This window comes from Anaerobacillus alkalidiazotrophicus (assembly GCF_001866055.1).
Genome location: NZ_MLQS01000001.1, coordinates 173,014 through 288,356 on the forward strand (window position 1 = coordinate 173,014; position 115,343 = coordinate 288,356).

The following is a 115,343-nucleotide window of genomic DNA, read 5'->3' on the forward strand; positions in this document are numbered from 1 at the left end:
GTGTAACTTTTTTATAGTATGTGCCGCACTTTGAAATGAAACTATACATTTTTAAAGCATTAGATAATACAATTGATAAACTAGATATTGCATATTAGTAGCATAAAATTTTGTTTTATGATATTCATAAACATAGTTTAATTTTATCACACTTCCAAAATTTATTGACAATATATTAACCAAGTAAGTTGATTAAACATTTCTATCTATTTAGAATTTTTAAGTATTCGTGTAACATTAAGGGATGAAGAAAATTTAGGAATTGAGGTTTACTATATGAACAAAATCTTAAAACAATCTCCCATTTTACTACTTATACTAGCTACAATGATATGGGGTGGAAATTTTGTAATTGGTCGGGCAATTGTTGATGAGCTGCCACCTTTCACACTAGCTTTTTGGCGTTGGGTTGTTGCTGCGTTTGTATTCATTCCCTTCGTTTGGAAAGAAATAGTCGATAAAAAAGAAATTTTGCTAGCAAATGTAAAGTTTTTATTTTTAATGGCTTTAACAGGAGTAGCTGGGTTCAATACCTTATTATATGTAGGACTTCATTATACGACATCCATAAATGCATCACTAGTTAATACGACAGCCCCTTTGATGATTGCTACATTTTCCTATTTTTTATTAAAAGAAAAGCTCAAGAGAAATCAACTACTTGGAATCATTCTTTCTTTCTCTGGAGTCATGGTTATTTTTTCGCAAGGATCATTAGAAGTTCTACTAACTTTATCCTTTAATATAGGGGATGTTATCGTCATTATCGCAGTCATTCTATGGGCACTCTATTCGGTTACGATAAAGTATCATTCTAACAGGCTACCTCCACTTAGTTCTTTCGCTGCTTCTTTAGTCATCGGTACATTTATTTTATTCCCTTTTTTCTTATGGGAAAACGTAATTGTTACTAAGGAAACTGTCTGGAGCATTAAATCCTTTGGGACAATCAGTTATGTAGGTATCCTTGCTTCCATCGTAGCTTTCCTTGCTTGGAATAGTGCAGTTAGTCAAATTGGCCCTGGAAAAGCCGGCATCTTCCTTCCACTCATTCCTGTTTTCACCACCGTTTTTGCAATAATTTTTCTAGGTGAAAGATTAGTTTGGTTTCAAGTTTTCGGCGGTCTTATGGCTGTTTTAGGTATTTATCTTGCAACTCGAACGAGAGAAGGCAGCAAAAAAAGAGAGTATATCTCAAAAGCGGAACAACAAATTAGTTAATCTTCTTACTATAATAAAAAGACGGGAGGTTTATGTAGAATAGTAGGAAGTTAGTATTTTCTAAATTAACAGAATATAGGAGTGTAAACATTGAAAATAATATCAATTTGTCCAAGTAACACCGAATTATTACTATACTTAGGTCTAACTTCTTCAATAGTAGGAGTCGATGACTTTTCAGATTTACCAGAAGAAATGACCGAGTTACCAAGGTTAGGGCCCGATTTAAAAATAGACATGGAAAAAGTAGAAGCTCTGCAACCAGATTTAGTTATAGCGTCTCTCTCTGTACCAGGGATGGAACGAAATATCGAAGAGTTAGAGGAACGGAAACTCCCTTATATTATTGTCCCTAATCCCAAAACGTTATCCCAGGTTGGCGAAAGTTTATTATTTGTTGGAAAAGCAACAAATACATACGAAAGGGCACAAGAACTATTCAAAAAATATAACTCTATAATTGAACAATATCGCTCTTTAAGAAAACAAGTGACTGTGCCTAAATCCCTGTATTGGGAGTGGTGGGCCAAACCGATTTTCACCCCTGGTGCTAACAATTGGTTAACCGAAATAAGCGAACTAGCCGGTGGTAAAAATGTGTTTGATGAATACAATCAAGAGAGTGTAAAAACAGACTGGGAAGATGTAAGAAAAAGAAATCCTGATGTCATTTGTGTTGCCTGGGTAGGCGTACAAAAGGGAAAAGTTAATCCGAAGGTTATTCTAAAACGTCCTGAGTGGGAACAAATGGATGCGATTAAAAACCAACAATTATATATATTAGAAGAGCATTTGTTTTGTCGACCATCACCGCGTTTATTAGTTGGATTGAATAAGATCGCCAATATTCTCCATCCCCATATATATCCTGATTATAACGACCATATCGACCCATTGTTAGGAGAATAAACCCCAAAAAATCCCACCTATAACGGGTTTAGGTGGGATTTTTACACATGAATAGATCGCGACTCAATTATTCACTTTGCTACGGATTATTTTATTTTTTTAGCTAACCCATGCCATACATATTGTACATCATTTGCATGATTAGCTACGTCCTGTAAAAGCCAGCCTAATAAATCCCTTACTCTTCTTTCTTCCTTATTAATAGGGACAATTCCTCTGCCTACTTCTAGCATAATGATGACAATGGTATCATTCCTTTTTTGCTCCTTTACCTTTAAATCATTTATTAGGGATTGAAACCTTTTCCTTATCTCTACATCATCGTCCATTTTTTTTAGCTCATTAGCTATCCAAATTTCCCACCCTTCCAAAATTAACGTTGAATTTTCAGCCCAGCTAGTTTTCCAATCGCACAATAAATCTCCTTCATAAGCTGTAAGCCAACTATGTTTTCTATATTGCGCTTTCACTAGTTTTCGCTTTCCTGAGTAGGCACCACCGACAACGAGTTGCATATCCATTCTCCTCTCTGCCAAATTAATGACAATTTTAACGCTTTTCCATGTTCAACAGGGAAATCCCAAAGAGTACGAGATGCATAAAATTTTAATAATAAATAACGAATAACACCACCGTGAGTCACCATTACAATTGGAAACTTATTTTTCTGTTCTTTTTGAACTCGTTTTATTAATTCATCTAAAAACAAGTCTATTCTTGAAGTAAACTCAGACCACGCTTCACCATTTGGTGGAGAGGATTGTTCCCAATCATTTAACCACTCTTGATAATTAGCGTCACACTTTAGCTCATCATATGTTTTTCCTTCCCAATCCCCAAAGTTAATTTCTCGCAATCTCTCATCTACTATTACTGACATCTTTACATTTAAATAATCAAGCGTTTCCTGACAACGTCGTAAATCACTAGAAAATACGTAGCTAAATGGTTGACCATATATTTGCTTTTTCAAACCATCTAGCGTTTCCAATTCACTTTGCAATAGACCAATATCTGTATGTCCTAAATAACGTTTTTGTTTGTTCCAATCAGTCACACCATGACGAATGAGAAGTAAATCCAAGCGATCGCAAGTCCCCATAGTTCTCCTCCTTCGATAGCCGTTCCTAATAAATCACCATTAATTCCTTTAAACACTTGTCTTACCCATACTCCGTAAAGCGCAATAAATAAAACGTAGGCTGGTAAAACAAAAAAATAACTTGGAAAGAAAACAAAAGCTGCACACATCGGTAATACTGCTATGAAAATGTCTAAACCACTTAAGTTACTTTTCCATTCCCAAGCTAAACCTTCTTTTTTGGCAGTAGGGAGAAAAAACAATAAGGACACTGCAGAAAATCGCGAAAAGGCGATAATGATCATACAGACGTAAATGAACTGATAGGAAATGTCTAACAGAAAGTATAAAAGGGTAGCCTTCCATGCGAGTAAAAATACGAGTGCCAAGATACCAAAGCTCCCAACATGAGGATCTTTCATAATGATCCACTTTTTTTCTAATGGAGCATTTGATCCAATTGCATCGGCCACATCCATCCAACCGTCAAGATGTAATCCACCAGTAAGCCAAACCCATAACGTAAGCACGAGTAACACTAGTATGGCTAAAGGTAAGTAGCTTTGGAGAAAAATAGTCACAAGACTAATTATTGTCCCTATTAATAACCCTACAACAGGATAATTTCTAAGTGCCCATTTACTCGTTTCTTTGTTCCATGGACAAGCGACCGGAATTGGTAACCGAGATAAAAATTGAACGGCTAATAAAAATCCGTAGATAAATTGTTTCATTTCACTTCCCCCTTCCAATAAACTGGGATGCCCGCAATCAATTGAATCGCCTGATCTACATTATTAATGATAAATTGGTGCAAACTTTCTAAATAATATATATAATTATGAACACTTTTATATGGTAGAGGGTAGCCCTCATTTACATCATTAGAAACGATAAAGAAAACTATCTGTTTTTGCTTAACGATTTCTACCCAATTTCCAACTGTTTTCGTTAATTTTTCTATGTCATAATTCAAATCGAACATCATGTTACTTAACCATATCGTTAAACAATCAAGCAAAATAACATCACCCTCTCTAGCATTTAATAGAATGGAGAAAATGTCATATGGTTCCTCTAAGGTGTGCCAACAATTCGCTCTACTTTGCTGGTGAATTTGAATTCGTCGTTTCATTTCAATGTCCACTTTTTTAGCAGTTGCAATGTAGGTTAACTTTGATTTTGGATCAATATCTTTCGAATTATTGTATGAAGAAAGTGCTTGTGTCTCCGCAAAACTACTTTTACCTGATCTTGCTCCTCCCGAGATAAATACAATCATTGCTCATTTCTCCATTTCTGAAGATAAAATAGTAACTGTTTATTCTCCTCTTCTGAACGAATAGCAATACGTAAATACTCCCCTTCAAGTCGCTTAAAGTTATGTGTATGTCTCGTTAAAATTCCATGTAGAAATAGATAGTGAAACAGTTCATCAGTTCTATTTGGATTAAGGTTATCCCTAAGGAGATAAAAATTAACTTTTGAAGTTGAACAATAAAAATCTAAATCAGTTAACTTTTCGAAAAGATAAGTAGATTGCAACTTAAGCCAGTGGTGTGTTTTTTCTATAAAAGTACGATCCTCTAGTAACCTAGGAACAACAGCATCTGCAAAAGCATTTATGCTCCACGGCATTTGTGCCTCTCGCATTTTTTCAATAACTTCTTTATTAGCTAAGACATAGCCGAGTCTAAGTCCAGGAATCGTATACATTTTCGTTAAAGACCGAAGTAAAATCAAATTTGAATAAGAGGCTAACCATCGTGTTAAAGAAGGGATCGAAAAAGGGAGGAAATCTACGAACGCTTCATCGACAACTATATATGTTCCTGTGTTTCGACCTTCGTTTAATAACTGTTTCAAACTTTCTTCATCGACGACTGTTCCAGTTGGGTTATTAGGGCGACAAAGAAAGATAACATCCACTTCCTTCATTTTTTCAAAAATCTGCTGTAAAGGAAGTTGGAAATCACTTTTTTCATCTAAAAACACATCTTCTGTTACAATTTGATAATGAATACATGCTCGTTCATACTCTATAAAGGTAGGTTGAACAATAATAGCTTTTCTGCCTTCAAATAATTTTGCTGCTAAAAAGATAGCCTCTGCCCCACCATTCGTGAGCAAAATTTGACCATTAGAAGCTCCTTCATATTCAGCGATACAACTACTACTACGAGAGTATGATGGATCGGGGTAACAAGTAAGACTATCTAGATTTTGTATGATCTCTTCCTTTAACCAGGTGGGTGGCCCTAAAGGATTTAAATTTGCGCTAAAATCAAGGATTTCTTTATCATTTTCTATATTACATAATTTTTTCATTGCTTGGGGCTGTCCACCATGACTTGGCCACTTCATTTCTTTCACCTCAACTCATTTTTTCAATTACAAGAACGATCATTATTAACATGACGATAAAACCGAACCATCCTGCGTGCATGTAAAGAATTGCATCCTTAATATGGTTACTCCTCAACCTCATTAAAGGATCTCCCATTGTTGCACGTACAGACTTTTGACCATGATAGTAATTTACTCCACCTAGTTGAACACCAATTAAACCCGCAACCATTGCTTCTGGCCAACCGCTATTTGGACTTGGATGCTTTCTTGCGTCTCTTAAGGTAATCTTTAACGCATGCTTTATTTTTGAACCTTTAATAAAAAAAGAAGCGGTGATCATCGAGAAAGCAGTAAGACGTGCTGGTAACCAATTTGCAATATCATCTGTCTTTGCTGATGCCCATCCAAATTCTTTATAACGTTCATTTTTATATCCCACCATTGAATCCAATGTGTTAATCGCTCGGTAAACCATTGCTAACGGGGCGCCGCCAATCATTGCCCAAAAAAGCGGAGCCGTAATTCCATCTACTGTATTTTCAGCAATAGTTTCTACCGTCCCTCTTACGACTTCACTTTCCGATAAGTCTTTCGTGTCTCGCCCTACAATCATACTCAATTTCGTTCTCGCCTCTTTCAAGTTTCCTTGACTTAACGGTATATAAACTTCCAAACCAGCTGTACGAAGCCCCTTAATAGCAATAGTAGTTGAAATGAAATAGACTTCTACCAGTACCCCTACAAAAAAATGAAGTTGGTAGGCGAAACGAACAACCAAAAACGTAACGACAAAAACAATTGTAATTACTACCGCTGTAAGCATTACACCCTTTAATCTACGTTTTCCCCCTTGATTACATCTCTTTTCTAGAGCTGAAATAAGTTTTCCGATCTGAATAACAGGATGCGGTAGCCATCTCGGGTCACCTATTACTAAATCTACGATAACTCCAGCAACAACAATTAATAGTACGAAACCTAGAAGACTAGTTTCTTGAAACATGGATAGAGCATTAATCATCATTCTTTTTTACCCTTTCAAGATAGTTACATGTTGCTTCCTTCGTAGCTTGATAAACAACTTCTCCAATCGCCTTGCCCACTACTGTCCCTGAACCAGCATACGGTGTTCTTTCTCCATTTTGCGTAACAGCAATAAGCAAACTGTCAGTGGAAGTACCTGTAGCAAGTGTATTTGTATAGGGATCTTTGATTTGAAGGTCCAAAAGAGCTCTCACTTTCGCTTCCGTTGCCGACATACACGCATTCACGAGAGCACCATCAGTAAAATGATCATCAATAAAAACCATTATATTTATCGTTCCTATACTACTAGTGATTTTCTTTTCTTGTTTTGCAGTAATATCGATAGCATTTCCGACACCAGATGTTACGGCCGCCATGATGTGAATATCACCTAATTGTTTCGTAGTTATAACCATATCCTCTAAGGTTACCGCCGTCATCATTCCAACCGTTTGCTCGTAAGGAATATGATAGTCTGCTAGCCACATCTGAATATCTTTTTTCGGATCAGGGGAATCATAATTTTTTTCAACATGGAAATTACAAAAATGTGTTTTCCACTGAATCCCATCCCCGATCACTCCATTGGAAATGGTTCGTAGTGGTTGATTAAATTCAATATGGATCAATGTTTCGGTTTGTTTGATCATAAACGATTGACTAAAGTCACTTAACTCATGTGTTGCTACATAAGTCGGGGTCATCAGAAGCTGAGGTTTGGGAACCGTTGGATGCGACTGTGTTTTTACTTGGACATCATAAACCTTTTGCAGCTGCTCTTCTTTTCGTAACGTATTAATATCACCAACTTCAAGTAATTGTCCATGATGAAGTAAACCAATTCGATCTGAATAAAGTGAAGCTACATTTAAATCATGCAAAATAGCAAAAACCGTTAGTTGCTTTTTTTTCTGCCACTTTTTTAATAGATCTAGCATTTCAAATGTATGTTTTATATCCAAATGGTTTGTAGGTTCGTCTAAAAGTAAAATTTCAGGCTCTTGAGCGAGTGCCTTCGCTAATAAAACTCGTTGCTTTTCCCCGCCACTAATCAGTCGAAATTGAGACTTTTGAAGTTGCTTCGTTTTTGTTATCTCCATGACATCTTCAATAACTTGCCAATCTAGAGGTGAAAGTTTTTTTAAGAAGCCTTTTTGATGAGGATAACGACCAAGGCTAATGATTTCTTCAACTGTATAATCAAAAGATACTTGCGCTTCTTGAGAAAGAACAGCCATATGCTTAGCTTTATCAATGGATGAAAGGGAAGAGAGCTCTTTTCCTGCAATTAAGATATCTCCTTTTTGTAGAGGAAGCTGGCCAGTGACCAACTTAAAAAGAGTCGTTTTCCCACTCCCATTTGGACCGAGTAACGTGAAGAATTCTCCTTTTTCGATACAAAGATTAATTTCTCTAATAATAGGCGTATTAGAATATCCACCTGCAATATTTTTTATCGAAATCATGATAACCTACCTACCTTTTCCGATTCGTTCTCTTATTAACAGAAAAGCAAAAACTGGTGCGCCTATTAACGCGGTAATGACACCAATTGGTAATTCCTTCGGTGCAATGATGGTTCTAGCAACCAAATCAGCGAGAATAAGGAATGCCCCTCCGGTAAATAGGGATAAGGGGAGTACGTGTCGGTGATTAGGACCAGTTACAAGTCTAACAAGGTGCGGAATAACGAGACCAACAAAGCCAATCGATCCCGAAACTGCAACCGCTGATCCAGTTAATAAGGATGCACCTATCAGTATCATTGTTTTACCTCTATTTACATTCACACCTATATGCTCTGCAGCTGCCTCACCTAAAGCCAGGGCATTTAATTCACGGTAATGCATAAGTAAAATAAGTGTTCCAAAAATGAGAAAGGGTATAATTAATTGAACATGACTCCAGCCCCTCATACTCACGCTACCATATAACCAATAAATAATTTGTGTCATAGAATCCCGATCACCTAGTGAAATAATTAAGGAAATAACAGAACCAATAAATGCACTGACAATAATCCCAGCTAAAATAATTGTCTCAATTGCAAGACTTCTACTACTTAATCTAACTAAACCAAATACAATAAATAAAGCAATAAACCCGCCAAAAATTGCAACTACCGGAAGTGTAAAGGTTCCCAATCCAACAATCGTCACTTGAAAAAACAATACAAGTACAGCCCCTAAAGCAGCTCCAGATGAAACCCCAATCGTATAAGGGTCTGCCAACGGATTACGTAACAACCCTTGAAAAGCTGCCCCTGCTAGCGATAAGGAAGCTCCCACCAAAAAAGCTAGTAGCACTCTTGGTAAACGAATATTCCAAATGATCATCTCTACATTCGTTGGAAGCTCCTCACCAAAGTTTAGGTTAAATACATTTTTTGTAATAATCGTTAAAATGGTAGAAGGAGAAATACTAACACTACTTACTAATAAACCAAGGAGGGCTGTACAAAGTACAAACCCTCCGGTTACTATATAAAGCCAAATAACGTTACTACTCAAAAATTTCTGGATAAATTTGCTTCGCAAGTGTTTCCACTCCTTCAATTAAACGAGGACCTGGTCTGATGACCGTATCACTTTCGACATCAAAGATTTGTCCATTTTTCACAGCAGATACGTCTGCCCACCCTTGACGCGATGTAATTTCTCCTTGAAGATTTTCAAGATGATAAGTTGTAATAATCACGTCTGGATTTAATTGAACAATCTCTTCTTCGGTTAGCATAACCCAGCCTTCTTGATCACCCGCAGCATTAATCGCTTCAATAGATTCAAGCATCTCATGCATAAATGTTCCTTTTCCAGTCGTAAAAATATCTGGAGCAGGAGAAACTTCTACCCATACTTTCTTTTGATCTGTAACAGCTTTTGCTTTCTCTTTCAGTTCTTTATGACGTTGTTTCATATCAGTAATAATTTCTTCTGCGTTTTTTGATGTACCAGTAGATTTACCGATTAATTCAATTGAATCATAAACTTCATCAAAGTTTGACTTACTACCAATGACAATCACGTTCATCCCAACTTCTTCAAATTGGTTTAAGATTCCCTCATGATTTCGATGATGATAATCGGTTACTAGAACGATATCTGGTAATAATGTTAAGATCAATTCAGCATTCATATCTTGTCCACCAACTTTGTCAACAGACAGTGCTTCTTCAGGATAATTACACCAATCAGATACACCGACCATTTTATCGCCCAAGCCAAGGGCATAAGAAATTTCTGTTATACTTGCTTGTATAGAAACAATCGACTTTGGTTCTTCCTCGATCGTTACTTCTCTTCCTGCATCATCAATGATCGTCACAGGAAATTCAGCTACACTATCATTTTGAGTTTCAGTAGTAGCTGCATTATCTTGTTGATTACCGCTATCTGTTGTACCACACCCTACTAAGATTGCAGCCATTAAAAATAATATAAAACATAGAAATCCAAAGCTTTTTAACATTTGTTTCGTCATTTTATCAATCGCCTCCTGCTTTTTCTTATACTTATTAACCCTTTTAAAAATTAAACTTTCTTAAAGTACAACAAAAAAACGCATTCCCAAAAAAGAAAAGCGTTCGTGTAAAAGCACAATATGTAGGCTATATCTAAATTAAAGATAGCACGACAGAGTAGTAATCTAGATTTATAGATTACTATTATGTACTTTAAACATCCTTTTCCTCGAAGGAGCTTAAAAAACAGACTAGGCAGGTCTCCTGACTTACGCTTCAACAGTTAGCTACTCCTTCCCATGAATAAACACAGTGGAGATATGTTAGCTTCCCTCAACGATTACAGTGGCGGGACCGTGTTGGACTTTCACCAACTTCCCTTTTCATCTTACATTTTAAAAATGTAAGAAACCTAATTGTTTCATATTCGTTTTTTTGTTCTGAGAGTTATTATAAAGTAGTTATTAGTAGTTGTAAAGAATGCAGCTTCAATCTTTGCTAGATATTACCCGAACTACCTTAACAACCTTTTCTGGAAGGCCAATCCAAAAACAACATATCATTTAATGAATATGTCAATAAAGCTGAACTTCAATCCGTGGAGGTCTTATTGCCCCTTAAGAGTGGGATTTTCTTTGATCAAACCTTCTAAAGACACTATTCTATAATTAAATGATCAATTTCAACAACACCCTTACTATCACGAAACGTCCCAGCTGACACTCCAACTGCTTTCCGAAAAACTTTATTAAAATAATTAGCATTTGCAAAACCTACTTGAGTAGCAACCTCTGTAACAGGTGAATTTGTTACACGAAGTAATTCTGCTGCTTTTTGAATACGAATTTTTGTAAGATATTGCATTGGCGTTAAATTAAGTTGATGTTGAAATTGTTTAATAAAATAATACCTTGAGAAACCTGATACAGTTGCTATGTCATCTAGCGCAATTGGTTCGTGATAATGCGTTTGAATAAAGGATATAGCTTTTGTAATCTCCTGTGAGAAACCTTTCGTTACTTTTTCTATATTTTTTATAAAGCGATAACACTCCATAATAAACTCATAGGCTTTTGAAGATGCGCAATATGCGTCTGTAATCTTCTGGTCCATCGTATCTTGATAAATTTTCAATAAAAGTTGAATTAACTTAGAATCCGGTGGTACTTTCAGTATAGGTCCACTCTGTTCCATCATATACCGCCAGCAAGCGGCTACTTCTTTTCCCACTAACGTAATAAATATAAATTCCCAACCTTTACTATCACTAGGAAAGTAATAACGGTGGTCACTCGGAATTTCAACAATAAACGCTTCCCCTGCCTCTAATGAATAGCTTTCCCCATTAATGTCTAGTCTCCCTGATCCTGCCAAAGTATATTGAAAAACATATGTACCAACATCTTTCCGCTGTAAACCATGCCAATCATAACATTCATCTGGCTTTTTCACATCTCTACCAATCACCCATATATTCGCCACACTGTTTAGAAGTACGTCCTGAAATCGAAAACCATATGTTCCGTAATGCCCATCTTCCCACTCACAAATAAAAGACAATATTTTACCCTCCAATCACACTAACTTACCGTTGAAGTAAAATTATATGCGTTTTATGATTATTATAACAACAAGTAACAAGAAATTAAACTTGAGAGAACCAACCGCATATTAAAGCAATTTTTTAACTTGTTTACTATTTATAATTCAGGAGGTACACTATGTCAAAAATTACGTTTATCGGAGCAGGAAGTACAGTTTTCGCAAAAAATGTTCTTGGTGATTGCATGTTTGTTCCAGCTTTAGCTGGATTTGAGTTCGCACTTTTCGATATTGATGAGCAACGACTAAAAGAGTCTGAAAGTATGTTAAAAAATTTAAAAGAAAGTTTAAAAGCAAATGTAGTAGTGAAAGCCTATACTGATCGAAAAGAAGCTTTAAGAGGAGCAAAATACATTATTAACGCTATTCAAGTTGGCGGCTATGAACCGAGTACAGTCATAGATTTTGACATCCCTAAAAAATACGGTCTTCGCCAAACCATTGCCGATACAATCGGGATTGGTGGCATTTTCCGATCACTTCGCACAATTCCAGTTATGTGGGATTTCGCGAAAGATATCGAAGAAGTTTGTCCAGATGCTCTGTTTTTAAACTATACAAATCCAATGGCCACATTAACAGGAGCAATGTTACGTTACACAAATGTTAATACAGTCGGATTATGTCACAGCGTGCAAGTTTGTACGGAGCACTTATTCGAATCTTTAGGTATGGATCATGACGGAATTGAAGAAAAAATTGCTGGTATTAACCATATGGCTTGGCTTCTTGAAGTCAAACGTAACGGTAAAGATTTATATCCAGAAATTAAACGCCGTGCAAGAGAAAAACAACAAACAAAACACGATGACATGGTTCGCTTCGAGTTAATGGATAAATTCGACTATTATGTAACAGAGTCCTCTGAGCATAATGCTGAGTATCATCCATATTTCATTAAGAAAAATTATCCAGAACTAATCGGAAAATTTAATATCCCTCTTGATGAATACCCACGTCGTTGTGTAGAACAAATTGAACATTGGGAAAAAATGCGCGATGATATCGTCAACAATTCACAACTCACGCATACTCGTTCTCATGAATATGGTTCTCGTATTATTGAAGCAATCGAGACAAATGTTCCATTTAAATTTGGAGGGAATGTTTTAAATACAGGACGATTAATTAGTAATCTTCCACAAAAAGCAGTTGTTGAAGTACCATGCGTGGCTGATCGAAGCGGCATTACCCCATGTTACGTGGGAGATCTTCCAGAGCAGTTAGCAGCACTAAATCGAACAAATATTAATACACAACTATTAACGATCGAAGCAGCCGTTACGAAAAATAGAGAGCATCTCTACCAAGCAGCAATGCTAGATCCTCACACTGCAGCTGAATTATCGATGGACGACATCATCGCGATGTGTGATGACTTAATTGAAGCTCACGGTGACTGGATCCCTAAATTCGAGTCTAGCAAAATAGTTTCTCTAACAAAAGAAAAGCGCAAGCGCCTTGGTCACGAGCGATAGGCACTGGAAGGCCTTTGACAGAAGCCGCTCTTTGGCTTCCGAAAAGGACTGAAGTGACCGAGCTCGTAGGCGCTGAAGCTAGACAGTTTCTAAGTTAGAAATTTTATACTTTCTTACCTTGTAAGAAAAACGCAAGGCGCCCGCCTATCGGCGACAAACACTGGAAGGTCGGTAAGTAGCGGTCTGCTCTTTGACCGCAATCTATGTGCTTCTGCGTCTGACAGCTTTGCTTCGAAGTAGGCTTCCTCGAAGCAAAGCTGCATGAAGCTATTCAGAGACGTTATTCAAGTAGTTATTGAAGTCCGTTGCTTGACTGAAGTGATCGAGCCGATGGCGCCTGGAGCTAGACAGTTTTCAAGTTAGAAATTTATAAATTCTGATTATAAAATAAAAATACAAAGAGCTAAAACACATTTTAAAATGGACCCTGTAAAATAGACAGTTTAAAAAAAGAGGCTTGTCCTTGAATTTTTTTACTGACTCTGTTTTGCAGGGTCTTTTTTTTGTTATAGTTTAATTATTCAAACAGGTGAGGTTGTAAAATGGGGAAAAACAAATTTTCAGAAGAACAACAAAATCAACTACGGTCCAATCCTTTGATCGAGAAAGTAAGTGAAACAAATATTTCTTACACAAAAGAATTTAAAGAACGTTTTTATCAGGAGNAAGAACAACAAAATCAACTACGGTCCAATCCTTTGATCGAGAAAGTAAGTGAAACAAATATTTCTTACACAAAAGAATTTAAAGAACGTTTTTATCAGGAGTACCAATCTGGAAAAGGACCATCTGCTATTCTGCGTGATATGGGAATTGATCCGACTCTTTTAGGTAAAAGGAGAAAGGACAGTCTGGTTCAAAGAGTTAAGGATTATGCAGCACGAATAGATGGCTATCAAGACCTGAGAGGTAAAAATTCTGGTCGTCCTTCCACTAAGGAATTATCAGATGCCGACCAAATAAAACGGTTGGAGCATCAAATAAGGTATCTAAAACAAGAGAATGAATTTCTAAAAAAAACAGAGTTTCTAGACAGACAGGCAGAGTGGAAGGAAAACCAGAAGCAACGCCAGAAGAAAAATTCAGACACATCGAAGAAATGACATTGCGAGATAACAATGAGCTTAATATCAATTGGCTTTGTGAAACGGCAGGTGTTTCTAGAAGTGGCTATTACAACTGGCTGAACTCAGCAGAGAAACGCAGAAATAAAGATGAGCAGGATAAAAAGAATTTTGAATTGATATTGGAAGCATATCGTTTTCGAGGATATGACAAAGGCAGACGCGGCATATATATGCGCCTTCTGCATATGGGTATAAGGATGAACCAAAAGAAAATCAGTCGCCTAATGAAAAAGTTCAATTTGTTTTGTCCAATCAGAAAGGCAAACCCATACAGAAGAATGGCTAAAGCATTGAAGACAGATGCCGTATCAGAAAATATAGTAAATCGTGAATTTGATAAACATGGTGCCGGGAAAATACTCCTTACAGATATAACATATCTTTATTACAATAATGGCTGTAAGGCTTATCTCTCTGTCATAAAGGATGGCTACACGAAACAGGTGCTGGCATACGTTCCAAGTGAATCACTTGAAGTCGATTTTGTATTAGAAACAATCAAAATCCTACTAGAAACGCATGGTAATAGCTTAGAGACTGATGCCATCATCCATTCTGATCAAGGATGTCACTATACAAGCATCTCTTTCCGGCAACTGTTAAAAGATAAGGAACTTAGGCAATCCATGTCCCGACGTGGTAACTGCTGGGACAACGCACCGCAGGAATCATTTTTCGGGCATATGAAGGATGAAATCAATTTGAAAAACTGCCGTTGTTTTGCGGAGCTTTGCCAGGTAGTTGATAACTACATGGATTATTATAATAATGACCGGTATCAATGGAAACTAGCAAAGCTCTCTCCTAATCAATATGCAGAGTTTTTGAAAACAGGCGAATACCCACTTAAAATATAGCAGCGTCATCACCAATGACGTCAGTGACCGATTCATCATTCAAGCTACAACGGATTCCGAATAATTCTTTCTTCAAACGCTGCCCGTAGCGATTCCACAGTACCGGCAACCACTCATCTTTGATTAGTGACTGCGGATTACATTCGGGATCCATAATATCTTGAAAATACACAGCATAGGATAAATCGTCAAAATCATACTTTAAAATCCATTTTAGTACATAGAAAAGGTAAGCGGTGTCCGTGACAAAGGTAACAGGTTCCAACATCTGTTCATAAAACCACTGCCATTGTGAAGCATCCAATTGTTTACAATACCTCTGAACGTAACACGGAACACCTTCCCCCAACATAAATACTTGAAAGCTATCAATAGACTTTATAAAACTTCTATTCATAAATACATCTAAGACACGGATAAAATTTAAGAACCAGTAACTTTCTGAGGCAGAAGAGTTACTGGTTCTTTTGTCGTATCTCCTCCTTAACGGAAGAATACGATATTAATTATCAAAATTTAAGGCCTTTTTTTCAAAGTGTCCTTGACATAGNTACCTCTGAACGTAACACGGAACACCTTCCCCCAACATAAATACTTGAAAGCTATCAATAGACTTTATAAAACTTCTATTCATAAATACATCTAAGACACGGATAAAATTTAAGAACCAGTAACTTTCTGAGGCAGAAGAGTTACTGGTTCTTTTGTCGTATCTCCTCCTTAACGGAAGAATACGATATTAATTATCAAAATTTAAGGCCTTTTTTTCAAAGTGTCCTTGACATAGGGACCACTTTAAGGAACGTTACCTTAGCTAGCTCTTTTTTAGTTACTTTGTTTATGACTTTAATAATCTCATCCGATAACTATTCTTAGCTGTTTCCCCTAAGACTTCGAGAAAATGATAGTTTGCAATAGCACCTACAATCGCACCAAATCCTGGTATTAGTTGTAATAGCTTTATCAAGTCGATATGATCTCGATATTCAAGCTGGAAAGATTTCCAGTTTATCTCCTCTAAGTATATTTCTTTATCGGGTAAATCATCTTTTATTTGTTCCCATCTCTTAATTTTTTCAAAGACATCTCTTTTTTTATTGTCACTTGAATATGCAAGCTGGAAAAGATAAAGAATAAATAATCTTTCTCGATAATCTTTTACATCAAAACCATAAATACTTGCAGCTTCAAATAAAAATCTCATTTTTATCGATAAAAGTAAAGGAAAATCGACCATTCCTAGAATTATGCCGCCCGCACCTGTTCCAGCACCTTCGAATGCCGCTGTCTTCTTATATACTTTCACTTTCTCTTCTAACTTCAACTCTCGTTCTTGTAAAGGAACACCTTCTAATGGAATAGTTGTCGTAGTGTACTCAGAACCTACTAAAGTCGCTTGCACCATATTTTTTACACTTATTGTAAAGATCGAATGAATCTTTTCAGGTATTTTGTTATTTATTTTTGTTTGTAACTTTCTAGTATAAATGCTAGCTAGGGAGCTTTTTTTCTCCATTTTCCTTTTCCAACGCTTCAGCTCTATTCGTGCTCTTTCCTCATATAACTCTTCCAACTCCCCACTCACCTCCAACAATAAAGCTTATACTAACTTTGACTTGTCTTACTCATGTAAAAGTACGAATATAGATAACTAAATACAAACCCTAATACCAAAACAAAAAGGGCCTCTGTTAAATTCGTTGCTAAAAATGTAAACAAAGTAAAAATACTAACTTTAATTAAAAGCAAAGAAAAGACGACTGAAGAAAAAGCTTTCTTCCTTACTTCTACATCTATCGGATATAAATCAATCCACAAAGTAAGATTATGATGTTTCATAAGTGTTGATAACTGTAATGCTGACATATAAAGAAAAAGCAGAGCTACAAATATTCGTCCGTAATCAAACTGAACATAAAATATAAAAACGATTGCAACGATAGTTAGTCGAATATAAATACCAAAATAATCATTAGCCCTAATAAAAGATTTTAAAAATAAATATGGAAAGGTTGATGTTTGATTAAACGTTAAAAAATTTGGAATAGAGCTCCAAAATTTCCTTTGCTTTACTTTTGTACTCAACTTAGGTACATCGGTAAACATATTGGCGATACGATAAAAAAACATAACCATTCTCTCTTCTACTTCTATTAAAAACTCCCATTTCAAACTATGCCGCTGCTTTATATGTTGATAATAAAGTAATAGTAATAATCCTTTCATAATAACTAAAGCAACGATAAAATATATTGATGCTCCTGAAAAAAGAAAATATGTTAATGTTAAATTAACAATAAAACGCATAAGTGTATGCGCCTGCCGTATACCTAAAAATAATAATCTAGCTTCCTCCCATTGAACAATAAGATTCCACCCTTTGCTAATAAGCAATACTACAATGATAAATATCAGTGAGCTTGCATCATCTACAATAAAATGACGGTACATCGGCGTTAATAACACTATTACGAAAATAATAACAAAGCTTTGTACAATAAATGAATAAAATAAAGAAAAACGAAAATATGCTTGTAATTTGCCTTCTATTGGTGATAGAAAAACAACATCAGCTGATTTTAGAAATGTTCGTAGCGGACTTTTGGTTACAAATACCGCAGTTAAAGTAGCTAAAAATAGAGCAGCGGGAAACCACTCAGGAAGCCACTTTAACAATTCACTATAATAATAACTCCCAACGATGATTGATAAATATATTGTAAACAAAAATCCACTGTTACCAATTAAGCGTAAATATCTTATTGCCCTACTCCAATAATCTTTTGCACGCTGACTCCATAATTCTTCAGTAGTATTCATATTAGCCTTCCTTTGTTATTTCAATGTAAATATCGTCTAACGCTGCACCTGGCATACTTGTTTTCTCCCTTAATTGCTCTAATGTTCCCTCAACTATAATTTTCCCGTGATGTAACATAATAAAGCGATCACAATACCTTTCAGCAGTTGAAAGAATATGAGTAGACATTAAAATTCCAGCACCTTGCTCCTTCATTAGAACAAGATGATTTAATAAAGATTTTATAGCAATAGGATCTAAGCCTATAAAAGGTTCATCTATAATATAAAGTGGTGGGTATAATAAAAAAGCGCACATAATCATTACTTTTTGACGCATTCCTTTTGAAAAGTGGCCCGGAAACCAATTTAACATTTTTTCCATACGGAACTCTTTTAAAAGATGACTACTTCTTTCTTTTAACTCTTCCTGTGATAATCCATAAGCCATAGCTGTAACATGTAAATGCTCTTGTAATGTTAAATCGTCATATAAAATAGGTGTTTCAGGTATATAAGAATAAGAAAGACGATACTCATTTGGAGAATTTAGAAAGCTTCTTCCATTTATTTTTATTTCACCACTGTGAAGTTCCATTAATCCTAAGACATGCTTTATCGTTGTACTTTTACCTGCACCATTCAACCCAATTAATCCTACTATTTCACCTTTATTAACAGAAAAAGAGAGGTCGTGCAAAACTGATTTGCCCTTATGATAGCCACCACATACATGATTTAGTTCCAACAATGTACTCATCTCATTCTCCTTATATTAGAAAAATTCACTATAAATATAGTAACAAATTATCTTATAAAAGGAAACTTTTCACAGTGGTCGCATTTCATTCATTTTTATGATAAAATTTGTTAAAATTTTCATCAAAATAAAAAGATTTGAAAGGATGGACCAAATGTCTATGCATGAGAATTGTATTTTTTGCAAAATTGTAAATGGAGACATTCCAGCAGCAAAAGTGTTTGAAAATGAGCACGTTCTGGCATTTTTAGATATTAGTCAAGTATCAAAAGGACATACACTCGTAATTCCAAAGCTACATCAGGAAAATATTTTTGAATTAAAGCCAGAAACAGCTAAGGAATTATTCAGTGTTGTACCTAAGATCTCAAATGCTATTAAAGAAGCTTATCAACCACTTGGTTTGAACATATTAAATAATAATGGTGAAATTGCTGGTCAAACAGTATTTCATTATCACTTACATTTAATACCTAGATATGGAAAAGGTGATGGTTTTGGTGCTGTATGGCATGATCATAGCTCCCAATATAAAAAAGAAGACTTACAAGAAATTGCTTCTGAAATTTCCTCTTCAATTAAATGACTGTCATAATTACCATAACCGAGCACATAAATCTATAATCTAGTTACCACTAGATATAGATTTATGTGCTGATGAAATACATTAAATTAAATAATTAATCTTTATAAAAACGCAGAGAATCAAAAGTTTTTTACTACCCATTAACATGTGGTAAAAATTCCCTCTATTGTCCCTTGAAAATATTTTGTGAATTTTTAAAAAAATAATAGCAAATTCTACAGTTAACATGGTAGGATAAAAATATTATTTTAATCATTTAACGTATAAATGTATGAAAGAAGTTAGGAGTGGAAAACAGTGAAAAGAGCATACAATTTTAATGCTGGACCATCTGCATTACCATTAGAGGTTTTATTAAAAGCCCAAGAAGAATTAGTAAACTTCCAAGATACAGGAATGTCTGTAATGGAACTAAGTCATCGAAGTAAAGATTATGAGGCTGTTCATAATGAAGCTCAATCTTTATTGAAACAGCTTTTACAAATACCTGATAACTACGAAGTCCTTTTTATACAAGGCGGTGCTAGTTTACAATTTTCGATGATCCCAATGAACTTTTTAGCTGAGGGGCAAATTGGAAACTATGTCTTAACTGGGGCGTGGTCAGAAAAAGCAATCAAGGAAGCAAAAATACTTGGACGAGCTACTTCTATTGCAGCTAGTGCTAAAGAAACCAATTATGACCGTATCCCTAAATTATCTGAACTTAACGTTGCACCAGAGGATGGATACTTACACATCACTTCAAATAATACGATCTTTGGAACGCAATGGAAGGAATTCCCAACCGTTAAAGACAATATGTTAATTGCCGATATGTCAAGTGATATTTTAAGTAAACCATTACCTATTAATAATTTTGCTATGATTTATGCTGGTGCTCAAAAAAATCTAGGTCCATCTGGTATAACTGTTGTTATTATCCGTAAAGACTTACTTGAAAGAAGTCATGATCAAGTTCCATCAGTATTACGATATGATACGTTTTCTAAAAATAACTCTTTATATAACACACCACCAACTTTCGCAATTTATATGTTAAGAAATGTTCTACAATGGGTTACTGATCAAGGTGGGGTAGAAGCCATTGCAAAATTAAACGAAGATAAAGCAGCTCTTATTTATAATGCCATCGATGAAAGTAATGGATTTTATAAAGGGCATGCCCAAAATGACAGTCGTTCACTAATGAACATTACATTTAATTTATCTTCTGATGAATTAAGCAAGAAATTTTTACAAGAGGCTAAAGATGCTGGATTTGTCGGATTAAATGGGCATCGTTCAGTAGGCGGTTGCAGAGCATCTACTTATAATGCCGTTCCATTTGAGGCATGTGAAGCATTACGTAACTTTATGATTAAATTTCAAAAAGCAAACGCATAACAAAGATAAAGCGGAGTTGGATTATCCAACTCCGTAAAAGTATAGAATAATGCCTAAACATAAGCTTACACATCCGAAAATACCAAGAATACTTCCATATCGCAAATATTTTCTTTTATCTTCCAACTCTTGTCTCATCTTATTGACGAATAAGAACGTGTGAAGCATTCCGTATAATAAAACCATAGCTAAAGAGATTAAGGCAAACACAAAACTATACATGTAACCCCCTCCTCTTTTTTGTGGAATTTGTTTATTTATAGATAATATTACAAATTTTAAAGGAATATTATTGGAATATTATAGAAATATTATAGAAATATCATTATTTTATTCAAACATTTTCTAAAATGTGGTAATCTATAAAAAAACGGACACCTCTAATTATGGTGAAAGGAATGGTGCTAATGAGTGGAAAATCACTTTTTTATGGTTTCGTAACTGGAAGTATTATTGCTGGTGCAGTTACATTATTGGCTACACCAAAATCAGGTACAGAAGTACAAAAATTAGTTGTTACTAATGCAAATGAGCTTATTAACTCACTCTCTTGTGTCAAAGAAAAAACGTTAAAACTTAAATCTCAAGTTGAAACAGTTGCAAAGGAAGGCTCAACAACAATAAAAAGTGTTTCAAATGAAGTCCAAAACTCAATTAAAGAATGGAAAAAAGATGTTGAGCCAACTATGACAGATATCCAAAAAAGTATTCAGGAACTTCACGAGACTATAGATCAACTTGAAAGAGAGATTAAAAAACCTCTTATATGAATTGAATAACTTATCTACATTAAACTATCTGGTATATTACAGAGTAACTAATAAACCAGAGGTAGTCCTAAGTGGAGTTTAAGGTGGGTTTTTATAACGATAATGGCTTCCTGTCATAAAGTAAACTACATGACGGAAGCCTTAGTTCTATTTTGAAATTGTTACACTTTAAAGTCTTAATGCGCTAAATATTATCAGAAAATAAAATAAATTTAAATTTTTTGTTGTTTTCAAATTCTACTATGTGATATTATGTATATATCATTTTACTAAAAAAGTAATGAATATTCTAAATCCTATAATACAACGGAGGTTTTATATGGATAAGAATTCGCCATACTCCATCAAACAATCAATTATATTTACCCATAAGGTCGCTCAATTAAGTAAAGCATTGTGGAAATCTATAGAGAAGGATTGGCAAAATTGGATCAAACCATTTGATTTGAATATTAATGAACATCATATCCTATTAATTGCCTATCACCTTGAAGGAGCTTCTATTTCTGATGTCGCTAAATTTGGGGTCATGCACGTCTCAACTGCATTTAATTTCTCAAAAAAACTTGAGGAAAGAGGACTTTTAACTTTTTCGAAGAAACAAAATGATAAGCGTAATACTTATATATGCTTAACTGACGAAGGTGAAAAGTTATTACTAGATACTTTAGAAGTATTCGATCCTAGAGAATATGGGATTTATGAAGGTGCCTTACCAATTAAAGAACTTTACGGAAAATTCCCTGAGTTCTCTGAGGTCATGACAATAGTAAGACATATTTACGGCCCCGACTTTATGGTTATATTTGAAAAAACATTAGAGAAAATGGAGCAAGACTTTAGTGAAGAAAACGGATGTTTAATTAGCACATCTAACGTGAAAGCTGAAACAAGTTAAGTTTGTTTACTAGCCTTTATTAATTCATTTGTTAAATCACGATAAATACCTTGATCATGTAAAGCCCCTAACGTCTGAAAGGGGTCTAGTTTATAATTAAGCATACCAACAAAATGTGTAAGAAGAGGGAAGAACGTAACAAACCCCTCTTCTTTTTGTTTTTCATACTCATTATTCAAATGTTTACAAAGATAGAATATTTCTTCTACTTCTTTTTTTGATAACTTATTATTTATTATCAAAGAATAAAAAGGGTAAGCAGTATTTGTTACGGAAAGAAGTAGCTCTTGATAGAATTCCAATTTTAGAATTTTTTCTTCATTCGTTTCCATTAACTGACTTCCCCCTTTTCTTCAGTTTATTTATCGAGTTGTCCAAATTTATCTTACTAAGAAACGGTTAATTCTTGCTTTTAGCTCTATTAAGGAAAATGGCTTTGTAATATAATCATCTGCCCCTGCATCTAACGCTTTAGCAATATTTTCCTCAGATTGGTTTGCTGTTAACATGATAATAGCTGTTTGTTTAAACCTAATATTCTGCCTAATTTCAACCAAAACATCGTAACCATTCATTTCGGGCATCAAGCCATCAAGTAATATTAATTTTGGATGCTCACGCTTAGCAATTTCAAGCGCTTCCCTACCGTTTGTGGCTTCTAATAAGGACCACTCTTCCTCATTTAGCCCGTCCAACAATATTTGCCGTGTAAACCTATCGTCATCAACAATTAAAATTTTCGATTGTTGTTTCTTCAGCTTCATTTTTGGCTCATATATGAACACTCGATTACGCCCATTATTCTTAGCAACGTATAGTGCTATATCAGCTAAATTTAATATTTCAACAGGATTATTTATATTAGCCTGGGCGGATGCAATTCCACCACTAAATGTCTGTTGAATAACTTTATCACCGACTTTAATATGCAAATTTGAAAACTCTTTTCGTAATGAATTCAGTTTTTTCCAAGCGTTTTTCTCCTCAGTTCTTGGCATTAATAAAATAAATTCTTCACCGCCATAACGAGCAAAGATATCGGTATTCCTTATTTTCCCTCTAATAAACTTTGTAAATTCTACTAATACTTTATCGCCAACCGAATGCCCATACTTGTCATTCACATGTTTAAAGTAATCTAAGTCAAATATAGCTACAGAATGAACAAATTGCTTTTCATTATGATTGCTTAAGTAATATTCGAGTCGCTCCATCATAAATTTTCTTGAATAAATTCCTGTCAACTCATCTATGTTCACTTGATTTTTCATACGTAAAGCTTTATCAGTTAATCTCATTACTTTTAAGAATAAATCATCCATGATAAAAGGTTTTAAGAGTGAGTCGTCGGTCTCAAATTTAATTTTTTCGATCAATTTAGTTTGATTTTTATCACCAATCGCAATGATCGGCACAAAGAAATCACTGACTTTTCGCTTTAATTTTTCAATTAACTCTTCTATTGTAATATCGACTAAATCTACTCCAAAGAGAATGCAATCTGGTAATGTTTCATCAATAATTTGAAGTCCTAGATTACCTCTATGTGATTTTAAAACATTAAATCCAGCTTCTGATAATAGGCGAGCAATTTTGTTTAAAAAAAGCAAATCATCTTCAATAATTAATAAAGTTTTTGGATGGTCTTTATGATTATACTCTTTTACTAATTGTAAGACTTGTTCATCTTTTATTTTAGGCAAACGATATTGAATTTGCGTAGGAGTTTGTAAAATAAGTAATATTTCATCTAATAAATGCAAAAATGCACGTTCCATATAAAGTGGCAAGTATCCACTTTTAACCATAGTTAATAACGTCTGAGCAATGTGGGTGACATCGTTCATATTGAATTTTTTTGATGAAGCTTCTAAATCTTGAAGTTGTTCCAACATCTCACAGGAAAGTTCTCTATCAGCATTTCTTCTGTTAATAACCTCATTCATTAATACTTCTATTTTTTTCGGGGTTTGTATCAAGTATAATTCTTTACTACCGTTTGGCTTATTCGGATCCATCTAATCCCCCTTTCTTATACAATGAAAAACTGTAATTGAGTGAATTTTATAATCCCATTTATTGAGCCGCATCAATCTATACTTAAATGGGACCTACAATATAGTATCTTAAGTTGCATGAAATTCAATAAATTCCAAATGAATACAACATTCTCATAATAAAAAGATCCATCCTTATTATACATTGAATATAATAAGGATTGGAAAGAAATAATCCTAAAAAATTACTTGTATTTTTTTCAATAAAGTATTGAAATCCTAATAAAAAAAGCGTAAATTAATCAAGTATGTCTAAAATGTTAGGAGTTTTTTTTACTATGTTTTGTTATAAATCCGTGAACGTTATTGAACAATATGGCAAAAGTAAAATTGTTTTCTTTTCTTCAAGTGCATTTCTTTCATTTTTTATTTTGTACTACTTAATTTTTAGAACCTTTGTTTCTAATACAGCTTTACATGATCTTGGTTTTATATTTTTTATTGTATCGATATATATTATTATTCCAATTCATTCCTTATTTCATTATATACCATTATTTATAGCAAATAAAAAAATAAAATTAATATTAAAAGTTATAAAAGGTGTACCAATAGTTACTGGAAAAGTTCCTAATCCTGTACCAAAGTACCTAGCTATAATTGTTCTACTATTTCCTACTATAATGATTACTACTTTGGCAATAACCAGCTCTTTACTAGCACCACAATTATTGCATTATATCTCCTTAATTGCAGCTGTAAATATAGGGCTATGTATTTATGACATCATTCCATTAATTCAAATTGTCAAAGCCCCTAAAGATTCATATATTCAAATCTATAAAAATGGATACCGTATATTAAGAACTAGCAGAACTTAAAGAGAAATTCTAACATATCACTCGGATATATTGATTATTTAGTATTAGTATTATTTCCAACTAAAAAACTATCTTTTTTTCTAATTAAATGATAAAGTAATAGTTGGAATCCTACGGACATGGAGGTAACTATGCTAATATTTTATTTTCCCTTTGCTTTATTTATCTTATTCATGATTAATTCTATGACAAATTCATTATGCCTTCAGAAGGAAATCCCTGAAGAAAAGCAACCTAAAGTTTTCCGTACTATAAATGTTCTAATTACTATACTATTAACTTCATCTTATATTAAAATCCTCTTCACTTAAATTGAAGAGGATTTTTTATTACAATGTTTTGTCAAACTCATATTAAATAAAATTTTTTAGTTACTTTTTTCTTTTATTGTTTTTTTATGCTATAGTAATCATTGTGTAAACTAGAAGAATATGATAGAGGAGTTGTAGAACGTGAAAAAGTTAATAACAGCATTCGCTTTAACTGGATTACTCGCACTTTCTGCTTGTAACGGCGCTAATACTACTGAAGATCGTGTTATTGCAGAAGTTGAAGGTATTACGATTACAGAGGCTGAATTTATTACCCAATTAAAAGAGGCTAATGGTGATCAGGTTCTTACCATGTTAGTACAAGAGAAGGTATTTGAAGCTGAAGCAGAAAAATTAAACATTACTGAAGAAGATGTTAACAATGAACTTGATAAGGTTAGAGAAACATATGACCTTACTGACGATGATGATTTCACTAATTTTCTGCTAGTTCAAGGCTTCAATGATGAAAGCGAGTTCATTACTTTAGTTAAACAACATTTAGTGATTCAAAAAATTGCAGGTCAAAATGTAGAAATCACAGAAGAAGAAGTTCTTAAAGAGTATGAGGCAGGGAAAGAAGTAGAAGCTAGTCACATCTTAGTTTCTGACCTGGAGACTGCTGAAGAAATTCTAGACAAGCTTAACGATGGTGAAGACTTTAGCGAACTTGCCCAAGAACACTCCATTGATCCAGGAAGTGGAGCTGAAGGAGGTCAATTAGGCTCATTTGAACGTGGTAGAATGGTTCCGGAATTTGAAGAAGCTGCATTCTCACTTGAAGTTGGTGAAATTAGCGATCCTATTCAATCCGACTTTGGCTATCACATTATTAAAGTAACTGACCGTACACCATTTGAAGAAAGCTTTGAGGATGTAAAAGAAGAATTAGAAGAACTTTTATCACGAAGACAAGCTAGACCAATTGATGAAGTTCAAAGAGAATTAATGGAAAATGCAAGAATTAATATTAAGGATAAGCAATTTAAGCATCTCTTTACCAACTAAAACTTTTGAAAAACACAAAGGATTACCGTTCTTTGTGTTTTTTATGTTTTCTGCTACAGTAGAACAACCTTACAATTTATCCATTAATAAAGTTGTTTATATCGTCGGACCTACAACTTAATAAAAAATTTCCATAATAGCCCAGTACGAAAATTATATCTCCTACATAGAGTGATTAAGAGAGGAATTTCCTCATCAAAAAAAAGCTGAAGGGATGATTTAACATGACAGGATGTTTACCTCCAACACCACCAGCACCAGGTCCAGGGGTAGGTTTTGCGTTAATCTTAGTATTATTTATTCTATTAGTAATTATTGGTGCAGTTTATGTAGCTTACTAATACGATCACGAAAAAAGAGCTGACGATAATGTCAACTCTTTTTTTCGTTAATCATTAATAATTTGTTTGTTTTTTCGCCTCTCACGAATAGGTTCCATAAAGATTTCACCTTCTTGTTCAATCCAGAGCTGCTCCATTTCTTTATCTTCCTTGGAGTATTTATACGATAAATAACCACTTACGATAATACCAGCCAACAATAGATAAACCCACCACGGACTCGTTTCGACTAAGACTGCTATAGGAGTTACTAAAAATAAAGTTTTTACTAAAAATAAAAGTATCAATACACCTATAATAACTCGAATAAATTTTACCGGGGTCATATCTTCACCTCTATTAATAGTTTTGTAATAGTAATAGTCTATTCTAGTCTATTAATAGATATACCAATTTATTAGAGAATACTATCATAGGCAAAACTAACTCCTACGTTGTAGCCTCAAAGCAATATCATTCAATTAGAAAAGGTAGGTTTATAGAAACTTCTGTTATCCATAGCATATAATTTTTCGCTAAATTCTCCAGGCTTTACTCTTTCCATCGCACGATCTAACATATTCATTTTTGCGTCAATATTATCGACCATATGCAAAATTTCAGCCTCTCGGATCAATGGAGGTTTTGGACTTCCCCATTCCCCCTTTGAATGATGGCTCAACACTAAATGTTGTAAAACCATGACTTCTTCTCCCTCAATAGCTAACTCGTTTGCAACTTGCCCAATTTCGTTTACCATAATTGAAATATGACCAATAAGCTTCCCTTCCACTGTATAAGTAGTACCAACAGGTCCTGATAACTCGATAACTTTTCCTAAGTCATGTAAAATTATCCCTGAATAAAGTAAATCAGTATCAAGAGAAGGATAAAGATTTGCTAGTGCTTTTGCTAAATCTAACATGGAAACAACATGATAAGCTAGACCAGAAACAAACTCATGATGATTTTTCGTTGCTGCTGGAATTTCAAGAAAAGCCTCTCGATGTTTTTTTAGTAGATGACGAGTGATACGTTGAAGATTTGCATTTTTCATTTCGAAAATATATTGAGTAATTTTTGCAAACATTTCTTCTGGGTCAATTGGAGCACATTGTAAGAAATCAGCTAATTTTACGTGATCCATTGCAGTTGTTGGCCGAATACCTTTAATTTTAAGTTGTAGCTTGCCGCGGTATTCTTGGATGTCCCCTGTTACATGAATGATCGTACTACTAACAAACGTCGTTTCATCATCTGGATTACAATCCCATAATTTTGCTTCCATTTCTCCTGTATGATCACCTAATTGTAGTGTTAAAAAAGGTTTTCCATTACTAGCTACACCCTTTGCAACTGATTTTATTAATAAATATCCGTCTATTTTCTCTCCCACTTGAAAATGGGCTATCCCTTTATGCAATCTAGACACCACCAATTCTTCATTTTGATCTACTGTTAAGGAATATGTACCCTCTACCTAAAGGCGAGAAGCTCCATATAGAACAACTGCTCCTTAACGTTCAATATAAAACAACTTTTATCTAGCTGTTATTTTCTTTTTCTTTTACATTACAATAATCGGATTAGAAAAAACACTGATGAAAAAAACTTTACAATGGCAAATATATTTTAAAGCTTACTCCATTTTCCTCATTTATGACCGTTGGATAGCCACCGTGTAATTCAGCAATTCTTTTTACAATAGCTAAACCTAAGCCAAACTGTCCTTTATTTCCTTTTCTAAATGGTGTAAAGATGTGCCTAAGCTCTTTGCTAGGAATATGTTCTCCATCATTGGAAACCGTAATCTCAATCGTATCATTAACAATTAATGCTTTCATAGTAATCGTCGCCTGAGCATAACGTAAGGCATTTTCTACTAGGTTTTCTAACAATATTTGAACTTGCTCTTTATCCCCATAGAAAGTCACTTCGGCTCCTTCAATAATAAAAGATAAATCATTTCTCTGCACTCGGTAACGTTCTTGTAATTGATAAGCAATTGATCCAAAGATAATTTCTTCTCTATGAATGATTTCTTCCTTAATAGAATCAAGTTTTGTATAGTACAACATATCCTTTACTCTTTTTTCCATTCGGTTTGATTCTTCAATAATTACATCCATAGCTTGTTCAATGTTATCTTGTGGAAAAATGCCATCCTTAACCGATTTAGCATAGCTTTTCACAACCATTATCGGTGTTTTAAGTTCATGCGATGCATGTTGAATAAACGTTTTTTGAGCCTTATCATAATTTATCAAATTTTGCCGCATTTGCTCAAATTGAAAAGAGAGTTTCTGAAAATCTTGATCTCCTCTCCATTCAAAAGGTTCTTGCCAATTACGATTAGCAATTTGCTCAAAGTGATTTCCTAATATAGTGAGTGGTTGACGCAAATAATTTTTCAACCAAAATGCAGGTATTAAACTTAGTAAACTCGCAAGAATTAATATATAAAGTAGTCTCTCCCATAATTGATTTACCATTTGATCACGATATGAATCCCACATATAAGAAATATGATAAACTTCGCCCATATACGTATCTATTTTTTTCACAACATAAAATAATGTTGAATTATCATAGGTTAACTCGTAGCTACCATAGTCTGTCATTTGTTTATATGCTCGGTCTTTCATTTCAATAAACACTTCAAACGGAACAGGTTCTCCTTGAAGTCGCCCATACTCCTTTGCGAGAAATAAATGCATAACTAAACGTTCAGCATCTCGCCTTTCATTAAAATCAGCTTCTGGTTGATATTCAGAAGGAGCTGTATATCGTTCCTGTTCCTTTTCAATAATACGGTACATTTCTGCTGTTAAAGTGCTTTTTACAGAAATTGGATAAACAACAACTAACAATAATCCAACTAAAAGTATTAATGAAATAAACGATAGCCAAATTCTTTGTGTTAAATTCACTTTTTTCATGAAGATAAAACCCGATATCCAAACCCATAAAGTGTTTCTACATGTAGACGAGGTAATTTTTTACGAAGTCTTCGAACAACATCATCAACTGCGCGTTCAGAACCGTAATAGTCGGAGCCCCATACGTAATCGATAATTTCTTCGCGAGAAAATGCTTTACCAACCTTTGAAGTTAGCAGGATAATCAAATCTAATTCTTTGGTTGTCATTTCTACTAAGTGATTGCCATCATAAATGTTTCTAGTAGTTGGGTCGATAAAGTAACCATTAACTTCAATACGTTTTTGTTCTGTCTTTTGAGAAGTGTACGTTCTTGATAGAATTCTTTTCACCCGGATAATTAATTCCTCTGGTAAAAATGGCTTTGCTAAATAATCATCACTTCCTAATTCAAGACCCAGAACCCTATCAAGATCTTTATCCCTTGCAGAAATGAAAATAACTGGAGTATCATGTTTTGTTTTGATTGCTTTTAATAATTGATATCCATCCATATTAGGTAACATAATATCCAAAATCCATATATGAGGTGTTGCATGGTTAATGGCTTCATATGCATCTTGTCCATCTGCAAAATGATGAACTTCCCAACCTTCCCGAGTCAAATATGCCTTCAATATTTCAGCTAAGTTTTTTTCATCTTCTACTAAATAAACAATATATTTATTATCCACTTTCATCTCACCCTTTAATTTATATCTTTGCATATCTCAATTATTAACAATTTTATAAGATTTAACGATAGAATAAATAAAGCACGCGCCTAAGTTGTTTGTTTTATAGCTTCTGCGTAGTATTTATATGCCACCTTGTTTCTGACCCTTTAATCCTATAATAAATTCAAGCTTATTTAAAGTAAAAGAAAAAATCCTACCATTTATGATAGTAGGATTTATGATTTCGTTTTTGGAACAAGTTCAAATATTTTCCCATTTTCAACAACCTGGACAAAACGTAAAAGCCATTCATAATATCCTCGCGCGTATTCTAGTCGAAGAAGATCTTCAGTAATACTTTCTTTTAATTCCTCATCCTCGGTCTGCTCATGTAATTTTAATAGCTCTTCCTTAGCCTCGATCATTTCTTCTATATTAGTTTCAGTAGCCTTTTTCCAAGTTCTAGAGAATAAAGCAGCAAAGGATTTATACCAATCTGCTTCCGTTCGATATAAATCCTTTCGTACACCACGCTTGAAAACAGGTTCAACCATTTTCATATCTTGCAAAGTTCTAACACCTGTACTCATACTTGTCTTACTCATCCCTAGAGCTTCCCTCATATCATCTAGCGTCATAGGTTCATCCGAGAAATAAAGCGCTCCATATAGACGGCCAATTGATGGAGTAATACCATACAAATTCATATTATTAGCAATGCTTTGTATAAACTGCTCTTTTGTTTCTTCATATCTTATCCATTCTTTATCATCATGTCTTGAGACTTCATGATCATTATTTACCAACAAAATAACCTCCAGTAGTAACACATTGTTGTTTGAAGCATTCAATAAATACTGTATAAACTGATTTTATCAGTTTATACGCCTGTCGAAAAGACACTTTATTAAATGATTTTTTCTTTTTAATAAAAAAGTCAATTTCATTATCACAAATAACAATTTACATAAAGTCATACTAGTTACAAACGGTTCGAGGTAGCTAGGAATAATATCTTAGTAGCGAGAATAATGAATGTTGAAATTCATAAATGAATATTGCTTTTATCGTTCTTGTTTTTATCCCACTCTTAAGGGGCAAGTAAGACCCCCACCTCAAAACTTAAGAAAATCGAGAAGTTTAGGTGGGGGATAAACTGCCCCTAAAGGTCCGATAAGTTGAACTAACAATCAGTGGGGGATGAAGGAAANCCCCCACTGATTGAAGTTCAGCTTTATAAATAACCGCCACGAAGAAAAGAATAATTTCCCAAGAATAATAGGACTTTATTTCAACTTTAAAGTGACTCATCTAAACTTTAATAATTCCCTAATTATTTCATAATCATTTGACGTGAGGCTCTTTATTTATAAGTGGGACATAGAATAATAATTGGTTGATAATTCAGATGTCATAAATGGATGACAAGTAAAAAATATAATTTGATGTTTTTTTGACATTTCTTTTATTAATGATATGGATTGTAACCGTCTTTTTGAATCAAAATTAACAAATATATCATCAATAAAAATTGGATAAGAATCTTCCTTAGAATGAACAGTAGCCAGTGCTAACCTTACTGATAAATAGAGCTGTTCTTTCGTACCTTGACTTAATTCATTTGGTTCAAATCTCAGCCCATCTATCCGTTCAACAATAAATTTTTGTTCTCCAATGGGAGCATAAAGTTTCTTATATTCGCCATTAGTCATAAATGAAAAGAATTTATTTGCTTCCTTTAAGACAAGTGGCTGTCTTTCCTTCTCATAAATAGCTTTTGCTTCGCCAATTACTAATTGGACTGTACGATAAAAAGCCCACTTTTTAGTTTCTTCTTTTAGAATACCCTTTTCGTTTTCAAAATTATGTAAACTATTTGAATAGCTACTCCCATCTTCCAATTCCTTTAGTTCTATATCAATTTGAGCACTACGTTCATGAATTTTTTTTTCTTTTTCCCAACATGTTTTTATTTGTCCTTCTAACATGTGAATTTCTTCTTCTAGTATATTGCGATACTGAATGACATCGCCTTCTAATTGTTCTAATTTTTCATCTGTATCAACAATAGGAATTAATTGGCTTTTTAAGACACGAAGTTGAATTAATAGTTCGCGACCCTCATTCCAAGCATTTCCTTTTCGCAAAAACTCTTCTTCAGTGTTAATAGTAGCTGCATCAAACAATTTCTGAATTTCCTGTTTATAATGTTCAGCTCTTAAGTTTAGCGTTTTATATTTTTCAATTAATTCATCTTTTTGATCTTTATAGCGAAGGTAACGCTTTTCTCTCTCTTTATCTTGTTTGAGCAATATAGATAACCTTTCAATAATTTGATGGTGTTGATCCTTATTATAGGGGATTTTAAAGTTGTGACAAAGTTCTTTCGCTTTACATAACATTGCTTCAATATCTTTATTAATAATTACTAACTTATCATTTAATTGAGTTATTTCGCGACATTTCTTTTTCATCTGTTCGAGCAATTTAAGTAACTTTAAATAATTACTTGCAGCTAACCCATTTGGATAATGATAATTAGTTACCCAACTCTGAAGTTCATCTTGAAAGTTTCCATAGGCTTGCTCCCACTTATCAAATTCTTTACACACTTTTTCATAACCTTCATTTGCTTCCTTTAATTGTAACTCTTTTAAAAAAAGCTGTTCTCGAATTCGGTCATCCTTTTTAAGGATATCATTTACTGGACTTTCTTTTTCTCTACTAATCGCTTCAAGTTCAACTTCTAGCTTTTGTCTACGTTTAGATAGTTGCTCTCTTTGATTGTGCATATTCTCTACGACTTTTGCATAGATATTCTTAGGATTACGTTTTAAAGCAACTAAGATACCAATTGCTAAACTAATTAAAGATATACTTACATACCAATTATGTGAAATAACAAAATAGATTGCAGCTAGAAAAACTATAAATGCACCAATGAAAAAGTATAATTTGTATGAATTTTTAGGTTGTGAAAATAAGTGTAATTGGCTTGTAATTTGTTGCATTGAATCGTCAACATAATGTATCTCTTGTTGAAGTTCAAGCTCTGATCGTTGTTCAGATCTCTTTTTTTCTAATTCTTTTCTTTCACCTTCATCTAGTAACTGAACAGTTAATTTATCTACTTGTATTTCCTTTTCTTCAAGGATGTCCTGAGATTGTTTTAGTTGAGTTTGGAGAAGTTTTTCCTGTTGTTTGAGTGTAACTTCTTCATCCATTAACTTTTCTAATTTTTGTTCAGCTAAAAAACTAGTATCAAAACTAAACACATCAACACTTTCGATACCTAGTTTTTCCTTCATCACTTCATATTCTTTTTGTTCGAAGCGAAGCTGTTGTATAAGTAATCCTTTTTCTTCATGCTTACTCTCATATATTTTCCCTATTTCCCTTACATTTACAATTGCTTCTTCAAGTTCTGGTAGATCTTCACGTATGTGAAGCTTGGCTAATTCTTCATTTATTTGTTCAAGCCTCTCCTTTACCTCTGAGACTTCAGCTTCAACTAACAAACAATGATCTTTTAATTTTTCAAAACGTTGCATTCCATTTTCAGGAAAAGGCTCAAAATCCGGTAATTGTTGCAATCTATTTTCATACATTTTTATATCTAAAACGATTGGAGTGATTGATTGAAGTTTTTCTAAATAACGTAATTTTTTGTTTAAATCCATCTTTTTATCGGTTAACGTTTGTAAATTCTCAGTTAAACATACTTTCTCATTTACTAGTATCTCGTGCTTAGAAAGTTTATTTTTCCATGCATTTACTTTATCTTCTATGTTAGAAACTTTTTTTAAATGTTGATTAATCACAGGTTTTCTTCCAGTAGGTTTATATAATTCTTGTAATGCTTTATCTGTTTTTTTCTCAATTTCTAAAAGGCTGTGCATTCCCGATATTCCTACACCATACAAAAAACGATTAAACTCTTCTGAATCAAGTTGCTCGATATTTTGTAAATCTGTAAGTCCAAATGAATAAATACCTAAGAAATGGTTTCGATCCAATCCTCCTAAGACGTGTTTCAACGTCTCTTCTCTTCCGATGTTTCCATTACTAAAATAAACTTTTACATCTCCAACCGCTTTTCCACGCACACGCTCAACAGTTACCTTACCGTATCTTTGAGTATCGATTTCAATACTTCCTCCATAACGTCCACCTAATCGTGGTTCATAGCGAATTTCACTTTGCAACTTAGTAGGAAACCCAAATAAAATACAGCGAATGAATGCCATAATCGTTGACTTACCTGCCTCATTATCTCCTAAAAAACTGTGAATAGGCCCTTTTGAAAACTCAATTTGACAATCTTGAAAGCGACCAAAACCGTATATATGTAACTTTACTAGTTTCATTCGTCCTTCTCCTTTAATAGTATTGCTAAAAGATAATTTTCTGCTTCTTGTAGCAATTGTTTTTGTTCTTCAACCGTTAACGTCTCAACATAACGCTTTACCTTCGGATTACTGTACAGTTCATCTAATATTTCTCTCATGGGCTCTTCACGATCAAACAATCGGTCGACAACAGTAACGATATCTTTTACTAAATGTTGCTCCCTTTTTAATTGCTCTCTATCCCATTGGCCAATGGTTTCTACTTTCTTATCGATAACATATGTAAATGAACTCTTTTCTTCTTGGCCGATATTTAAAATTTCAATTAAATCATCGACTTCTTCAATTAAATAATCATGTAATGGACCTACACCAGTAAAACGTAATATAGCAAATAGACCCTTTTGAAATCTATTAGCTTCTTCTAAAATAACTTCACAACGATTTTTTAGTATATCAACTTCTTCAATTCCGTCTATTGATACAACGAACTCTTCCCAATAAATTTGTGATGTGGGTAAAAAAGTTAGTGTTGTTGTATTTGTATCTGATAACTCTACTAAATACACCCCTTTTTCACCTAACTCTTTTTTATGTCTTCCTTGAGTGTTACCTGAATAAACGATATATGGCTTCTGATGTAAAATTTGCTTTTTGTGAATATGTCCTAATGCCCAGTAGTCAAAGTTCTTTTCTAATAGTTGTTTTACAGAGAAAGGTGCATATGAATCATGTCCCTCTTGACCTTCTGCTGTTCCATGTAAAATACCAATATGAAAGTTAGCATTCCCAACCTTTTGATAATAGCTTGTCATATTCTCAGTTACACTTTTTTCTGGATAACTAAATCCGTAGATATGTACAGTAATTTCTTCTTTTTTATAATCAAAACACTCTACTTGACCCTTGAAAAAAAAGACATTTTTAGGCCAAGTAAGCGATATCCAATTTCCTTTTAAATGATCGTGGTTACCATGAATAATATAGCATGCGATCCCATAGTAATCTAATTCTTCAAAAGCTTTTTTTAATCTAGATTGAGCTTTATAACTACGATTTTCACCGTCAAAAAGGTCCCCGGCAAATATAACGAAATCTACTTGATATTCAATTGCATGTAACACAATCCTTTGTAATGCTTCAAAGGTGCTTTCTTTCACTCGATCTACTAATACTTCGGGCAAATTTTTCAACCCTTGAAAAGGACTATCCAAATGTAAATCTGCTGCATGGATAAAACGAATGTTTTTCATTCTTCTCCCCTTACTAAAAAATTCTTTCTTTAATCTATTATAACATTATAGACAAAACATTTGTTCTTATAAGCTGTTTTTATACGATTCTTTTCTAACGGTGGATACAACTCTTACATAAAGCTGAACTAACATTCAGTGAGAGTTTTCCTTTCCCCCCACTGAATGTTAGTTCAACATATACCACGGGCATAAGAATAACTAATCATCAGCTTTCGCCGATGAAAGTTATTCTATATCGGACCTTTAGGGGCAGTTAATCCCCCACCTAAACCTCTCGATTTTCTTACGTTTTGAGGTGGGGGTCTTACTTGCCCCTTAAAAGTGGGATAAATCATGGATTTGTTTATGATACATGCCTACCTCCTACTTCCTAGATAGGATATTCAGAAGCTGGGCTCTAGGCTACATATGTTTTTCCATTTTGGGAGGGTGATTCTAACTTAAAGATTTTATCATTTATAACAAAAAAAAAGAAAGGAAAAGACTAATGTTTAGTCCTCCCTCTTTTTATTTGTGCTTAAAATTGCATATTTAACTGTTTACGGAATACTTCTCTTACCATGTAAGCAACTCCATGCTGATCGTTTGAACGCGTTACCCAATCAGCCTGATCACGAATGATCTTTGGTGCATTTCCCATCGCGACACCTAAACCGACTTGAGTTATCATCTCAATATCATTTTCTGAAGAGCCAATAGCGACCATTTCATTTAGACTAATCCCTAATTTTTGTCCTAATATTTGTAATCCCCTAGCTTTAGAAATACCTTGCGACAAGATTTCTAAAGCACCTTCGGACGATGCCGTTAATTGGATACCTGGTATTTCCTTTATTAGTTGTTCCTTAGCCTTTATTCGGTCTCTCTCATTAAAGAAATACGCATGAATTTTTGGTGGCATTACAGGCTCATTTAATAAATAATTGCTTACCGAGTCAACAAAAGTAACTGGATAAAATAAAGGATCACCGATGCCAATCGTCATCTTTGCAATTAAATAGTTTTTTTGACGAACTTTATTACCAATTGCATACTTTTCATGCATGACACGAATGTGACAGCGATATTTTTCCAATAATTCAACTATGTGATAGGCTTTTTCATTATTCAATCTTCTCTCAAATGTCGGGGTTTCAAACGATGAAGAAATAAATGCCCCATCATGGGTAATTAAGTCAGTATCAAGTTTTAATGCATTTGCTACTTTTTGTGCTGACGGAAAAGCTCGCCCTGTTGCCAAAGTTACATATACACCTTTCTTTTTAACAAATTCAATTGCATCTTTTGTTTGTTTTGCTAGCCTGTGATTCGAACGCAACAGAGTACCATCTACATCTAATGCTAATAAACGATAAGCCACTTTAATCCCCCTTTTCATAACATTTACTGTTTGGTAAAAGCCTATGATAGATTTTGGGATTATAGAACATTGAAAGCCATGTTGATATTATCATTAGCAAACTTAATTTCTTTAGATATAATTCCTTACTCACTAAGAAAAATCAGTACTAGTCAAATTTCCAAGTTAGAAATTATCTTTCTTACCTTTTAAAAAAAGATGACTCCCTACTTTATAAGTAGAGTGTCATCTTTTTTATTATTCGCCTTCTCCGTATAGCTTTTCAAGTGGTTCTGCGATAATTCTGTTTAAATCTCCAATTAATTGGCTCATACGTTGTTCTGCTTGCATAAGCTGTGAGATTAACTCTTGCTGTTGAACAAGTTCAAAAACACTTTGTGCTTTTTGAATTTCTTCGTCAGTTAATTCCATACCTTGCATTTGCTTTTGTTGAAGCTCGATTTGAATAGCACGAAAATTATCAAGCATTTGTTTTGCTTGTGAATCTGCCTTTACCTTCGCGTGAAGTTCTTCTAGTAGTTTAAACTCACTACTCTCTTTTAGTACACTACTAAGCTCATGAGCCTTTTCATAAGGGTTAGACATTGAACAAAACCTCCTAAATTTTAGCTTACTACTTTATTCTATGTATGAAGTAATACGCTTTTTATTAATGCTCCCACACGACTATAACATTTTTCTTCATTTAATTCATCCTTTAAAGGAAATTTATTGTAAGAAAACAAGGAAAATCCCTTGTAATAAACCAATAAAACCACCTAATAAAGCCCCTAAATAAGTAATTAGCTTAAATTCTCTCTTCGATATTGAGAGAATCATTTCTTCAAGTCGCATAACTGGAAATTGCTCAACCTCATTTTTTACTACATCTTCCAATTTCAGTTTCGTTAAAAAGGTAGCAAGTTCCCTCGAAATAGCAGTTTGTCCATTTTGAACTAAATAAGGAATGATTTGATAAATTACAATATCGTATTTGTTCATCCATTTATATAATGGCATTTCTAAAAAATAGGTAGGTATATTTTCTTTTATTTTCTCTTTAGTCCAAACTACTAACCCGGTTAAATTAATGTGTTTTTCTATTTCTTCTATTTTAAATTCCTTAAGGGTTGTCCATTCTTTTCTTATAAAATCTTCAATCATTTCATGTGTCCCTTTATCAGTTAACATTTTCACCATTTCCGGTTGAAGCTTTAATACTAATTGATCACGACTAATAAACATCGATAACATGCTTCCAAGTGTACCCTTTCCGATTAAAAATCGATCAACCATATGACTTAATCTTTCAACACCTTCGTCACTGTTAAAATAATCTTTTCCTTTTTCTACAAAAATCGTTGTTAGTTTAGGAATATACAGCTCAATTTTTTCATCCAATGCTTCCGGTATAATGTCCTTTATATACTGCGGTCTTAGTTCTTCTAAAAGTTCGTCACTCCTTGAAGTAAGCCAGTTTTCTAACTGAAGCTCAATGATTTGCTTTCCACCCGAAACCCCAAACCATTTTTCCAATATGGATGAAATATTTTCTTCACTTCTTAAAAGGCCCTTTATTTCCCTATTGAGCCAATCGGTCATTTCAGAAATAAATATAGAACTTTCTAATTTCTTTTTTAACCCTTCAACTGTAAGTAGATGGTTGACAACAAGTTTCCCAAGCTGCTTTGCTAGCTCCTCGCGCCGTTTAGGAATTAATCCAGGTGTAAATGGCAATCGAATTCTTCCAACATATATCGCTCGATAAGGTCGAAACAACATTTTAATTGCTATCGAATTGGTAATTCCACCTATTAAAGCTCCGACTGCAACCATGATGAATAAAACGTACATATATATCTTCAACTCCTCAATAAATTATTAACTTTCTTCACACTTACCCATAACCTAACATAGAATACGGTATCAACAAATGCCTATCTCCTCTTATGTAGAATGAGAAATGCTTTTTGAAAAATCCAGATAAACAGTCCATTCTACGTAATATAACTTTTTATAAATGAGTGGTCAAATATGTTCAATAGAAAAATAATTGTTCAAGCTACAGAAAATGGTTCACTACAAAAGAGTGATCAAATAAAAATTTCCCAATCTCTTTGTAAAAAGTGGGCTATACGCGATGGAGAGCAAGTCTCTATTAAGTTTGGAAATCACCTCGAGAAAGTTTATGTTAATGAAACTCCGTCACTTAAAACACCAACAATAGTAATCACTTTTGCCCTAAAGGAAAAATTATCGATACCCTTTGAAATATTACCAATACATTGTCTATATAATTCCAACGAGAATACACTTAAATTAGGACCAATTCTTACTTGTATTACTAATCAGATGTATCATGAACAAACCCAATTTGGCACTATAACAACATTTTTTGAGGAAATGGCTCGTTTTGCAAAGAACCATCATATATTTTTTTATATTAAACCTTTGATCAATTGGGATGGAAGTTTTTTTGGTTATACATTTGAACAAGACAAATGGCAAGAGTATTTATTACCTTATCCCGATGCTGTCTATAACCGGATCGGATCACGTGGTTTCGAGGCATCTAAAGTATATCAAGAATTTTCATCACACTTACGAGAAAATGGAATTAATTATTTCAATCATAGTTTTTTAAATAAATGGGAAATAAATCAAGCCTTATCTAGTTTCCCTGAAGTGCAACCATATTTACCTGATACAACTTTATTTGGAGATTACGATACATTTGCAGAAAAACTCACCATTTACAATTGTATTTTCGTTAAACCTGTAAACGGTAGTCAAGGAAGACAAATCTTAAAGATTGAGAATAATGATCATGAATATAGCGTTTACTACTCGTCGTTCACACAGGAAATTTCAACTAAATTTCAATCTAGCTACATTCTTTATCAGCGATTAAAAGAACGTCTAAAAAAGAAAACTTTTATCGTGCAACAAGGTATTGATCTTATTCATATTCAAGGCCGTCCACTTGATTTTCGCGTCTTATGTGTAAAAGGAGGCGAAAACGAATGGAAAGTCATATCTTCCGTTGCAAGGATTTCCCCGAAAGAAAAAATGGTTTCAAACCTTGCACAAGGCGGTGAACAGAAACGTCCACTCGATGTATTAACAGATTTATTTGATGAAAAGCTAGCACAACAATATGTAAAACTAATGAGCGAACTTGCTATTGAAGTAGCATATTTAATTAGTGAAAGTTATGAAGGACTCTTTGGCGAGCTTGGAATTGACATTGCATTAGATACTGAAGGAAAGCTTTGGATAATCGAGGTGAATTCAAAGCCATCTAAATCAGAAATAGAAATTGGAACTGAGCGGATTCGACCTTCAACTAGAGCAATCATAAATTATCTAGCCTTTTTATCAGGTTTTCCCATTCAAAACAACAGAAGGGGAAAAAAGGAGCGATAATTTCATGGACAGTCTTGGAATTTTAGTAACGAAACATAATCAGGAGCAATCTTATTTTACTGATATAGCAATCGAAGGGAAAAAAGATAATATAACTATTTATTTATTTTTACCGAATGATGTCGACCTGCTAACTAAAACAACTAAAGGAAGAAAATTTTGTCATATATCGAACAGCTGGATAGAAGACACCTTCCCAATTCCACCTTATATTTATGATCGGTGTTTTTATGAAAATAAAGTCGCTTATCTGAAGTACTTCCCTTATGTCTCCTGGCTTAAATCACAGTCCGATATCCACTTTCTTGGACACGGGCTCCCAAACAAATGGATTATATATAATGCACTATTAGACGATGAAATTATCAAGGCTCATTTACCTAAAACTGCGGTGTTAGAAAGTTCAAATCAAATATTAACTTTTCTAGCTAATCAAACTTCGATTTTACTAAAACCCTCAAGTGGTTCTCAAGGAAAAGGCATTTTTATTTTATCAAATAATCAAGATGGTTTTACCTTACTCGCCAAAAGAGAAGGTAAGCCATTTTACAAACCTTTAACCAAAAAGCAACTTCAACATTTAGTTTTTAAAATAAGATCATATCAATATTTAATACAACCATTATTAACTTTAACTGATCACGAACAACGCCCATTTGATTTACGTGTTTTTTTACAAAAAGATGAGAATGGAGATTGGAAAGAGGTTGGTAGAGGAATTCGTAAAGGAAAATTAGGTGATTATACATCAAATCTAGGAAGCGGTGGGCAAGTAGCTACGTTTGAATCCTGGTACAATTCCTTGACTAATGAATATCAACATGCATTCCAACTCTCATTGCACAAATTATTACTACGAATACCTAGAATACTAGAAAGAAAAGGATACCAACTATTTGAGTTAGGCTTAGATTTTGGTATTGACAAGAATGGGAGACTTTGGCTCCTAGAAGCAAATTCAAAACCCGGTAGAAAAGTGGTTATGAGTCTATATCCACATAAAAAAGCCTTTCTAGCAAAAGCTCCGATAAAATATAGTTTACTGCAAGAAAAGCGCAAGCGCCTTGGTCACGAGCGATAGGCACTGGAAGGCCTTTGACAGAAGCTGATTTTTACCTTTCAAAGAGGCGTGATGTACCTGGGCTCGTAGGATTGGAGCTAGACTGTTTTCTTACTTCAGAATTTAATACCTTTTTTCCTTGGTAGTTCGTGCTAAAAGTAACAGTAAATTTGCTGTTTTTAAATAATAGGCTCAATTTATTTACTAATGCAATAGAAAGGGAGTTGGAATAATGAAGCCAATTACTTTACCATTAAAGAAAGCCAAAAATATTTCAAAAACATTTTTTGTACCATTAGAATTATTTAAAGAGTATGTAGAACGTGTTCAATTTCCTAAAGCTATTTCCTTTGGGACAAAAACTGTTCAATGTGAAGTTGCCCCTCATCCAGATAAAAAAAATGAATATTTACTTTCAAGTGATTTATGGGATGAACTTATGATTCCACAAGAAAGCATGATACATTTATTTCAAAAAGATGAAACTATTTATATCGGTCCTCTTGTTGGGATATTTACTGCTGGTTTTACTCAGTTCCACTTACGTCCAATTGGAGAACGTTCATTATTTTTTGCCAAACTCCTATCTGCTGAAAGAAAAGTAGGAGCCTTTTATTTCGTATTCGGTGCCCACCAAATTGACTGGGAAAGTGGAACAGTAAAAGGGTATTTCTATACAAAAGATGGTTGGAAGCAAATAAGAGTTCCACTTCCTAGCGTAGTTTATGATAGACTTCCTAATCGAAAGGTTGAAAGCTTAGAAATATCAAAACAAGTAAAAGATCGATTACAAAAAGAATACGACATTCCATGGTTTAACCCTGGTTTTTTTAACAAGTGGGATATTCATCAATTACTTATTGATGATGAGACCGCAAGCAAACATTTACCCGAGACCTATTTCCAACCTACGAGCTCAGATGTCCAAAAGCTGCTAGAAAAGTACAAACAAGTGTATATAAAGCCCGCAAATGGAAGTCTCGGACTTGGGATTCAACAATTAATTCAAAAAAAAGATGAACCACTCGTTTATTGTCGTTTTCGAAGTAATGAAGAAAATCGCTTAAGGAGATATTCTTCGTTAAAAAGATTAATTCGTCAACAGTTTCCTTATGGACTTAATGAGATGATTGCCCAACAAGGGATTAACTTATTAAAATGGAACAATAATCCGATCGATTTTCGTATTCACACAAATAAAAATGGGTATGGTGAATGGTGTGTTAGTGCCGTCGCAGCAAAAATTGCCGGATCAGGTAGTGTAACTACCCACGTAAAAAGCGGCGGTGAAATAAAGACAGTAAATGAAATTCTTCATGATATAGGGATTAACTCTGCCCTTAATAAAAAATTACATGCCACAGCGCTTTTACTCAGTGAAAAAATTGATAAAAAAATGTCGGGATTTATAGGAGAGATCGGTTTTGATATTGGTGTTGACCAAAATGAACACGTTTGGATGTTTGAGGCAAACTCTAAGCCTGGAAGAACTATTTTTTCCCACCCTAAATTAAAAAGTGACGATTTGTATTCAAGAAAACTACCTTTGCATTATGCTGTTTACTTATTTAAAAAGTCGATAGAAAAACAGCCTGAGCTTGTGAATGCCAATGAACATTTTTTACGATAATAAAAAACAGGAATGGCAAAGTCTAGTTAAAAAGCCTTTAAATTTCGGAAAAAATCTCCTTCCATTAAACTATGAAAATAAACCTAGTGGTAGTTGTTTTCATGTAAAAACAATTAACAACAAGGTTGGCCCTCTTATCGGTATATTAGCGAGTAGAGCGAATGGGAAGGAGTTCTATGGTAATCGTTCTACCTTCATAAAAATTCAAGATCAGCTACAAAAACATGGAGGTATTTCCTTTGTAATGACACCTGAGCGAATAGATGAAGTATCAGTTGAAGGTTATTTTGTTCATGAAGGGAAGTGGCAAAAAGGGCTCTTCCCTCTCCCTGATATTTTCTATAACCGAATTGCAACTTACCATGAAGAAAAAAGTAGTGAGATGCGAAAAGTTCAAGAAATTGCTAACAAAAATAGGATACCAATTTATAATCCGCACTTTTTTGAAAAATGGGAAACATACAAACACCTAATCGAAAATAATGTAATTAAATATCATTTACCTGAAACAGACATTTTTACCGATAGGAAGCAACTTAAATCTTGGCTAGAAGACCATCAATCCTTGTTTATCAAACCCGTCCTTAGCAATCAAGGAAATGGTATTTCCGTTATTTCTAAAATTGAAGATAAATATATAATAAAGACAAATAAATGGTGTAAATCCTTTAAAAACTTTGATGATGCATTTGCAAAAGTAAGTGAGAATTTACGAAAACGAAAAGCAATCATACAAAGAAAAGTTCACTTGAAAGAATACGAAGGTAACCCATACGATTTTCGTATTCTCGTTCAAAGAGTAAAGGACAAATGGTTTATGAGTGGTATTGGAGTCCGTTGCGCGAAAAAGGGTGGAGTCACTACTCATGTTCCCCAAGGCGGAAGAATCATTCCTTTAGTAGAGGTAAATCAAGAAATAAATACTGACCTAATTAGCAAAATTGCCATTGCAACTGCACATCAACTTGAACGCTCATACGGCTACTTATGTGAATTTTCCATTGACTTAGGAATAGACACTAATAATCAACATTGGATTTTTGAGGTAAATGCAAAGCCAATGAAATTTGATGAGCCAGACATTGAAATGAAAGCATTAAATACGTTAATCAAATGTTTCTATAATGACTCTGGATTTGAGCTGTGAATGGTTATACAAAAACCATTTACAGCTCTTCTTGCATATGCCCTTATCATAATTCATTAAAGTTTTACACACAATAAAGCTGAACTTCAATCAGTGGGGATTTTCTTTCATCCCAACTAAACTTCTCGATTTTCTTAAGTTTTGAGGTTGGGGTCTTACTGCACCTTCAGAGTGGGATAAAACTTAACTGATCAAACCTTAAAAGGATGCTCCCCTCTTTTTATCAACTAACTAATTTCTTGAGTTTCAAGAGGTGTTGCTAAGTACCCCAAAGGTGAGATATATGTATATTCGTATAAAGGAGGGTAAATAAAATGAAAAAGAAAGATTCAAATTACGAAGGTAGAGAAAACGTATTTTTAGATGTCGATAGAATGACAAATGAAGGTTTGGCTGGTGGAACTGTAACAGGCAAATACGATCATCCACAAATAGAGGAAGCTCAAGACTTCAAAGAAGAAGAAGAAGAACCAAAGGAAGTATAAAGCTGAACTTCAATCATTAGGGGGCCATACTGCCCCTTAAGAGTGGGAAAAAGTAGTTATTTTAGAAACATGAATTTCCACAAAAATATTGTCTTACTATTACGAGTTTGATACCCTTTCAATAAGTTTAACTTTCAATTAATTGGGGGAAGTTGTATCTCCCACTGATTGAAGGTTTTGCTATCCGAACTTTTTGGACAACATTTTCACCTAATTTTTTTGATTTTTCATAGTTTTAAGCATGATTTAGCAGTTCATTAAAAGTTGGATATTACTTTCGATTTGAAGGGATTAAGTTATGATAGAACATTTAAAATTAATTTTAAAAGACGCGATTTTAGAAGAAAAAGAAGCACTACTAAACGATAATCTCAAGATCCTACAATATGAATTTCCTAACAAAGAAATATTAACATTAAATGCAAATTTACTAACAAAAGAACAAGTTCAATTACTAAACGTATTCTTGAAATCTGTAAAGCACTTAAACAACACCGATCAGCGATTCTGGAAAACTCTAGTAGAAGAAAACCAAGTAATTGGTAAACTACCTGTACAATCAGATGAATTTCGCTTTATACATTTTCACATTAATGGGACACTCCAAGATGAACTAGAGTTTGAGGATGCTCTAAAAAATTACTTCCCAGAAAATGTTACACTTGTTTGGAATAACAATAGTAAAGGTTTTATCGTCGAATATATAACAGACAAAAAAACGGAAGATTATTGTGATAGTAGTATAGCTGAAGCAATCATGTCAGACTTTTATGTTAAACTGTCAATATTTCAAGGCACTAGATTTTGTGAGTTAAAAGAAGCTAAAGAAATATATACATGGGAAATAAGCACGTTCTCTCTTGCAAGGCGTATTTTACCAAATCTTAATGTTATTCAAAAAGAACAGCTCATTCCCTTTATTTTAACGAATGAAATTAGTGGTATGACAAGGAAAGTGCTGTTACAAACAATTCACTCTTTTCAAGAAGATAAAGAATTGCTAAGAACAATAAAAATATTTTTTGAATGTAATTTAAATACGACTTTAGCTGCCAAAAAATTATATATGCATCGAAATAGTCTCCAATATAGAATTGATAAATTTATTGAAAAAACCGGGATAGATATTAGGCAATTTCAACAAGCTGCCGCAATGTATATGCTATTAACATTAGAAGAAACAAATAGGAAGCTTTAATTTAGCAAAGAATTGGCCAAGCTTTCTTGCATTGTGCACAAACGAAACAATCTATCTTTGTGCACGCTTACAATTTACTAAAACGCTTTCAAAGGCTACAATTAGGACATAAATTAATCACAATATTGGAGGCGTTATAAATGGCAGATATTTCGTTAAAACATATTTATAAAATTTATGAAGGTGACGTAACAGCAGTTACTGATTTTAACTTAGAAATTAAAGATAAAGAGTTTATCGTTTTCGTTGGTCCATCTGGTTGTGGTAAATCTACTACTCTACGTATGATCGCTGGTCTTGAAGATATTTCTAAAGGAGAACTTTACATTGGAGATCGTCTTGTAAACGATGTTGCGCCTAAAGATCGCGATATCGCAATGGTATTCCAAAACTATGCACTTTACCCACACATGAATGTATATGATAACATGGCGTTTGGTCTTAAACTACGCAAATTTAAAAAGGAAGAAATTGACCGTCGTGTTAAAGAAGCTGCAAAAATTCTTGGTTTAACAGAAATGTTAGATCGTAAACCTAAAGCTATGTCTGGTGGTCAGCGTCAGCGTGTTGCTTTAGGACGTGCAATCGTACGTGATCCTCAAGTGTTCTTAATGGATGAGCCGTTATCAAACCTTGATGCAAAATTACGTGTACAAATGCGTGCTGAAATTACAAAACTTCACCAACGCTTACAATCAACAACAATCTATGTAACGCATGACCAAACAGAAGCAATGACAATGGCAAGCCGTATTGTTATCATGAAAGATGGAGTTATTCAACAAGTAGGGGCTCCAAAAGAAGTTTATGACTTACCAGAAAACGTATTCGTAGGTGGATTTATCGGATCACCAGCTATGAACTTCATAAATGGTAAACTTGAAGATGGGTACTTCCACATTGGTAGCTTAAAAGTAAAAGTACCTGAAGGAAAATTAAAAATGTTAGAGTCATATAAAGGCCAAGAAATTCTATTAGGTATTCGTCCTGAAGATATTCATGATGAGCCAGTATTTATTGAATCTTCACCTGAAACAAAAATTTCTGCAAAAATTGAAGTTGCTGAGTTAATGGGTGCTGAAACTTTCTTATATTCAAAAGTTAGTGAACAAGACTTCATCGCTCGTGTAGACTCTCGTACTGATATTAAGAATGGTCAAAGTATTGATCTTGCATTTGATATGAATAAAGTTCATTTCTTTGATCCAAAAACTGAATTACGTATTCGTTAATAAGAAAAGCGCAAGGCGCCCACCTATCGGCGACAAACACTGGAAGGCCTACTCTAGCGGTCGGTTTTTGACCGAAAGAGTAGGGCTGAAGTGGTCGAGCCGATGGCGCCTGGAGCTAGACAGTTTCTAAGTTAGAAATTTTATACTTTCTTACCTTGGAATAAAGAAGCTGGCCTTGGTCAGCTTCTTTATATTTCATCAATTAAAATCGTATTTTCCATATGACATTGATAACAATAAAAAACATGAGGACACTGATTATTTTTTTGATCATCGGTAATTCCATCAAATAACTTCATTCCATCAATATCTAAGTATGCACTATAGTCGTCAAAATAATCTAACAGTCTCCCTTTATCGCTCATCTCACTATGACATTGTTCACATTGTATTTCGACCGAGGTTAATCCATTACATATAGGACACATAGCCATCGAATATTACTTCCTTTTAGGTATAATTATTACAAGAGGGGATGGAATATTCCACCCCCTAAAAGCCATGATATTTACTTTTTGTTAACGTGATCCACCAAGCTGTTGCTCAGCCATTTGAACAAGACGCTTTGTGATTTCTCCACCAACTGAACCATTTGCACGAGCAGTAGCATCTGGACCTAATTGTACTCCAAATTCAGAAGCAATTTCATACTTCATTTGATCTAAAGCTTGTTGTACGCCAGGCACTAATAATTGATTTGAACTATTGTTGTTTGCCAAGATAATCACCTCCTCTTGTACTACTATTTTGTTTCATTTCGTCTAATCTATGCACCTAATAATTTAGTAATATTTGACAACAATCAGTTGTCAGTTGCCCCTAAAGAATGGGATAAATCTATATCTAATTACGAACGGTTCAACTTAGCTAGAAATAATATTTTAGTGGCAATAATGATGAATCATGAGATTTATTATTATACATTTTTTGCTGTTTCATTCAGGTTTTCTGCCGATTCAGCAACAGAAGATGTCGCTTTTCCTATCTCTTCAATAACAAGAACTAAGTCTTTAAAGCCACCTTCCACTTTTTTTACTTCCTCCATACTTACCTCTAATGAGGATACAATTTCATTAAAGTTTTGTTTTGTATTTATTGTTTCTTTCTCACCTTCCCCAATAAAACCTTCAACTTCATTTAAGGACTTAAAAACATCGTTCATAAATTGAGAAGATTCTTTAATTAACGTTTTAATATTTTGCACCGAATTTTTTGTCTGCTCTGATAGCTTACGAACCTCATTTGCAACAACCGCAAATCCCTTGCCATGTTCTCCTGCTCTCGCAGCTTCAATAGCTGAATTTATAGCAAGTAAGTTTGTTTGTTCAGCGATATTTTGGACAATATTCACTACCTGTTGAATTTGCTCAGAAGAATGCATCAATTGCTCGACAACATTACTCATTTGAAGTGCACTCTCTTTAATAGTTGCCATTTTGATCTCTAAATCAATAATGCTTTTATTTCCTTTCATTGCAGCTTCTTTTGTTTCTTGGGAAGTATTGGAACTCTTAACCACTCGCTTACTTAAATCCATCGTACTTGAAATTAATTGCTCAACTGAGGCACTTGTTTCCTCAGATAAAGCAGCTAGTTCTTCACTTATATCAGTTATGCTATATTTTAGTTCATTTTTGACTTTTTCATATTCGACTTCTCTTTGAAGCAGATTTTCCTTCTCATATGCTTCAAGTACTAATTGCTGTTCAAAATTTAATAATTTACTGATTACATTAACACTGTCAGCTTGAGTAGACGGATCTGTAATATTTTTTTGGATGACTTGTTGTATTGAACTAAAAAGATTTTGAAAAGCACCCATATACCATTTTGGTTCTAAACCAATATGAATATGCATTTTTGCAACTTTAATTCTTTTTTCAATATAATGGTAATCAATCACACCATTAAACATCTCAAAAATATGTGTTTCAAGTGTTTGGCGAAGACGATTTACGGAACTATGTTTTTCAATTATTTCCTTTAGGTTTTCCGCTTTTAATATTGTTTCATAGAATGTATCTACTAACGCTCCTTTATTTTCATTTAAAAGTGGCTGAAGTCCTTTAATTAATTTTAAATCTTCTAATGTTAAATCAATAATTTTCAACTGTTTAATAATATCATCATTGTCTGTCATTATTATGCTCTTAAAATTTTGATCTACATTTATATGGTAGCCAGCATCCTCTGGTTTTTGTTTTAATGCATTAAAAAAATTCATTTAGTTGCCTCCTAATTTGTCTTGCATTCATTATAAAGTCATTAAACAACATATGTATAGTTTTAAATATCAAAACACTATTTATTTAGTGTTTAAAAAATCAAGGAATTTACATAATGTGGACCGACTAAAATACATTTGGATAATTAAAGTATGTTTGCATACTTTAATTTTGAAATAATTATTTTGTAAGGAGGGTTTTTATGGAAATTCAATTACCCACAGCTTTTCCACCCCAACATCAAACGAAACAACCAGGAATAGAAACAGAAATGAAGCCTCGCCCAATATTTGATGATCCATCCTATAAAGGCAGCGGAAAGCTAACTGGAAAGGTTGCATTAATCACTGGAGGGGATAGTGGAATTGGACGGGCTGTTGCTATCGCATTTGCTAAAGAGGGGGCTAATGTTGCTATTGCCTATTTGGATGAAACTGTCGATGCAGAGGAAACAAAAGAGTTAGTAGAAGCAAAAGGTGTACAATGCTTACTCCTTCCAGGGAATATTGAAGAAGAAGCAGTATGCAAAAAGATAGTCGCTGATACAGTTTCTCATTTTGGTAAGCTTGACATACTTATTAATAATGCCGCTTGGCAGATAGTTCAAAATAATATAAAAAACATAACTACCGAACAACTAGAGAAAACTTTTCGGGTTAATATTTTTTCTGTTTTTCACTTTGTTAAAGCTGCCTTGTCTCACTTAAAACAAGGAAGTTCCATTATTAATACTACTTCAGTAACGGCTTATCACGGTCATGAACAATTAATTGATTATTCTTCAACAAAAGGTGCAATGGTCACTTTTACAAGATCATTGTCCATGCAACTAGCTACTCTTGGAATACGGGTAAACGGTGTTGCACCTGGACCGATATGGACTCCATTAATTCCCTCTTCCTTCCTTGCTAGCCAAGTTGCAAATTTCGGTAGTAACACGCCAATGAAACGTGCAGGACAACCTTTTGAACTTGCTCCAACCTATGTATACTTAGCTTCTAATGATTCTTCTTATGTATCTGGACAAATTATTCATGTAAATGGAGGAGAAATTGTAAACGGATAAAAGGAAATGAAAATAGATACGCATCTAAAGACAGCTAATTGCGTCCATTACATGAAGTACTTTCTTTAGCTTCTTGTAATGGGCCAAATTGACCAGATTATGTATATTCAACCTAGGCAGCTTTCCATTTATAAAAATTTAATATTTTCCTAACTAAAAACTGGTACCCCATTGAGGAGTACCAGTTAATTTTTATCCTAAATAAGCTTTAAGCATCCAAACATGTTGCTCTAAAGAAGTCTTAATACCGATGAACATATCAGCAGTTGATTCATCACCAGCAGCTTCAGCAAGTTCAATAGTTTCATTTGATTCTGCAATTACTTTTTCAAAATCAGCAGCTAAAACTGAAACCATTTCTTTTGCCCCTTCATTACTAGAAGCTTCTTCAATAGATGATGCTTCTAAGTATTCTTTTAGAGTCGCAAGTGGTTTACCTTCAATTGTTAAAATACGCTCTGCAATTGAATCAATATAAGTAGCAGCTTCAGTATAGTATTCTTCAAATTTTGCATGTAGTGTAAAGAATTCTGGTCCAGTTACATACCAATGATAATTGTGAAGCTTTGTAAATAATACATTCCAGTTTGCTAATTGAGAATTAAGTGAATTAACTAGTTTTTCATTTGCCATTTTTCGAAAAACACTCCTTATTTTTTAATGATATATGTTATCTTAACGCAGATTATAATTAATATCAAATGATATAGATTATAATTAGCGTCAATTTACTCATACCTTCTAATATTTTTAGTATAATATATTTTTCTATAATATGGGTTAATTTCCACAAAAAAAATGAAAATAAAACAAATTAGACACAAAATGTCACTTTGAAGATTCCCTTACAAATATATTCAATATTAAACGTAAAAAAAACGCTCCTTGAGTCAGTTACGACTAGAAGCGTTTTTTCTACTAATGTGGGTAATAAAATTATAACTTACGGTATTGAATTTCCTTTACATTTAATCCATTTCCTAAAGTACTATAAACTTTTTTATCATGTGGGTCCAAGAGTTCATTCTTCTCATGATAAACTCTTGGCGTTTTATATAGGGTCAATAAAGCTCTTGCAAACGGCATCTGATGATAGCGCTCAGGCCACTTTTGTAAAATAAGATCTTTTACTAAAGGATAATATTTAGGATTCATTGCTGGAAAGAGATGATGTTCAGTGTGGTAAGAGAAATTAAAGTGCAACACATCTACCCACTTAGGAACAGTCACTGTTAGACAATTAGCCAATGGATCGTTAACATCTACTAAGGGGTTTAAGCGATGATTAGTTGAGATATACCCCATTACAATAGAATTAGCAATGAATAACGGTAATAAATAAGCAAAAAACCAAGCTACAGGTCCAATTATAAAAAGTAACCCTATCCAAAACATCCATGGTAACACAAGTTGGATGAAAACGGCTGAACGATTTTTCATATTGAACTCTTTAAAATATAGAAAGAACATATTTATTGAGTGTATCGAAAACGATATCGCTAAATATAAAAAGCCAAATATAGAACGAACTTGTAAAGGTAATTTATAAACTAACCGGACAATCCAATTTTTTGAAAATTTATTTGCACTTGGCCAAGCGTCTGGGTCCTTAGTTTCATCTTGAGTGTGAACATGGTGCTCCATGTTATGCCATTTTCTCCATAAACGTGGACCAGTACATAGTGGCCAGAAAAAAATTGCACCTAACAAATTTCTAATTCTCGGATTTCTAATTACTGTACCATGAAGAATTTCATGTCCTAAAAAACCCATTGCCGAAAAACTAAACCCAATGATTATTGAAATAAATAAATTGACAATTATCGGTAATTGAATTTGACTAATCAATAACATTCCAGTAATGACAGTGATTAAATATGCTATTCCTCCAAATAACCTTGTTGGAACTGGCTTAAATGCCTCCTTTGGTAATTCTGGAGAAATTCTTGCTGCGTACCATCCAAACGTCTTAAGATCGTTCATAATATCGTCTCCCTCTTAACTTCCTATCTTTAGCACTATGTTAATAGTACAAATTAATAATACCAAGACAACATAAGAGTTTCAATGTTTTTTTTATTACCAGGTAATAATAATTGGTTTTAATATTGTTGTAATTGTTTTACCGACTGAATAAATAATTCAGGGCTTGAGTGAACCTGAAATGGAAAAACTCCTTCATTGGTATGTAAGTAAAGGGTTCCATATTTATTACTAGACGTCTTCCTATACGAGACATCAAACACATCTTTTAGTTTATAAGTTTTGTATGGAGAAACAATTTTTGTTTCGTATAAATACAAATAATACACATTTTCAATATACTTTTGTTCTATACCATTAATTTCTCTAAATACTTTTACATACGGCTGTTTTAAAATTAGTGACAAGTTAAGGCTCCTTCTTATAATTATTATTAGTAATCTTACCACTCATCGTTGTTCAATAAAACTCCTGGATAGAAACGAGTAAGTACTTTGTTCTTCTACGGATCGTTTTATAATCTTTTAAAATTAACTATAAAGCCTAATATAAAATACCTACCAAATAGGAAAAATAAATGGTACACTCAACAATAGAAAATTACAATTCATTAAAGGAGAAATATATGTCTACAAACGATCAAGATCAACCAAACAAGAAAAAAATCTCTTTACAAGAAGCCATTCAACAACAGTTAGCTAATAAAAAAGCAAAACAAACACAAAACAAAGAAAATAACAAATGGAGTAATACAAATCAAACAATGAAAAGCCAACAAACAAAAAAAATAAATAATCAGCGAAAGAGACAGGGAGTTTAACAAACACTTCGCACAAGCAAAAACAATACTTTATAGTAGTATTGTTTTTTTTATTTAAAGGAAATACTATATAAAAAAATAATATTTAGGGGGAAAGTAATGAGTTACGTTCAGAACATAAATGAAAAATCTTACTGTGTCAATGAATACGGTGTGCTCAGAAAAGTTATTTTATGTGAACCTAAACATATGACTATTCGTGATGTTATTAATGATACTCAAAAACATTTTAAAGATGTAGGAATCCACATAGAAAAAGCTATGGAGCAACATAAGCATTTCGCTCAAGTATTAAGGGATAACAATATCGATGTTATTTTACTACCACCTGCAAAGAAATTCCCAGAACAAGTATTTACTCGCGACATTGGGTTTACTCTCGGTCATACAATCTTTGTAGCTGATATGGCAAACAACATTCGTCGTGGTGAAGAACAAATATTAAAGGATTGGCTAAAAGGCGAAGAAGTTTCTTATTATAATATTATCGGTGACCAAATTGAAGGTGGAGACGTCATAATAGACGGTGGTATGATCTATGTAGGTATTAGTGACCGTACAAATGAAGCAGCAATTGCTCACCTGACAAGGCTACTACCTTCCTTTACTATTATTACAGTTCCTTTTCAAAATAAATATTTACATTTAGACTGTATATTTAACATTCTTTCTCCTTCAGAAGCACTCATTTATCCGGGAGTTATTGATAAAAAGAAAGAGGAATTAATAGCTTCTCGTTACGAACTAATTGAAGTAACAAAAGAAGAACAATTTACGCTTGGAACAAATGTACTTTCTATCGGTAACAAAAAAGTAATTAGCCTACCAGTTAATAAAAACGTTAATAACGAACTACGCAAAAGAGGTTACGAGGTCATTGAGGTTGATATTACAGAAATAATTAAAAGTGGTGGATCATTTCGTTGCTGTTCGATGCCACTTGTGAGGGAAAAGTAAAATAGAGAAAATTTTTTGAACATACAAAAAGGTATCCCCAAAAGGATACCTTTATTCATTAGTTTGGTTAATTAAGCTTTAGTAACGTTAGCAGCTTGTGGTCCACGGTTACCTTCAACGATTTCGAAGTTAACTTTTTGACCTTCTTCTAAAGACTTGAATCCATCAGATTGAATAGCTGAGAAGTGTACGAATACATCGTCTCCGTCTTCGCGCTCGATAAATCCGAATCCTTTTTCTGCATTAAACCATTTAACTGTACCTTGTAACATGTGTTTTCCTCCTGATTTGTGTGCATTTCCACACGGTTTTATTCACTATCCTTGTTCATTCATAACATTTAAGAGGAAAACTTTTTAAAGCCATCCATCCAATAACATTAAAACGATCAAAAATAATTACTCTTAGTATAACACTAATAAATGAAAAAATAAACCTTTTCATTATTTTTATAATAAGAAGATTATCCTTCTATATGTTAAGCGAACGTAAATCAAAAAGCCGCTTCTCCACACCTTACATAGATAAACTTTCAGATACTAATATGATACGTAGATATTACCAAAGAGAACTCGTTCTAGCTTCGCTAGAACATCGGAAATTCAGATGGAGTCTCAACTTCACCTGAATGGAAGTTCCCACCTACGCTACGCTTAGAGGTGGGGTCTATGACCCTTAAGTTCAAATCAGTTTGATCAACTGAATGAGGAGATGGTTTTATGTATATAGGAAGCAAAGGATGGTATGTTCATTAGTTAAAAAAATTAGGGATTTATGTTTTAATAGGCATTTTTATCTTTTATTGTTTAGGTTTGTACTTTAATGCAAAAAATTAAATTGTAGTATGAAAAGGAGCGATCAAAAGTGAACACAAACATTTTCCATTTAAGTATTGAATTATTCGTAGGTTTCCTGGCTTTATTAATTATTACGAAGGTTTTAGGTAAAACACAAATTACTCAAATTACTCCTTTCGATTTCATTTCAGCACTAGTGTTAGGTGAGCTTGTTGGGAATGCAATTTATGACAAAGATATTAGCGTTTGGTATGTACTTTATGCAATAACCTTGTGGGGTATGCTCATTTATGCAGTGGAATTACTTACACAAAAATTTAAAGGGACAAGAAAGATTTTAGAAGGAAAGCCGGCCATCGTTATACGAAATGGAAAACTCGATCGTGATGAATTAAAGAAAAATAAATTGGATATTAACCAACTACAGCACCTTCTGCGGGACAAGGATGTATTTTCAATTCGTGAAGTTGAATTTGCAATTTTAGAAGCAAACGGCTCTGTGAATGTGCTAAAAAAATCTAATTATGTAACCCCGACAAGAAAAGACCTTAACATCACACCACAACAAGTAAACTTACCAATATCTATTATTTTGGATGGTGAGGTACTTTGGGATAATTTATCTGAAGCGGGCTTTAATGAAATATGGCTTAATCGTCAATTAAGTTACCATGGCATTACCAACCCAGAGCAAGTGCTTTTTGCTGAATGGCTCGAGGGAGAACCCCTATTTGTTACTTCCTATCATTTATAAATCAAAATAATAAAACTAATTGTTTTTATATTTATAGTATTTATTGTGCTGGATTATTGTTAAAACTAATAAAAGAATTATTTAATAAAATCAAACTAAAGGTTCGTAATTGTATAGAATATTATTACACAGGACTTTCTTTTTGAACCATGACTTTCTTGAATTTATTAGTTCACTGAGTTATCTTAAAAGAATAAATGATTATTAGAGGTGTGTTTCATAGTGCGGATTAATAAATATTTAAGTGAATCAGGGATAACGTCAAGACGGGAAGCTGATAAATGGATTGCAGATAAAAGAGTAACAATCAACGATACAATTGCCGAATTAGGAAGTAAAGTTGAAGAAGGAGACGAAGTCAGAGTAGACGGAAAACCAATTACGTTAGAACAACAACACGTCTATATTGCACTTAATAAACCTGTAGGAATAACGAGTACAACGGAAAAACATATTAAAGGGAATATTGTTGATTTCGTTAATCACCCCCTTCGAATTTTTCATATTGGAAGACTGGATAAAGAATCAGAAGGATTAATATTATTAACTAACGACGGGGATATCGTAAATGAAATATTGCGTGCAGAAAATAAACATGAAAAAGAATATATTGTAACTGTAGACAAGCCTATCAATTCTGTATTTTTAAGAAAGATGTCTGATGGTGTAGAAATCTTAGATACAAAAACATTGCCCTGCAAAATTACAAAAATATCTTCACATGTCTTCCGAATTATCCTAACTCAAGGATTAAATCGCCAAATTCGCCGTATGTGTTCAGCTTTGGGATATCAAGTGCGTAGGTTACAACGAATTAGAATTATGAACATTCAATTAGACGGACTTGCTAGTGGCCAATGGCGAGATTTAACAAACAAAGAACTTAAGTGTTTATTTAAAGAGTTAAATTATAATCCTAAAAAACGATCATAAAAGTACGATTACTTACCTTACTCCCACCCTAAAGGTAAATGACTTAACTCTTGTAGGTAAATTTAAATATTCTTAGGAATGTAATGAAACGTCAGACAGGGACTTACTTAATAGTAGTCCCTGTTTAATCATATTGTATAAAGCTCCTTCCAATTCAATAAGAAAGGGGCTGCCTCTACGTTCGGTTCATTAACAACCTCTTTTGTCATTCCATTTTGAATAACTTTCCCATCAATAACAACAGCTAAACTATTCGTTATATGGTTTATTTCAATGAGGTCATGACTCATAAAAAATGTTGTAGTACTAGTTTCATATAATATTTCCTTTAATTCTTTTAGCAACTGTACCTTAGTCGGGAAATCTAAAACAGAAAATGGTTCATCAAGAAATAATACTTCCGGTTCTAAAATTTACTTTTTCTTTCAATGATGATTATTATAAAATTTGTAAATACTAAACCTACTCTACGAGAAACAAGAACAAAATACATTAAGGTAGGAATTAAAGTATGGTGATTGAAACTTTAAAATTGTCTTGTTTATTTATTTTAGTATTTATTGTTATGAGGCTTCTAGGAAAAACGCTCTTATCACAATGGACAGCCTATGATTTAGTAACAATTATTTTTTTATCCTACGCTGCCCTAGGTGCAGTAAAAGTAAAAAGCTTCTACCATGCGATTATATGCATTCTATCAATTGGTATATTATATATGATTTTATCTAGATTAAGCCTTTGCGGAAGATTAACTTCCATTATTATTGGAGAGCCTACTATTTTAATTAAGCACGGCAAGATTATTGAAAAAAACTTAAAGAAACTTCGGTACTCATTAACAGAATTACTTTCGACAGTTCGCGCATTTGGGTTTCCGGATATACAAGATATCGAATACGCTATTTTAGAGCCAAACGGAAAAATTAGCGTAATACCCAAAAATAATTTACGTCCTTTAACACCAAAAGATTTAAATATTGATTGTCAGTATATAGGTTTACCTATTACTTTAATAGCAGAAGGGAAAATTGAAAAAGATAACTTAGCTCTTATAGATAAGTCAGAAGAATGGTTAATAAACGAGTTAAACCTTAATGGTTATCATGACTTACAAAACATTTTTTATGCCTATATAAAAGATGACATAAATTCCTTAACTGTTTTTCCTTATCAATAATTTACATTCTTTTGTACTAATTATTTCACCTTTAATAATCTTTTACTACACTAAAAAGTCCGGTACAACCGGACTTTTTAGTGGTTCGAGTTAAATTAACAGAATAAGTTTATTGACTCTAGGGATAATATTACCAACTCATCTTATCACGCTAAACTTTTTAATAACCATATGACACGTTAACAAGGTGAAAGACGATGAATAAAATCAAAAAGAAAAAGCCAAAATCATTAGCTTCCTTATTAAACAAAAAAAAAGTTGAAACGATCGAATTTATTGAAGACGATTACGGCTTGGAAACTAATATTGTTACAGAAAATTTAATAAATAACATAAACTATTTAAAAGAGACTATGGGTTTCAGTAACGATTTAGTCACTCGAGAATTGATCATTAATCATCACCCATTCGTAAAGGGTTTTGCCTGTTATATTGCTGGACTCGTTGATGAAAAATTAGTAAGTGAATTTATTATTAAATCTTTAATTGAAGAGCCAATGGAAATACATTCAAATTTTAAAGATGAACTTTTGATGGCCATTCAAAAAAATACGCTTACTGTTGCTAATGTTAGCGAAGCAAATGAGTGGAATGAAATTATCCATGGTTTACTTTCAGGAAAAACAATTTTGTTTATTGAAGGAATCAATCAAGCGATCTTAGGAGGAACTCAAGGTGGTGAATGGCGTTCTATCGAGGAGCCAACTAGTGAAATTACTATTCGTGGTCCGAAAGACGGGTTTAATGAATCATTAAAAACGAATATTTCTTTAATAAGGAGACGAATAAAAAGTCCCCACTTACGACCAGAAATTCTTCAATTAGGTACCGTAACTCAAACAGATGTAGCTATTGTCTATATTGAAGGAATCGCCAATCCAAAGCTCGTACAGGAAGTGAAAGATAGAATTAACAGAATTGAAATTGATGAAGTATTAGCTTCGTTGACTATAGAGGAACTGATTCAAGATCATTCTTTTACACCATTTCCTACTATCTTTAATACAGAAAGACCTGATATTGTCGCAAATACACTAGTGGATGGAAGGGTGGTAATCATCGTCGATGGAACACCATTTGTCCTTATCGCTCCTACTAGTTTTGCGCAATTCTTTAAAGCAGCAGAAGATTATTATCAGCGCTATGATTTATCAACACTAATACGTATTTTAAGATACCTTGCCTTTTCTGCCGCCTTATTAGGACCATCTATTTATATTGCACTCATTACGTTTCATCAAGATCTAATTCCAACAACATTAGTCATTTCTTTAGCCGCACAAAGGGAAGGAATTCCATTTCCTGCTTTTATTGAAGCTTTGATTATGGAAGTTATGTTTGAGGTGTTACGTGAAGCAGGGGTACGAATGCCCCGAGCCATAGGGCAAGCAGTTTCAATTGTAGGTGCATTAGTAATCGGTCAGGCTGCAGTTCAAGCAGGTATTGTTTCAGCCGCAATGGTAATTGTGGTTGCAGGAACTGCGATTTGTAGCTTTACCACTCCAGCCTACAGTTTAGCAATAGCCGCTCGTATTTTAAGGTTTGCAATGATGATATTAGCGGCAACCATGGGATTATACGGGATCATCCTTGGTCTTATCATTTTTGTGGCACATTTATGTAGTTTAAGATCGTTTGGATACCCTTACTTAGCTCCTTTTGCACCGTTTATCTTAGAGGATCAGAAGGATGGTTTGTTTCGTTTTCCATTGTGGGCTAGAAGAAAACGTCCACGGTTAGTCAGTCAAATAAGATCGACAAGAATGAAACAAGGTTTAAAGCCTACCCTCCAAAACAAAAAAAGTGAGGCAAATGATAATGTTTAAATGGGCATTAATCGTAATGATTATATTTCAATTTTCGGTTTTATCAGGCTGTTGGAACGCTAAAGAAATAACGGAACTTTCAATTATCTCTGCAGTTGGAGTTGATAAAACTGATAAAGGTGAATTTTTAGTATCGTTTCAACTCATTAACGCTAGTGAAGTTGCCACTGGACAAGAAGGCGGATCAAGAAACGCTAGCACAACCGTTGTAGTTTCTTCTACAGGAGATACACTATTTGAAGCTATTAGAAAAGCTACCCAAAGTGTACCGAGAAAACTGTATTTCCCCCATACGAATTTAATTGTCATTAGTGAAGAAATTGCTCAAAAAGTAGGTATAGAGAAAATCATAGATTGGTTTGAGAGAGACCACGAAATTCGAACAAATATTCAAGTAGTGATAGCTAGAGGAACAAGAGCTGAAGATGTCTTAATGGTGCAATCAGCTGTAGAGAGAATCTCTGCAAAGAAAATTACAAATGAGCTTGAAACCTCAGAAAAAGCCTGGGGGGAAAATTTGGTAACTGAAGTTGACGATATTATCCAAGCACTCGTCAGTAACGGAAAAGAAATCACAATTACCGGAATAAAATTAGCGGGTAATAAAATAGAAGCCAGAAAGGTTGAAAATCTACAGCAATCTAAACCACCTACAATTCTTGAAGTTAGTGGAATTGGAATGTTTAGAGAAGGAAAATTAGTACAATGGATTGATAATGAAGCAGCAAGAGGACTATTGTGGATACTTAATCGCATAAAAAGTACCATTGTCAACCTTGACTATCAAGATCAAAGAAATTGTATTTCTATTGAAGTCCTTCGCTCACAAACAAAGGTATCTTCTGTTATTAAAAATGGGAAACCTACCTTTTACGTTTCTATTAATACGGAAGGAAATATTGCTGAAGTCGATTGTCCAGTAGAACTTGAAAAACACGAAACAATTAAGGAGCTAGAAATAGCACTAGAAGAGATTATTGAAAATGAAGCTATGAAGGTAGTCACTATCTCCCAGAATGAAAAAAGTGATATTTTCGGCTTTGGAAACGTCTTACAAAGACAGTATCCTCGTTATTGGAAAAAAAATGAGGAAAATTGGCCTAATTTATTTTCGACTAGTGATGTAAATATTGTTGTCAATGCATTTATTCGAAGAACAGGAATGCGCACAAATCCTTTCAACGTTGAATAGTAATGTTGATTGCAAGAGAGGAGGATAAATGTGGAACAGGGCAAGATAAATCCTTTCCAGTTATTCGTATTAATGGTACTTTTCGAATTAGGAAGTGCCATCGTGATTTCTATTGGAGCTGGCGCCGAGCAAGGTGCTTGGATAGCTATCTTACTAGCGTTAGGTGGGGGACTCATTATGTATTCAATCTATTACTATTTGTATAAACAATACCCTCACCTCCCATTAACAGGGTACCTCCCAATGATTTTAGGGAAATACTTAGGCAAGACGATTGGAGTTTTATACATCCTTTATTTTTTCTATATTTGTGCAAGAGTACTTAGAGATTTTGGCGATCTTCTTTTAACATCAACATTACCAGAAACACCTATATTTGTAATCAATTTACTAATGGTTTGTACGATTAGCTATGTCTTATACCTAGGTATTGAAGTCCTATCTAGAACAGGTGAATTTTTCTTTTTTATTATCTTGTTATTTGGTGTTGCCGCATTTATATTGATAGTTGCATCTGGAATTATTGATCTACAGAATCTACTCCCTATTTTAGGTAATGGGTGGATGCCAATTATCACCACGGCCTTTCCATCGGTGCTTACTTTTCCATTTGGCGAAGTCATTGTTTTTACAATGCTATTCCCCTATTTTAATAATCAAACTTCTGCTCTTAAAGTTGGTTTCTTTGCATTAATATTTAGTGGATTTTTAATTTCTATTACAACAATTGTGAACATTTCCGTACTTGGAGTAGATATTGCTAATCGTGCCATCTTTCCCTTACTTACAACTGTCGGAAAAATACGAGTTCTTGATTTTTTAGAAAGACTAGATGCTTTAGTAGTCGTAACCTTAGTTGTCTGTATGTTTTTCAAAATAGCGATTTTTTTTTATGTAGGATTAATTGGGATCACTGAAATGTTTCAGATTGAGAGACACCAAAAATTAATACTTCCAATAGGACTCATCATTTTATTTTGCTCACTATCTATCGCTAACAACTTTTCTGAGCATATAGAAGAAGGAATAGTGATTGTCCCTTATTACATACACTTACCATTCCAAGTCTATATACCAATATTCTTATTCATTATTGTACTAATCCGTAAAAGACTTAAACAAAAAAACTAACCTTTCTTTTTTTTATAGAGCTTGTAACAGTAAAATAATGGGATAACCAAGGAGATGACAATTAATAAAAGTAAAATAATAAATTCTGCATCCTCTATTACACTAAAAGGGTTCAGTACATTTTTAACAGTCACATGTAGCGGAATGCCCAATAGTAAATCCATTGTTATTAGAAAAGTTTGTAAAAGAAGGAAAAACAAAATAAATATTAATAAGATTTTGCTCATTTTAAATCACCTCTATTTATTGTTCTTAAATTACGAAAATTATATGTAAGTATAAGCAGCTAACATAGAATAGCCCTTCAGATTAGGAAAAGCTTGTGTCACTCTATGATGCTTGATAAAAAAAATAAAAAAAAATTTATTGAAATCCTCTTGACTCAACTTGTATATACAAGTTATAATTTATTCACAACCGACTTGTATATACAAGTTTATAAAAAGCGGTCCTATGTAACCGCTATCAGGAGGGGATAAAATGGCAAATTTTACAAAAGAAACAATTGAACAAATCGTTCAAGCCATTGGTGGAAAAGACAATATTTCATCTGCTACTCATTGTGTAACGAGACTTCGCTTTGTCCTACATGATGAGTCAAACGTTAACAAAGAACAATTAGAGAATCTTGATATTGTAAAAGGTACGTTTAGTTCGAACGGACAGTTTCAAGTAGTCATCGGTCAAGGGTTAGTCGATAAGGTTTATAAAGAAATGGTCAATGTTACAGGAATTGGTGAAGCATCAAAAGAAGAAACAAAAGCTGCTGCTGAACAAAAATTAAACCCTATACAACGTGCTATTAAAACGTTAGCTGATATATTTATTCCGATTTTACCCGCTATCGTAACTGCTGGTTTATTAATGGGGATTAATAACATTCTAACAGGACCTGGGATTTTTTATGATGAACAATCCATTATTGACGTTCATCAGCAGTGGGCTGATTTTGCTAGTATTATTCATTTAATCGCAAATACAGCATTCGTCTTTTTACCTGGTTTGATCGGTTGGTCAGCTGTCAAAAAGTTTGGCGGTAACCCTTTACTAGGGATCGTACTAGGATTAATGCTCGTACACCCTGACTTATTAAATGCTTGGGCATATGGGGCTGCCAAAGAGGCTGGTGAAATTCCTTATTGGAACTTATTTGGTCTAGATATTGCCAAAGTGGGATATCAAGGTCAAGTTCTACCAATTTTATTTGCATCTTATATCTTAGCAAAAATGGAAATTGTTTTACGCAAACGAATACCAGATGCTTTCCAATTGCTACTAGTAGCACCTATCGCACTTCTTGTTACCGGTTTCTTAGCTTTTATACTCATCGGACCTTTTACATTTGCAATTGGTAATGGAATTACGTCATTATTTGTAAATATCTTTGAAAACTATGCAGCATTAGGTGGTTTATTGTACGGGGCTATTTATGCACCGTTAGTGATCACAGGAATGCACCATACGTTCCTTGCTGTTGACATCCAGTTAATCGGTACATTAGGAGCTACTTTCTTATGGCCAATATTAGCTTTATCAAATATTGCTCAAGGTTCTGCCGCATTAGCCATGATGTTCGTGACGAAAGACGAGAAGTTAAAAGGATTATCATTCACATCATCAGTTTCTGCTTACCTAGGTATTACGGAACCCGCAATGTTTGGTGTAAACTTACGATTTAAATACCCATTTATTTGTGCAATTATTGGGTCAGCAATTGCCGCTACTGTTATCACACTAAGTAAGGTTGTAGCGTTATCAATCGGTGTTGGAGGACTTCCAGGAATTTTCTCTATTGTTCCTGATAAGTGGGTACCATTCTTTATCGGAATGCTAATCGTAATCATCGTACCGTTTGTTCTAACGTATACGGTTGCAAAAATAAAAAAGCAAGCATAATAACCACGTTTTGACTTTTATTAACTGAGAGGGGCCAGGAGCAATCCTAAGTCCCTCCTTGGAGTAAAAAATCATCTTATACTATGGGCGGTACCGTTGGTTTATTAACCAATGGTATTCTCACTTTAGAAAACTAAAATGTAAACCGGAGTGATTATTTTATGAAACGAAATGAATGGTGGAGAAAAGCAGTAGTTTATCAAATTTATCCGAAAAGCTTTAACGATACAACTGGTAACGGAGTTGGAGATATTCAAGGAATTATTGATAAACTCGATTACTTAAAAAATCTTGGTGTAGATGTTGTTTGGCTGACACCTATATACTCCTCTCCACAAAAAGATAATGGCTATGATATTCGTGATTATTTCTCTATCCATGAGGAGTATGGGACAATGGAAGATTTTGATCGCCTTTTAGAAGAAGCTCACAATCGAGATATTAAAGTCATTATGGATATAGTAGTTAACCATACTTCTACAGAACATGAGTGGTTTATTAAGTCAAAAGAATCCTATGACAATCCTTATCGTGACTTTTATATATGGAAAGATCCTGTTGACGGACAAGAACCTAACAACTGGATATCCAAGTTTGGCGGTTCAGCATGGAAGTTTGATGAAAATACACGTCAATATTACCTTCATTTATTTGACGTTACACAAGCAGACTTAAATTGGGAAAATGAAATGGTAAGAAATAAAGTGTATGATATGATGCACTTTTGGTTTAAAAAAGGTGTAGACGGTTTTCGCCTCGACGTTATTAACCTCATTTCAAAAGATCAACGCTTTTTAAACGATGATAAATCAGTTGCGCCTGGTGATGGACGGAAGTTTTATACCGATGGACCAAGAGTACACGAATTTATGCGTGAAATGAATGAAAAGGTATTTTCTAAATATGATGCCATGACTGTAGGTGAAATGTCTTCGACGACGATAGATCATTGTATTAAATATACAAATCCAGATCGAAAGGAATTAAGCATGACCTTTAACTTCCATCATTTAAAGGTTGATTATCCAAATGGTGAGAAGTGGGGAATTACTGATTTTGATTTTCAAGCTTTAAAGCAAATTTTATCAAAATGGCAAGTGGAGATGCATAAAGGCGGTGGTTGGAATGCCTTATTCTGGTGTAACCATGATCAACCACGAGTTGTCACACGTTACGGAAATGATGGTGAATTTCATCAACAATCGGCAAAAATGCTAGCAACAACCATTCATATGATGCAAGGAACCCCTTATATTTACCAGGGAGAAGAATTCGGAATGACTGATCCAAAATTTGAGGATATTTCCGAGTACCGTGATGTTGAAACTTTAAATTATTTTAAAATCATGAAAGAAAATGGCTCTACAGAAGATGACATAATGGAGATCATTAAACGTAAATCTCGTGATAACTCTCGTACACCAGTGCAATGGAACAACTCGGTTAATGCTGGATTTACAACAGGAACACCATGGATTGGGATTCCAGATAACTATAAACAAATAAATGCAAAAGCGGCAGTAGCTGATCAAAATTCCATTTTCTATCATTATAAAGCTCTTAATGAGTTAAGAAAAAAATATGAAATTGTTACGTCTGGTGATTATCAATTAATTCTAGAGAACCATGAACAAATATTTGCATATATACGAACCTATCAAGATGAACTATTACTCGTTGTTAATAATTTTTATGAAAAAGAAACAGTCTTTGAATTACCACCACATATACCTTTATCAGAATATAATAGTAACATTTTACTATCAAACTATGAGGCATCCTCAAATTTATCAACACAAGTTAGCTTACGACCATACGAGTCAATTGTTTATCATTTAAAAAAGAAGTGATAAGCTAATGTAGGGTGGTTTTTAATGAACAATAAATATATAAAAATTTACGATGAATTGGTCGGTCTCATTCAAGAAGGGAATCTGAAACCTAATACAAAGCTCCCTTCTGAAAATGAGTTAAGAGAAAGATATCAAACAACAAGAGAGACAATTCGTAAGGCGTTACATCTCCTTTCAGAGCATGGTTATATCCAAAAGGTTCAAGGGAAAGGATCCATCATCTTAGACGTAAAAAAATTCGATTTTCCAATTTCCGGTCTAGTTAGCTTTAAAGAATTGGCTAGTAAGATGGGACAACGCGCAAAAACAACTGTAGAAAATCTAGATACAATTACTCCTAGTGACTATTTAAAGGAGCAATTAAAATTAAAAAAGGCTCAAAAAGTCTGGGAAGTTATTCGTGTTCGTGATTTGGATGGTGAAAAAGTCATTTTAGATAAGGATTACTTTAACAAAAAAATGATCCCTACCTTAACAAAAGAAGTCTGTGAAAATTCTATTTATGAATATATCGAAGGTGACATGGGACTTGCCATCAGCTTTGCAAAAAAAGAAATTACTGTAGAAGAACCCACAGAAGAGGACCATAAATACTTACACATAAAAGGGTATTCAAATATTGTCGTTGTGAAAAATTATGTGTATTTAGATGATGCAAGTTTATTTCAATACACGGAATCACGACATAGACCAGATAAATTTCGATTTGTTGATTTTGCAAGGCGTAAATAACATAAGGATACGGCATAAGTTTAATTACCTTCCAAACTTATGCCGTATTTTTTTATTTTATAATCATTACTGGGCATTTAGCTCTTTTGGCAACTTTATGGCTTACTCCACCCAATACCATACTTTGCAGACGGTTTAGCCCTCTACTTCCTATAACTAAACAATCAAAAGAATTGTTATTTGCATAATCTACAATTGTTTCACCAGGATCGCCGTGTAAAATTATATAATCATGGTTAATGTTCGAAGTTTCTAACAACGACAAAATATCCTTAACCTTTTCTCTTCGTTTTTCTGCTATGTCCTTGCTATCTTTATTATGTAAAACATCTGACTTGGATGTAGAGCCATCTACTACATAAACCACTTTGATAGAACCCGTTTCTTTATTTGTTAGTAAATGAATGGCATTGTTCGCCGCTCTTAATGAATGAGCTGAACCATCAGCCGCTAGTAAAATATTTTGAAACATAAAATTCCTCCCACCATAAATTTAAGATATTTTCTGAACAGGTGATGCGTAATTCTCAACATCGATACGTAATCAAAAGAGATTTTCTTACACAATTATCTTAAACTACTTTCCAAAAAATTCATACTTTTTACAATAAAAAATATCTACTTGCTTCTAAATATATAGAGTTTTTCCCTCTATATACACTTACAGAAGCAAGCAGATATTTTAAAATCAATACTCTTATTTTTTAGTGGCCTGAATTTTTCGATAAACCACCAATTTTATTCATTAATACTGAACTTTCTTTATTCATTCCTGTTAAATGAACGTTAATTCCATTTTGTTCATACTTCATTTCTACCTTATCAATCGCACCAATAGCAGAATCATCCCAAAGATGTGCTCGGCTAAAATCAATCTCTACTTCTTTCACATCATCTTTAAAATCAAATGATTCAATAAAATCCGTAACAGATACGAAGAATAGTTGACCTTCTACAAAATATGTCTTTTTCACACCTGAATGTGAAAGCTTTGAAGAGACATGAACTTTTGAAATTTTTGCACCAAAGAAAAGTGCACTTAAAACAACACCTGTTAAAACTCCAATTGCTAGATTATGAGTAATAACTACGGTTAATACTGTAACAACCATAACTGTTGCATCCGTTCTTGGAACTTTGTGCAATGTCTTTAAAGAATTCCAATCAAATGTTCCAATAGATACCATGATCATGACCCCAGCCAAAGCAGCCATTGGAATTTGAACAACAACAGAACCTAGTACAATAATTAAGAACATCAGGAAGACACCGGCTACTAAAGAAGATAACCTTCCTCTACCACCAGACTTTACATTTATAACAGATTGACCAATCATCGCACAACCAGCCATACCACCAAAAAATCCAGCTATAATATTGGCAATACCTTGTCCCCGACTTTCTTTATTTTTATCACTTTCAGTATCAGTCATATCATCAACAATTTGAGCTGTTAATAACGACTCAAGAATACCTACAATCGCTAATGCTAAAGAATATGGTAAGATAATCATTAAAGTTTCAAGTGTTAATGGAATAGATGGGATCAAAAACATTGGCAGCGTACTTTGGAGCGCCCCCATATCACCAACCGTACTTACACCTAAATTACCGAAAATTGCTAACATAGTTACTACAATAATTGCTACTAACGTAGATGGAATAGTTGTAGTAAACCTAGGTAAAATATAAATAATAGCTAATGTTAACCCGACTAACGCATACATCACCCATGTGACATTCACAAAGTGTTGAAGTTGAGCCATAAAAATTAAAATCGCTAACGAATTTACAAATCCTACCATAACTGATCTTGGAACAAACTTCATATATTTCGCTAACTTAAATACACCAAAAAATATTTGTATAATTCCCGTTAAAATTGTAGCAGCTAATAAATATTGAAGTCCGTGATCAGCTACCAACGTAATCATTACCAAAGCCATCGCACCTGTAGCAGCAGAAATCATCCCTGGACGCCCACCAATAAATGCAATAACTACAGCAATACAAAAAGAAGCATACAAACCAACCATCGGATCGACTCCTGCGATAATTGAAAAGGCTATTGCTTCTGGAATCAATGCTAACGCAACTACCATTCCTGCCAATGTATCTCCTTTGACATTGCTAAACCATTCTTGTTTAATTGCTTGTAAATTCAAGCTAACACCTCTTTCTTATTTTGTTTTTATTTCGACTTTCGACTCTCACGAAAGTCAGTCCGTTATCAACAAAATGAATTCTACCACGGAAACGCCAAAAACAAAATTCGTATGTAAGCGTGAGACAAGACTCTTATTCTTCAGTTTTCTTATAATATCTCTCGTATACTGTTATTATTATAAAATACTATAAAAAACTAAAGTTGAATTAATAAAAAAATAATACGTTATCCACCTTAATTTTACTTAAGTCACGTTTCGAGGCTGCTTTTCCTTTCAATCCCAATATTGTTTATTTTTTGTTTTTCATCATATTTGATATTCTTATCTTTTTGCTCTCTAATCCATAAACGCTCTTTAGCTATAAGTAGTTTTGTATAGTACTTTCTTATTTCTTTCTCTTCGGTTGTATCAAACAACTTCCCTTTTAACTCTTCAATAATTTCATTTTCGTAATTCTGCACTTCTTTTGTCATTTTCATTCTACCTTTCTAACATTTGTCTCCTTCTTAGGAATTCTTATCTATACTACTTTCAACTATTAATATTTATTGACATATTACGTTATTCCAAACCTATCCCATTAATTTTTTGAAAAATATCTAGGATTTTTTTGTCGAATCTATTAACAGTTTTTAATAGCTAATATAAAATAGTTTCTGTTGTCTAAAAATTAAGTTCATTTATCCATTAGGCGATAAGTTATTAAAATAGAACTACTTAAAAGTAAATTAGAAATGAAAATAAACTCACTACGTGCATTGATGGTTTCTACAGCTCAGTTAAAAGGGGTTACTCATCCTGATACGATTAAAAGTAGTCAAGAATTAGATGTCTGCTTAAATGAATACCTCAAGATATCCATTCCCTATATTCCTTCTTAATTTTGGTCCCTTACTAAATTATGCAATGCTAGATCCAAAAATAAAAAGTAGTGATTGATACAAAGTGATCAACCACTACTTTTTTACTAATAAAAACCACCTAAATAACTCACTGAAAATGATATAACCTCGTTTTGTAAAAAACAGTAAGCAGTTCTACTTAATTATTCAATTATTCTTTTTGAGAATAAATAATTAGCTCCCCAATAAGGATTTCCTAATACATTGTCCGTAATATCAACTCCCAGTGAAGTAGAAGCATGAATCATGCTACCATCCCCCATGTAAATTCCAACATGTCCAACTCTACCGTCTGAGTATAGTTCATTATTTGTAAAGAACATCAAATCCCCTGCTTTTAAATCCGTTACATACCTTCCTTTTCTCGCTTGATCTCTAGACACACGGGGGATATCAATACCGACATACTTAAATACTAGTTGAGTATATGAAGAACAGTCAAAAAGATGTGGCGCTTCATCAAGTGTTGCTCCAAACTTATATCCGGCACCAATAAACTGAGTTGCTTGATTAAGTAGCTTTTCTCTATGAACTTCAACTGTTTCATTTCTATCCCAACTATCAACCGGTTCTTTTTCACGGATAGGCTCTATTTCTTTTGTTTTTTCCTTAGCAGGGATTTTCAATTTCTGACCACTAAAAATAATATTCGATTTCAAGTTATTTATTGTTTTTAAATCATGGACGGTCGTATGGTGTGCTTGTGAAATTGCCCATAACGAATCTCCACTTTGTACTACATAATGCTGTGCTGGTTTTTGTACTTGAATTGAACCATTTTCTGGTTTGAAAGTAATATAAGCATTAAACAATGAACTAGCGGCATTTAATGACACATATGCAGTTTTATTTATCCACCTCGGCGGCTCAATGTTTATGTACTCATCACCTTTTTTGGCTTTAGTCCCACCCATTGTGGCTCTTATCGAAGAAGAACCATCGGTCACGTCGTATGTCAATGTTCCTTCTTCAAATTGGATATGATTATACCCTAATATTTTTGATAAATTCACTAGAGGAAGGTAATAATCCCCATCTAAAATGATCGGGTCAATACCGTCAACCACTTCGCCATTAATTTCTATTCCAGCCGTTGGAACTTTTTCGTATTGCGCAATGACCGTTATAGTACCATTTACAAAAAGAGTAAACAGCATTAAAGTAATCATCGTTAACCGAAGTCTAACCTTTTGTTGTTTTTTCATAGTAATTTCTCCCTTTTTTAAAAGTCTACTTTATCTTGTGTAGGGCATTATTTTTTATACCTTACTTACTATGAGGGAAATTACTATAAAGTTTTCATATTTATGTTGTTTCTAAATAAAATAGGCTGCCTCCCTTGAGACAGCCTATTTCTCCTATAAATACCTTCTATGAATTTTCTTACCGTCATAAATAAACACAATTTGTTTTTCTGATACACATGTTTCTATGTGTACTGTTCGGCCCCATAGTTGATGAATATAAGGCATTACTTTTTCTAGATATTTGACATCAAGTTCAATTCCCTCGTAGTAATGCGTTAAATATAGCTCACCATTTTTCAAATAATCACCGTCTGTAACAGAGATGAACGGGAAGCCACCGTTAACACGCATATTGACTAATTGATCACGTACTTCCTGCCACTGTTTATCAACAATTTTATAATCACGACCTTGTTTTTGGAACAGGTACATATCTTCTCGTAACACTAAATCCTTTGTTAAATAGTTTCTAATAAACGAAATGTCCGATTCAATTTCTCGTACTTCAAACATTTTTTCACGCCCACTGTTTGGCTCAACACCTAATTTCTTCATTTTTTCTGTTGGATTGTTGTACCTCTCTTCGATATCCTCAAAGATCTTCAAGCCAAGGTAATACGGATTTATCGATGTTTTGGATGGCTGTACAACACCAGCATTTAATTTAGCAAATTCGATCGATTCATCAGAAGTAAGATCTAGTTCACGTAAAATTCGTTGATGCCAATAAGAAGCCCAGCCTTCGTTCATAATTTTTGTTTCTAGTTGTGGCCAGAAATAAAGCATTTCTTCTCTCATCATTGTTAGTATATCTCTTTGCCAAGGTTCAAGTTCTCTACTATATTCTTCAATGAATAATAGAATATCCTTTTCTGGTTGAGGAGGGAATTTCTTTTTCTTTTTTCTTTGTATTGGTGCAACATCTTTTTTCTCCAAATTCCACAAATCATCATAAGGAGTTTCTGTAGGTGTTTCTTCCTCTTCTAAATCGTCTAGAGACCACGCTAACTTTGGTCGTACTAGACTTGGATCAATATGTTCTTGGATGGAGAGAACAGCATCTAAAAATGTTTCCACTTCATCTTTTCCGTGGACCATTTCATAATGAGATATACGTTCTGCTGTCGCTGTCATACTCTCAACCATATCACGTCTAGTATTAGAAAACCTCACATTATTTTTAAAAAAGTCACAGTGAGCCAATACGTGGGCAATAATTAACTTGTTTTGAATAAGTGAATTTGTGTCTAATAAAAAAGCATAACAAGGATTTGAATTAATAACCAATTCATAAATTTTGCTGAGTCCTAAATCGTAATGAAGTTTCATCTTATGGAATTGCTTCCCAAAACTCCAATGCGCAAAGCGCGTTGGCATTCCGTATGCTCCAAACGTATAAATAATATCGGCCGGACATATTTCATATCTCATTGGATAAAAATCTAATCCAAAACCTTCTGCAATCTCGGTAATTTCATCAATAGCCTTTAATAATTCACGGTCATCTGTCATAAGTTATTTCCCTCCCTCGAATGTTCTTATCACAATTTATGATAGGAAAACGAAAATGATGAGGGATGTCTAAAATTTGATTAAGATATTGGTAGACAATTCCTAAAAATAGCAAAAAGGTGGCACGAATTAATTTGAATCCGTAACCACCTCTTGTTTAAAATATCATTTAGCTCCTTCAAGTTTCGTACTTTTAGGAGAAAAGTGTTTCATAAAGCGATTAACCCCGTAAACCATATTAGCTGCAGTACAAGCAACAACATGATTACTTGTAGCTAGCGAATGAGTCCTTTTGGAAGCATGTACTGAACGTAGCGACTCTTCATCTAACCCTTTAAAAGCAAGGGCTTCTGAAAATTCTTTTTGTGCTGCTTGTTTTGCCTTAAACAACATCATTTGAATACGACTATAAACATTTACGGCTCCATCTCCTGTCGTTTCAATTGGAAGAAAAATAGCCTCCGGGTATCTTTCTGTGATTAACGATTGAACTCCATCTGATACTCCCGATGAAGGCATACAACCAAATGGTTTCACTGAGATCGTCATATTAACCTTCTTTTTCATAACATTTAATATTAATTTTCCCACTTCCATATGTCCTTCGCCACCTCGGAGCTGATTATTATAGTGTTTGTTAGCTACGCTTGCAACCTCATCCATATCTGGTAAGTGATAATCATGTAAACCAATAATTTTTGCATAGGCTTGAAACCATGCCTTAACCGTGAAGTCCGCTATTTTTAATAACGCTAAACGCTTAACAGGATTTTTTCCCTTTAATCCGAAACGACCTTCATCATCTTTACGCAACTGCATACGCTTCTTTGTATCGTAACGTCCTTCCCAAATTAAGAACAAGATCCATGCTGTCAATGATTGTACATCAACTTCAGCGCCTTCCTCTTCTAAAAACTTCTGTAGTTGATAGTTTCCATCGCCCTCAGTTGTCATCGCCCAAAATTCCCCAATGATACTTACTTTCGGTTTAACGATACTTCGGTCTACCTTAACGGCTTCTAGAATTTTACGACAGTTATATAGTGACTTTATAATTGATTTCCTTTCACTAAAGGCATCATATAAAAGTGTTTTACATCTTTCTAACGCAGCATTTGTCGTCCCAGGAGTTACTTCATACGGGCGAATTCGGTAGCCTATCGCATTTAAAATATCACCTATTAATACCGCTTTTAAAAACGTAATGAAAAATGAACTATCAAGCTTTAAAGCAGATTCTTCCCCAGTTGCTTGTTTCAAGCCACTTTGTTGTTGAAAGAGTAAGACTCGAAATCCATCAAAACCAGCATCACGAAGCGCCTTTCGATATTCAGTCACATATGTCCCAAACCGACATGGTCCACAAGATCCGCTTGTTACAAAAAGATATTTTTTTACTATTTCTTCTTTCGTTTTACCTTCTACATCTCTTAAATACGTTAAATGTTTAATTAAATTTCCTACTGTAAAATAAGTTGGGTTACATTGCCCGCGGTTTCCAAATTCTTTTCCGAAACGTAATGCTTCAGTATCTGGGCATTCAAGATGAGCAACATTATAACCAATACCTTTTAATCCACCCGCCACTAAATAATCGTGAGCCATAGTAAGACCACCAAACAATATCGTTGTAGAATCTTTATCTTTTGCAAAAAACTGTCTTGGTACTGGATCAAACCAGTGTTTTTTCGTTTCATTCAGACCTAAAGCAACCTCTTGTTCTTCTCTGTAACGAAATAGCTCTTCTTCAAAGTTTTTTTCAACATTACTAACCTGCTTTTTCATTTTAGAAGTCTCCTTTAAGTTTTTTAGGATTGAGCTTTCTTTCTAGATAGCTCATCTATCGATTGAAGAATTTGGTTTCTTTCAAGCGATTTTCGCTTTTTCTCAATTAATTTTTCTAATTCTTCTTTTTTCCTTGCTAAATCTTGCAGGCGTTCTTCATTTAAACTTAGGCTATGAGCATAAGTTTTCACACGAATTTTTATCGACCCACTTGGTTTATTGGCATCAATATCATGTAAAGCGGAATACGGAGTTCCAGCTGTTGATATGATCGAATCAATCAAACCATACGTCGGTGCATCATGACCACACTTAAAGCTAGATAAGTCCAAGACTGCTACATGTGGGTGACGTGCCGCAAATTTTGCAGCCCAAACCTTTTGTACACTATTAGAGCTAAAGTTTTCCGGCCAAACATCTGTAACATCCAACGCATAATCGACTTTTTTACTTTCTAGATCCTCTTTAAAAAATCTCTTTAACCAAGCTTCATCTTTCGGTATAGAACGCATCGATAAAATCGGATAACCTAACACCTGAAATTCATCCAAAACACCATGATTTAAGCCTGGATCAGAGTGATATGGTCTTCCTATCATTAAGATGGCTACTCGATTTTCAGCTTCTACCAGTTCTAATATTTCCTTACCTTTTTGCTGCATTTCTGCATCAAACTCACGCATTGCTTTCGTTGCTTCGTCTGCTGCAAAATCACTTTCATCTTCGGTTATTTGTAAGAACGATTCAAACGCTTCAAATAACTGTTTCTTTAGTAAGTTAGGTTCAGTAAAAGTGACTGCTGGGTCGAAATACTGTATATTTCTTTCTTTAAAAAAGTCTGTTTCTTTTGTAAACGCAGCTTTAATTACATTTGGAGCTCCAGCTACAATTGGACAACTCGCAGAATCAATGACATTTTTCATATGGCTATCGATATGAGTAATACAAGGAAAAAAGATGCCATCTAGTGGCTTATTTTCTTTGTGATGTTTAAAAAGTAAATTATGAATGTGGGCTTGAGCAACCTTTGAAGGATAACACGGATCAATTGAACCGTATTTTCCACCAGCTTGCCACATTTCCTCACTTGTAAAATCACTAAAAACAATATTTTTCTCTGGTACACCTAGTGCCTCAAAATAGGTTCGCCAAAATGGTGCGGTTGACCAAATATTAAGTACCTTTGGAATACCAATACGTAAATTTTTCCGATGTTCTATTGCCGTTTCAGAAGAACGTTGAAACGTTCTCGTATAAGTAACCTTTTTTGTCCCTAATCCAAACATTGATGATTTTACTTTTACATCCTGAATCATAGTTGTTTTACTAGGTAAAGATCTAGGCTCATAAAAATGTTTATACATTCTTTTTGCTTCATAATCCACTAAGTTGGGATAATGTTTTTTTAGTTGATTCCGCTCTTTTGTCAAAGCTATTAATGCATCTTTATCTTCAACCGTTCCTTTTTCACAACTAAAACCTGAAATATAACGAGCGGTTTGGCCATCAGGAGTCTGTGTATCAATAAACGTCCGACTACATAAGTTAGGACAAAAGTTGCAACGAGTCGATTCATCATTTCGTGATTCGTAGGTCATTCCAATAGCAGATTCTAAACCGAGGAACGTTGAGTACCCTCTTCTTTTTACAACACGAATTGTTTCCATTGCAGCCCCAATCGCACCTGCTTCCCCTGTGTGAGGGTGTACAAATACTTCAGCATCCGGCACACGTTCTTTTATGTAATCGACTTGTGCTTTTACGGCAGCTAAGTTATGTTGGGTACCACCTTGAAGTACAAACTTCCTACCTAATTCCGCCATCCTTGGTACTTGAACGACGTACTGCCACACATTTTTCGGTAATACAAGAGCTAAACCAGCTAATAATTCTTCTTTTGCATACCCTTCTTTTTGAAAATTCACACGGTCTGAATCTAAAAATACGGCGCACCCGTAAGAAAATTTCGGTGATAAATCTGCTCTAAAAGCAGCATCTGCATACTCTTGTATTGGGATACCAAATTGATCAGCCATTGCTTGTAAAAGCATGCCATTCCCTGCAGAACATTGGTTCGATAAACGAAAATTACGAATATCTCCATTTTTTAAAAAGAGAACTTTTATGTCTTGTCCACCAATGTCACATATAACATCAACATGACCGAAAAAGTGAACAGCACTCATCATATGGGCAACAGTTTCAACGATATTAACGTCAGCATTTAACGTTCTTTCTAATACGTCTGCAGCATATCCAGTTGCTCCAAATCCCATTACTTCAAGAATAGCCCCACTATCATAAATTTTGTTACGGATTTTTCCTAGTAACTCTCTAGTATCTTCAATCGGGTTACCTTTTGATAGTTGGTATTCTTTTAATATAATATTTCCTTCCATATCTACGAGGACAGCTTTAGATGAGGTTGATCCCCCATCTAACCCAATAACCGCTTGAATTTTTTGACCTTCTTTAAATTGCACTGGTGTAAATTTCGGAATGCTATATTCAATTCTAAATTTATCTAGCTCTTCTGCATTTTTTACTAAAGGAGCCCCTGCTTTTTCCCCTAATTTTGCTTTTCTACCGTGAGAAATAAAGGTTTTTAATTCCTCAATTCCTTTATAAACTCCAACTTCAGCTGGTTCATGCATACCATACATGACCGCTCCAAACGCAGCGTAATATTGAGCATTTTTCGGAATGAAAATTAACTCTTCTATCGGAACATCTTTAGGATATTCATAGCCTCTTTGGTCCCAGCTTTCAGGAATACGTTTTCTCCAACACTCTTGTAAGAAAGGTAGATAAGTGTTTGGTCCCCCTAGTAAAAGGACTTTATGTCGCAACGTATTCCCTCTTGTAAGTACAGATAAATTTTGCATAACAATTGCATCTGCTAGTGAACACATTATTTCAGAGGAAGGTATACTACTTTTTACTAAATTAACAATATCAGTTTCAGCAAAAACACCACATTTCGCAGCTACATGATGTAACTTCGAATCATCAAAATGTAATTTTCCTACTTTCTCCTCCGGCATACCTACTTTTATCATACATTTATCAATGGTAGCTCCAGTTCCTGAAGCACATTTATCGTTCATCGAAGTAATTGCTTGCTTATCTCCTGTTTCTTCATTTTCTTTAAAGATAATAATTTTAGCGTCCTGCCCACCTAACTCGACAACACTACCAACATCTGGGTGTAATTCTTCGACTGTCATAGTGACCGCATTTACTTCTTGAACAAATTTTGCTCCAATATGTTCAGCAATTGGACTTCCACCAGAACCTGTAATAAAAACTCGAATGTTTTCACTATTTATGTATGAAAACTCATTACCAATTCGAATTAAAAATTCTAATACCATTTCTGCTTGTTTTGTATGATGCCTCTGATAATCAGACCATAAAATTTGTTTGTTAATAGGATTTACAACGGTAGCTTTAACCGTAGTCGAACCCACATCAATTCCTATAAGAATTGAATTTAGTTCCTCATTTTTCACAAGACCACCCCACCAAAAATTAATACCCTTTTAGTATGTCATTACTTTTCCAACATATTCATAGTGTAAAGTGTAATATATATTTTAGTATGACCTTATCAATGTTCTGTTTAAGACTATTATTATGAATAAGTTCGATTCCTGATTGGTTTCGAGATACAATAATTCTGCACGCTTCTCTTTTTATGCTCGACTTTGACCGTTTTTGCTATTTTGTGCGTGTCGTTTTTAAATGACCTTTTTATCTAATCAAAAAGGTACACTACTTTTTTTAGTAGTGTACCTTTCTAAAATTCTATATATTATGTAGATTAACAATTAGGTCAATCCAAAAATTAATCTGTAAATTAAAAAGAGAACTAACCAAATTATCAGTTCTCTTTAATGCTCAAACGATCTCCAATTATGGCGCGCCCTGAGAGATTCGAACTCCCGACCCTGGCATTAGAAGTGCCATGCTCTATCCAGCTGAGCTAAGGGCGCATGTTGTTTTACCAATGATGCTTTTCATGAAGCTTACGGACGATGTTACGCTCCGTAGATATCCTGTCTCTTCCTCTTCTAGCTTTGCTTCGTAGTTTGCTGTGTCGAGACAACTCGTAGCTAGTTCAGATAAGTTTCACTCGTCGCTGAGCTAAGAGCGCATGTTGCTAAGATTAGGTCAAGAGAAACTTGGCTCAAGCCAAGTTTCTCTTGAGTTAGTACCGAGGGCCGGACTTGAACCGGCACGATAGTCACCTACCGCAGGATTTTAAGTCCTGTGTGTCTGCCAATTCCACCACCCCGGCATATTTCAAAAAAGGACTTGCTAGTTATTATAATTATTAATGGTGGCTCGGGACGGAATCGAACCGCCGACACGAGGATTTTCAGTCCTCTGCTCTACCGACTGAGCTACCGAGCCGTTTTTGCTTAGAATAAATGGCGGACCCGACCGGGATCGAACCGGCGATCTCCTGCGTGACAGGCAGGCATGTTAACCGCTACACCACGGGTCCAAATTGAATATGGCGGAGGAAGAGGGATTCGAACCCCCGCGCGGTTTAACCCGCCTGTCGGTTTTCAAGACCGATCCCTTCAGCCAGACTTGGGTATTCCTCCAAAAAATATAAAAGTCAGTCACAAGAATATATATTACCAGGGAGTTTTTTATTTGTCAACAAATAAAAAATAATATATTTAAAATTGATAACTAGGTAAATCATTTTCCTGCTTTTCAATAATGATTCTAGAGTATTTGTTTAATAGCTCGTCCAGTTCTTGACTATGCTGAATTGTTATCTCTGCGTTAAACCCATAATCATAGGCAGCGTTAATCATCATCGTACGTTTATGTTCTATATATAGCCTCAATATGTTTTTTGAAGTCAATAGAATCTCCACCTTGAAAGATATTATTTATCTCATTTTACATTATTTCCAAATTAATGCTGTGACAAAAATCACACTATTTTTCATTATTTAAGTACTATATTTCAAAAATTTCATAGTGAAGGCACATAGATTTAAATCTATGTGCCTTCACTTCTCTCATTATATTACAGAAAACAGATAATTCCATGTCTAAATAATGAACTTTTTTGTGAAACGATAAAATCCCACTAGAAAACAGGACTAATTTACCAGTTGGACTTGATCTAGTAATGCTGTCTTTAGCTCTTCAAGCTGATTTTTACTTTGCGCTAATGAGCTACTTGTTGTTCCCATATAAAACTTAATTTTAGGTTCAGTACCTGATGGACGTACACAAACCCACGAATCCCCCTCAAGAATGTATTTAAGAACGTTTGATTTTGGTAAATCAATATCTTCTACTGAACCAGACTCAACTTTCGTTCTTTTCTTAGTTAAATAATCTTCAACAGATACTACCTTCATACCAGCAAACTCTGTTGGTGGATTCTCTCTTAAAGAAGTAATAATCGTATTCATTTTTTCGATACCTGTCTTACCTTTTAAAGTGATTGAATGTAGGCCTTCTAAGTAATATCCGTATTTTTCAAACACTTCGATTAAACCTTCATACATTGTTTTATTTTGCGACTTATAAAAGGCCGCAAGTTCAGCTGCCAATAATACCGCCTGGATCGCATCTTTGTCTCTAGCAAAATCTTTAACTAAATAACCATAGCTTTCCTCATAGCCAAATAAGAAAGTATGCTCCTTAGTTACTTCATATTCTTTAATTTTTTCTCCGATAAACTTAAAGCCTGTTAATGTGTCTAATGCACTTAAATTATAATGATTAGCGATCACTCTACCTAATTCTGAAGTAACAATTGTTTTAATAACAATCCCATTCTCAGGTAAAACACCTTGACTTTGTTTTTGAGAAAGTAAATATTCAAGCATTAGTGCTCCCGTTTGGTTTCCTGTTAATACAACATATTGCCCGTCTGGATTTTTCACTGCTACTCCGACACGATCGGCATCAGGATCCGTAGCGATTAATACATCCGCATTGCTTTTCTCACCATATTGGATAGCCATCTCAAACGCTGCATGCTCTTCTGGATTAGGTGACTTAACAGTTGAAAATTTCGGATCCGGAATTGCTTGCTCCTCAATAATTTCGTAGTTAGTAAACCCAACGGCTTCAAACGCTCGTTGTACTGGTAACGTTGCTGTTCCATGTAGTGGTGTAAAAACTATTTTTACATCCTGACCATGTTTTTGTACCAGTTCTTCGTTTACTACAACAGTCTTTAATTTCTCTACATATTCATTATCAATCTCTTCTTCAATCATTACAAGTAGTCCACTATCGATCAACTCTTCTTTGTTAGCGATTTCAACCAATAACTCATTTTCTACTTCATTAACTTTCTGAACTAACTCTATTGCTGCATCTGGTGTTAATTGCGCCCCATCGTCACCATAAACTTTAAAACCATTATACTCTGGAGGATTATGACTTGCTGTAATAACAATTCCAGAAAATGCTTGTAAAGTTCGAACTGCAAAAGATAATTCAGGTGTAGGACGTAGATTTTTAAATAAGTATGTTTTAATACCATGTTTACCTAATGTTAAGGCAGATTCTAAAGCGAATTCCTTTGATTTAAAACGATTGTCATATGCAATAGCTACTCCTTTTTCCATTGCAGTTGCACCGTTTGATATTATGTATTGCGCTAAACCTTCAGCTGCTTTACGAATAGTATAAACATTCATACGATTCGTACCAACGCCAATTTCTCCTCTCATACCACCTGTACCGAACTCTAAATTTTTATAAAAACAATCCTCAATCAATTGATCATTACCAGACATTTGCTCAAGCTGCACTTTTAACTCGCTGTCTAAACCTTCATGATTAACCCAAACTTCATATGTACTTTTCCAACCCATTGCCAAATACCTCTCTTCTCGATAGTTTTTTAACTACATGAAACATTTTATCAAATTATTACTGGATGATGACAACAGTTCCTTGTCATAATATATAATTTTCAACACTTATGTTAAAAACTCCTTTTAAAATGGAAATTTTTTAGGATACTATTTTTTTTATGCAAATGAATATTAAAATACAGCTTTTCACATCACATCGAGGAAGTCATTGAAGTCAGAAACTTGACTGAAGTTACCAAGCTCGTAGGCTGCTTGCGCTAGACAGTTTCCAAGTTAGAAATTTATAAATTCTGATTACATAAAAAAATACGGAGATAACAAGTATCCAGAAGACTGGAATAATTTGTGCAAACTACTCAGAAGAATTACTGGGAAGAAATTTTCATAAGTTATATGAACTGTTTCGTGCATGTATTTAAGTATGTGTTTATAAATTCCCTTGAATTATTTCCTAATTAGAACTATATTGCTGTTATTATTTATCATACTTGTAATGCAGTAGTTACTATACGAACAAACAGTTAAGTGTTTCTTGCGTGAAGGTTGTATAAGATTTACAAAATAATAAAGGTTAATAATCAACCAGAAATGTTTCACTTAGCTAAAGTATTCTTCGAATTGTTGCGGCAGAGTTAGATTATCCTGATGATTTACTTGTATGGTATGAGATTAGTGAAATGATAGATAGACTTCAATATGATAATGTACCTCTAGGGTTTAATGAAAAGGATGTTATATCAAAAATAAAAAACGAGGCAATTTCTTTTTTGAGGTTAGATGTTTATTATTTTAAACAACTGGCAATGAGGGCAGGTTTCTACCTTGGGGGCAAAGTTCGCTTTCTTGCGGACACAGAAGCCCTTATTTTGCTGATTTTGATCATATTCTTGTTTAAAAGGACACCAGGTTCCTTATTTCATTAAAATCTACTAAAAAAGAAGTAAAACTAGCCAAATAGCGAACCTGGTGTCCTCTTACTTTGATAAAACACTGGTTTGTTCACAAATAACGGCTCTCTTGTCCGATATAAATATAATTAAGAAAAGCGCAAGCGCCTTGGTCACGAGCAGCTGCTCCTGTGCCACTCCGTTTGCCCAAGAGCAATTGTTTTCCGTGCGACGAGTAATCGCAGGAGCAAAGCTGCATGAAGCTAATCGACCAAGGATCTCAAGCAGTCATTGAAGTCAGAAACTTGACTGAAGTGATCGAGCCGATGGCGCCTGGAGCTAGACAGTTTCCAAGTTAGAAATTTATAAATTCTGATACTATTAAAATAGCGTGACTACTAACATTCTAATTAGCAGCCACGCTTTCTAACAAAATACAATATATTAAGCATTTTTCCTTAAATGTAATTTCTCATTAACAGGCACTGTTGCATGCTCAATTTCTTCCTCTACTTTATCTTTATAGTAAAAAAGTTCTTCAGATGACCAGTTATAGTAATCTTTCATATAGTTTAATACAGCTCCTTTCCATTCCTTTACCCAGTTAATATTAAAGAAAATTGCACTTGTACGGCGATTAAAGAAATCTACAGGTGTAGCTACCATTTCTTCTTCAATTCCATAAACTAATGCAGCAAATACTTCCGGGCTTAAATTATATTGTTTAGTCTTTTCACCCGACAAACGAATAATTTCAAACACTTTATCAACATTTGTTCCATATAGTTTTGCAAGCTTTCGTGCTTCCTTGTTAGATAAACCTAAACGTTTCCCTTCCTTAACTTTATCTTCTAAAAATTTAGGAAGATTTTCTGAGCCACCGAGATCCCCACCTGAAAGTTTTATTTTATCTGTAATACAAGGGTGATTCACTCCTAAATCTTTCCCTACAATATCAACAATTCTTTCTGCCATTTTACGATAACCAGTAAGTTTCCCACCAGCTATAGAAATAAGACCAGATGTCGAGAAAAAGATTTCGTCTTTTCTTGAAATTTCAGAAGCACTTTTCCCTTCTTCATGAATAAGTGGACGAAGCCCAGACCAGCATGACTCAATATCATCTACCGTTAGTTTCACTTCTGGAAACATATAATTGACAGCCCTAATAATATAATCACGATCTTCTACAGTCATTCGTGGATGAGTAATATCATCCTTATAATACGTATCAGTAGTACCTACATACGTTTTTCCATCTCTAGGAATAGCAAAACACATTCTACCATCGCTTTCAGTATCAAAGTACACTGCTTGCTTTAATGGAAAACGTGATTGGTCAATAACTAAATGTACACCTTTTGTTAAATATAAATACTTACCTTTTTTAGATTGATCCTTATCTCGAAGTGTATCTACCCATGGTCCAGCTGCATTAACAATTTTTTTAGCTCGGATAACCGTTTCCTCTCCGGATAACTGATCGACTACCGTTACTCCTACCACTTTACCATTCTCATAAATAAACCCATCAGCTTTTGTATAGTTTACAGCTAAAACACCACGAGCCACAGCTTCTTTCATTATTTCTAAAGTAAGTCTAGCATCATCCGTTTTATATTCTACGTAAACTCCTCCACCTTTTAATTTATCTTTACGTAGTAGAGGCTCTTTTGCCATAGTTTCTCCCCGGTTTAACATGTAACGACGTTCAGATTTTTTGACACCCGCTAAATAATCATATACCTTTAACCCAATGGAAGTAGCAAATTTACCGAATGTTCCACCTTCAATCATTGGTAAAAGCATCCACTCGGGACTTGTTACATGAGGAGCATTTTCAAAAACAATAGCTCGTTCTTTCCCTACTTCTGCAACAAGTTTTATTTCGAGCTGTTTTAAGTATCGCAAACCGCCGTGAACAAGTTTGGTTGATCTACTAGAAGTTCCCGCTCCAAAATCTTGCATCTCAATTAGTCCTGTACGTATCCCTCGAACTTGTGCATCTAGCGCGATCCCTGCACCAGTTATTCCTCCTCCAATTACTAGTAAATCAAGCTCATTGTTGCTCATTTCATGTAAAATATTTGAACGCTCTTTACCTGAAAACTTTTTCCCCATAATTACCTCTCCTTTATGAAGTCAAAAAATACAAAAAGACCACAACAGCTCTACTGCATTTCGCAACAGAGTGTTGTGGTCTCTCCTATTCTCCGACCGATCTATTAACTTAATTTTATCCTATCATTTTTTGAACATTTTGTGAATACTATTTTAATTTAAAAGTTGTCGTTGCTTCGACTGCTTTCTTCCAACCTTGATAAAGCTGTTCTTGTACTTTCTTTTCCATATTTGTTTCAAAGGTTTGATCTACTTTCCATTGATTTGCTATTTCATTACGATCTTCCCAAAATTCCACAGCTAAGCCAGCTAAATACGCAGCACCAAGAGCTGTTGTTTCATTAATAATTGGACGTTCAACAGGTACTCCTAAAATATCAGATTGAAATTGCATTAAGAAATTATTTGCTACTGCTCCACCATCAACCCGTAGAGTTTTTAATTGAATACCAGAATCAGCTTCCATAGCCATTAAGACGTCTTTTGTTTGATACGCGAGTGACTCTAAAGTTGCACGAATAAGGTGCTCCTTTTCTGTTCCACGAGTTAAACCAAAAATAGCACCACGAACTTCACTATCCCAATAAGGTGTTCCTAGCCCAACAAATGCGGGAACCATGTAAACGCCATCCGTTGAGGCCACACTCATAGCATACTTTTCACTTTCTGATGCAGATTTTATCATTCTTAACCCATCACGTAGCCATTGTATTGCCGACCCAGCTACGAAAATACTTCCTTCTAAAGCATACTCTACCTTTCCATCAATCCCCCAAGCTAAAGTAGTAAGTAAACCATGCTCAGATTTAACTGCATTTTCTCCAGTATTCATTAACATAAAGCATCCGGTTCCGTATGTGTTTTTGGCCATACCTTCTTCAAAGCAAGCCTGACCAAATAAAGCCGCTTGCTGATCGCCTGCTACTCCAGCAATTGGAACGCTCTCTCCAAAAAAGTGATAATCAACTGTATAACCATAAATTTCTGAAGAAGGACGTACCTCTGGTAACATTGACTTAGGTACTGTCAACATTTCTAGTAATTCGTCATCCCACTGTAAATTATATATATTATACATTAACGTACGAGAAGCATTCGAATAATCCGTCACATGAGTTTTTCCACCGGAAAGTTTCCAGATTAACCATGTATCAATAGTTCCAAATAACAATTCACCGTTTTCAGCTTTTTCCCTAACACCCTCGACATTATCCAAAATCCACTTCACTTTTGTTCCAGAAAAATAAGCATCAATTAAAAGACCTGTTTTATCCCTTACAATTTCACTATATCCTTGAGCTTTTAATTCTGTACAAATATCTACTGTTTGACGAGATTGCCAAACAATTGCATTATAAACAGGATGACCAGTCTCTTTTTCCCAGACAACAGCCGTTTCCCTTTGGTTAGTAATCCCAATACCTGCAATTTCAATTGGTTTTATTTCAGTTTTTGATAAAAGTTCAGCAATAACGCTCAATATTGATCCCCAAATCTCATTAGCGTTATGTTCAACCCACCCTGGATTAGGAAAGATTTGGGTGAATTCCTTTTGTGCAGATGCAACAATTTCGCCTGCTTTATTAAATAGAATAGCCCTTGAACTAGTTGTACCTTGGTCTAATGATAAAATATATTTTTTCTCCATTGAAATTCCCCCTAATATTATAATATTGAATAGTTATGATTAATAACATATAATTAGTTTTAAATACCTTATGTTATGCCTTGTGGTCTATGCTACAAGGTTCTTTTTTTCAACATCTTTTACTAAGGCTTTGTTTGCAGCTATCGATCCTATCATGACTATTAAAAATGCACCTAAGAAAATCCAAATCGAAGAATGTATAATCCCCCTAAAAGCTGCCTCGTAAAACAACGCCCCTAATCCACCACCAATAATCGGTCCAACTACCGGGATCCACGCATATTTCCAATCAGATCGACCTTTTCCTACAATCGGTAATACAAAATGAGCAATACGTGGTCCAAGATCACGAGCAGGATTGATTGCATAACCAGTTGTTCCACCTAAGGATAAACCGATTACAACAATTAAGAAACCTACGATTAATGGATTTAAACCTTCTGTAAATTGATTAGCCCCTATTGCTAATATTCCAAGAACTAAAATAAATGTCCCAAATATTTCACTAAAAAGATTTGCTGGTGTATGACGAATAGCAGGACCAGTTGAAAAAACAGCTAACTTTGCCCCTTGATCTTCTGTTTCCTTCCAATGAGGATAGTAATGTAACCATACTAATGTAGCTCCGATAAAAGCCCCAATCATTTGTGCAGCAATATAACTAGGTACTTGTGACCAAGCAAACTCACCAATTAAGGAAAGTCCAATTGTTACAGCTGGATTTAAGTGAGCTCCACTAATACCACCTACTGCATAAATTGCTGTGGCGACCCCAAGTCCCCACCCCATTGTAATAACAATCCAACCTGAATTTTCTGATTTTGATCCTTTCAACACAACACCAGCTACAACTCCACCACCAAAAATAATCAAAATCATTGTCCCTATTACTTCACCTAAAAATGTCGACATAAATCATCCCCCTTTAATTTTATTTTTATAGTAAAACTTCGGCTTAAAAAAATAGCTTGTAAAAACCAAAGTTTAACTTTTGACACAAAGTTCAAAATCCGCATCGAGGTATGCGATTTTTCACTAAATATTAATACTTTCCTAATTCACAACAAAAAAAGAGACCAAAAACACCCTATCTAGTAATTTACTAAATAAGCAATTGTTTTGATCTCCATATCTCCGTCACAAAATATTAACTTATTTATATTAAACCACCAGGTGAAAACGCTGTCAATATCTTTTTGAAATTTCTTTGAAGTTTAAACAGCTACAAATTACTAGAAAAGTTATATCAAAACAAAAAAGTAAAATAAACAGACAAAAACCCTAATGTTGTTATCCTAACAACATTAGGGTTTTTGTCTAAAAATCCTTCCATAATTCTTTCCTTGAAGTCGTACAAGCTATTGCCCCTGCTTCAATCGCCTCGTTGATTTCTCGCTTTTCCCTAATTAGCCCACCTGCAACGATAGGAATACCTGTTTTTTTATAAACTTCATTAATAATATGTGGCATCACACCAGGTAATACTTCAATAAAGTCAGGTTTTGTAGTTTCTAGCAACTTATAACTTGACTCTAATGCAATTGAATCTAATAAAAATAAACGTTGAACTGATATCAGACCATGCTTCTTTGCAGTTAGTACAACATTTTTCCTTGTAGAAATTAATCCTGTTGGTTTGATATCTTGACATAAAAATTGAGCAGCATATTCATCGTTTCGTAACCCTTGAACTAAATCTGCATGTAATAGGAGCTTTTTCCCTTTCCCCTTTGCTAATTGTACTAAACTTTTGAGTTGACCGATGTGACTATTTAACAAAACAATATACGTTAAGTTACTATTGACCATTTGTTCTAAGTCTCGTAAGTTATGAGCTGCAGGTAATATTTTCTGTCCATTAAAATCCACACTAACACCGCCAATTCCCTTAGTTATGATATTAGCTATCATACTAAAAAGATTACTACCTAGCTACAATTAATGAGAGATTTTTTTTGTATTGGTGGTTTCCTACCTTCACTTCAATTTCAGCATCCCATTTACCCCAATGTAAAAATTGAACTTCCGTTTCATAAAGTCCACTATCAATATAGTTAAGATTTTGTTTTAAAGGTTCAGTTACATTATTAACATCACTTAAGTGGATAGCTACTGCAGCCTTTTCTATAGGCCCTTCCTTTTTATCGTAAACTAGCACTTGAAGCGTAGACCCGTTCCCTACCACTATTGGTGAAACTAATGCATGTAGCTCTATTTGAAGTTCCTCTATTGGCTCAATGTTACTGTAGGTAAAAATAGAAGTTATCAAAATCACATAAAAAAATAATGCAATAATCAAAATGGATAAAAAAAGTTTTTTTTCCTTTAATTGTTCATTAAAAATTTCCATATTATTCAACCCCTTGTCGTTATGACTAGGATGAACGGAAATTCCACTAATTAAACGTGATAATTATATTTTACAAAAGCTCGCCGTTTGGCGAGCTTTTGTATTATTTCTTATAATTAATTTCGTAAATATCCTTTCTTCGATCTTTTAATTGTGTAACATTCCCCGACTTTCGATGTCTCCGTAAGATTTCTAAATCAACATCACCAACGATAACCGTTTCAATATTTGTCGGACACTCACCTTCAATTCCATCTCTAGGAAATGTAAAATCAGATGGTGTAAAAATTGCTGATTGTGCATACTGAATATCCATATTTTCTGCCTCTGATAGATTACCTACAGTTCCTGAAATGACTGTATACACTTGATTTTCAATAGCTCTTGCTTGAGCACAATATTTTACTCGTAAAAACCCTTGTCGTTCATCTGTACAAAAAGGGGTAAAAATAATATTAGCACCCTTGTCTGTAGCAATTCGGGCTAATTCTGGAAACTCAATATCATAACAAATTTGGATCGCGATTTTTCCACAATCTGTGTCAAAAACCTTCACTTCATCTCCGCCAGTTATCCCCCAGTACTTTCTTTCATTTGGAGTAACATGTAGTTTGTATTGTTTTTCAATTGTACCGTCACGTCTAAATAAATACGCAATATTATAGATTTTTCCTTCTTCCTCAACAAAGTGTGAACCACCAATGATATTTACGTTATATTTTACAGCAAGACCATTAAATAGTGATATGTATTCTTCTGTAAATTCTGTAAGCCTTCTTATCGACTGACTCGGTGATTTTTCCTCTATAAAAGATAAAAGCTGTGTTGTAAAGATTTCTGGAAAAACTGCAAAGTCCGACTGATAACTCGAGCTTACGTCTACATAGAATTCGCATTGTTGTGCAAAATCATCAAAGGAATCTATTTTTTTCATGCTATATTGGATGACACAAATTCTAACAGGAAATGAAGTTTTAAAGTGGCGCTTTGAATTAATAGGTTGGTAATCTACGTTATTCCATTCCATTAATGTTGCATATTTCATGGATGCATTATCATCAGCTAAATAATTTTTATTTACTCGCTTTAATGTAAAACCATTCATAATTTGAAATGTTAAAACAGGATCATAAATATTGTGATGGATCACTTCTTCTACATATTGCCTAGGGGTATATTGGTTAGCGTATTCGTAATATTTAGGAATTCTGCCTCCAATAATAATACTTTTTAAATTTAAATTCCTTACCAAATCTTTTCTAGCCTCATACAACCTTCTACCAATTTTCATTCTTCGGAATTCTGGATGAACCATGATCTCCATTCCATATAAATTATAACCTTCCGGGTCATGGTTAGTTATGTACCCATTATCAGTTATCTCATCCCATGTATGTTGATCATCATATTCATCAAAATTAACAATTAAACTAGAAGAAGATCCAATAATTTTCCCGTCATACTCAACACAAAATTGTCCTTCTGGAAAAATTTCTATATGACTTTCTAATTGCTCAATTTTCCAAGGTTCCATATTCGGAAAACATTGTTTCTGTAGTTGAAGTATTTCCTGAAAGTCATTTTTTGCTATATTTCTCAACTCAATTTTCTTTTCGTATTTTGAAACATCAATTTCTTTCATTTTCAGAACTCCTTTTCAACTATTTAACTTAGTTCTTACTAATAATTTAAACATAAATAGAATATCTATCCAATTGATCTGCTTTTTCTAATAAATACCCCACACTTTTCAAGTACGATTGATCAAAACACAAAAAGACCACAGTTTTTTTACTGTAGCCTTAAATAATGTATATATGATTATTGCCCTTCTTCTTTAACTGAAATATGAACATCTAACAAACCAATTTGAGTTTGTAAAGGGACAGTGATAAACAATTTACTCGAACGGTACTTTGATGTACCCTCGTTTATTATAGGCGGTGTTACATCAATTATTACGTCTTCTTTAGATAGTTCAGTTGCTGTAGTTCCAGCTACCCAATTACCAAACTCTTGAATGGCACTCCATGCCATATCATCTAACTCGTCGATAGTCATTCCACCCATCATAACACCGACAATGTTTTTTGCAGTTTGGACATCCAACGAACAAATGATTTGTCCATTTAATTGACCATTAATTCCTAAAATAACTGATACTTGGTTAGAAGAGACCTCTGAATTCTGAACTCTTGGTTTAAGCGGTTTAACCTCTACTCCAAAGTGATTTACAAAAATAGATTCAGTAGCACGACAAATTGCATTAACATGTTTTGCGTTCATATTCTTCCCCTTTACATAATCACCACTATTCAAAAGCAGCAAAAACTTTATTAACTATTTCTACCTGTTATCATTCATATAGGAAATACTTTTATATAACTTTATCATTTTCTCGGATTAAATACCATTGTTCTCTAGCCATTTCTACTAATTTACTTTCCATAGAGCGGTTTTTATGGTTGATTACTTTTGAAAAAAACTTAACCGCTCCGTCTCGATCACCAATTTGTCTACTTAATTCCCCAATTAGATAAAACAAACGCATCTCTGTCATTTGTGTTCCACTATAGTCGGAATTTGCGTAGGAATTTTTATAATTCTCTAAAGAAAGTTTTAAAAATCGATGTTCTTGCTCCTTAATTTTTATTATTCGGTATAACCAAGCTAACCTTAAACTTATTCCAGCTAAGACTACGCTCGTTTCTTGTTTAATTGAACCCGATAGGATTGCTAACTTATATGTATCAATCACTTGCTGAATTGTACGCTCACTTCCAAAATCTCTTTCCTTCCATTTGTTCGTAATCTTACTTTTAATACTATCAATAATAGTAGGTGAAAAGGAATTCGAGAATGTATCTGCAAATGCATAACCACACTTTTTACAAACACTAACCTCATAAAATACGGGATTTAGTTCTTCATCTTTATATTTAGTAAAAAAATCAGCTTCAATTTTTTCTACTCTTATAAATCTAGATCGAACTTTTGTGGTCGTATAAGTAAAAGAACAGACTGGACACTTAACAGTTTTATCATAAAATGGTCTTAGTTTTTCTGACATAATAAATCACCCTCAACAATTTCTAGATTAAAAACCTAAGTTACCAACTATAGACTCAGTAGAAACTCATGACGAAAGTATCAGTTCCCCTTACACTAACCATTGTAACTTGTTTTTTACCACAAATCATAAGAAAATAGTACTAATCTTATCTAACTACACGAGAAATATCAAAACTTAAGGGTCATAGCCCCCCACCTCTAAGCGTAGCGTAGGTGGGAACTTCCACTCAGGTGGAGTTGAGACTCCATCTGAATTTCCGATGTTCTAGCGAAGCTAGAACGAGTTCTCTTCACCTAGAGTTAGGAATGTATACTATAAACTACAAGTGATATGTTTAGGAATTCCTAATGCACCAAATACAAGCCACAATAAAGCTGAACTTCAATCAGTTGGGGGTTTTCCTTCATCCCCCACTGATTGTTAGTTCAACTTATACCACGGGCATAAGAATAACTAATCATCAGCTTCACTGATGAAAGTTATTCTATATCGGACCTTTAGGGGCAGTTTATCCCCCACCTAAACTTCTCGATTTTCTTACGTTTTGAGGTGGGGGTCTTACTTGCCCCTTAAGAGTGGGATAAACTCTACATTTTGAAATTTATTAATATAAAAAAAGGCGTTTAATACTGCAGTCCAGTTTAAACGCCTTCTTCTATATTAATTTTATTTAGTTAACTAAATCACTTTATATAAAAGACAGTTGCCTTCTATTATCTACTTCCTTTTTCGTATGGTTTCCCAATAGCTCTTGGAGCTTCCGCTTTACCTACAAAACCTGTTAATGCTAAAATTGTCAGAACGTATGGTGCAATTAATAAATAAACTTGAGGTACATTTTGAAGAAATGGAATCGTTTGTCCTGTAATACTTAAAGATTGAGCTAATCCGAAAAATAAGGCAGCTCCCATTACTCCTAACGGATGCCATTTCCCAAAAATTAATGCTGCTAATGCCATAAACCCTTGTCCTGCAATCGTATTTCCTGCAAAATTACCAGCTGTCGTTAAGGCAAAGACCGCTCCACCCATTCCGGCAAAAGCTCCACTTAACAATACTCCAATGTATCTCATTCGATTAACCGCAATCCCCATAGTATCTGCTGCTGTAGGATGCTCACCTACTGAACGAAGACGTAAACCAAACGGTGTATAAAAAATGATATACCAAACGATAATAGCGGCTGCTATTGCAATAAATGAAGTAAAATAAACTCTTTGAAATAATAGCGGTCCAATAAAAGGAATTTCTTGTAATAACGGAATATTTTCTCTTGAAATTCGATGGGTAACATAATCGGTTTGCCCTTTACCATAAATATTTCTTACTAAGAACACTGTTAAGCCAACCGCTAAAAAGTTTAATGCTACACCACTTACAATTTGATCTGCTTTAAAAGTAATAGATGCAACTGCGTGAAAGAGCGAAAATACCGCACCTACAATTACGGCAGCTACTAGTGATAACCATGGAGACCAGGCACCGAAGCCTAAACCTTCAAAATAGAGAGTAGCAACGATTCCAGTAAAAGCTCCGACCACCATTAGTCCTTCTAACCCAATGTTAACAACACCTGAACGTTCACTAAATAGACCACCTATAGCAGTAAAAATGAGCGGTGCTGCTAAAAATATTGTTGCCGGTACGACTAATGCTAATATATCCATGAAACTCATTTATTTTCCCTCCTTTTGGAGTCGGTTAATAACGAGTCGAATTAAATAGCTAGACGCTACAAAAAAGATAATTAACGCGATCACAATATCAACTAGCTCTGGTGGTATTCCTGCTTGTGATTGCATATTCGGAGCCCCTACTTTTAAAGAACCAAATAAAGCCGCAGCTAATAACACACCAATTGATGTATTAGCACCTAGTAAAGCAACTGCTATACCATCAAAACCGACTCCAGTAAATCCAGCAAGTATAGACATATATCCGTAAGTTCCTAATCCTTCCATCGCACCTGCCACTCCTGCAAATCCACCTGAGATAACCATAGCTAAAATAATGTTTCCATTTACATTCATACCAGCATAATGTGATGCATGCTTATTATATCCTACCGCTCGAAGTTCATAGCCCAATGTCGTCTTCCATAATAAAAACCACAGAACTAAACATGCGAATATAGCAATAAAAAATCCATAATGTAACCTTGAAAAATCAGTTAACGATTGTAAAAATGGCGATGCCAATGAAGCTGTTGCATGAATCCGATCAGTTCTCTCACCAGGTACTAATAAATAAGTACGAATAATGTAGTTACTAACAAATAGTGCAACGTAATTCATCATAATAGTGACAATAACTTCATGAACGTAAAAACGTGCTTTCAAAAAACCAGGAACTAATCCCCAGATTGCTCCCGCTAATGCACCCGCTCCTATGGCTAAAGGCAAATGAATGATCATTGGTGCATCTACCAAAATCCCTACTGAGACACTAGCAAGCCACCCAACAATTAATTGACCTTCTACTCCAATATTAAATAAACCTGTACGAAAGGCAAATGCGACAGCTAGACCTGCTAAAATAAGAGGTGTCATCATTCTTAGCATTTCACCAAAATAATAAATATCTCCAAAAACACCATCTAATAGGGCCCAGTATCCAATAAAGGGGTTTTGACCAATAAACAACATAATAATAGCACCAACAAGAACACCTAATAATACAGAAATTAGTGGTACTAAGAAACTAGTTATTTTACCACGGTTCAACCATTTATGAATCACTTTGCCTCACCTACTCTCTTACTTTCCCCACCGGCCATTAATAAACCTAACTCTTTTTCATCTGTTTCTTTTGGATCAACAATTGCCACTATTTTTCCTTCGTAAATAACTGCGATACGATCACTAACATTCAAAACCTCATCTAACTCTAATGAAACTAAAAGTACCGCCCTTCCTTTGTCTCGTTCTTCAATAAGTTTACGATGAATAAACTCAATAGCACCAACATCGAGACCACGTGTAGGTTGTGCAGCTATAAGTAGCTCAGGAGATCTGTCAACCTCCCTTGCAATAATCGCTTTTTGCTGGTTCCCACCAGATAAAGCGCGAGCAAGAGTATGTTCACTAGGGGTACGTACATCATATTCTTCAATTAATTTTCGAGACTTTTCAAATACAACTGGAAAATTTATCACCTTATTTTTCGAATACGGTTCTTGATAATATGTTTGTAAAACAATATTTTCTGCAATAGAAAAGTCTAAAACAAGACCGTGCTTATGACGATCTTGGGGAATATGACCAATACCTGCTTCTGTAACTTTCCTCGTTTTTAACTTCGTTAAATCTTTTCCATTTAATGTGATTGTTCCATTGTTAATTTTCCGTAAGCCAGTAATAGCTTCGATTAATTCAGTTTGTCCATTTCCATCTACACCAGCAATCCCTAAAATCTCTCCAGATTTCACTTCTAAATTTAATCCGTTCACTACTGAGACTTTTCGGACATCTTGAACAACTAAATCGTTAATTTCTAATACATTGTGCTTAGGTTCCGCTTTCTTTCTGTCAACTTTAAAATTCACTTCACGACCTACCATCATTGCAGCTAGAGCATCTGGGTTCGTTTCTTTTACTTCTACCGTACCTATACCAACTCCACGTCTTATAACTGTACAACGATCACATACAGACATAATTTCCTTTAATTTATGTGTAATAAGAATGATTGACTTTCCTTCTTTTACTAATGCTTTCATAATTTGAATAAGTTCATGAATCTCTTGTGGTGTTAGAGCGGCAGTTGGCTCATCAAAAATTAATATTTCCGCACCACGATATAATGTTTTTATAATTTCAACTCTCTGTTGCATACCTACAGATATATCTTCAATCTTTGCTTTTGGATCAACACTTAAACCATATTTTTCGGAAAGCTCTCTGATCTCTTTTTCTGCTTTTCTTATATCAATTCTTCCCGCTTTTGTCGGTTCGCTACCTAATATAATATTTTCAGCGACAGTAAAGTTCTCAACGAGCATAAAATGTTGATGAACCATTCCGATTCCGAGTCGATTAGCAACATTAGGATCGGTAATATTAACCTTTTCTCCCCTTACTTTTATTTCGCCTTTATCAGGTTGGTATAGGCCAAACAAAATGTTCATTAAAGTTGACTTTCCTGCTCCATTCTCTCCAAGAAGTGCATGAATTTCACCCTGTCTTAGCTGAATGGTTATATTATCATTTGCAACAATACCAGGAAACTCCTTCCTGATATTATTCATTTCAATCACGTTATTCAAAGTAAACACTCCTAACGTATGTTGCATACTTCGTTTGCTACCTCATTAGCTTAAGCTTTAACAAAGGCTAGTTAAAAACTAGCCTTTGTAATTTAAATACTATAGGTTTTCAATAAAATCCTCGTACTCTTCAGTATTCATTGGGACATCTACTTCACCATCTAGAATTTTCTGTTTCCACTCTTCAACAGCTTGTAGACTTTCCTCGTCAACGTTTTCAGTTGTTGGTGCTATACCAACACCTTCCTCCTCAAGACCAAATTCTACAATTTGTCCACCAGGATATTCACCATTCATCGTTCTTTCTGATACAAAGTAAACTGCCTGGTCAACACGTTTAACCATCGAGGTTAATGTAACGTTTTCTGGTAAACCTTCATCATGTTGGTCTTTATCAACACCAATAGCCCATACGTCTTCTCCAGCTCGTTTACGCTCTTTAGCTTCCGTAAACAATCCATTACCAGTTCCACCTGCTGCATGATAAATAATATCAGCACCTTGAGCATATATTGTATCAGCTATTGCCTGTCCACGACTTGCATCATTAAATGATTCAGCATATTGAACAATAATTTCAGCATCAGGATTTACCGCTTTTACCCCTGCTTTAAAACCACTTTCAAATTTCTTAATTAAAAATCCATCAACTCCACCTAAGAAGCCGACTTTGTTCGTTTTTGTTTGCAACCCTGCTATAACACCTACAAGGAAAGAACCTTCATGCTCTTTAAATGTAATGTTAGCTACATTTTCCATTAGATTCCCATCATCACCTTCAACAACCATGTCAACAATTGCTAACCTTGCATCTTGTTGTTGTTCTGCAACAGCTTTTACATCGTCACCCATTAAGAAACCAATCGCAAATACAAGATCATTCCCTTCACGAACTAAGCGGTTCAAGTTTGGCTGATAATCAGCAGCATCACCAGATTGTAAATATCCAACTTCTACACCAAATTCACTTTCAAATTTTTGTAAGCCCTCCCATGCAGACTCATTAAACGACTTATCATCAACTCCTCCAACATCAGTTACCATTTTCACAGAAAAGTCCGCTGGTTCAGCCCCCTGTCCGCAAGCTGTTAATAGAGTACCTACAGCTAAGGTAAGTGACATTATAATTGAAAACTTTCTTTTCTTCATCTTCCTTCCCCCTTCATGTTTTGTTAGAAATTAAGTATCATGCTTACATTATCCATTTCGTCAAAATTTTAAACAAAAAAGATTACCACTTCTATCGTATGACGTCAGACCTATTTAAACAAAATTATGTATGTCCCATCATCCCATAAGCAAATACATTAATCAGCAATAATATATCATTTATTTTCATTTATTAAAAGTTAAACGTTGCAATTTTTGTCAGAAAAACACGTTTTTTTATTATTCATAGTTTATTAATAAAATTATTGTAGTTTTACTTCTGTTTTTTCAGTATCAACATATTTATAAAACGGAGCATGTATTGTAAAAAATCGTATAAAAGTTGAATTGATTAAGGAGTGGAACTATGTTTATATCAAAAAATGAATTTAAGCAAGCATTTAAATGTAGACTTGAAACTAAATTTGGGAAAACAATTAACGAAGCAACAATTAACGATGTATACAAAACACTTGGCCAGTTAGTACGAGAGCATGTATCAAAAAACTGGATAGATACCACTCACTATTATCAAGAAAATAAAGAAAAGCAAGTCTATTATTTTTCAATGGAATTTTTAATGGGAAGACTAATGCAAACGAACATAGATAACGCTGGTCTTACCAATATTATTAAAGAAAGTTTAGAGGAGCTTGGTTTTAATTTAGATGAAGTGTTTGAACAAGAGCATGACGCCGGTCTAGGGAATGGCGGATTAGGAAGACTTGCTGCTTGTTTCCTTGATTCACTTGCTTCTCTTAATCTTCCAGGTCATGGGTGTGGTATCCGTTATAAATATGGACTTTTTGAACAAAAAATTATTAATGGATATCAAGCAGAATTACCAGACTACTGGCTACAAGAGGATTATGTTTGGGAAGTGCGTAGACCAGATCGATCAATGGAAGTTAAATTTGGCGGGTATGTTGAGATGAAGGAAGTCGATCATAAACTAGAATTTATTCAAAAAAATTATGATACCGTATTGGCCGTCCCTTACGATGTTCCTGTTGTAGGTTATCAAAACCCAACGGTAAATACGTTACGGTTATGGAGTGCAGAATCAACTAAAAATGATTTTAACTTTTTTACTTCAAACAGAAGTGACTATTATCATTTCTTAGATTACAAACGTTCAATTGAAGATATTTCTGGTTTCCTTTATCCTGATGATTCAACATATGATGGTAAGATATTACGATTGAAACAACAATATTTTCTTGTATCAGCAGGAATGCAAAGCATCCTTAAACAATTCAAAGGTAAGTATACTGAAAACATCTTTGATATCCCTGAGAAAATAGCTATTCATATTAACGATACACATCCAGTATTAATTATTCCCGAATTAATGAGAATTCTTTTAGATGAGGAAGGTTTAAGCTGGGAAGAGGCATGGGATATTACCCAACGAACTATTTCTTTTACAAATCATACAACATTAAGTGAAGCTCTTGAAAAATGGCCGCTCGAAATGGTAAAGCAATTATTACCTAGAATTTATATGATCATTGAAGAAATAAACGAACGTTATTGCAGGGAGCTTTGGAATCAATATCCTTATGAGTGGGATAGAATTTCTAAAATGGCTATTATCGGAAACAATGAAATTCGAATGGCTCACCTAGCTATTGTTGCATCATATTCCGTTAATGGTGTAGCAAAAATTCACACAGAAATTCTAAAGAAAAAAGAAATGAAGGACTTTTACCATCTCTATCCACACAAGTTCAATAATAAAACAAATGGCATAACTCATAGACGTTGGTTACTCAACATTAATCCAGAGCTTGCATCACTAATTACTGAAACTATTGGTTCTAGATGGATCGCTCATCCAAAAGAACTTACTAGCTTAATAAAATATGCAAAGGATTTAGGGTTTCAAGAAAGAGTTGCACAAGTTAAACGTAACAACAAAGAAAAACTAGCCAAAATAATAAAAGAAAAAAATAATATTTCAATTAATGTTGACTCAATTTTTGATGTTCAAGTGAAACGTCTACACGCCTATAAAAGGCAGCTCTTAAATATTTTTCATGTCATCCATTTGTATCACGTATTATGCGAAAATCCAAATCTGGACGTTACCCCTCGAACTTTTATTTTCGGCGGGAAAGCAGCACCTGGTTACCATTTCGCCAAAAAAATTATTAAACTAATAAATTCTGTGGCAACGGTCGTGAATAATGACACTAGAGTACAAGACAAATTGAAAGTTGTATTTATTGAAAATTATAGTGTTTCCATGGCAGAAAAAATCATGCCAGCTGCTGATGTAAGTGAACAAATCTCAACGGCCAGTAAAGAAGCTTCAGGTACTGGTAATATGAAGTTTATGATGAACGGAGCTATCACTTTAGGAACGCTAGATGGAGCAAATATCGAGATTAATGATTTTGTGGGGAAAGATAACATTTTTATCTTTGGATTGAAAGCGGATGAGGTTTTACAATTATATACACAGAACTCATACAAAGCACGCGATATATATAATAATGATTACCGAGTAAAAAATGTTTTAGATGAACTGATGAGTCATAAACTTCCAGGTGGTGAAAGTGAGTTTAGAGATATTTATTATTCTATTCTCACTAATAATGATGAATATTTCGTATTAAAAGATTTTGACTCCTATGCAGAAGCTCACGAACTAATTGACCAAACCTATAGGGATCAACAAAAATGGCTTTCTATGAGTATTACTAATATTGCTCATTCTGGTAAATTTTCAAGCGATCGAACTATTCAAGAATACGCTACAGATATATGGGGAATAAGACCGCGGTTACTTTGATAAGAAAATCTTCATGTATCTACTCAAAGAAGTAGTTTCATTAATTAATCAGTAGCTTGAATGAGATGAGAGGACCTTCTAAATGTCAGACCTTTCTAACCAAGGTAAAAACCAGGCTTATAATAAGCCTGGTTTTTTATATGATATTTACATTCTATTTTTTTCTTATGATAAGATCATTGCCTCTGATTTTGAGCAAAAATCAAGTTTTTTGCCTTCAAAGTGCCATAGATCATTTTCGTTAATAAAAAATTTAACCCCGTTCATTTCGAAAATGTGAGCTTCTTGTTCTAACTCACCTTTCTCTACCCCTAAAAAGAAACCTTCTGCACCACGAACAAATAAACGAATTGCCTCATTGTTTTGTAAATCAAATTCATTTTTATAAAAATTTGCTGCTGATTGACTGATTTCAAATACCATTAGAAGTTCCCCCTCAAATTTTCCGAATTTGTGAATTAATTCACATTTACTTATAAAAAAATTACTAACTCCATTTGTTCTCTCTGTTTGTGAAGTGTTTCACTTAACTTACAAGACTACTTTACTATTGTTATTAAAATATTGCAAGATACTTCACAAAGGATACAAACTTTTACTAATATTTTCTTTTTTTAGCATTTAACTTAAAATCATGCTAATTTATCGCTTTTAAACATATATATTATTACTTACAACTTTTGTAGGAAACCTTTATTGAAAGGGGTAAATAATGAAAAAGTCTTTCAAACTCCCACTCATTTGGAAAATAATTACCTATTCCTGTTGGATAAATTTAAAACTAAGATGGTACACATTTTGGAAAAATTGGCACCATGTTAAATTCTATTATTATAACTCTTCCAGACACTTACTAAAAACACGAAAATATCATAGAAGATTTAGAAAAGCTTGGCATCAAGTAGAATTGTGGAATCAAGAGAAAATTTAATATATGCTTTTAATCAAAATAATTCTTCTCAACGCAAGTTCCAAATGAATTGATTACAAGCAAAAATGTGTTTACCTCTACTTGTTATACTTTGCAATACTTCCTCAACAATGTTTCATGACTCTTTTTTAGAAAGTTATTTTATGTAGGTACAGTTTTTAGAAATATGAGAATTAGGTTTAAATGATCAAACTAGCAGTAGCAAAAGCAAGGAATCCTTCGAGGTAGAAAATTATTTATTTCTCTTTAAAAATAACCTTGCTTTATGGTTATAATAAAGAAAGGTTTTCTTACCAATTAAAGAAGTAAGGTGATAAATATGAGCTTTTATGAGAAATTAAGTCAATATTACGATATTATTTTTCCTTTAAATCAGAAGTCAGTTGATTTCATCAATGAAAGAGTTAACAAAGGGTCTATTCTAGATTTAGGCGCTGGAACCGGTAATCATGCTTTAGCTCTTGCCAAATTGGGTCATAAAGTTACTGCGACAGACTTAGATAAATACATGATAGACAAAGTCATTGAAAAAGCGGTCGCAAATGATATTGCTATAGAAGCTATACAATTACCGATGGAGCAAATAGAACTCCTAAACGGTAGATCGTTTTCAACAATTATTTGTTTAGGGAACTCACTTGTTCACCTAAAAGATTTTGATGAAGTTATACAAGTCATCAACAATACTTATCTCCTCTTGCCGAAAAACGGGAAACTATTTATTCAAATCGTCAATTATGACCGAGTTTTACACGACGGAGTTACTGAACTACCAATTATTAAACGTGATGAAGAGGAACTAACTTTTAAACGTACATATAAACACCATGACAATAAAATTATCTTTCAAGGGTTATTAACTGTTGGTAAACAGACATTTAAAAATGAAGTCTCTTTATTGCCAATAACTAGTGATCAGCTTGAGATAATTTTGAAAAAAGCTGGATTTACATCAATATTAAAATATGGTTCCTATAAAGCAGAGGTATTTTCTCTTCATTCACCTGCTATCATTATTGAAGCTACTAAATAAGAAGATATCCATGCGTTTAACACGCACAAACCAGCATGAAAGTATATTACTTTCAAAGAAAGCGCAAGCGCCTTGGTTACGAATAGCTGCTTCGTAGTTAAGCTTCCTCGAAGCAGTGTTTTGTGCGAGGAGTAATCGTAGGAACAATTGTTTTTCGTGCGTAATTAAAGTCCGTTGCATGTCTGAAGTGACCGAACTCGTAGGTGCTGAAGCTAAACACCTTCAGATATAGGAACCTATCCGCATGTAATATAATTTTATAGCTTCCTAAACAATAGAGAAAATTCTTAATTCATTTCGCATAAATTAAGAATAACAGTATAATTATAACGATCTAATTTAACCACTTGATGTACTATAATATGTTGTTTTTTATGTTGTTTTTTTTCTTCACTTAAAATATCAAGTAATTCTTTACCTAAATCTTCATTATCCAGTAATGTAACATCATAAATTATTTGATCCACTATTAACATAGTAAAGTTCCTCCTTAAGTTTGCTCATACATTCTTACTTTTAATGTATACGTAATTCTTATCTAAAACTTGAGGAAGAACTTTCGACTAATTTTTAATAATGTGTACTATTCTACCATACGTTAGTCCAAACGAATGAAAGCGTTTTTAATATTTGTTTCAGCATAAGAAATTATGATAATCTCCCCGTAATATTAATTTAATAAAACAAACTAACAACCTATCTTTTTATTTCTATGAGCTGATTTAGTGCATCAAATATTGATTCATTCCCAACAAGGACAAAAATGCCTTTATCCTGCTCTTCTCTTCTAACAAAACCACCAGCTTCTTTCACGATTAGAAGGCCTGCTTCAATATCCCATGAGTTTAGCTTTATTTCCCAGTAACCATCGAACCTTCCAGCTGCAACTTGACAAAGATCTATCGCTGCGCTTCCAGTTTGACGAATACCTGCTACTTTAGTTATAACATTGTTAAAGTTATCCAAATTATTTTTAGGATCTGATGCTCTGTCATAAGGAAAACCAGTTGCTACCATTGCCAAGGGTAATCTCTTTATTTTTGAAACTTGTATATTTTCACCATTTAATTTTGCACCAAACCCTTTCATTGCTTCGTACATTTCACCAAGCATTGGAATATAAACTACTCCTAGCACCGTTTCATCATTATATTTAACCGCTATTGAAATTGAAAATAAAGGAAATCCATGTGCAAAATTAGTTGAACCATCAATAGGATCTATAACCCACTCATAATTATCCTCACCATGATGAAATCCGCTTTCTTCTGATATAATTCGATGCTTTGGATATACACTATTTATTTTTCCGATTAAGAATTTTTCGGTCCAAACATCTACCTCTGTCACAATATCAATTTCTGCTGATTTATATTGCAAATTCATAGGTTGATTAAAACGACAGATCTGTTCTTCGCCTGCTTCAATAGCCCAAGCCTTTATATCAGCTAACATTCGCTCCCATTCTCTCATGTTACTCCCTCCAGGCAAACTTTTAAAAATAAACATATATAATTATTATATATGACAGATATAAGAAATTTATATAGAAAGTTAATATTTTTCACAGAAAAGGGAATATTTCACATTCTAAAAATGGAACTCATGTATAAGAAAAGCACAAGCGACATCACATACGATAGTCTTAAAATAGTATAGATTTCCTCGAATCATAACACTAATGAAGCCTTCCAGAGATGTATTTTATATGGTAATTGAAATACATCGCATGAGTGAAGCGTTACGTTCAAGCTCGTAGGCACTTTCTTAATCGGACATATATACTTTTTTCTTTATACAAAAAACGCACCTCCAATTGTTTAGTTAGTGTCCAACAATTGAGGTGCAGTTGAAATTCCATACTTTTTTTGCTATTTAATTATAATAGCAACGTTGAAATTATATAGTCAGTTTAGCTTTTATCACTTTATCTAAATTACTATGTAATGAATAAGTTAACGGTTTCGAGTTAGAACAGCTTATTAACTTCAAAATTTTTATTTTCTAATATTTCTATTTGTTTTTCAGATGTTTTGGCAGTCTTTTTTGTAAACTCAACTAATGAAATGATATTATGGTAAGTTTGCTGTGCCCCTTTTATTAGGAGAGGCACTCCAATAAAATCAATATGTAGCCGTCTTGAAAATAGCCCTCCAAACGTCATCGCAATCGGTACAGTAGGAGAAGCATTGGAAAAAATAACTTTATCAGTTGATTGTGATCCTTCATTTAGTATTAATCCTAAGTCTTTTAATGCAGGAATAAGCAACTTCGATCTACTCCGACCAATAGTGTATACTTTATTACCTTCTTCATCTCTACCATGCAAAATAATTCTTCCCATATCTTTTGGAGTTAGTTTATTAAAAATATCTATATTCAAAATTTCCTCTTTTGTTGGCTGACGATCCTGAGGTAGTTTTTTTAAATGGTATGCTGCCGCTAAGGCAGATGAATGCGTACCAGCATAACAATTATAAATATAAATCATTTCCAACATCCTTATAATCTTTTTTAGATGATTAAAATGAAATGCATCATTAATAATAGTTTTCCTTTACCATCGTTTTTTTATACTTGCCTCTAATCCTCGTTTCCAGCGTACAGTCCAAGGTTCATGTTCTTCTCCTAAGGGTTTTACTAGTACAGTCTTCATTCCTAAACGTTTACCACATAATACATCAGTAAACAATTGATCCCCTAAAAAAATACTATTACTACTTTTCACACTAATTTCATGCATTATTTTCCTAATCGTACTTATCGTCGGTTTTTTACATCTTCCATAACCTATAATCTTGAAAGGTTTTGTAAAACGATCTACTCTTCCTTGACTATTATTTGATACTACGACAAGTTTTATCCCGTTGTTTTCTAACTTTTCATGCCACTTCGTAAAATCATGGTCTCCTAACTGATCATGTGCAGCTAACGTACTATCTAGGTCAGAAAATATTGTTGTAACATTATCTTTTTTCAACAATTCTATTGTTATATCTGTAAAATGATCAAATTCGTAATCCGGCTTAAAAAATTTCATAAATATCATACCTTCCTCGTTTTCTAAAGAAATATACTATTTTATATTATTTAAAGTTCTAACATTATTTATGTACGTTAATGAATTTCATCATCGATTATTCTCACTAAGAAACTATGTCTATGCGGCTCAGTTTCGTATGTACTGTAGCGGGAAAACCCTCTAACTTTAGAAAGTTAACCCTTCACAAAAGAAAGGAGAGGTTTTAGCCTCCCCTCCCTTTTCGTTTAGTTTTCACTTAAGTCATTATACACCTTTTCAATAAAAAGAGTCGACTGTTCACTTAGATCAATTTCTTCACTAATGCCTTCTACTTTTATAATTGGTCGATGGAGATGACTATCAATCCTTATTACAATCCCACATAACCCGTTATTTAAACGAATATGGGTACCAGGTGGATAACTAATTATTCCATTTGTAAAACTAAGGACAATATGATAACTATATTTTTTTTCTACTAATGACATAATTTTTTCAATAGCTTCATGAGGTTGGTACCCTTCTTTAGAAATCATATTTTCATAGTCATTAGCAACCATACAAACCTGAGCTAAATCAATAATTTGCTTAATCTTAATTCCTCTAGGAAAACCAGAACCCTCATAAGTTTCATGATGTTGATAAGCAACATGAGCGGCTAACAAGCTAACCTCTGGATTTGATTTTAATAATTGAAATCCTTTTTCCGGATGTTCTAGTGCTTCAGTTGTTACCATTTTTCCAATATCGTGAAGCAGTGTCCCAAGCCCAAGAGTACTCAATTGTAACTGATTTAAATTTAATTTTTTAGCTATTTGTAAAGAAATTAGCGTAACATTAACTACGTGAGCGTAAAGCGCTAACGCTTCATCAATTGTAGATGTCGGAATTAATATAATTGCTCGTCGTTGTGAAACTTCGTTAATAAGCTTTTTCACTGTATTTTGAAGTTCAGTAATAGATAGCTTTTGACCATTCTTTGCTTGTTGGTATACCTGTTCTACCATCGTAATAGCATCAATCCAAGTTGGCATATCAATCATTTCGTCTAAAGTTATTCCTACCGATATTGCATCTTCAATTATTAAACTTCTTATACCGATCTCTTTTAATTTCTCCATATATTTTGGATGAATTGTAGATCCACTTGCTAATAAAATTCTTTTTCTGTAATCGTATATAGGTTCTGCAAGCAGCATTGTTTTTTTGTCATACTCTTGAATGTTTATCATCCGCATACAGCAAACTCCTTAAAACATTTATCTTGTTAATACTTTACCAATAGATTCATTAATCCGTTCAGCATTAAACGGTTTAACAATAAAATCAGCTGCTCCCGATTGAATCGCTTCAATAACCATTCCTTGTTGTCCCATAGCCGAACACATGACAACTTTAGCATTAGGGTCTATCTTCTTTATCTCCTTCAATGCTTCGATTCCGTCCATTTCAGGCATTGTTATATCCATTGTTACTAACTCTGGTTGGGAACTTTTATAAGTTTCAATAGCCTCTAAACCATTAGCAGCCTCACCAACAACTTCATGCCCCGCTGCTGTCATAATATTTTTCAATGTCATTCTCATAAAAGCTGCATCATCTACAATTAAAATCTTTGCCATTATATTCCCTCCAAATTAAATTAGATGCTTTTAAATTCACTAAAAATGTTGTAATTAATGAATTTCATNATACACAAATCACACAACTAAGATCTATATCTAATTCAAACGATGAAACGATGCGTTTTTAACCAAATACAGTTTAATGTCGCTTAATTAAAGAAATCATGAAATTCACCAAATAGACTTTATTACATTTACAGTTTCTTTCTATTACAAACATTTGTAAACTACTAAAAAATAAAAGTTTAAGAATTATGTATAAATAGCCAAACCACTGTAATAAATATGACTACTTTCATTCATCTACCATAGTTCTATATTCCTTATATAAACTCTCAAATTAATATTTATTTAGTGATAAAGAACCATGCAGTATAACACTCGACTATGTCTAGTTTACTAACTATCAAATATCATTTCAATCATTTTCCTACAAATACAATATATTTTTCCACATTATTTATACATACCGTTCGAGAAAGTATTAAAAAAGTAGCATTATGACAAGGCGATGTCAAAATGCTACCTTATTTTCCTTATTTAATTCTGTTTAGGAAAGAATTCATTCGTTGCATGAATATGCTTTTGGAACGGATCTTCTTCATTTAAAACAGTTTCTTTCACTTTAGAGATTTCAGTACGTAATTCATCAAGATCTACATTTAGCTTTAATAATTCTTCTGTCGCTAACTTTAGAACATTGTTAGCTGCATCTGATGCCATTCTTAGCGTATCCATCCCACCTTGAGGATTGTGAAAACCATCAGAGTTTTCGGCTGCAATTATATCTGTATACCATTGTGCTTCTCTAACAAAATTTTGAGCTTCACTAATCCTGTCTTCTGGTGCACCTGCTGTAATCATTCTATTTACATAATAATGAGCTTCAACGGTCAAATCTTGGGCTTCATGTACCGCGTTTAAATGACGCTCTTGAATTTCACCTACTCTATCACGGATATATTTTTCCGTCTTATCTGAGTGACAAGTTCGACACGATTGTTGGATCGTCTCTAAAGGTGATACCCAATAATGGGATGATATCTTTCTTCTATCATCTCTTCTTTCAAACGGCATATGACAATCCGAACAAGAAACCCCTGCTCTACCATGGGAACCATAGCTCCATAACTCATATTCAGGATGTTGAGCTTTTAGTATAGGAGAACCTGATACTGCGTGAATATAGTCATAATTAAAGCCTTCTTCTATAGCAATCGTTTGAAAATAATCATACATATCTTCTGGTCGATTTCCTAAGTCCCATGGGAACCTAACCTTTTGTAATTCAGGTTCAAAATAATATTCAACATGACATTGAGCACAGACATATGTACGCATTTCATTTCTAGTAGCTTCTGTTACATCAATACCTTGACGAGCCAAAGCATTTGTTAAAGATGGTCGAGTAATTCTTAACTCCATTGTCACTGGATTATGACAATCTGAGCATCCTATTGATACATGTCCATATTCACCAAGCTCTTCTGATGCCCCAACAGAAGCGAGTTCTTCCATTCGGGGTAATATCTCGCCTCTGAAATTCGCCGCCCAATAATCATCACCAAATTCTTGTAATAGAGGTGTAACTGTTGAACTTTTACAGGTCATACATGACCCGATTGAACGTTCACCAATCCTAGCAATAGAAATTACATCCTCAACTGCGTATGTGTGTCCCCTCGTTGTATTATATTCTTGTTCAAAAGGAAAGCCGGCAAACAATATCGGTAAATAAGGTTCATATTCAGGAATGAATTTTGAAACTGGAGGCCTACCAATTCCCATATTACGTAAGAAACTTTCATAATGTACTGGAAAAGCATCTTTAAATGCCGTATTTAAATATTCATTTGGCGATAGATCTGTTAATGGCTCTGTTTCGTCTACCGTTAAATCATCTGGACCCAAACATGCCTGTAGAATTATTAAGGTAAGAACTATCATTAGTAGCTTAAACACTAGTCCAAATTTTCTCATAAGGGATCACCCTTTCTTTATTAAAAGTTTATTTTGCTGCATCAATATTTAGTTTTAAATGCCAATCAGGAGATTTAAATATTCCTAATCCGTGAGGTACTTGACGGTGACAGTCAGTACAAGTTCCTTTAGAATCATGTGCCACATTTTCTATCGTATAGGAATGACAAGAAATGCAATTATTATTGATCACATCAACTGAATTTTCAGTTGCGTGTAGTACATCAGGTATCTTACTCGCCCCAATTGTGTTCATATAAATATGCCCTAACCCTGCCTTTGCTTTGAAAACCATCTTTTCCACTATACTATCTGTAGGTGCGTGGCAATCATTACAGTCAAGCCGTGCATGAGGAGAATTTGTGAAAGCTTCATAAACAGTATCCATAACGTGGCAACTTGAACAGAACTCTCCTGTATCAGTTGCTTTAATCGCCGTTACTGATCCTGCATACACAACTACGCCAATTAATACCCCTAATAATACAAATAATAGCGCTTTATTATTCATTTCTTTAAACCGTTTAATCATCTTACACCTCCCATATTGACAAAAGATTATAAGATTATATATTTCCTATTTCACATACTTTTACACATTTATCCCAACTTTTATCTAAGTTTATGTGTGAAGAATCAAAAAATCAGCTTGCATCATTCACAAGCTGATTTTTCATTCCGACATTTTTTTATTAATTTTTCAATTTAATAAATTTCATCATTCATTAAACACGTCAAAGCTGAACTTCAATCAGTGAGGACCTTCATCTCGACTGATTGTTAGTTTACTTATTAATAAATTATTAATAAGCGTTTATTTGATAAAGTTCTTCCAATGAATCATGTATGGATAGTAACTCAAAATAAACAATCCTTTTTGTAGTGAAATGATGGAAAAATTGTGAAGACTTCGATAATTGGTTTGCTTCATATCTTAATTGAAAGTCTAATTCACCGATCAACTTATAGTGATCTTCTGGAATAGAATTTGAGGGATTCTCTAAAATTAATTGTATTGATTGAACGCTTTTTATAATAACTTCTTTTTCTTTCATAGTAAAATGCCCCGGCTCATTTACGTATTGTAAATTCCCAATATGTAATGCTATTTTTTGCATGATGGTATTCATTTTTTTTAGCTTATAAAAGTTACGGTATTCGCTAATTTTTATTTTATGATATTTCCATTCACGCTCTTGAAAAGATAATAATTCACTTACCTTTTCTGTTGTATTTCTAAACTTCAAATAAGTAGGATTAATCGCTCTTTTAGGATTTGATTCAATAATGCCTTGCATAGTTTTGCTGAGTACTTCGCTAGCTAATAAAAAGGTAGCTTTAAGCTTCTCATTTATGAGTGGAGTGAACTTCGGAGGCAATATTAAAAAATTAACTAACGTTGATACAGTAATACCGATAGTTGTCGTTCCTAATCTAGATAAAAAGGTTAAAATAAAGTGTCCATTAATATCAGGTACCATAGCAACTGCGGTTAACGTAGCAACAAGGATACCATCATTTAATTTTAGTTTTTGGCACAAGAATATTGTGAAAACAGCAGCTAGTGTATATGATAAAACCGTTTCTCCCCATAAAGCAACAAATATTACTGCAAATGCTGCCCCGATTGCCGATGCCGGAAAACGGATAACTCCTTTTCTAATTGAATCAAAAGCTGTTGGTTCAATTGTTACAATTGCCGCAATTACTGCAAACTCTGCAGGTAAATTCAGCTGTAAACAAATAAAAGCAGTGATAAAAACTGCTATACCTGTTTTAATTATCCTTCTCCCTATAAATTTTCCAGTTTTCATTTTTCTCACCTTCAAATAACTTTACACTTGAATTTTAATAGCTTCCCAGTTAAATCGGGAAGCTTTTCCTAAAAATGTGCTACGAATTAGAAAGAGATTTAGCATTCTTTATTGGTAAAACAACTTCAACCTTCGTTCCTACCCCTTCTTCACTAGTAAAATAGATCTCCCCATCGTGTTGGTGGACTATTTTATGGCTTACAGTTAAACCTAGGCCTGTACCTTTTTCTTTCGAGGAATAAAAAGGTTCTCCTAATCTTTCGAGAAACTGCTCAGAAATTCCAATACCTTTATCTTCAACATTAATAATAACATGATCTTGATCTTTTACTAATGTAACTAAAACTTCACCTTTTTCATCAGAAGCTTCTAAAGCATTTTTAACTAGATTAATAAATAATTGTTTGAGTTGGTTTTTTTCACAATCAATCCACACATTTTCTAACTGCTTAACTTTAATACTTACATTATTCATATTTGCCTGTGGCTCTAATAAAGATACTACATCTGTTAGAACTTCTTTTATATTATAAGTTGAAAAGTGAATCTTTTGCGGCTTAGCTAAAAGTAATAATTCCCCAACAATATGATCAATTCTATTTAGTTCCTTAATCATAATATCGTAGTATGTTCCATTTTTATTATCATTCTCTTGAAGTAATTGTACAAATCCTTTAATTGAAGTTAATGGATTTCTAATTTCATGTCCAACACTTGCTGCTAGTTCACCTACAATAGATAGTTTTTCACTTTTTCTTATTTGTTCTTCCGCTTGTTTCCTATCAGTGATATCACGCCCGATAACTACTAGTGCTTTCCTACTTCCATCATTATAAAATAACGGAACCTTTATCATTTCAAAATACTTATGAGTACCATCAGGAACTGGAAGCAATTCTTCACAACGAGTAATTTTTTTGTTTTTCCATGCTTCTTCATCTAATTTTTCATTATTTATTAAAGCTTCACGATAAAAATCAGTATAAGAGGCAAGTTCAGAATCTTTTTTTCCACGATAATCAACGTCTTCTAATTGAAACAGCTTTAATCCAAAGTTATTTGCTTCTAACCAACGACCTTCACCATCTTTAAAATTAACAAAGTCTACCATAGAGTTAATTAAAGTTGATAGCTTTTCTTCTTGTTCCTTGGAAGAATTTAATTCCTCTATTTTCCCAAGAATTAAATAAAAAACAGATCCTGTTAAAACAACATAGAGGATTCCTTTCATTCTTTGGAAAATCATAAACAAATCGGTAGGTGCATAAACTTGAACTAAAAAATCTGTAATCATTATCCATAAAACACCAAAAACGATATATATCAAGAAAATATTTCTTTTATTCATAAGTAACTCCTTTATGACTAAATAATTAGCTTACCTCCTATTCTACCATTTTTACAATCTATTGAAATTGGTAAATTATATTTTAAATAGTATGACACCAAAAAGCTCTTACAATTTGAATAACCGATAAGAGCTTTACATTACATACCATAATAAAGTAGGGTTTCCCTCTTTACTGCTACGAAATTTAAAAACCTCGTTCACAATAATATGTAAACGAGGTTCTCCCAAACTGTATATAATTTTATGCCTTCTGTAATTTCTCTAATCATTTCAGTAACTGATACTAATCCTCCACCTGCAAGGTACCATTAGTTCGGGTCTAAGTAAACAATTTTATCTTCTTGATATGCTCTAGTTTTTTCCGTTAATTCATTTTCAATCGTTTGTTTTGCTGCTGCTTCTCCACCAGTTACGGCTGCACCACGATCAACTCCGAATAAGTATTCAGGATCTTTTTCTAGAGTATATTCATAAGAAACGTTCATACCGTGAGTAGAAACTTCAATCGGCTCATCTACTGGAGTAAAGCCAAATACTTCATGAAGAATACCAAAACGGGATCCTGGCCCGTAAGCACAGATTCCGGACACCCTTTCATAAAAATAAAGCTGAACTTCAATCAGTGGGGGGGTTCCTTCATCCACTGATTGTTAGTTCAACTTATCGGACCTTTAGGGGGAGTTTATCCCCCACCTAAACTTCTCGATTTTCTTAAGTTTTGAGGTGGGGGTCTTACTTGCCCCTTAAGAGTGGGATAAATCGATGATAAAGTAGTGCAGTTAACTTTCCAGGGAAAGATTTCGGAGTAGAATCCGGATCATATTCCTCTTGTAAATAAGTTAAGCCTGCTTCTGTCGTGTTGGAAAAAACATATCTAATATCCCTTGAGGTAGCAACTTTTAAAATTTCATCCCAATTTTCGACTATATTAATTCCCCTTGATATAGAAGAGACTATTTCACTCTTCTCTACTCTTTCACCTTTAACAATCCCCTTTAAAACTACTGTGTATAGACCATCTTGTTCATTAATTATTGGGATTTTATCTTGTGATCTTGCAAACTAAAAGACTATTCAATTTAGAGCGCTAATTGATACGTTATCGAAACTACCTACTTTATAATAGAGCTTTTTTATAAGTTTGCATTATTACTCTTTATTTATTTTGAAAGAAATACTAAAATAAAATCATATAGGAGACAAAAACAAAACTACTTTCATAGAAGTATACAGGTATCCTCTATATATATTTTTACGGAGGTTCAAATTATGGCGGTAACAATCAAAGATATTNCTAAACATGCAGGGGTTAGTTATTCAACTGTATCTAAAGCATTAAGAAATAGCCCTTTAGTAAAAGAACCAACAAAAAAGAAAATCATTAAAATTGCCGAGGAAATGGGATACGTTCCTAATGTTGTTGCGAGGAGTTTAGTACAGAAAAAATCTTACGCCATTGGTGTTGTGTGGCCTACGGTTGAGCGCGTTACTCCATCAGCTTTAATAACTAAAATCAATGAACTATTAGAGGAAAAAAGCTACACCACCTTACTTTCTATTAATAGTGTCGATTCGGCTATTGCAACTTTTAATCGTTTTCAAGTTGATGCAATCGTCGTATTTGCAGAAACTATGAGTGATCTAACTCGCTCTAAAAATGTTATGTCAAAAGTACCTATTCTTTATTACGGAATAAAAGAAAGCTCTGAATATCCGACCATTGACGTAAATCGAAGACATGCAATAAAATTAGCAGTTGAACATCTCGTAAAAATTGGTCATACAAAAGTTAGTTATATTGGAGATGTTTCAACACAGGACCACCTTCAAAAAGAAAAACACCTTGGTTTTCTAGAAGCGATCGATGAGTTTAACTTAGAACTTTTTTCAAAAAGCATCGTTCCAACAAATGGATTAGAACTATATGACGGTTATTTAGCTGCAAAGTCTCTCTTTAATAAATCTACGGAAGTAACTGCAATTGTTAGTGGGAGTTATGATCTAACTCGCGGAATAGTTAGAGCTGCTCAAGAACTTAATATTAATATCCCTAACGATGTTTCTATTATTGGCTATGATAATATTTCTCAATCTGAGGATCTCGATATTCCTTTTTCTAAAGTTGGGGTACCATTAAATAGAATCGCCAATAAAATTACAGAAACATTGTTAGACATTATTAATGAGAATATTACTAATAATTCAATTATTTTAGAACCTGAATTAAATATAATAAATTCATGTGCTAAGCCTAAAAATAATTAAAAGCGTCTAACCCAACTTTGTTGATGATAGACGCTTTTATACGGCCCTTTCGTGTTTCTTGGGGTACCACAAGTATGATAGACCCCTTGATACAAACATCTAATTGCCGAAAATAAAATCAAAAAAACTAAAACTTGATAGACATCAACAATTTGTTTTGACATCTGCTACATTTCTTTCCCTTATTTTTATTAAAACAATTTGAACACCGCTCGTTAACAACGTTGTTAGTTCAAATTTAAATTTTCCCTAATTTTTATTTCAACATTTATTAGAAAAATAGTTGTTGCTCTCATCATAGATTACTACTAATATTAATGAAGAAATTTCCTTTTTTGTATTATATAAATAGTTTGTCAGATTATATGACTAACTGTATTACAAATCGCTAAATTTATTCTAAAATCTAACCATAACAAAAGATGTTAGTAAAGATAACACTAAAGGGGATGGATAAAAATGTCAGTAACAACAAGTCAAGCGGAAACGTTAGAAAGTATTAAAGAAGTAATAAAAGAAAAAAGTGTTGAACTTCTTCATTTACAATTTGTTGACATTGAAGGGATTTTAAAACACGTTACAGTAACTGTTGAACAATTAGAGCAAGTAGTAGACGGAAAAATCATGTTCGACGGATCGTCAATTAAAGGCTTCTCGCCTATAAATAAATCAGACTTATATTTACAACCTGACTTAAACACTTTCGCAGTTCTTCCTTGGTCAGTTGAAGAAGGTTACTCTGAAGCACGTTTCATTTGTAGTGTAAAGACTCCAACTGGAGACGATTATGAAGGTGACCCTCGAAATGTATTGAAAAAAACTGTTGAAAAAGCGGCAGACCAAGGCTATGCAATTAGCGTAGGACCAGAGCTTGAGTTTTTCTTATTTGAAACTGATGAGCTTGGACGTCCAACTCAACAAACTCAAGATTTTGCTGGCTACTTTGAACCATCTCCACATGATAACGGTGAAAAAGTACGACTTGAAATCTATCGTGCACTTAAACAAATGGGCTTTACAATTGAAGCATCTCACCATGAAGTAGCGAAAGGGCAACACGAGATTAACTTCAAGTATTCTAACGCTCTAACTGCTGCTGATTTAGCTACTACTTATAAATGGGTAGTTAAAACAATCGCAAAGAAATTTGGTTTACACGCAACATTTATGCCTAAACCAATCGCAGGTGAAAATGGTAGTGGAATGCACGTGAATATCTCTTTATTTGATGTTGAAAAACAACAAAACGCATTCTTTGACCAAGAAGATTCTAGACAACTTTCAGAGAAAGCTTACCAATTCATTGCTGGTTTAATTGATAACGTGAAAGATTTTGTTGCTGTTACTAATCCATTAATTAACTCTTATAAGCGTTTAGTACCTGGATACGAAGCTCCTTGTTATATTGCATGGTCAGCTTCTAACCGCTCAGCATTAATTCGTATCCCAGCTACACGCGGCGCTGGAACTCGTGTAGAAATTCGTTGCCCAGACCCATCTGCAAATCCATACTTAGCATTTGCAGTGATTGCATCTGCTGGATTAAACGGTGTAAATAATAACCTTGTTGCTCCTGAAGAAGTTAAAGATGATATCTTCAGTATGACAAGTGAAGAACTTAAAATGCGTGAAATTGATCACTTACCAGCAAGCTTAGAGTTTGCATTA

The 115,343-nt window shown here is 33.9% G+C and carries 105 protein-coding genes, 5 tRNA genes, 1 pseudogene and 1 riboswitch (1 of these 112 running past the window's edge); of the genes and pseudogenes, 37 read left to right on the plus strand and 74 right to left on the minus strand.

Going from position 1 to position 115,343, the window contains the following annotated elements; translation table 11 throughout:
* Positions 1-276: 276 nt before the first annotated feature.
* Both BKP45_RS00775 and BKP45_RS00780 read left to right on the plus strand, forming a co-directional pair.
* Positions 277-1,221 (plus strand): DMT family transporter, encoded by a 945-nt coding sequence (locus tag BKP45_RS00775; protein WP_071387967.1) that lies wholly within the window; start codon positions 277-279, stop codon positions 1,219-1,221.
* A gap of 90 nt (positions 1,222-1,311) precedes the next feature.
* The gene (locus BKP45_RS00780) at positions 1,312-2,130 is read left to right on the plus strand and encodes a cobalamin-binding protein (protein ID WP_071387968.1); all 819 of its coding nucleotides are present in this window, start codon (positions 1,312-1,314) and stop codon (positions 2,128-2,130) included.
* Positions 2,131-2,216: 86 nt separating this feature from the next.
* Here BKP45_RS00780 and BKP45_RS00785 read toward each other — a convergent pair whose 3' ends face one another.
* From BKP45_RS00785 to BKP45_RS00830, 10 genes are all read right to left on the minus strand, one after another.
* Positions 2,217-2,645 (minus strand): bifunctional adenosylcobinamide kinase/adenosylcobinamide-phosphate guanylyltransferase, encoded by a 429-nt coding sequence (locus tag BKP45_RS00785; protein ID WP_071387969.1) that lies wholly within the window; start codon positions 2,643-2,645, stop codon positions 2,217-2,219.
* Entirely contained in the window at positions 2,600-3,232 is a 633-nt protein-coding gene (locus BKP45_RS00790; protein WP_084787492.1) for a histidine phosphatase family protein, read from the minus strand. Before BKP45_RS00790 ends, BKP45_RS00785 begins: the two co-directional genes overlap by 46 nt.
* Positions 3,184-3,945 carry an adenosylcobinamide-GDP ribazoletransferase gene (cobS, locus tag BKP45_RS00795; protein WP_071387971.1) on the minus strand — a complete coding sequence of 254 codons (762 nt, stop codon included), beginning with the start codon at positions 3,943-3,945 and terminating at the stop codon, positions 3,184-3,186. The genes BKP45_RS00790 and cobS overlap by 49 nt, the downstream gene beginning before the upstream one ends.
* The gene (locus tag BKP45_RS00800) at positions 3,942-4,493 is read right to left on the minus strand and encodes a bifunctional adenosylcobinamide kinase/adenosylcobinamide-phosphate guanylyltransferase (protein ID WP_071387972.1); all 552 of its coding nucleotides are present in this window, start codon (positions 4,491-4,493) and stop codon (positions 3,942-3,944) included. The genes cobS and BKP45_RS00800 overlap by 4 nt, the downstream gene beginning before the upstream one ends.
* Positions 4,490-5,575 carry a threonine-phosphate decarboxylase CobD gene (cobD, locus tag BKP45_RS00805; RefSeq protein WP_071387973.1) on the minus strand — a complete coding sequence of 362 codons (1,086 nt, stop codon included), beginning with the start codon at positions 5,573-5,575 and terminating at the stop codon, positions 4,490-4,492. The genes BKP45_RS00800 and cobD overlap by 4 nt, the downstream gene beginning before the upstream one ends.
* Positions 5,576-5,585: 10 nt before the next feature.
* Positions 5,586-6,584, minus strand: coding sequence for an adenosylcobinamide-phosphate synthase CbiB (cbiB, locus tag BKP45_RS00810; protein WP_245747354.1), 999 nt, complete (start codon positions 6,582-6,584; stop codon positions 5,586-5,588).
* Positions 6,574-8,052, minus strand: coding sequence for an adenosylcobinamide amidohydrolase (locus BKP45_RS00815; RefSeq protein WP_071387974.1), 1,479 nt, complete (start codon positions 8,050-8,052; stop codon positions 6,574-6,576). The genes cbiB and BKP45_RS00815 overlap by 11 nt, the downstream gene beginning before the upstream one ends.
* Positions 8,053-8,058: 6 nt before the next feature.
* Positions 8,059-9,123, minus strand: coding sequence for a FecCD family ABC transporter permease (locus BKP45_RS00820; protein WP_071387975.1), 1,065 nt, complete (start codon positions 9,121-9,123; stop codon positions 8,059-8,061).
* A complete protein-coding gene (locus tag BKP45_RS00825; RefSeq protein WP_245747355.1) occupies positions 9,089-10,066 on the minus strand; it encodes an ABC transporter substrate-binding protein in 978 nt (325 codons plus the stop codon). The genes BKP45_RS00820 and BKP45_RS00825 overlap by 35 nt, the downstream gene beginning before the upstream one ends.
* Before the next feature lie 217 nt (positions 10,067-10,283).
* A riboswitch (cobalamin riboswitch) is annotated at positions 10,284-10,477 on the minus strand.
* 226 nt (positions 10,478-10,703) lie between these two features.
* On the minus strand, positions 10,704-11,606 hold the full coding sequence (locus tag BKP45_RS00830; RefSeq protein WP_245747356.1) for an AraC family transcriptional regulator: 903 nt from the start codon (positions 11,604-11,606) through the stop codon (positions 10,704-10,706).
* Between the two features lie 161 nt (positions 11,607-11,767).
* Between BKP45_RS00830 and melA the strand changes: the two genes are divergently transcribed.
* From melA to BKP45_RS00845, 3 genes are all read left to right on the plus strand, one after another.
* Positions 11,768-13,126: an alpha-glucosidase/alpha-galactosidase gene (melA, locus tag BKP45_RS00835; protein WP_071387976.1), complete on the plus strand. Its 1,359-nt coding sequence runs from the start codon at positions 11,768-11,770 to the stop codon at positions 13,124-13,126.
* Positions 13,127-13,668: 542 nt separating this feature from the next.
* The gene (locus tag BKP45_RS23445) at positions 13,669-14,229 is read left to right on the plus strand and encodes an HTH domain-containing protein (RefSeq protein ID WP_139193710.1); all 561 of its coding nucleotides are present in this window, start codon (positions 13,669-13,671) and stop codon (positions 14,227-14,229) included.
* Entirely contained in the window at positions 14,172-15,110 is a 939-nt protein-coding gene (locus BKP45_RS00845) for an IS3 family transposase (protein ID WP_139193711.1), read from the plus strand. The genes BKP45_RS23445 and BKP45_RS00845 overlap by 58 nt, the downstream gene beginning before the upstream one ends.
* Here BKP45_RS00845 and BKP45_RS00850 read toward each other — a convergent pair.
* The 4 genes from BKP45_RS00850 to BKP45_RS00865 all read right to left on the minus strand — a co-directional run bounded on the left by BKP45_RS00850 (position 15,100) and on the right by BKP45_RS00865 (position 18,669).
* The gene (locus BKP45_RS00850) at positions 15,100-15,414 is read right to left on the minus strand and encodes a hypothetical protein (protein WP_139193712.1); all 315 of its coding nucleotides are present in this window, start codon (positions 15,412-15,414) and stop codon (positions 15,100-15,102) included. The genes BKP45_RS00845 and BKP45_RS00850 overlap by 11 nt on opposite strands.
* Positions 15,415-15,948: 534 nt before the next feature.
* Positions 15,949-16,683, minus strand: coding sequence for an EcsC family protein (locus tag BKP45_RS00855; RefSeq protein WP_071387979.1), 735 nt, complete (start codon positions 16,681-16,683; stop codon positions 15,949-15,951).
* A gap of 32 nt (positions 16,684-16,715) precedes the next feature.
* On the minus strand, positions 16,716-17,930 hold the full coding sequence (locus BKP45_RS00860; RefSeq protein ID WP_071387980.1) for an ABC transporter permease: 1,215 nt from the start codon (positions 17,928-17,930) through the stop codon (positions 16,716-16,718).
* 1 nt (position 17,931) lies between these two features.
* A complete protein-coding gene (locus BKP45_RS00865; RefSeq protein WP_071387981.1) occupies positions 17,932-18,669 on the minus strand; it encodes an ABC transporter ATP-binding protein in 738 nt (245 codons plus the stop codon).
* Between the two features lie 154 nt (positions 18,670-18,823).
* Between BKP45_RS00865 and BKP45_RS00870 the strand changes: the two genes are divergently transcribed.
* Both BKP45_RS00870 and serC read left to right on the plus strand, forming a co-directional pair.
* Positions 18,824-19,255, plus strand: a complete 432-nt coding sequence (locus tag BKP45_RS00870; RefSeq protein ID WP_071387982.1) for an HIT family protein — start codon at positions 18,824-18,826, stop codon at positions 19,253-19,255.
* A 297-nt stretch (positions 19,256-19,552) separates the two neighbouring features.
* Positions 19,553-20,641, plus strand: a complete 1,089-nt coding sequence (serC, locus tag BKP45_RS00875; protein WP_071387983.1) for a 3-phosphoserine/phosphohydroxythreonine transaminase — start codon at positions 19,553-19,555, stop codon at positions 20,639-20,641.
* Between the two features lie 21 nt (positions 20,642-20,662).
* Here serC and BKP45_RS00880 read toward each other — a convergent pair whose 3' ends face one another.
* A complete protein-coding gene (locus BKP45_RS00880; RefSeq protein WP_071387984.1) occupies positions 20,663-20,863 on the minus strand; it encodes a hypothetical protein in 201 nt (66 codons plus the stop codon).
* A gap of 185 nt (positions 20,864-21,048) precedes the next feature.
* On the opposite strand from BKP45_RS00880, the gene BKP45_RS00885 reads away from it, so the two are divergent.
* Both BKP45_RS00885 and BKP45_RS00890 read left to right on the plus strand, forming a co-directional pair.
* The gene (locus tag BKP45_RS00885) at positions 21,049-21,411 is read left to right on the plus strand and encodes a YtxH domain-containing protein (protein ID WP_071387985.1); all 363 of its coding nucleotides are present in this window, start codon (positions 21,049-21,051) and stop codon (positions 21,409-21,411) included.
* Between the two features lie 319 nt (positions 21,412-21,730).
* Positions 21,731-22,309 carry an HTH-type transcriptional regulator Hpr gene (locus BKP45_RS00890; RefSeq protein WP_071387986.1) on the plus strand — a complete coding sequence of 193 codons (579 nt, stop codon included), beginning with the start codon at positions 21,731-21,733 and terminating at the stop codon, positions 22,307-22,309.
* Here BKP45_RS00890 and BKP45_RS00895 read toward each other — a convergent pair.
* The gene (locus BKP45_RS00895; protein WP_071387987.1) at positions 22,306-22,641 is read right to left on the minus strand and encodes a DUF1878 family protein; all 336 of its coding nucleotides are present in this window, start codon (positions 22,639-22,641) and stop codon (positions 22,306-22,308) included. The genes BKP45_RS00890 and BKP45_RS00895 overlap by 4 nt on opposite strands.
* A 48-nt stretch (positions 22,642-22,689) precedes the next feature.
* Positions 22,690-24,327 (minus strand): diguanylate cyclase, encoded by a 1,638-nt coding sequence (locus BKP45_RS00900; RefSeq protein ID WP_071387988.1) that lies wholly within the window; start codon positions 24,325-24,327, stop codon positions 22,690-22,692.
* A 317-nt stretch (positions 24,328-24,644) separates the two neighbouring features.
* Between BKP45_RS00900 and BKP45_RS00905 the strand changes: the two genes are divergently transcribed.
* The 4 genes from BKP45_RS00905 to BKP45_RS21340 all read left to right on the plus strand — a co-directional run bounded on the left by BKP45_RS00905 (position 24,645) and on the right by BKP45_RS21340 (position 26,847).
* Complete coding sequence (locus tag BKP45_RS00905) at positions 24,645-25,187, plus strand: DUF3267 domain-containing protein (RefSeq protein WP_071387989.1); 543 nt, start codon at positions 24,645-24,647, stop codon at positions 25,185-25,187.
* Between the two features lie 131 nt (positions 25,188-25,318).
* Positions 25,319-25,498 (plus strand): hypothetical protein, encoded by a 180-nt coding sequence (locus BKP45_RS22835; protein WP_071308756.1) that lies wholly within the window; start codon positions 25,319-25,321, stop codon positions 25,496-25,498.
* A 141-nt stretch (positions 25,499-25,639) separates the two neighbouring features.
* Positions 25,640-26,506, plus strand: coding sequence for a peptidylprolyl isomerase (locus BKP45_RS00915; protein ID WP_071387990.1), 867 nt, complete (start codon positions 25,640-25,642; stop codon positions 26,504-26,506).
* Positions 26,507-26,730: 224 nt separating this feature from the next.
* Complete coding sequence (locus BKP45_RS21340) at positions 26,731-26,847, plus strand: YjcZ family sporulation protein (RefSeq protein WP_084787498.1); 117 nt, start codon at positions 26,731-26,733, stop codon at positions 26,845-26,847.
* A 47-nt stretch (positions 26,848-26,894) separates the two neighbouring features.
* On the opposite strand, the gene BKP45_RS00920 is transcribed toward BKP45_RS21340, so the two are convergent.
* The 10 genes from BKP45_RS00920 to BKP45_RS00965 form a co-directional block, all read right to left on the minus strand.
* Positions 26,895-27,173: a sporulation YhaL family protein gene (locus BKP45_RS00920; RefSeq protein ID WP_084787500.1), complete on the minus strand. Its 279-nt coding sequence runs from the start codon at positions 27,171-27,173 to the stop codon at positions 26,895-26,897.
* A gap of 131 nt (positions 27,174-27,304) precedes the next feature.
* Positions 27,305-28,249 carry a 3'-5' exoribonuclease YhaM gene (gene yhaM / locus BKP45_RS00925; protein ID WP_071387991.1) on the minus strand — a complete coding sequence of 315 codons (945 nt, stop codon included), beginning with the start codon at positions 28,247-28,249 and terminating at the stop codon, positions 27,305-27,307.
* Positions 28,250-28,439: 190 nt separating this feature from the next.
* Positions 28,440-29,765 (minus strand): sensor histidine kinase, encoded by a 1,326-nt coding sequence (locus tag BKP45_RS00930; RefSeq protein WP_071387992.1) that lies wholly within the window; start codon positions 29,763-29,765, stop codon positions 28,440-28,442.
* Positions 29,762-30,439, minus strand: a complete 678-nt coding sequence (locus BKP45_RS00935; RefSeq protein ID WP_245747358.1) for a response regulator transcription factor — start codon at positions 30,437-30,439, stop codon at positions 29,762-29,764. The genes BKP45_RS00930 and BKP45_RS00935 overlap by 4 nt, the downstream gene beginning before the upstream one ends.
* A 218-nt stretch (positions 30,440-30,657) precedes the next feature.
* A complete protein-coding gene (locus tag BKP45_RS00940; RefSeq protein ID WP_407639568.1) occupies positions 30,658-31,230 on the minus strand; it encodes a GbsR/MarR family transcriptional regulator in 573 nt (190 codons plus the stop codon).
* Positions 31,231-31,788: 558 nt separating this feature from the next.
* A complete protein-coding gene (locus BKP45_RS00945; RefSeq protein WP_071387995.1) occupies positions 31,789-34,788 on the minus strand; it encodes an ATP-binding protein in 3,000 nt (999 codons plus the stop codon).
* Positions 34,785-36,023 carry a metallophosphoesterase family protein gene (locus BKP45_RS00950; protein WP_071387996.1) on the minus strand — a complete coding sequence of 413 codons (1,239 nt, stop codon included), beginning with the start codon at positions 36,021-36,023 and terminating at the stop codon, positions 34,785-34,787. The genes BKP45_RS00945 and BKP45_RS00950 overlap by 4 nt, the downstream gene beginning before the upstream one ends.
* Positions 36,024-36,543: 520 nt before the next feature.
* Positions 36,544-37,386, minus strand: coding sequence for a Cof-type HAD-IIB family hydrolase (locus BKP45_RS00955; protein WP_071387997.1), 843 nt, complete (start codon positions 37,384-37,386; stop codon positions 36,544-36,546).
* 237 nt (positions 37,387-37,623) lie between these two features.
* The gene (locus BKP45_RS00960) at positions 37,624-37,971 is read right to left on the minus strand and encodes a YlbF family regulator (RefSeq protein ID WP_071387998.1); all 348 of its coding nucleotides are present in this window, start codon (positions 37,969-37,971) and stop codon (positions 37,624-37,626) included.
* Positions 37,972-38,094: 123 nt separating this feature from the next.
* Positions 38,095-39,219, minus strand: a complete 1,125-nt coding sequence (locus tag BKP45_RS00965) for a DUF445 domain-containing protein (protein ID WP_071387999.1) — start codon at positions 39,217-39,219, stop codon at positions 38,095-38,097.
* 180 nt (positions 39,220-39,399) lie between these two features.
* On the opposite strand from BKP45_RS00965, the gene BKP45_RS00970 reads away from it, so the two are divergent.
* The 7 genes from BKP45_RS00970 (at position 39,400) to BKP45_RS00995 (ending at position 47,543) form a co-directional block, all read left to right on the plus strand.
* Positions 39,400-40,791: a YheC/YheD family endospore coat-associated protein gene (locus BKP45_RS00970; RefSeq protein WP_071388000.1), complete on the plus strand. Its 1,392-nt coding sequence runs from the start codon at positions 39,400-39,402 to the stop codon at positions 40,789-40,791.
* Between the two features lie 4 nt (positions 40,792-40,795).
* Entirely contained in the window at positions 40,796-41,872 is a 1,077-nt protein-coding gene (locus tag BKP45_RS00975) for a YheC/YheD family endospore coat-associated protein (protein WP_071388001.1), read from the plus strand.
* Between the two features lie 211 nt (positions 41,873-42,083).
* Positions 42,084-43,481 (plus strand): YheC/YheD family endospore coat-associated protein, encoded by a 1,398-nt coding sequence (locus BKP45_RS00980; RefSeq protein ID WP_071388002.1) that lies wholly within the window; start codon positions 42,084-42,086, stop codon positions 43,479-43,481.
* Positions 43,456-44,628 carry a YheC/YheD family endospore coat-associated protein gene (locus BKP45_RS00985; RefSeq protein ID WP_084787502.1) on the plus strand — a complete coding sequence of 391 codons (1,173 nt, stop codon included), beginning with the start codon at positions 43,456-43,458 and terminating at the stop codon, positions 44,626-44,628. Before BKP45_RS00980 ends, BKP45_RS00985 begins: the two co-directional genes overlap by 26 nt.
* A gap of 314 nt (positions 44,629-44,942) precedes the next feature.
* A complete protein-coding gene (locus BKP45_RS22315) occupies positions 44,943-45,113 on the plus strand; it encodes a hypothetical protein (RefSeq protein ID WP_169824039.1) in 171 nt (56 codons plus the stop codon).
* 298 nt (positions 45,114-45,411) lie between these two features.
* Positions 45,412-46,311, plus strand: a complete 900-nt coding sequence (locus BKP45_RS00990) for a PucR family transcriptional regulator (protein WP_071388004.1) — start codon at positions 45,412-45,414, stop codon at positions 46,309-46,311.
* A gap of 140 nt (positions 46,312-46,451) precedes the next feature.
* Complete coding sequence (locus BKP45_RS00995; RefSeq protein ID WP_071388005.1) at positions 46,452-47,543, plus strand: ABC transporter ATP-binding protein; 1,092 nt, start codon at positions 46,452-46,454, stop codon at positions 47,541-47,543.
* A gap of 188 nt (positions 47,544-47,731) precedes the next feature.
* Here the strand turns inward: BKP45_RS00995 and BKP45_RS01000 are convergent, their stop codons facing one another.
* The 3 genes from BKP45_RS01000 to BKP45_RS01010 all read right to left on the minus strand — a co-directional run bounded on the left by BKP45_RS01000 (position 47,732) and on the right by BKP45_RS01010 (position 49,767).
* Positions 47,732-47,977: a hypothetical protein gene (locus tag BKP45_RS01000; protein ID WP_071388006.1), complete on the minus strand. Its 246-nt coding sequence runs from the start codon at positions 47,975-47,977 to the stop codon at positions 47,732-47,734.
* Between the two features lie 84 nt (positions 47,978-48,061).
* The gene (locus tag BKP45_RS01005; RefSeq protein WP_071310581.1) at positions 48,062-48,262 is read right to left on the minus strand and encodes an alpha/beta-type small acid-soluble spore protein; all 201 of its coding nucleotides are present in this window, start codon (positions 48,260-48,262) and stop codon (positions 48,062-48,064) included.
* 197 nt (positions 48,263-48,459) lie between these two features.
* Positions 48,460-49,767, minus strand: coding sequence for a globin-coupled sensor protein (locus BKP45_RS01010; RefSeq protein ID WP_071388007.1), 1,308 nt, complete (start codon positions 49,765-49,767; stop codon positions 48,460-48,462).
* 203 nt (positions 49,768-49,970) lie between these two features.
* Here BKP45_RS01010 and BKP45_RS01015 point away from each other — a divergent pair, with 203 nt between their 5' ends.
* Positions 49,971-50,834, plus strand: a complete 864-nt coding sequence (locus BKP45_RS01015; protein ID WP_071388008.1) for an SDR family oxidoreductase — start codon at positions 49,971-49,973, stop codon at positions 50,832-50,834.
* 192 nt (positions 50,835-51,026) lie between these two features.
* Here the strand turns inward: BKP45_RS01015 and BKP45_RS01020 are convergent, their stop codons facing one another.
* From BKP45_RS01020 to BKP45_RS01030, 3 genes are all read right to left on the minus strand, one after another.
* Entirely contained in the window at positions 51,027-51,467 is a 441-nt protein-coding gene (locus tag BKP45_RS01020; RefSeq protein ID WP_071310353.1) for a Dps family protein, read from the minus strand.
* Positions 51,468-51,770: 303 nt separating this feature from the next.
* Positions 51,771-52,817, minus strand: a complete 1,047-nt coding sequence (locus tag BKP45_RS01025; RefSeq protein ID WP_071388009.1) for a fatty acid desaturase family protein — start codon at positions 52,815-52,817, stop codon at positions 51,771-51,773.
* A gap of 119 nt (positions 52,818-52,936) precedes the next feature.
* On the minus strand, positions 52,937-53,224 hold the full coding sequence (locus BKP45_RS01030) for a hypothetical protein (RefSeq protein ID WP_071310355.1): 288 nt from the start codon (positions 53,222-53,224) through the stop codon (positions 52,937-52,939).
* Positions 53,225-53,442: 218 nt separating this feature from the next.
* Here BKP45_RS01030 and BKP45_RS01035 point away from each other — a divergent pair, with 218 nt between their 5' ends.
* A complete protein-coding gene (locus tag BKP45_RS01035; protein WP_071388010.1) occupies positions 53,443-53,637 on the plus strand; it encodes a hypothetical protein in 195 nt (64 codons plus the stop codon).
* A 99-nt stretch (positions 53,638-53,736) separates the two neighbouring features.
* Positions 53,737-54,594 carry a dimethylarginine dimethylaminohydrolase family protein gene (locus BKP45_RS01040; protein ID WP_071388011.1) on the plus strand — a complete coding sequence of 286 codons (858 nt, stop codon included), beginning with the start codon at positions 53,737-53,739 and terminating at the stop codon, positions 54,592-54,594.
* Positions 54,595-54,665: 71 nt separating this feature from the next.
* On the opposite strand, the gene BKP45_RS01045 is transcribed toward BKP45_RS01040, so the two are convergent.
* Positions 54,666-54,866 (minus strand): cold-shock protein, encoded by a 201-nt coding sequence (locus tag BKP45_RS01045; protein WP_071310358.1) that lies wholly within the window; start codon positions 54,864-54,866, stop codon positions 54,666-54,668.
* A 592-nt stretch (positions 54,867-55,458) separates the two neighbouring features.
* Between BKP45_RS01045 and BKP45_RS01050 the strand changes: the two genes are divergently transcribed.
* Positions 55,459-56,145, plus strand: a complete 687-nt coding sequence (locus tag BKP45_RS01050) for a DUF421 domain-containing protein (protein WP_071388012.1) — start codon at positions 55,459-55,461, stop codon at positions 56,143-56,145.
* Positions 56,146-56,367: 222 nt separating this feature from the next.
* A complete protein-coding gene (rluF, locus tag BKP45_RS01055) occupies positions 56,368-57,078 on the plus strand; it encodes a 23S rRNA pseudouridine(2604) synthase RluF (RefSeq protein ID WP_071388013.1) in 711 nt (236 codons plus the stop codon).
* Positions 57,079-57,206: 128 nt separating this feature from the next.
* On the opposite strand, the gene BKP45_RS22320 is transcribed toward rluF, so the two are convergent.
* Complete coding sequence (locus BKP45_RS22320) at positions 57,207-57,422, minus strand: hypothetical protein (protein ID WP_169824040.1); 216 nt, start codon at positions 57,420-57,422, stop codon at positions 57,207-57,209.
* Between the two features lie 167 nt (positions 57,423-57,589).
* Between BKP45_RS22320 and BKP45_RS01060 the strand changes: the two genes are divergently transcribed.
* The 4 genes from BKP45_RS01060 (at position 57,590) to BKP45_RS01075 (ending at position 62,404) form a co-directional block, all read left to right on the plus strand.
* Positions 57,590-58,255 carry a DUF421 domain-containing protein gene (locus BKP45_RS01060; protein WP_071388014.1) on the plus strand — a complete coding sequence of 222 codons (666 nt, stop codon included), beginning with the start codon at positions 57,590-57,592 and terminating at the stop codon, positions 58,253-58,255.
* A gap of 197 nt (positions 58,256-58,452) precedes the next feature.
* A complete protein-coding gene (locus BKP45_RS01065; RefSeq protein WP_071388015.1) occupies positions 58,453-60,081 on the plus strand; it encodes a spore germination protein in 1,629 nt (542 codons plus the stop codon).
* Positions 60,074-61,273 (plus strand): Ger(x)C family spore germination protein, encoded by a 1,200-nt coding sequence (locus BKP45_RS01070; RefSeq protein ID WP_071388016.1) that lies wholly within the window; start codon positions 60,074-60,076, stop codon positions 61,271-61,273. Before BKP45_RS01065 ends, BKP45_RS01070 begins: the two co-directional genes overlap by 8 nt.
* A 30-nt stretch (positions 61,274-61,303) precedes the next feature.
* Positions 61,304-62,404: a GerAB/ArcD/ProY family transporter gene (locus BKP45_RS01075; RefSeq protein WP_071388017.1), complete on the plus strand. Its 1,101-nt coding sequence runs from the start codon at positions 61,304-61,306 to the stop codon at positions 62,402-62,404.
* On the opposite strand, the gene BKP45_RS01080 is transcribed toward BKP45_RS01075, so the two are convergent.
* Positions 62,401-62,631 carry a hypothetical protein gene (locus BKP45_RS01080; RefSeq protein ID WP_071388018.1) on the minus strand — a complete coding sequence of 77 codons (231 nt, stop codon included), beginning with the start codon at positions 62,629-62,631 and terminating at the stop codon, positions 62,401-62,403. The genes BKP45_RS01075 and BKP45_RS01080 overlap by 4 nt on opposite strands.
* Positions 62,632-62,884: 253 nt before the next feature.
* Here BKP45_RS01080 and treP point away from each other — a divergent pair, with 253 nt between their 5' ends.
* The 3 genes from treP to treR all read left to right on the plus strand — a co-directional run bounded on the left by treP (position 62,885) and on the right by treR (position 66,885).
* On the plus strand, positions 62,885-64,300 hold the full coding sequence (gene treP, locus BKP45_RS01085) for a PTS system trehalose-specific EIIBC component (RefSeq protein ID WP_071388019.1): 1,416 nt from the start codon (positions 62,885-62,887) through the stop codon (positions 64,298-64,300).
* A gap of 161 nt (positions 64,301-64,461) precedes the next feature.
* Entirely contained in the window at positions 64,462-66,150 is a 1,689-nt protein-coding gene (treC, locus tag BKP45_RS01090; RefSeq protein ID WP_071388020.1) for an alpha,alpha-phosphotrehalase, read from the plus strand.
* 24 nt (positions 66,151-66,174) lie between these two features.
* Positions 66,175-66,885, plus strand: coding sequence for a trehalose operon repressor (gene treR, locus BKP45_RS01095; protein ID WP_071388021.1), 711 nt, complete (start codon positions 66,175-66,177; stop codon positions 66,883-66,885).
* A gap of 52 nt (positions 66,886-66,937) precedes the next feature.
* On the opposite strand, the gene BKP45_RS01100 is transcribed toward treR, so the two are convergent.
* The 3 genes from BKP45_RS01100 to BKP45_RS01110 form a co-directional block, all read right to left on the minus strand.
* Entirely contained in the window at positions 66,938-67,357 is a 420-nt protein-coding gene (locus BKP45_RS01100; RefSeq protein ID WP_071388022.1) for a universal stress protein, read from the minus strand.
* A 232-nt stretch (positions 67,358-67,589) separates the two neighbouring features.
* Positions 67,590-69,050 (minus strand): SulP family inorganic anion transporter, encoded by a 1,461-nt coding sequence (locus tag BKP45_RS01105; RefSeq protein ID WP_084787505.1) that lies wholly within the window; start codon positions 69,048-69,050, stop codon positions 67,590-67,592.
* Between the two features lie 251 nt (positions 69,051-69,301).
* Positions 69,302-69,526 carry a hypothetical protein gene (locus tag BKP45_RS01110; protein ID WP_071388023.1) on the minus strand — a complete coding sequence of 75 codons (225 nt, stop codon included), beginning with the start codon at positions 69,524-69,526 and terminating at the stop codon, positions 69,302-69,304.
* 261 nt (positions 69,527-69,787) lie between these two features.
* Here BKP45_RS01110 and BKP45_RS21345 point away from each other — a divergent pair, with 261 nt between their 5' ends.
* Positions 69,788-69,934, plus strand: coding sequence for an aspartyl-phosphate phosphatase Spo0E family protein (locus BKP45_RS21345; RefSeq protein ID WP_084787507.1), 147 nt, complete (start codon positions 69,788-69,790; stop codon positions 69,932-69,934).
* 164 nt (positions 69,935-70,098) lie between these two features.
* Here BKP45_RS21345 and BKP45_RS01115 read toward each other — a convergent pair whose 3' ends face one another.
* The 23 genes from BKP45_RS01115 to BKP45_RS01230 all read right to left on the minus strand — a co-directional run bounded on the left by BKP45_RS01115 (position 70,099) and on the right by BKP45_RS01230 (position 96,857).
* On the minus strand, positions 70,099-71,160 hold the full coding sequence (locus BKP45_RS01115) for a C40 family peptidase (RefSeq protein ID WP_071388024.1): 1,062 nt from the start codon (positions 71,158-71,160) through the stop codon (positions 70,099-70,101).
* Between the two features lie 153 nt (positions 71,161-71,313).
* The gene (locus BKP45_RS01120) at positions 71,314-72,714 is read right to left on the minus strand and encodes a SpoVR family protein (protein ID WP_071388025.1); all 1,401 of its coding nucleotides are present in this window, start codon (positions 72,712-72,714) and stop codon (positions 71,314-71,316) included.
* A gap of 165 nt (positions 72,715-72,879) precedes the next feature.
* Positions 72,880-74,499, minus strand: coding sequence for a 2-hydroxyglutaryl-CoA dehydratase (locus BKP45_RS01125; RefSeq protein WP_071388026.1), 1,620 nt, complete (start codon positions 74,497-74,499; stop codon positions 72,880-72,882).
* A 23-nt stretch (positions 74,500-74,522) separates the two neighbouring features.
* Positions 74,523-78,011, minus strand: a complete 3,489-nt coding sequence (locus BKP45_RS01130; protein WP_071388027.1) for a BadF/BadG/BcrA/BcrD ATPase family protein — start codon at positions 78,009-78,011, stop codon at positions 74,523-74,525.
* Between the two features lie 406 nt (positions 78,012-78,417).
* Positions 78,418-78,494, minus strand: a tRNA-Arg gene (locus tag BKP45_RS01135).
* A 219-nt stretch (positions 78,495-78,713) separates the two neighbouring features.
* Positions 78,714-78,799: transfer RNA gene (locus tag BKP45_RS01140), tRNA-Leu, on the minus strand.
* A 40-nt stretch (positions 78,800-78,839) separates the two neighbouring features.
* A tRNA-Phe gene (locus BKP45_RS01145) sits at positions 78,840-78,915 on the minus strand.
* Between the two features lie 18 nt (positions 78,916-78,933).
* Positions 78,934-79,009, minus strand: a tRNA-Asp gene (locus tag BKP45_RS01150).
* A gap of 10 nt (positions 79,010-79,019) precedes the next feature.
* Positions 79,020-79,112, minus strand: a tRNA-Ser gene (locus BKP45_RS01155).
* Between the two features lie 78 nt (positions 79,113-79,190).
* Entirely contained in the window at positions 79,191-79,382 is a 192-nt protein-coding gene (locus BKP45_RS01160; RefSeq protein ID WP_071388028.1) for an aspartyl-phosphate phosphatase Spo0E family protein, read from the minus strand.
* Positions 79,383-79,625: 243 nt separating this feature from the next.
* Positions 79,626-81,362 (minus strand): phospho-sugar mutase, encoded by a 1,737-nt coding sequence (locus BKP45_RS01165; protein ID WP_071388029.1) that lies wholly within the window; start codon positions 81,360-81,362, stop codon positions 79,626-79,628.
* Between the two features lie 1,334 nt (positions 81,363-82,696).
* Complete coding sequence (locus tag BKP45_RS01175; protein WP_071388031.1) at positions 82,697-84,373, minus strand: glycerol-3-phosphate dehydrogenase/oxidase; 1,677 nt, start codon at positions 84,371-84,373, stop codon at positions 82,697-82,699.
* Positions 84,374-84,521: 148 nt separating this feature from the next.
* A complete protein-coding gene (gene glpK, locus BKP45_RS01180; RefSeq protein ID WP_071388032.1) occupies positions 84,522-86,021 on the minus strand; it encodes a glycerol kinase GlpK in 1,500 nt (499 codons plus the stop codon).
* Positions 86,022-86,108: 87 nt separating this feature from the next.
* Positions 86,109-86,933: an MIP/aquaporin family protein gene (locus tag BKP45_RS01185; protein WP_071388033.1), complete on the minus strand. Its 825-nt coding sequence runs from the start codon at positions 86,931-86,933 to the stop codon at positions 86,109-86,111.
* A gap of 405 nt (positions 86,934-87,338) precedes the next feature.
* Positions 87,339-87,890, minus strand: a complete 552-nt coding sequence (locus tag BKP45_RS01190; RefSeq protein WP_071389002.1) for a glycerol-3-phosphate responsive antiterminator — start codon at positions 87,888-87,890, stop codon at positions 87,339-87,341.
* 55 nt (positions 87,891-87,945) lie between these two features.
* Positions 87,946-88,371 carry a hypothetical protein gene (locus BKP45_RS01195; protein ID WP_071388034.1) on the minus strand — a complete coding sequence of 142 codons (426 nt, stop codon included), beginning with the start codon at positions 88,369-88,371 and terminating at the stop codon, positions 87,946-87,948.
* 103 nt (positions 88,372-88,474) lie between these two features.
* Complete coding sequence (locus BKP45_RS01200; RefSeq protein WP_071388035.1) at positions 88,475-90,013, minus strand: bifunctional GNAT family N-acetyltransferase/carbon-nitrogen hydrolase family protein; 1,539 nt, start codon at positions 90,011-90,013, stop codon at positions 88,475-88,477.
* A gap of 179 nt (positions 90,014-90,192) precedes the next feature.
* Positions 90,193-90,657 carry a chemotaxis protein CheX gene (locus BKP45_RS01205; protein WP_071388036.1) on the minus strand — a complete coding sequence of 155 codons (465 nt, stop codon included), beginning with the start codon at positions 90,655-90,657 and terminating at the stop codon, positions 90,193-90,195.
* Positions 90,658-90,748: 91 nt separating this feature from the next.
* Complete coding sequence (locus tag BKP45_RS01210) at positions 90,749-91,441, minus strand: DUF2225 domain-containing protein (protein ID WP_071388037.1); 693 nt, start codon at positions 91,439-91,441, stop codon at positions 90,749-90,751.
* 716 nt (positions 91,442-92,157) lie between these two features.
* A complete protein-coding gene (locus BKP45_RS01215; RefSeq protein ID WP_071388038.1) occupies positions 92,158-93,120 on the minus strand; it encodes an ABC transporter permease in 963 nt (320 codons plus the stop codon).
* Entirely contained in the window at positions 93,121-94,179 is a 1,059-nt protein-coding gene (locus BKP45_RS01220; protein WP_407639578.1) for an ABC transporter permease, read from the minus strand.
* Positions 94,179-95,708, minus strand: a complete 1,530-nt coding sequence (locus BKP45_RS01225) for an ABC transporter ATP-binding protein (RefSeq protein ID WP_071388039.1) — start codon at positions 95,706-95,708, stop codon at positions 94,179-94,181. Before BKP45_RS01225 ends, BKP45_RS01220 begins: the two co-directional genes overlap by 1 nt.
* Positions 95,709-95,807: 99 nt before the next feature.
* Positions 95,808-96,857 carry a BMP family lipoprotein gene (locus BKP45_RS01230; protein WP_071388040.1) on the minus strand — a complete coding sequence of 350 codons (1,050 nt, stop codon included), beginning with the start codon at positions 96,855-96,857 and terminating at the stop codon, positions 95,808-95,810.
* 367 nt (positions 96,858-97,224) lie between these two features.
* Between BKP45_RS01230 and BKP45_RS01235 the strand changes: the two genes are divergently transcribed.
* Complete coding sequence (locus BKP45_RS01235) at positions 97,225-99,654, plus strand: glycogen/starch/alpha-glucan phosphorylase (protein WP_071388041.1); 2,430 nt, start codon at positions 97,225-97,227, stop codon at positions 99,652-99,654.
* Positions 99,655-99,819: 165 nt separating this feature from the next.
* Here BKP45_RS01235 and BKP45_RS01240 read toward each other — a convergent pair whose 3' ends face one another.
* A complete protein-coding gene (locus tag BKP45_RS01240; RefSeq protein ID WP_071388042.1) occupies positions 99,820-100,077 on the minus strand; it encodes a hypothetical protein in 258 nt (85 codons plus the stop codon).
* A gap of 827 nt (positions 100,078-100,904) precedes the next feature.
* On the opposite strand from BKP45_RS01240, the gene BKP45_RS01250 reads away from it, so the two are divergent.
* A complete protein-coding gene (locus tag BKP45_RS01250) occupies positions 100,905-101,618 on the plus strand; it encodes a class I SAM-dependent methyltransferase (RefSeq protein WP_071388044.1) in 714 nt (237 codons plus the stop codon).
* A gap of 287 nt (positions 101,619-101,905) precedes the next feature.
* Here the strand turns inward: BKP45_RS01250 and BKP45_RS01255 are convergent, their stop codons facing one another.
* From BKP45_RS01255 to BKP45_RS22325, 11 genes and pseudogenes are all read right to left on the minus strand, one after another.
* Positions 101,906-102,094: a hypothetical protein gene (locus BKP45_RS01255; protein ID WP_071388045.1), complete on the minus strand. Its 189-nt coding sequence runs from the start codon at positions 102,092-102,094 to the stop codon at positions 101,906-101,908.
* 220 nt (positions 102,095-102,314) lie between these two features.
* Positions 102,315-103,091, minus strand: coding sequence for an inositol monophosphatase family protein (locus tag BKP45_RS01260; RefSeq protein WP_071388046.1), 777 nt, complete (start codon positions 103,089-103,091; stop codon positions 102,315-102,317).
* A 496-nt stretch (positions 103,092-103,587) separates the two neighbouring features.
* Positions 103,588-104,109, minus strand: coding sequence for a DUF3189 family protein (locus BKP45_RS01265; RefSeq protein WP_071388047.1), 522 nt, complete (start codon positions 104,107-104,109; stop codon positions 103,588-103,590).
* A 66-nt stretch (positions 104,110-104,175) separates the two neighbouring features.
* A complete protein-coding gene (locus tag BKP45_RS01270) occupies positions 104,176-104,658 on the minus strand; it encodes a YqeG family HAD IIIA-type phosphatase (RefSeq protein ID WP_071388048.1) in 483 nt (160 codons plus the stop codon).
* A gap of 227 nt (positions 104,659-104,885) precedes the next feature.
* Positions 104,886-105,878 carry an HD-GYP domain-containing protein gene (locus BKP45_RS01275; RefSeq protein ID WP_071388049.1) on the minus strand — a complete coding sequence of 331 codons (993 nt, stop codon included), beginning with the start codon at positions 105,876-105,878 and terminating at the stop codon, positions 104,886-104,888.
* Between the two features lie 21 nt (positions 105,879-105,899).
* Positions 105,900-106,262: a response regulator gene (locus tag BKP45_RS01280; RefSeq protein WP_071388050.1), complete on the minus strand. Its 363-nt coding sequence runs from the start codon at positions 106,260-106,262 to the stop codon at positions 105,900-105,902.
* A 543-nt stretch (positions 106,263-106,805) separates the two neighbouring features.
* Positions 106,806-108,245 carry an ammonia-forming cytochrome c nitrite reductase subunit c552 gene (locus BKP45_RS01285; protein ID WP_071388051.1) on the minus strand — a complete coding sequence of 480 codons (1,440 nt, stop codon included), beginning with the start codon at positions 108,243-108,245 and terminating at the stop codon, positions 106,806-106,808.
* A 28-nt stretch (positions 108,246-108,273) separates the two neighbouring features.
* The gene (locus BKP45_RS01290) at positions 108,274-108,777 is read right to left on the minus strand and encodes a cytochrome c3 family protein (protein WP_071388052.1); all 504 of its coding nucleotides are present in this window, start codon (positions 108,775-108,777) and stop codon (positions 108,274-108,276) included.
* 271 nt (positions 108,778-109,048) lie between these two features.
* Positions 109,049-110,059, minus strand: coding sequence for an FUSC family protein (locus tag BKP45_RS01295; RefSeq protein WP_084787509.1), 1,011 nt, complete (start codon positions 110,057-110,059; stop codon positions 109,049-109,051).
* Positions 110,060-110,138: 79 nt separating this feature from the next.
* The gene (locus tag BKP45_RS01300) at positions 110,139-111,407 is read right to left on the minus strand and encodes an ATP-binding protein (RefSeq protein WP_071388053.1); all 1,269 of its coding nucleotides are present in this window, start codon (positions 111,405-111,407) and stop codon (positions 110,139-110,141) included.
* A 200-nt stretch (positions 111,408-111,607) separates the two neighbouring features.
* A pseudogene (locus BKP45_RS22325) lies at positions 111,608-111,991 on the minus strand (ABC transporter substrate-binding protein); the annotation flags it as partial.
* Between the two features lie 688 nt (positions 111,992-112,679).
* Between BKP45_RS22325 and BKP45_RS01310 the strand changes: the two are divergent.
* The gene (locus BKP45_RS01310) at positions 112,680-113,675 is read left to right on the plus strand and encodes a LacI family DNA-binding transcriptional regulator (protein WP_071388055.1); all 996 of its coding nucleotides are present in this window, start codon (positions 112,680-112,682) and stop codon (positions 113,673-113,675) included.
* A 459-nt stretch (positions 113,676-114,134) separates the two neighbouring features.
* Positions 114,135-115,343: the 5' portion of a type I glutamate--ammonia ligase gene (glnA, locus tag BKP45_RS01315; protein WP_071388056.1), read on the plus strand. It continues 147 nt past the right edge of the window; 1,209 of the gene's 1,356 nt are visible here — the first part of the coding sequence; the start codon lies at positions 114,135-114,137; the stop codon falls past the right edge of the window.

Coding starts and splice junctions, on each gene's coding strand:
- BKP45_RS00775 (WP_071387967.1), top strand. CDS start 277: ATGAACAAAATCTTAAAACAATCTCCCATTTTACTACTTATACTAGCT.
- BKP45_RS00785 (WP_071387969.1), bottom strand. CDS start 2,645: ATGCAACTCGTTGTCGGTGGTGCCTACTCAGGAAAGCGAAAACTAGTG.
- BKP45_RS00790 (WP_084787492.1), bottom strand. CDS start 3,232: ATGGGGACTTGCGATCGCTTGGATTTACTTCTCATTCGTCATGGTGTG.
- cobS (WP_071387971.1), bottom strand. CDS start 3,945: ATGAAACAATTTATCTACGGATTTTTATTAGCCGTTCAATTTTTATCT.
- BKP45_RS00800 (WP_071387972.1), bottom strand. CDS start 4,493: ATGATTGTATTTATCTCGGGAGGAGCAAGATCAGGTAAAAGTAGTTTT.
- cobD (WP_071387973.1), bottom strand. CDS start 5,575: ATGAAGTGGCCAAGTCATGGTGGACAGCCCCAAGCAATGAAAAAATTA.
- cbiB (WP_245747354.1), bottom strand. CDS start 6,584: ATGATGATTAATGCTCTATCCATGTTTCAAGAAACTAGTCTTCTAGGT.
- BKP45_RS00815 (WP_071387974.1), bottom strand. CDS start 8,052: ATGATTTCGATAAAAAATATTGCAGGTGGATATTCTAATACGCCTATT.
- BKP45_RS00825 (WP_245747355.1), bottom strand. CDS start 10,066: ATGACGAAACAAATGTTAAAAAGCTTTGGATTTCTATGTTTTATATTA.
- melA (WP_071387976.1), top strand. CDS start 11,768: ATGTCAAAAATTACGTTTATCGGAGCAGGAAGTACAGTTTTCGCAAAA.
- BKP45_RS00860 (WP_071387980.1), bottom strand. CDS start 17,930: ATGAATACTACTGAAGAATTATGGAGTCAGCGTGCAAAAGATTATTGG.
- BKP45_RS00865 (WP_071387981.1), bottom strand. CDS start 18,669: ATGAGTACATTGTTGGAACTAAATCATGTATGTGGTGGCTATCATAAG.
- BKP45_RS00870 (WP_071387982.1), top strand. CDS start 18,824: ATGTCTATGCATGAGAATTGTATTTTTTGCAAAATTGTAAATGGAGAC.
- BKP45_RS00880 (WP_071387984.1), bottom strand. CDS start 20,863: ATGTATAGTTTTGTGTTTGCCTTAATCTCTTTAGCTATGGTTTTATTA.
- BKP45_RS00885 (WP_071387985.1), top strand. CDS start 21,049: ATGAGTGGAAAATCACTTTTTTATGGTTTCGTAACTGGAAGTATTATT.
- BKP45_RS00890 (WP_071387986.1), top strand. CDS start 21,731: ATGGATAAGAATTCGCCATACTCCATCAAACAATCAATTATATTTACC.
- BKP45_RS00895 (WP_071387987.1), bottom strand. CDS start 22,641: ATGGAAACGAATGAAGAAAAAATTCTAAAATTGGAATTCTATCAAGAG.
- BKP45_RS00900 (WP_071387988.1), bottom strand. CDS start 24,327: ATGGATCCGAATAAGCCAAACGGTAGTAAAGAATTATACTTGATACAA.
- BKP45_RS00905 (WP_071387989.1), top strand. CDS start 24,645: ATGTTTTGTTATAAATCCGTGAACGTTATTGAACAATATGGCAAAAGT.
- BKP45_RS22835 (WP_071308756.1), top strand. CDS start 25,319: ATGCTAATATTTTATTTTCCCTTTGCTTTATTTATCTTATTCATGATT.
- BKP45_RS21340 (WP_084787498.1), top strand. CDS start 26,731: ATGACAGGATGTTTACCTCCAACACCACCAGCACCAGGTCCAGGGGTA.
- BKP45_RS00920 (WP_084787500.1), bottom strand. CDS start 27,173: ATGACCCCGGTAAAATTTATTCGAGTTATTATAGGTGTATTGATACTT.
- BKP45_RS00930 (WP_071387992.1), bottom strand. CDS start 29,765: ATGAAAAAAGTGAATTTAACACAAAGAATTTGGCTATCGTTTATTTCA.
- BKP45_RS00945 (WP_071387995.1), bottom strand. CDS start 34,788: ATGAAACTAGTAAAGTTACATATATACGGTTTTGGTCGCTTTCAAGAT.
- BKP45_RS00950 (WP_071387996.1), bottom strand. CDS start 36,023: ATGAAAAACATTCGTTTTATCCATGCAGCAGATTTACATTTGGATAGT.
- BKP45_RS00960 (WP_071387998.1), bottom strand. CDS start 37,971: ATGTCTAACCCTTATGAAAAGGCTCATGAGCTTAGTAGTGTACTAAAA.
- BKP45_RS00965 (WP_071387999.1), bottom strand. CDS start 39,219: ATGTACGTTTTATTCATCATGGTTGCAGTCGGAGCTTTAATAGGTGGA.
- BKP45_RS00970 (WP_071388000.1), top strand. CDS start 39,400: ATGTTCAATAGAAAAATAATTGTTCAAGCTACAGAAAATGGTTCACTA.
- BKP45_RS00975 (WP_071388001.1), top strand. CDS start 40,796: ATGGACAGTCTTGGAATTTTAGTAACGAAACATAATCAGGAGCAATCT.
- BKP45_RS00980 (WP_071388002.1), top strand. CDS start 42,084: ATGAAGCCAATTACTTTACCATTAAAGAAAGCCAAAAATATTTCAAAA.
- BKP45_RS00985 (WP_084787502.1), top strand. CDS start 43,456: ATGCCAATGAACATTTTTTACGATAATAAAAAACAGGAATGGCAAAGT.
- BKP45_RS22315 (WP_169824039.1), top strand. CDS start 44,943: ATGAAAAAGAAAGATTCAAATTACGAAGGTAGAGAAAACGTATTTTTA.
- BKP45_RS00990 (WP_071388004.1), top strand. CDS start 45,412: ATGATAGAACATTTAAAATTAATTTTAAAAGACGCGATTTTAGAAGAA.
- BKP45_RS00995 (WP_071388005.1), top strand. CDS start 46,452: ATGGCAGATATTTCGTTAAAACATATTTATAAAATTTATGAAGGTGAC.
- BKP45_RS01000 (WP_071388006.1), bottom strand. CDS start 47,977: ATGGCTATGTGTCCTATATGTAATGGATTAACCTCGGTCGAAATACAA.
- BKP45_RS01010 (WP_071388007.1), bottom strand. CDS start 49,767: ATGAATTTTTTTAATGCATTAAAACAAAAACCAGAGGATGCTGGCTAC.
- BKP45_RS01015 (WP_071388008.1), top strand. CDS start 49,971: ATGGAAATTCAATTACCCACAGCTTTTCCACCCCAACATCAAACGAAA.
- BKP45_RS01020 (WP_071310353.1), bottom strand. CDS start 51,467: ATGGCAAATGAAAAACTAGTTAATTCACTTAATTCTCAATTAGCAAAC.
- BKP45_RS01025 (WP_071388009.1), bottom strand. CDS start 52,817: ATGAACGATCTTAAGACGTTTGGATGGTACGCAGCAAGAATTTCTCCA.
- BKP45_RS01035 (WP_071388010.1), top strand. CDS start 53,443: ATGTCTACAAACGATCAAGATCAACCAAACAAGAAAAAAATCTCTTTA.
- BKP45_RS01040 (WP_071388011.1), top strand. CDS start 53,737: ATGAGTTACGTTCAGAACATAAATGAAAAATCTTACTGTGTCAATGAA.
- BKP45_RS01045 (WP_071310358.1), bottom strand. CDS start 54,866: ATGTTACAAGGTACAGTTAAATGGTTTAATGCAGAAAAAGGATTCGGA.
- BKP45_RS01060 (WP_071388014.1), top strand. CDS start 57,590: ATGGTGATTGAAACTTTAAAATTGTCTTGTTTATTTATTTTAGTATTT.
- BKP45_RS01065 (WP_071388015.1), top strand. CDS start 58,453: ATGAATAAAATCAAAAAGAAAAAGCCAAAATCATTAGCTTCCTTATTA.
- BKP45_RS01070 (WP_071388016.1), top strand. CDS start 60,074: ATGTTTAAATGGGCATTAATCGTAATGATTATATTTCAATTTTCGGTT.
- BKP45_RS01080 (WP_071388018.1), bottom strand. CDS start 62,631: ATGAGCAAAATCTTATTAATATTTATTTTGTTTTTCCTTCTTTTACAA.
- treP (WP_071388019.1), top strand. CDS start 62,885: ATGGCAAATTTTACAAAAGAAACAATTGAACAAATCGTTCAAGCCATT.
- treC (WP_071388020.1), top strand. CDS start 64,462: ATGAAACGAAATGAATGGTGGAGAAAAGCAGTAGTTTATCAAATTTAT.
- treR (WP_071388021.1), top strand. CDS start 66,175: ATGAACAATAAATATATAAAAATTTACGATGAATTGGTCGGTCTCATT.
- BKP45_RS01100 (WP_071388022.1), bottom strand. CDS start 67,357: ATGTTTCAAAATATTTTACTAGCGGCTGATGGTTCAGCTCATTCATTA.
- BKP45_RS01110 (WP_071388023.1), bottom strand. CDS start 69,526: ATGACAAAAGAAGTGCAGAATTACGAAAATGAAATTATTGAAGAGTTA.
- BKP45_RS21345 (WP_084787507.1), top strand. CDS start 69,788: ATGAAAATAAACTCACTACGTGCATTGATGGTTTCTACAGCTCAGTTA.
- BKP45_RS01115 (WP_071388024.1), bottom strand. CDS start 71,160: ATGAAAAAACAACAAAAGGTTAGACTTCGGTTAACGATGATTACTTTA.
- BKP45_RS01120 (WP_071388025.1), bottom strand. CDS start 72,714: ATGACAGATGACCGTGAATTATTAAAGGCTATTGATGAAATTACCGAG.
- BKP45_RS01125 (WP_071388026.1), bottom strand. CDS start 74,499: ATGAAAAAGCAGGTTAGTAATGTTGAAAAAAACTTTGAAGAAGAGCTA.
- BKP45_RS01165 (WP_071388029.1), bottom strand. CDS start 81,362: ATGGGTTGGAAAAGTACATATGAAGTTTGGGTTAATCATGAAGGTTTA.
- BKP45_RS01175 (WP_071388031.1), bottom strand. CDS start 84,373: ATGGGGAAAAAGTTTTCAGGTAAAGAGCGTTCAAATATTTTACATGAA.
- glpK (WP_071388032.1), bottom strand. CDS start 86,021: ATGGAGAAAAAATATATTTTATCATTAGACCAAGGTACAACTAGTTCA.
- BKP45_RS01185 (WP_071388033.1), bottom strand. CDS start 86,933: ATGTCGACATTTTTAGGTGAAGTAATAGGGACAATGATTTTGATTATT.
- BKP45_RS01195 (WP_071388034.1), bottom strand. CDS start 88,371: ATGGAAATTTTTAATGAACAATTAAAGGAAAAAAAACTTTTTTTATCC.
- BKP45_RS01200 (WP_071388035.1), bottom strand. CDS start 90,013: ATGAAAGAAATTGATGTTTCAAAATACGAAAAGAAAATTGAGTTGAGA.
- BKP45_RS01205 (WP_071388036.1), bottom strand. CDS start 90,657: ATGAACGCAAAACATGTTAATGCAATTTGTCGTGCTACTGAATCTATT.
- BKP45_RS01210 (WP_071388037.1), bottom strand. CDS start 91,441: ATGTCAGAAAAACTAAGACCATTTTATGATAAAACTGTTAAGTGTCCA.
- BKP45_RS01215 (WP_071388038.1), bottom strand. CDS start 93,120: ATGAGTTTCATGGATATATTAGCATTAGTCGTACCGGCAACAATATTT.
- BKP45_RS01230 (WP_071388040.1), bottom strand. CDS start 96,857: ATGAAGAAAAGAAAGTTTTCAATTATAATGTCACTTACCTTAGCTGTA.
- BKP45_RS01235 (WP_071388041.1), top strand. CDS start 97,225: ATGTTTATATCAAAAAATGAATTTAAGCAAGCATTTAAATGTAGACTT.
- BKP45_RS01240 (WP_071388042.1), bottom strand. CDS start 100,077: ATGGTATTTGAAATCAGTCAATCAGCAGCAAATTTTTATAAAAATGAA.
- BKP45_RS01250 (WP_071388044.1), top strand. CDS start 100,905: ATGAGCTTTTATGAGAAATTAAGTCAATATTACGATATTATTTTTCCT.
- BKP45_RS01255 (WP_071388045.1), bottom strand. CDS start 102,094: ATGTTAATAGTGGATCAAATAATTTATGATGTTACATTACTGGATAAT.
- BKP45_RS01260 (WP_071388046.1), bottom strand. CDS start 103,091: ATGAGAGAATGGGAGCGAATGTTAGCTGATATAAAGGCTTGGGCTATT.
- BKP45_RS01265 (WP_071388047.1), bottom strand. CDS start 104,109: ATGATTTATATTTATAATTGTTATGCTGGTACGCATTCATCTGCCTTA.
- BKP45_RS01270 (WP_071388048.1), bottom strand. CDS start 104,658: ATGAAATTTTTTAAGCCGGATTACGAATTTGATCATTTTACAGATATA.
- BKP45_RS01275 (WP_071388049.1), bottom strand. CDS start 105,878: ATGCGGATGATAAACATTCAAGAGTATGACAAAAAAACAATGCTGCTT.
- BKP45_RS01280 (WP_071388050.1), bottom strand. CDS start 106,262: ATGGCAAAGATTTTAATTGTAGATGATGCAGCTTTTATGAGAATGACA.
- BKP45_RS01285 (WP_071388051.1), bottom strand. CDS start 108,245: ATGAGAAAATTTGGACTAGTGTTTAAGCTACTAATGATAGTTCTTACC.
- BKP45_RS01290 (WP_071388052.1), bottom strand. CDS start 108,777: ATGATTAAACGGTTTAAAGAAATGAATAATAAAGCGCTATTATTTGTA.
- BKP45_RS01295 (WP_084787509.1), bottom strand. CDS start 110,059: ATGAAAACTGGAAAATTTATAGGGAGAAGGATAATTAAAACAGGTATA.
- BKP45_RS01300 (WP_071388053.1), bottom strand. CDS start 111,407: ATGAATAAAAGAAATATTTTCTTGATATATATCGTTTTTGGTGTTTTA.